The sequence below is a fragment of the Listeria grandensis genome (genome assembly GCF_014322885.1).
GTDB lineage: Bacteria > Bacillota > Bacilli > Lactobacillales > Listeriaceae > Listeria_A > Listeria_A grandensis.
On record NZ_JAASUG010000003.1, the window covers coordinates 115,343 to 230,685 of the forward strand.

Sequence of the window (115,343 nt, forward strand, 5' to 3'; positions counted from 1 at the left end):
CGAACTAATTGCTTCATTTTTTCGGCACCTCCATCGCTTGTGCAGCCTTCGCATTGCGCTGATTAATAAAGTAGTATCCGATAACGAGTACAATCGTAAATAGAAATAGCAAGGTTGACAACGCGTTAATAGACAATGAAATCCCTTGGCGCGCCCGCGAATAAATCTCCACAGAAAGCGTCGAGAAACCATTTCCCGTTACAAAGAAAGTCACCGCAAAATCATCGAGTGAATACGTCAAAGCCATAAAGAATCCCGCAAAAACACCTGGTGAAATATACGGCAAAATAACCTTACTCAACACGTTCCACTGGCTCGCTCCTAAGTCCCGCGCTGCATCAATCAACGTCGGGCTCATCTCCTGCAATTTTGGCAGAACCATCAGGACAACAATCGGAATACTAAACGCAATATGCGACACGAGTACCGAAATAAAGCCGAGTTTCACACCTAAAATCGTGAAGAAAATCAGGAACGAAGCACCAATCACAACGTCTGGACTCACAATCAAGACGTTGTTCAAACTGAGCAATGAATTTTTGGCGAACGGGCGTGGCATGTAGCGAATCGCCAGTGCTCCGAGAACGCCCAGAATCGTTGCTACCACAGAAGAAAGTAGCGCGATCACAAACGTATTCAACACAATAATTAATAGTCGCGTATCTTGAAATACCTCTTTATAATAATCCCACGTAAAGCCACTAAAATGATTCATCGTTCCGCCCGCATTAAACGAGTAGAACATCAAATAGAAGATTGGCGCATACAAAACAAAGAATACGACGGCTAAATAAATTTTTCCCAACTTGTTATTTTTCTTCATTTCATCGCCCCTTTCTTCCGTTTAGCACCACTTACAAACATAATAATAAACATCGCAATAATCAAGAACACGCCAATCGTCGAGCCCATTCCCCAATCCTGCGTCACCAAAAAATGCTCCTCAATCGCAGTCCCAAGCGTAATCACCCGGTTTCCTGCAATCAAACGCGTAATCATAAAGAGCGACAACGCCGGAATGAAAACCGCTTGACATCCTGCTTTCACACCATCTAGCGTAATCGGAAAAATAACCCGCCAAAACGTCGTCCAACGCGTAGCACCCAAATCCTGCGCCGCATGCGTTAACGACGGATTCATCTCCTCCAGTGCATTATAAATCGGCAAAATCATAAACGGAATAAAAATATACGTCGACACAAACAAGAAACTAAAGTCCGTAAACAAAATCTGCTGCGTACCAATCCCGATAAATTCTAAAAACTTATTCGCCGTTCCATACGTTCCAAAAATCCCCATAAACGCATAGGCTTTTAGCAACAAATTAATCCAAGTCGGCAAAATAATCAACAACAACCAAAGCTGTTTATGTTTCAATTTTGTCAAAACAAGCGCCGTCGGATACGAAATCAATAACGTAAATAACATAATCAAAAATGCATACCAGAAAGAGCTCACTGTCATCTTCAAATAAACCGGCGTAAAGAAATTCACATAGTTCGAAAACGTAAAATTGCCATCAATATCAAAAAACGAATAGTAGGCGATCAACACAATTGGCGCAATTACAAACAGCAAAATCCAAAAGGCATAAGGAATCAGATAAAAAGTCCGCGCTCGTCTCGTCATCGCACTACGCCTCTTCGTAACTTTCTAGACGAGCATCAAATTCTTCTTCGGTTTCCCCAAGACGCATAATATGGATTGCCTCCGGATCAAACGCCAGTCCTAATTTTTCACCGATTCGTGCTTTTTTAGTAGAATGCACTAGCCATTCATTGCCGTCCTCATCAATACAACCAATTTCATAGTGAACCCCACGGAACAAGACCCAATCAACCGTGACGCGTAAATTCCCTTTTTCCTCCGCCGTAATTTCCAAATCCTCAGGGCGAATAATGACTTCGACAACCTCATTCGGATTGAAACCTTGGTCCACACACTCAAACCGACGTTCCACAAACTCGACCTCGAAATCCTGCACCATTTTACCGGAAACAATATTCGACTCCCCGATAAAATCCGCCACAAAACGGTTAATCGGCTCATCATAAATATCGATAGGCGTCCCGCTTTGCTGAATTTCGCCCTTATTCAATACAAAAATCTCATCACTCATCGCCAGCGCCTCTTCTTGATCATGCGTGACAAAAATAAAAGTAATACCGAGTCGGCGTTGTAAATCGCGCAACTCATACTGCATCTCCGTTCGCAGTTTCAAATCAAGTGCCGAAAGTGGCTCATCTAGCAGAATAACTTCCGGTTCGTTCACAATCGCGCGTGCAATCGCCACACGCTGACGCTGACCACCAGACATTTCCGTGATTTCGCGTTGCTCGTAACCCGCTAAATTTACAAATTTCAACGCTTCGGTTACTTTCTTCCGAATCACATCTTTCTTCAATTTCTTAATTCGCAGGCCAAATGCCACATTTTCAAACACATTCAAATGCGGAAACAACGCGTAATCTTGAAAAACCGTATTGACCGGTCGCTTATTAGCCGGAATATCATTAATCACCTTGTCATTCAGAAAAATCTTGCCATCACTCGCCTCTAAAAAACCCGCAATCAAGCGTAAAATGGTCGTCTTTCCGCAACCAGAAGGGCCGAGTAGCGTATAGAATTTCCCTTTTTCAATCTCAAAACTGACATTATCGAGCACCGGTGGATCATTATCGAACTGCTTTGTTACATTTTCAAAGCGAATAATTGTTTCTGTCATTGTTTTATTCCTCCTTACAAATACGAATCTGTTGCAACTAAAATCAATGTTGCCGGCTCATCTTCTTCATTACAAATTTGATGTTCATCCGAAGCATGAAAATAGATTGCCTCGCCTTGTTTTGCCGTGTATAGTCGCTTCCCTAGTTTGATTGTGACTTTCCCTTCTAGAACATAGCCAAATGTTTCCGATAGCGATGGCTCGAATTGCTTAAACGAACCTTTTTCAAAAAGCGTCAAATAAACCGGCTCGATTTCTTTCTCATTAGATTCTGGAACCAACCACTTTACTTGATACCCTTTTTCCTCATCTTCAAAAAAAGTATGCTCACTCGCGCCATATACAACTTTTTGCTCCTGCTCTTCCTCGTCAAAAAATTCTTTCGGCGTACAGCCAAGCACTTCTAAAATATCAAATAGTGTTTCAATGGAAGGCGAACTCAGATCACGCTCTAACTGTGAAATATAGCCTTTTGTCAAATCCGTACGTTCTCCAAGCTCTTCTTGCGTCAAGTTTTTACTAAGACGTAGATTCTTAATTCGCTTACCGATATCCATAATTCGCAACCTTCCCATTAGTTTAGTAAAAGTAAACCTAGAGTCATTATTGTTTAGTAATAGTAAACTCAATGTTTACAATAGCAACGCTAATTATACATCATTCCTTGCTGAAATCGCAATACTTTTTTACAAAAAAACAAGCCTTTGAAAGTATATACTCTCATCAGGCTTGTTCATCTTTATGCTAATTCTTCGTTCCCAAAATAATACGTTTCATACAAGTTCAAGTTTTGTCTCAGCTCACGCGCTAAATCTCTCGAAATTTTTCCTTTTTCAAAAAGATCTTGGATAACATCGCGCTCGATCTGAACAGCTTGGAGTTGCACATCTTTTTTCGCTTGTTCGAATCTGGCTCTTGACTTCATGCTACCTGGGTCGCGTCTCATTTGTTCTAGAATGCGTTTATTTTCATTGATAAGAGGCCAAATCACAGCTTGGTTCGTATCGTCAAGCAATGCCGTCAGATTCTTCGTCACAACTTGCCCATTTTTCTCACGCAAATCCCGGATCTCGTTCATCATATCTTGATATTGGTCTGGATTTTGCTTCATTTCGTTCATCTTTTCCTTCGCTTTTTGCCATTGCTTCGGATGCAGTAACTGGCGAGTCATGCGTTTAAGCATCATTGCCATCATACCAGAACGCGTTTTTCCTCTGCCATTCAGCGCTTTTTCCATCGCATCAATATAGTTATTATAGCGCATAGCAGATTGCTTGCTTGTCTTCCCTTGTTCCAACAACAAAGCGGTATTATCTTTCTCCCATTTCAAAATTTGCAGACGGAGCCCTTGTTGTGCCGCATCTATTTCTTTTTGCCTACTCGCGTTTACATCTTCTTTTTGAATAGCACGCATACGTCCGCGATAATCTTCCATCACAACTTGTGTTGCCGCCTTATTCTCCGATGTTATCTCGCGGTTTAATTGCTCCACAACTTGGCGACAAACGCTTAATCGCATCGATTTTTCCGCGCGTGGACTATCCGTATCACTCTCATCTTTCCGAGCCAAAATCGGTAAAATCGCCGTCGCAATAATCAGCGAGCATAAAATAACGCCTGATGCGATACAAATAATGAGCGACCGCTGCGGGAATGGACTACCATCTCCTAGCACAAACGGGATCGAAAGTGCCGAAGCAAGTGTCACCGCCCCGCGAACACCTGATAAGGAAGTAAGCACTGTTGCTCGCAGATTTGGCTTGCTTAGATCATTTCCTTTCATCAAATGCGGAATCAACCAACCTAAATGAATCCACAAGAATCGTATCGTAATCAAGCTAAACGTGATCAGAAGCACGTAAAAGATGACCTGCCAATTGCTCACGCCCGAGTTTTGCCAAACGACTTGAATAATATCTGGTAATTGCGTTCCTAAAATAATAAATACGAGACCGTTCAACACGAAAATAATAACCGACCAAGTACCTTGCGACACCACATTCAGTTTAACGGTCATCGGATCCATTTTCCGCTTTTCAAAAGCATGCATAATGCCGGCCGCCACAACAGCTAAAATTCCCGATACATGCAATTCTTCGGCCACTAAATAAATCACAAATGGCGTCAAAATTTGAATCAACATATGTAGCGTAACGTCTTCCATACCTAGACTACGAATCCATTTGAGGAATTTAAATTTAATAAATGTCAAAACAAGCCCACAAATAATCCCACCGATCGCAATCAACACGAAACTCACCGACGCATCCCAAATGGAGAATACACCTGTCACCATTGCCGCTATCGCAAATTGGAAAGCCACAAGGCCCGACGCATCATTCATCAACGCTTCCCCTTCTAAAAGATGCGTGATTTTCTTCGGCAAGTCAATGCGTCCCGAAAGCGAGCCAACTGCCACAGCGTCCGTTGGTGCAAGTGCAGCAGCAAGCGCAAAAGCCGCAGCAAGCGGAATCGTTGGAATCATCCAATTAACAAAATAACCAATAACAAGCACGGTTACAAAAACAAGTCCCAACGCCAACATTAAAATCGGCGCACGCAAATTCCATAACGCTTGCCGATCCGTTCTTTTTCCGTCATTAAATAGAAGTGGTGCGATAAACAACACTAAAAATAACTCCGGATTTAGCTTCAATTCGAATGCTAGTGGTAAACAAGCCACTAGAACACCCAACCCGATTTGAATCAACGGGATTGATACAAACGGGATAAAACGGTTCACAACATTCGAAACCAAAATAGTTGCTAACATAATTAATACGTAATAAAAAATGTCCACCCTTTTTCAACCCCTTATTCGCCCTCAACCTCATTTTTATATTGATCGATCTCATCATTTAAGTATTTCATCTTTTCATCTAAATGCTGAATAATCGCGGCAGCCTCATATAGCTCCTGCGTCAAATGCGCTGGTGCCGTCGATTTATATTTGTAGTAGATTTTATGCTCTAAACTCGCCCAAAAATCCATGGCAACCGTTCTAATTTGAATTTCCACACACATTTTGCGTGACGTATTCGTTAAGAAAATCGGTACTTCACAAATTAAATGCAAGCTCCGATAACCGTTCGGCTTTGGATTTTCTACATAATCTTTCACATTCATAATTGTCATATCATCTTGATTCGCCAACATCTCATATATTTTATAAATATCCGATACAAACGAACACGTGACCCGAATACCTGCAATATCATGCACGTGCGCATAGGCATTCTCCGGTGTGATATCTAGCCCTTTTTTCTCCAATTTTGCAGTGAGGCTCTCGAAGCTTTTCACCCTTGATTTCAAATGTTCCATCGGGTTGTAATCATGAATAAACTGAAACTCATCATTTAATATTTTTAATTTCGTATTAACCTCTTCTAAAGCGAAACGATGCATTAACATCACATTACGCCATTCTTTCAACTCATTTACGGAAGGCTGTTGCACAAAAATAACTCCTCTCTGATCTTCACTTTTCCTATCCTATCTATGTTACTACATTTTTCATAGGTGTGCACAATAATTCATCCAATCAAAGCAATTTCTTACTATTTTATCATCAATTTATTATACAGTTTCAGACACTTTCATCCTATCAAATAAGTGTGAACAGAAAATGAATTTTATACTAACGATTTCTATTTCGAGGGCTTTTTGGTATGATAGTTTATATAAATCCAAAAAAGGGATGGTTGTGTGGGATGTTAAACAAAGAAGCAGAATTGCAATTCAATATTATTTTAAAAGCTTTAAATATGACAAGCGTTGGTGTTATTATTACGGATGGCGATTTGCCAAAGAATCCAATTATTTATGTGAACAGCGGATTTGAACGGATTACCGGCTACAGCTCAGAAGACGTGATGGGTAAAAATTGTAGTATGTTACAAGGGCGCAAAACCGATAAATCTGCCATTGCAAAAATCAGCCAAGCAGTCAAAAATAGAACACACGTAAATGTTTTTCTGCAAAATTACCGCAAAAATGGAGATATCTTCTTTAATGAACTAACAATCGATCCTATTTTCGATGAGGCTTCTGGAAAAAACTATTTTATCGGGATTCAGCGTGACGTGACGCGCGAGGAAAAATATAAAATGTTATTGGAAGACTCCATTGAGGAAATCGTTAAAATGTCAACACCGATCGTTCCTGTGCAAGATGGCGTTGCAGTTCTGCCACTCGTTGGCGCACTTTCGACAGATCGCTTTGAAGAAATGACGCAAAATGTGGCCTCCTATCTTGATGTTAGCCAAATTGATTATTTGATTATGGACATTTCTGGACTCGCCGATTTCAATGAAGAAGTCGCTGCTAATCTGATCAAATTTTTAGGATTAACGAAATTGACTGGTGTGAGCCTCATGCTTACCGGCGTTTCGCCAAGATTTGCGATGCTTATGGTCAACTACGACAGTCGCCTGCCGAACATCCCGACTTTCAGCACCGTTCGCGAAGCTTTAAAAAACGTTTAAAATACAAAAAAACCTTGCAATTACGCACTGAATTCGTTAGTATAGTACATGAAAACTTAATAAAATCCTCATCCAAACGGTGAGGTAGAGGTTGCGAAATTCACAAGTAGCGGATGACGAGGTGCATAAAACACTGTTTGACTCAACGTAAAAAGGATGCTCGCCGAAGTGAAGACAGGTTTATGACTGCTCTTTAACTGGGACTGTTATCGAAAGAAACAGGACTGCTGTTTGTGCCAATAGCTTGGCGAAACGGGTGTGCTATCTAACGCTTTTTGATGTTGGTGTATATAGGCTGATCTCTAGAAAATCATAAGGGATCAGTTTTTTTGTTCCCGAAAACCTCATGTGATATAGAGGTTTAACTAAAAAATCGTTTTTTAACAATCTAGAAAGGGAGTTTTACTTTTGAAAAAAGAACAGCAACAAGGTCATATTCGCAGAGAATTAAAAACGCGTCACTTATCAATGATTGCTATTGGGGGCTCGATTGGAACAGGATTATTCCTTGCGAGTGGAAATGCAATTGCCGTAGCAGGTCCAGGTGGTGCGCTTGTCGCATATGCAGCGATTGGTTTAATGGTTTACTTCTTAATGACAAGTCTTGGCGAGATGGCAACTTACATGCCGGTTTCGGGCTCTTTTAGTACCTACGCCTCGCGCTTTGTCGATCCAGCATTTGGCTTTGCGCTCGGTTGGAATTACTGGTTTAACTGGGCGATCACGCTTGCTGTCGATATTTCAACAGCCGCACTTATTATTAAATTTTGGTATCCAGATGCACCTGCTTGGCTCTGGAGCGCGATCTTCCTCATTCTGATCTTCGGCCTAAATGCGCTGTCCGTCAAAGCTTACGGCGAATCAGAATATTGGTTCTCCATCATTAAAGTGGTGACCGTCATCGTCTTCTTAATCGTCGGCGTACTTACGATTTTTGGAATTCTTGGTGGTCAATTCATCGGCTTCGAAAACTTCACAATGGGTGACGCACCTTTTAACGGCGGCTTCTTCGCGATTCTCGGAACCTTCCTGCTCGCAGGGTTCTCCTTCCAAGGAACCGAACTCGTCGGAATTGCAGCAGGAGAAAGTGCCACACCTGAAAAAAGTGTACCCAAAGCGATAAAACAAGTTTTCTGGCGTATCTTGCTCTTTTATATTTTCGCGATCTTCGTTATCGGGATGATCATTCCTTATACAAGTCCAAATTTGCTTGGCGGCGAAGCAACCGATGTCGCAATTAGTCCATTCACGCTCGTTTTTGAAAAAGCAGGACTTGCGATTGCGGCCTCCGTTATGAATGCTGTTATTCTAACGTCCGTGCTATCCGCGGGTAACTCAGGACTTTATGCCTCGACACGGATGTTATGGTCGATGGCCAAGGACGGTAAAGCGCCAAAATTTCTCTCTAAAGTGAATCGTCGTGGTATTCCGATGGCCGCACTTATTTTGACAACGATTGTTGGTGCTATGACGTTCATCACAACATTGAGCGATAATGGAGCCGTCATTTATACATGGCTTCTAAGCGCGTCTGGCTTGACCGGTTTTATTGCCTGGGTCGGTATCGCCATTAGCCATTACCGCTTCCGGCGCGCGTATGTGAAGCAAGGGCTTGACTTAACCAAACTGAAATATAAAGCAAAATTCTTCCCCTTTGGTCCACTTTTAGCGCTTGTTTTATGTATTTTAGTTATTGTCGGACAAGATTACAACGCCTTCCTACATCCAGACATTTCCAATCCACAATGGTGGCAAAAAATCGCCATTTCCTATATCGGTTTGCCGATTTTTCTAGCATTTTGGCTGATCTATAAATTCACCCAAAAATCAAAAGTTATCCCACTGGAAGATTGTTCTTTTGATAAAGATTCTTACATGAACCAAAAAAATTAATGCACATACATCAACCCCTAGAATGAAAGCCATTCTAGGGGTTTTTCTTCGATGTTTTTTACCGATTTGATCTCGCAAATTGGCTGACCTAAATCTGATATTTTACCAGGTTCCAGCCAGCCAAAAAATTTAAATAAATTTAGTTAGTCTGTTTTTAGCAAACCTTCTATTTTGCGGTTGATCTCGATTAATTTGTCTATATCTTCATCATCGATCTCATCTAAAGCCTTCATCATCGCTTTATAAGCAAAGGCGTTCTGTGTCGAGCGTTCAGACATTTCTTTCCCTTTTTCTGTCAACTGCAAGCGCCATGCATCAGCATTTTCGACGAATTCTGTGTTTAGTTTTTCTACTAGTCTGGCGTGCACTAACCCGTCCACATTGGCCGAAATGATTTCTGTCGATGTGAATAGTTTCTTCTTTAGATCATCTACCGTTGATTCTGGACGTCCGTACAAAATATTAAGTATCGCCATTTGTTGCAACGACAAGCCTAGGCTGAGTGCATTCTGTTCGGCATGCTTGGCGGTAATCCGGTTGATCGCCCAATATGACCCCAATACATCCTGCACTCGATTTACTCTATCTTCACTTAACTCCATCTTTCATCACCTCTTCCTTTTCTATTCTACGCTACTTTCTATTATACACAATGATCTTTACATAAACTTAACGAAACCCTATTTTTTTAAAATTTTTTTCTAAATTAGTTGACTTATTTTTAGTAAGTATGTTATTATTTGTTTGTAAGATATTTCGATATTAAAACATTTTGTTGAAGCGAGGCGTTTTCTTTGGAAGATATCGATTTGAAACTATTCACTGTTTTACTAAGATCCGCTGGCTGGATTCAAAAGATTACGACCAAATTAGTAGAAGCACATGGCATTACGCCAAGTGAATTCGGTGTTTTAGAACAGATTTACCATCTTGGACCGCAACAACTCCAAGCCATCGGTCAAAAAAACCTGATTTCCAACGGCAACACGACCTACATGGTCAGCAAACTTGAAAAAAAGAATTACTTAACGCGCATCGCAGACGAGAATGATCGTCGCATTGTATACGCAGAGCTAACCGAGTCAGGCCAAACATTTATCAGCAACCTATTTCCGAAATTTGAAACATTGATAAAAGAACAACTCGATGTTTTAGATGAGGAAGAGAAGGCAACATTAATAGAGGGACTAAAAAAAATCGGTATAAACGCCGAATCCCACTGGCGAGCAAATTGAAGATGGCGCCAAAAAATACAAAACAATAATTGGAGGAATTTAAAATGACAGTAGAAAAATGGAATGTAGACCCAGCACACAGTTCAATCGAGTTTCAAGTAAAACACATGATGGTATCTAAAGTGAAAGGTGTTTTCAAAGATTTCAGTGCCGATTTATCGCTTGACCCAGAGGATTTAACAACAGCTAGCCTAAGCTTCACAGTGGATGCGGCCTCGATCGACACGCACCAAGAAGCACGCGATGGTCATTTGAAGAGCCCCGATTTCTTCGATGTAGAAAATCACCCATCCATTACGTTTAAATCGACGAAGATTGAAGCTGATGGCGGTAACGAGTACAAAGTAACCGGAGATCTTACCATCCGCACCATCACAAAACCGATTACGCTAAATGTAGAATACGAAGGAACAAGTAAAGATCCAATGTCTGGCAATATGGTCGCTGGTTTTGAAGGTACTGGTAAATTCAATCGCAAAGACTTCGAACTAAATTACAATGCCGTGCTTGAAACTGGCGGCGTACTAATTGGCGATGAAGTAAAACTTAACATCCAAATCGAAGTTTCAAAATAAAATCAAAAGGTGAAGCAAGGTCTTTAAATCTCAGAGACTCCTGCTTCACCCTTTTTTATATTTTCCGCCAAACGATGCTTGCTGTGATAAATCCTGCGACACCAAGAATCATTTCAATCAACGCCCCACTACTAATCACCGCTCCAAAGTTTGGTAAAATCATTAAAATAAACACGAGTACAAAAATATACATAATCACGATGCCACTTCCAATTAAAAAATAGGCCGCAATCGACTTAGATACTGTCACCGTGTAATGTTTCCATAATATGTACCCTCCAGCCAACACACACACGATACAAATAAAAACGAGCACTAGCGATACAAAAAATGTACCCATATAAAACACATGATCTTTATTGACAAAATGAAGGATCCCCATCACGACTAAAAATAAACTCATCGCCACAATTCCGATAAACACAAAGAGTGGGATCGGATTTTTATGCGTTGTCTCTGGAATCCTTGTTTTCGTAAGTTGTCTCCCATACGCTGTCGCATCCATTCCGAAAATCTTCTCAGCGTCTGCTTCTTCTGCTGCTAGTAACTCCTCTATCGCTACTAATAATACCGCTTCCTTCGCTTTATCCGATAAATTTTTATCCGCGGTAAGCACCCATTCTACCGTCTGCATATAGGCCTTTTTTTCAGACGATAGCCGTTCTCTTTTTTCATCGATTATTCGTTCATTCGTTTGCATAAAACCCACATCTCTCCCATTTCTTCTTTAGTCTATCATATGCGAAAAAATTTTTTTCAGCAACTTATAGCTGATTTTGGGCTTTTCGATAGGCAATGTATGTTACAATGGTTCTAGTATTTTTTTAGAAAAGGTGAGGAAATGTATACAGAAAAAGAAAAAACATGGGGCATTTTAGCTGCGATTGCTGCCTACATTATTTGGGGCGTATTACCGCTTTATTGGAAAATGGCTGGAGGCGTTCCAGCAAGCGAGATTCTGGCTTACCGCATTATTTGGTCATTTGTATTTATGGTCTTGATTATCGCGATGATGGGCAAATCAAAAGTTGTCTGGGCAGAAATTATCTCGATTATCAAACGGCCCAAATTGATACTAGCCATTTCCGTTGCGTCTGTTTTAATCACGGCAAACTGGTTCATTTTTATTTTTACGGTGAATGATGGGCATGTGATTAGCGCAAGTCTCGGTTATTATATTAATCCATTAGTGAACGTTCTGCTCGCAACTGTTTTCTTGAAGGAAAAACTCAGCCGCGGCGAGGTTTTAGCAGTGCTTTCAGCCGCAGTCGGTGTGCTGATTTTAGCGATCCACCAAGGCGTTTTCCCTTGGGCCGCTATTTCGATGGCCGTCACATTTGGCTTATACGGCTTGATTAAAAAGCTAGTTCCTGTCAGCGCTTGGGGTGGACTAACCATCGAGACGATGATTATGACACCATTCGCACTTCTATTTTTAGTATTTTTCGCGCAAGATGCGTTTATGCGGTTTGGTTTGGACACCAATCTCGTACTCTTTGGCGCCGGCGTTGTAACTGCAATCCCGCTTCTACTATTCGCCACAAGTGCGAGACGAATTTCTTACGTGATGCTCGGTTTCATCCAATATGTTGGGCCAACGTTAATGCTCATTCTAGGCGTATTTGTTTTCCATGAAGCTTTCGATGGCATACAGCTTATTGCCTTCCTATTCATTTGGGCGGCACTACTCATTTTCACCGTCTCCCACCTGATAATCGCATCCAAATTAAAAAAAGCAACAATCTCTTAAAATAAGACGAGGCAACGGTTTCTACACGATTCCTTGTCTCTTTTTTATGTTATATAAACTTTCTACTTTACATTTAACGCTAGAATCGATATACTAAAATCAATCGTTGTAACAATTATAGTTACAACTAAATATAAGGAGGTCATTTATTATGAAAATTGGTATCATTGGAGCAACTGGACGTACAGGATCAAGAGTGCTAACAGAAGCAAAAAATCGGGGGCATGAGGTCACAGCCATTGTTCGCAATCCGAGCAGACTAACCGATACATCTGTCGCAATTATTGAAAAAGATATTTTTAGCGTAACAAAAGAAGACGTTGCTGGTTTCGATGTGTTAGTGGATGCTTTTAGCGCGCCTATTGAAGAATCTGATAATCATTGGAAATCGATCGATCACTTGATTACAGAATTAAATGCAACCTCGAAGCCGCGTTTGATCGTTGTCGGTGGTGCAGCGAGCTCGCTAGTTGATGATAAAGGGACACGCGTTCTCGATACACCATCTTTTAAAGAAGCGCCTTATTACGCTACAGGAGCCGCACAATCGATTCAATTAGACCATCTGAAAAGCGATGCTACCTTTGACTGGACATTCATTAGCCCAGCTGGATTATTCGAGCCAGGCGAACGCACAGGTACTTACACAACAGGAACCGATGAACTGATCGTTGATGCCAACGGAAATAGCTACATCAGCATGGAAGACTATGCGATGGCACTCCTTGACGAAGCAGAAAAAGGCAAACATATCCGCGCTCGTTTCACGGTTGGCCAACGCTAAAAATAGCAAAAAAATGCGAACCCGTTTAAATATTGGGCTCGCATTTTTAGTTTATTGAACAGTACCTGTAAAGAATGCCAAGTATAGATTTTGTGCAAAGGCTTCGGCGTCTTTGATTTTCCACTGATCTTTATTGGACTCTAAGTTCATTTTTACTTTGACAGCTTTCTCAGAAACTTTTGCTTTGGAAATGGTTTCTTGGTATACTTCAAGCATTGCTGTTGCAGCTTTCTTTGCGTCTTTTTCGATTGTTGGATCTGCTTTTACTTTCGCTTGTAGTGCTGTTGTCATTTCTGCTTGTACGCCCGTCATGTCAAGCCCGTTTACAGAGATTTCTACAGTTGGTTTATCTTTATCATCGTTTGTTACTTTTGTTGTGTATTTAGTGACGTCTTTAACACGTTTCGCGAAGGTGTCGTATAATTTGTCGACCTCATCATCGATACTGCCATCTGTAATGTTTAAGCTAGTTGTGAAGCCCTTTTTAAAGCCTGTTTTGATTTCTTTTTCAAGGTTTTTTGCATCTTCACCAAAAGTGTCTTCGAATTTATCTGTGTCCTTATTGAAGATGATTGTGTTAACCGCGATATCTGCTGCTTCTTTCGGTGCTACTGCCTTACTTCCACATGCAGCTAGGGTAATCGCAGCTGTTAAAACAACAACAAGCATTAAAGCTAACTTTTTCTTCATGTGATACACTCCTTTTTCCCAACCTTATTTTCATACTCTTCCTATTCTAAAGGATTCCAAACAGATTACAAGTATTTAGACGGGAATACATCCAATAATAGTTTAATGTTATACACTATCTCAACATAATCACTACAAAATTATTTTATTGCACTGTTCCAGTAAAGAACGCTCGGTACAAATTGTTTGCATTGGACAATGCCGTCACAAAGTATACATAAAAGAGCTATCATTCCATAACCCTTTACGTTTAGTTTTCCTTTTTTGGAATGCTCGGAATAAATTTGGACGTTCGCTTGGCATAAGCCTGAAAATCAGGGCGGTCCTTGTACTTCTTCTCGAGTAATGGCACGCCGGATACGAATAACAGTAGCAACGTAATAATAACGGGACCAATAATGCCCCAAAGACTTGCTGCCCCAGTGACGCTTACTAGAAAAATGCCCCACCAACTAAGCGCCTCGCCAAAATAATTCGGATGGCGCGTATATTTCCAAAGTCCCGTCATGATGAGTTTGCCTTTGTTTTCTGGGTTCTTTTTGAAACGGCGCAGTTGTTCGTCTCCAACGACTTCGAAAAAGAAGCCAATAACCCAAACGGCCATTCCCGCGTAATTCCACCAAGCCAGTGCATTGGCAGAGGTTGTATTCACAAGCAAGATTGGCAAGCTAATAATATAAAGCAGTACGCCTTGCAAAATAAAGACGTTCAAATACGCCTTTAGTTTAGCAAAATGAGTCCCCCAACGTTTACGCATATTCACATAGCGATAGTCCTCCGGTTTCCCAATATTTCGATTCGCTAAGTGTAGAAACAAGCGCAGGCCCCAAATAAAAACGAAGATGGTTACAATCAAACCCTGCGCCGTCATCTCGCCACCGAAAAAAAACGTATACAGCGCAACGATAACAAATCCCGGTCCCCACGCTAAATCTACAATCGAATTATTTTTTAATTTTTGCGCCCATAGGAACAAAATTGTAAAGTAAATCCATAATACTAAGCCTGCTATCCAATATATCATCTTATATTTCCTCCCCCTCATCTAATTGCATCCGAATCGCAATCGCCACACAGCCTACCCCAGCACTCATCGCAATAATGGATGAAATCTCCATCACATAGGCAGGCGACTTCCCAACAATCTTCGTAAACAATGCCTCATATTCCGCCGCTCGTTCCGGCGTGTGTGCATGGACAATCGCATATTCCGCGACCTGGCCTTGTGCGAGCATCTTCTTCACGCGTGCTGCAATTTGCTTCGTGCTTCTCTGCAAACTAAAAGCAATATCGCTCACCGTTCCAGCCCCCGTATCTGATAGTGAAACGACTGGTTTCAAGCGCAACGTATTCCCAATCGCGCCGCCCTTTTCACCGAGACGCCCCGACCGAATCATCGCATCCAAGTTGGGCACACTGACAAATATCTTCGTTTGCGAAATACGCTGCATCACGAACGACTGTACTTCCGCGAACGTTTTTCCGAGCGCAATTTGTTCCGCGGTCGCCTTCACGAGCAATCCTTGCGCACCCGAATTTTGCCGCGTGTCCAACACTACAATATCACCCGACACACTCGCCGCCGCTTTTTTCACCGTTTCATACGTACCGCTAAGTTTGCCAGATACCGTCAAAACAAGCACGTGCTCATAATGATTCGCCAAAAACGACAACTGATTCGCGACCGCTTTCACACTCGGCTGAGATGATGTCGGATACGCATCACTGTCCTCTAAATGCTCAAACAACGTGCCCGTATCCATCGTGATTTTATCCAAATAATCATTCCCAGCAAGCGCGATGTGTAGCGGAATAACTTGAATCTGATGTTCCGACATCACGCTCTGCGGCAAATCCGCCACCGAATCCGTCACTAGTGCAATCCGATACCTCCGATGATGAATCACATCAAATTGATTCTGCATATCATCCACTTTCTGCTGTATCATCACGCCATAATCAGCCAAATAAGCACAAACCTCGCGCGGCTCATCCGTATGAATATGTACCCGAATTTTTGTATCCGTCCCCGCGACAATCAGAGAATCGCCAAACAACGCCAATCCCAACCGAATCTCGTCCGCGTCCAGCCCTTCTCCCTGCAGCAAAACCTCCGTACAATAACGAAACACAGGCGCCTGATCCAAAACTTCCTCATTCACCAGTCGCGGCAAACTCTCCACCTCCGCGACATAATTCTCGTCATTAATCACCGATGTAAACCCTTCAATAAACGTGAAGAATCCCTTTGCACCAGCATCCACAACGCCCTTATCCCGCAAAACTCGCAACATATTCGGCGTACTTTCCAAAGCCGTTTTAGCCTGTTTCAACGCATTTACCAACACCTCTTGAAAAGTGGCGCCATGATCCTTCGCCTGCACAATCGCTTCCGACCACGCCCGAATCACCGTAATCATCGTACCTTCCACCGGATTTCCCATCGCATTATACGCATAATCAGCACCACCCGAGACACTGCGCGCAAAACAGCCAAGCGAAACACGTTTATCATCCGATAAATGAAAATGCATACCATTCACATATTGCGCAAAAATAATCCCTGAGTTCCCGCGAGCACCAAATAAAGCCGCCTCTGAAATCGTATACAGCGTCTCTTTTGCCGATTCAGCGATTTTCGACTCTTCCACAATCGATAACATCGTCGACGCGAGATTACTTCCCGTATCACCATCCGCCACAGGAAAAACATTGATCGCATTCAGTCCATCCTTCGCATCAATAACCGCCCTAGCACCACCTAGAAAGGCATGATACAACTTTTTACTATCTAAAAAATCCGTCATCGCTTCCGTCCCACTTTCATGAAATCTGCCATACTTTCGCCAACCAAAATACAATACCGGACGTTGCTGCTGTAATAAACGCGCCCCAGCCTAAATCAATCACCGTGACAAGTACCGGCCAATCTTTTAGCGTCGCCAAGTTCGTTAAATCGTATGTCGCATAACAAAGCAATCCTAAAAACGCTCCTGCAAAAATCGCAAACTGGAGACTGTCTTTTGCAAGCGCTGGCTCAATAACAAAAAAGACCATCCCACCAACAAACAAAAGATAAAACAAAACCGCCGCGCCAAATCGCATATTCGTTGCCATCAAATCGCCCAAATAATGCTTATACAAATTCTTGGCAATAAGCCCTAGCCACACAGCGTCAATTACTAAAAAGACAACAAAGGCGATTCCCGCAAGTTTCGCGAAATATATCATCGTGAATCCCCCTTTCCTACTTTCCTTTACCCGTTCTAAATTCAAATTATAGCAATGAAATAGTCCATTTAGCTATTTTCTTGTTTGTGAATTATTTTACAAAAAAACAGGTTCCTCGAATGATCGAAAAACCTGCGTTTATTCTTATGATTCCGTTTGTACTTTTTCAGATTCAGCGGAAGCCTTGACTTTGCCCGCGATGTGCCCAACAGGGTCTGCTTCACGCGCTCGTTTTACTGTACTGCCAAGTTTTTCAATCGGTGCAGAATCCCGCACGCGTTTCGCTGTATCGACAATCTTTTCTTTCGGATGGAAGCCTTCTTTTTTAACGATGACTTCTGACTCAGGCATTACCATGGTTTCGAGCTGTTTCTTCGCGATAGAGAGCATTAATTTTATCCGGTTTAGTTGGTTGACCGAACTCGAACCCGCGTCGTAATCGATCGACATGATATTCGCCATCGGATACATTTTTTTCAAACCTTTTATCATACCACGGCCTGTGATATGGTTTGGCAAACACGCAAATGGTTGCAAACACGCGATATTTGGAACATCACTATCTAGCAACTCTATCATTTCGCCCGTCAGGAACCAGCCTTCTCCCATCTTGTTTCCAAGCGATAACAACCGACTGGCCTTTTCCGCGATGACCTCAATATTTTCAGGTGCCTCAAATCGCTTACTAGCACGCAAAGCATCCGACATCGGCTTCCGATATTTATTGATTACCGGAATCGCCAAACTATGCTTCGCGAACGATTTCACCTTCGACATTCCGAACGTATTCGCCGCAAAATGACTGTCGTAGCAACAATACAGCAAGAAATCGACAAAATCAGGAACGACCGCTTCCCCGCCTTCTTCTTCAATCACCCCAACGATATCATTATTCGCGCCAGGATGAAACTTCACTAAAATCTCGCCGACAACGCCAACTTTTGGCTTAACCTCCTCTTTCAACGGCAAACTATCAAAAGCCATCACCATTTCCTTGCAAAATTGCGCGTACGCCGCTTGACTATAATTCGCTAGCATTGCCTTACCTTTCTCGATAAAATGACGATGCAATTTATTCGCGCTACCCGGAATCACCTCATAAGGACGCGTCTTATACAGCATCCGATCCAAGCCATCACCAAGGCACAGCCCTACTAAGAAACGCACGCCGATCTTTGGTGTAATTTTGAATCCTGGCTGCTTTTCCAAGCCATTTGCGTTCAGCGAAATCACCGGAATATGATCCAAATCCGCTTGTCCTAAAGCTTTTTTCAGCATCGAAATATAGTTCGTCGCGCGGCAGCCACCACCCGTTTGTGTCATCAATACGGCCAAATTATCCAGATCATAATCGCCATGTTTTAGCGCGTCCATCATCTGTCCAATCGTCAAAATCGCTGGGAAACACGCGTCGTTATTCACATAGCGCAAACCTTCGTCTACCGCACGCGGCGTCACAGCTGGTAAGACTTCCAATCGATATCCAACCTCACGCCCTGCTGCCTCTGCCAATTCAAAATGCGTTGGTGCTAGTTGGGGCGCAAGAATCGTGTACGTCTTACGCATTTCTTTCGTGAACATAACACGCGGCTTCGGTGCTGGCATTTCTGTCGGTAATACGTGGTTCCGTGCCCGCTCATCCATGGCCGCCTTCAGTGAACGAATCCGTATTCGTGCTGCACCAAGATTATTAATCTCATCAATTTTCAACAACGTATAGACTTTGTTATGTCCTTCGATAATTTCCTGTACCATATCCGTTGTAATCGCGTCTAGACCACAGCCAAATGACGTTAGCTGTACCACTTCCAAGTTCTTTTGCTCCGCGACAAAGCTCGCCGCCCGATAAAGCCTAGCATGATATTTCCACTGATTCTCGACGCGTAATGGATGCTTGATCTCACCAAGATGCGACACCGAATCCTCCGTCAAAACGGCCATTCCATTCATCGTAATGAGTTCTGGTAATCCGTGATTTACCTCAGGGTCAATATGGTACGGATGCCCACAAAGTACAATCCCACGAATCTTATTTTTGTTCATATATGCAAGTGCTTCTTCCCCTTTTTGCCGAATATCATCTCGGAAAACACGTGCTTCTTCCAAACCTTCCGCCACTGCCTGCTCCATCTCAGCAAATGGTATATCTGGAAACGCACCGCATAGCCCTTTTAGTAAAGCTTTTTCATTATCTAGTGTCAAAAACGGTGCAATCAGGGGTATATTCTGTTCTTCTAACGCATCCACATTGACGCGAATCACCTCAGGATAACCCGCAACTACAGGACAGTTAAAATTATTTGTCGCTTCACCAAATTCTTGATTTTCATACACAATCGACGGATAAAAAATGCGGTCCACTTTCTTTTTAATTAAATCCATTACGTGTCCATGTGTCAGTTTCGCTGGATAGCAAACTGCTTCGGACGCAATCGTTTCGATCCCCTTCTCATACAGGTTTTTCGATGATTTCATCGAGAGCGTCACCCGGAAACCTAGCTTTGTAAAAATTGTATGCCATAATGGATAGTTTTCGAAAACATTGAGTGCCCGTGGGATTCCGAGCGTGCCTCGCGTCGCTTCGTCTTTTTTCAATGGCTTATAGTCAAACACGCGCTTGTATTTATACGCATACACATTCGGTAGTAGATTTTTCTGTGACTCGACCCTTTCGCCACGCTCACAACGATTTCCACTCACAAACTTGCGATCATCACCAAATCTTGTAATCGTTAGTTGGCATGAATTACTGCATAAGTTGCATCGTGATTGTGACGTTTCGGCTTGGAATTCGCGCAATTTTTCTAAGACAAGTAGTTGGCTTACCTCACCGGTTTCATAGTTTTCCTTGGCGATCAGTGCTGCACCGTACGCGCCCATCATTCCGGCGATATCAGGTCGAACTACTTCACGCTCCGTCAACAACTCGAAAGCTCGCAACACCGCTTCATTATAAAATGTACCACCTTGTACGATTACTCTTTCACCGATATCTTTCGGGCTTCTTAATTTAATCACCTTTTGCAAGGCATTTTTGACCACAGAATACGCCAAACCTGCTGATAAGTTTTCCATCGATACGCCTTCTTTTTGCACCTGCTTCACTTTGGAATTCATGAAAACGGTACAGCGTGACCCCAAATCTACCGGTTCCCTTGCTTGAAGCGCCTTATCCGCAAATTCCTGAATCGTCACGCCGAGCGTTTGCGCAAACGTCTCCAAAAAAGAACCACAACCCGCTGAACAAGCCTCGTTTAACATCAGACTATCCAACGCCTGATTCTTGATTTTCATACATTTCATATCTTGCCCGCCAATGTCTAAAATAAAATCAACATCTGGCAAAAACTCGCGCGCCGCCCGGTAATGAGCCACCGTTTCGATTTCCCCGACATCAATTTTCAGTGCCGCCTTAATCAGCGACTCCCCGTATCCCGTAATCCCCGATTGCCTAATTTTCACCTTCTCTGGCAAAATCTCATACAAATCGCTCGTTGCATCAATCACAGACTGGAGCGGATTTCCTTTATTACTACCATAAAATGAATACAAAATCTCATTATCCGCGCCCATTAAAACAAGCTTCGTCGTTGTAGAACCCGCATCAATACCCAAATAAACATCGCCCACATAACTCGCCAAATCCCCGCGTGGCGCCTTCATCTGGTTATGACGTTCCCGAAACGCGACCAAATCCTCCGCACGCGTAAATAAAGCTGGCAAAATCGTCGTATCCGTCTCCATACTTGAAAAATCCAGATCACACAACCGCGCAATCATCTCCTCGATATTCACTGGCGCGTCTTTCCACCCATTATAAGCCGTCCCAAGCGCGATAAAATACTCCGCATTCGCCGGTGCAATAATGTCCGAATCCTTCATTTTCAATGTTTCCGTAAACCGATACCGCAACTGATCCAAAAACGTCAACGGACCACCAAGAAACGCGACTTTGCCACGAATTGGCCGACCACACGCCAAGCCACTAATGGTCTGCGTCACGACACTCTGAAAAATCGACGCCGCAATGTCTTCCTTCCGCGCACCTTCATTCAATAATGGTTGCACATCCGTCTTTGCAAAAACCCCACAACGTGAAGCAATCGGATAAATTGTCTCAGCTCCTTTTGCCAGCTCATTTAAGCCGTTCGGGTCGGTTTGTAGCAATGTTGCAATTTGATCGATAAAAGCGCCCGTTCCACCAGCACATGCATTGTTCATACGCTGTTCAATCCCGCCAGAAAAGTAAACAATCTTCGCATCCTCACCGCCGAGTTCAATCACTACATCCGTCTCCGGAATGACATGCTCCACAGCCTCCGTACAAGCAATAACCTCCTGAATAAATGATACCTGCAGGAATTTCGCAATCGCAAGACCTGATGAACCCGTAATCTTAAACGTCATCTCCGCCTCGCCGCACGTCTCCTCTAACTCCCGCATTATTTGCAATGTTACCGACTTAATATCTGAAAAATGACGCCGATACGTTTGAAAAATAAGTTTGCCGGATTCATCCATAGCTACTGCTTTTGCCGTTGTGGAACCTACATCTAATCCTACATGAATCATTCCCCCATCATTCCTTCCCATACTTGCATTTTAAATTGCTCATATAATCACAAAAATAATTAAAAATGAGTGATTACTCACTTTAAAAATGACCAAAACATTGTTATACGATATACATATCCCATTTTACACCATTTAATTGCAAAGTAAAAGCAAAAACTAGAGATCTGCTCGAAAAGCCATCTCTAGTTCTCATCATTTCCTATTAAAATAGTTGAATACGACGAACGCTCTCCTCTATTGCTGCATTTAAAATCTCATCTTTGCGCGTAGGATCATAATCTACTCCTTCGACAAACACACTTGGCAATGTTTCTACGCCCACGAAGTTCAAAATCGTATTAATGTAAGGCTCACCGTGTGTTTCAAGATCGGAGTCACCTGTCGAATAAACGCCACCACTTCCGTGAATTTGTAGCGCCTTCTTACCTTTTAACAAGCCTTCTGGACCAGACTGTGTATAGCGGAATGTTTTCCCAGCGACAACCACCGTATCAAAATAAGCTTTTAACATTGGCGGGATACCAAGGTTCCAAAGTGGAGAAACGATCACATAACGGTCCGCATCTATAAACTGCTGAGTCAACGCGTCAAATGCCGTTAATTTCTCCTGCATCGCCGGCTCTAAATCCGTAAATGCTTTTCCTGCGCGTAATTCATTGCCCGCCGTCAAAAAAGCACCATCAATCAGCGGAATCTCGTGATCATAAACATCGATGCGCTCGATAACATCATCCGGATTTTCCTGTTGATACTTTTCTAAAAAGGCACTTGCTACGACCATGCTACGAGATACATCATCCGGAAGCGGCGATGCTTTAATAAATAGTAATTTTGTCAAAGAAATTCATCTCCATTTACATTATAATCATTGCTTTCTCATTTTATCCTAATTACGCTACATGCGTCAATGTACGAAACCCAACAGCAGTTGACAAATAAGCAAACCATGCTAAAATGAATACAGAAATTCAGTAGTGTATCAGACATTTTAATACACTACTCGTTTTCCAGTAAGGAATGAATCGGAGGATGCGTAATGAAACGTATTGAGCGGATTTATCACTATATCCAGCAACAGGATCACGATGATATCAAACAGCAATTGGAACAAAATCAAGGTATCACCGCAACAGAAATATCAGATGCCCTCGGAATTTTACGAAATAATGTCAGCATGGAACTAAATGAGCTACACCGCCAAGGAAAAATCATCAAGATTGGCGGCCGACCTGTACTTTATTTCGACCGCAAAGCCCTAGAAGCACGGATCGAACGCTTGCTTTCACCAGATGAACTCGAATTCGAAAACTGCCAATCCTTACTAAAACAACTAAATTATAATACTGTCATGAGAAGTCCATTCGATGACCTAATCGGCTCGGAAGCAAGTTTGCGCACACAAGTCGAACAAGCAAAAGCCGCGGTTCTCTATCCCCCGAATGGTTTGCATACCTTAATTGTTGGCCAAACAGGCGTCGGGAAAACACTTTTTGCAAATTTGATGTATCGCTATTCGCAACATGCCGAGCGCTTATCCAGCCAGTCTCCTTTTATTATTTTTAATTGCGCCGATTATTACAATAACCCACAACTGCTCATGTCTCATATTTTTGGACATACAAAAGGAGCTTTTACCGGAGCAGATAACGAAAAAGAAGGACTCGTTGAAAAAGCGGACGGTGGCATTTTATTCTTAGATGAAATTCATCGCCTACCACCAGAAGGTCAAGAAATGATTTTTTACTTGATGGATAGTGGTACTTTTAACAAGCTCGGCGAAACCGATCGTCGTCGCAAATCCAACGTACTTATTATCGGGGCAACGACGGAAGACCCTGAATCGTCCTTGCTACGCACTTTTGTCCGCCGTATTCCCATTGTCATTTCGCTACCAAGCTTAGAAGAACGAACACCGAAAGAACGCGTAGACCTTTTGAAAAACCTGCTTTCCAACGAAGCGCATCGCATTAGTAAACCACTGCGGATTGAGGATGAAGCTGCTAAAGCACTGATCGGGAACACGACGTTTGGTAATATCGGACAGTTAAAATCCAATATTCAGCTTGTCTGTGCCCAAGGTTTTTTAAATAGTTTTGATCGAAACGAAGAAATTCTGATTGACTTTAAAACGTTGCCCATCAACATAAAAGACGGTTTTTTCCATTTTAGTGGTCGTCGTAAGGAGTTGCAAGAAATTTCGAAATACCTCGATCCCTACACGGTAATCATGCCAGAGCGTGGCAAGCAACTCATTAATTCCGATGAGTACGAGCCTAATTTCAACCTTTATAAAATCATCGAGGATAAGGCGTCCATTCTGATGGATCAAGGCGTTGAAGATGAAGATATCAAGAAATTTATCACGATGGATATCGACGTACACCTTAATAGTTTTTACAATAAATTCAAAAATACAATTCACGATCGCGATAACATTCTTAAAATTGTCAACGAAGAGATTTTGAATTTCACCGAGGATATCCAAGTCAAGATTGAACAACAACTCGGCAAAAAATTAAACGAACGTTTCCTGCTCGCGTTTAGCCTACACCTCACGTCATTTCTCAAACGGGCACGCAGCAACAAACCGTTAAAATACACCAATATCGAAAACGTCGTCAATGATAAACCCGAAAGTTACGCCATTGCGCGCGAACTGAAAAAGGAAATCGAAGCAGAATTCCACATTCGTGTGCCTAATATGGAAGTTCTCTATTTGACGCTACTCATCAGTTCTTTATTGAAAGACCAAGAAGAAAATCGTGTCGCAGTCCTTGTCGCCACACACGGAAACAGTACGGCAACAAGCATCGTCAACGTTGCAAAGAAACTCCTCGGTGAAGGGCTCGTTGATAGCATCGATATGCCGCTCGACCTTAGCCCAAAAGTCGTTCTCGACAAAATCACTCAGCGTGCTCGCGAACTCGATATGGGACGCGGCGTCTTGCTTCTCGTTGATATGGGCTCCCTCACAAGTTTTGGCTCAGTCATCACAGAACGCACCGGCATTCCCGTTCGCACGCTCGATATGGTTTCCACAGCGACCGTTATTGAGGCCGTTCGCAAATCGAATATTCTCGACATGGATTTAGACAGCATCTATGATTCACTGAAAGATTTTCGCGGCTATGGCGGCTATGATTCCGAAGCCCCTATCGTACAAAATGATAAACCACACGCGATCGTCACGATTTGCGCAACTGGTGAAGGCACGGCTGAAAAACTACAATCCTTCATCGAGAACATCTTAGAAAACATCACTACCGACCACATCAAAGTTATTCCTATCGGCATCCTAGAAGCCACTCAAAAAATCGATCAACTGCAAGAAGAGAATGACATCCTACTCATTATCGGCATCCATGATCCAAAAGTTCAGATCCCATTCATGCCCATTGAGCGTCTTTTTTCCAAAGAAGGAGAAGACCAAATCGTTCAAGTGGTAAAGAAACGCGATATTTTTATCAAAAAAAGCGAAACCAGCTGGATTGCCCGTGAAGTTATTGAGGATAGTTTAAGTGAATTCCTAACGTACCTTAATCCGAAAAAAATCGTGCCTCTCCTTCTAAAATTTGCTAGTACACTAGAGGCAGAGCTTCAATACACCATGGAAAACACACTAAAGATCAACTTGCTCATTCACGTTGGTTGCGCGATGGAGCGCATGGTTTTAAAAGATAGTCTCACTTATCACGATAGGAGCGAGGCCATGATTGACACACCCATTTTCCAAGCGATAAAAAGCGCGAATCACGATTGCTTCCAACCGATGAAGCTATCACTGACAAACGATGAACAGTGCTACATTTACGATATCATCACAAAGACACACCAGACAATTTCATAAAAAAAAGGAACGACTGCACAGGAATTTCTAACTTAGAATTTTTTTGCAGCGTTCTTTTTTTGCGTATTTTTGTTTTTAAAATAACTTATTAGGGTAATGAACATTGTATGTACGGATTGATAGTCTATTGCGTAGCAGTGTATTATGCCACGTTTTTATTGTATCAATTTACCAACATATATTTCGCAGGATAAGGAACCTCTTGAAGAAGCAAATGTTAAAAGAAAGCATACATATGGGCACGCTTCTTGGATTGCAAGGGTAGAAAAATCCTGTTCATAGAGAAAAAGGAGGAGTTATTATGCCAGTGGGTATCATTATTGGAACACATGGTGAAGCGGCGCGCGAATTGCTTAAATCGACAGAAATGATCATCGGCAAACAAGAAAACGTCGAATTCATTACGTTTGTTCCAGGTGAAAACACAGATACATTGATTCAAAAATTCAATGAAAAATTGGATGCTATCGATGATTCTGAGGGAGTTCTTTTCATGGTTGATTTGTTCGGCGGAAGCCCATACAACGCAGCCAGCCAAATTGCTCTGCCGAAAGAAAAGATGGATGTCATAACAGGTACCAACATTCCGATGTTGCTTGAAACCCTGTCGATGCGTGCAGTAAGCAGTTTTGAGGATCTATTAAACACTGCGCTAACTGCTGGAAGAGATGGCGTTAAGTCACTAAAACAATCACTTAAAAACGTTGAGGAGGATGATTTATAATGGAAATCCGTTTAGCAAGAATTGATGACCGTCTTATCCATGGTCAAGTAGCCACAGTTTGGACAAAGGAAACGCAGGTAGAGCGCATTATTGTGTGTAATGATGATGTCGCTAAAGATGAAATCCGTAGCACACTTCTAAAACAAGTAGCCCCTCCCGGCGTTGTCTCAAACGTAGTAGATGTTGAAAAAGGAATTCGTGCCTATAATAATCCTAAATATGCAACAACACCCGTCATGCTTCTTTTCACAAACCCAACAGATGTCCTTCGTTTTGTAGAAGCCGGCGTTCCAATTACAACCGTAAACATTGGTGGTATGGCGTATCGTGATGGCAGAACACAGATTACAAATGCTGTTTCTGTAGGGCCAGAAGACATCGAAGCTTTCCGTAAATTAAACGAAAAAGGAATTGAGCTTGAAATCCGTAAAGTGGCGGCTGACAGCAAAGTTATGATGATTCCATTACTAGATAAAGAAGGTATGTAAGTTTCGTTGTAACTGATAGGGATATACTTTGAATTCACATACGTATCGCGTGCTTTTGACATTATCAATTTATTTTAATGAAAGAAAATTGGGAGGGAATTTTATATGGATGCATTACAAATAGTTCTCGTCTTCCTCGTAGCTTGTATTTGTGGTATGGGTAGTATTCTGGACGAGTGGCAAACGCATCGTCCGTTGATTGCTTGTACGCTTACAGGTCTCGTGCTTGGGGATATGACAACCGGTATTATTATTGGGGGTTCTTTGGAAATGATCGCGCTTGGCTGGATGAATATTGGAGCAGCAGTTGCACCAGATACAGCTTTGGCATCATTAATTTCTACTATCTTAGTTATTTCAGGAGGACAAGACATCAGCGTTGGTATCTCACTTGCGATTCCACTAGCCGCTGCGGGTCAAGTCTTAACGATTCTCGTTCGTACCATTACAGTCGGATTTCAACACTCTGCTGATAAAATGGCAGAAACAGGGAATCTGAGGGGCATCGATCTCCTGCACGTCACGGCACTGCTTCTCCAGGCGATGCGGATCGCCATTCCGGTCTTAATCGTTGCCTTATCGATGGGTACTAGCGTTGTCACAGATATGCTAAACGCTATTCCTGATTGGCTCGTTAACGGCCTAAACGTTTCCGGTGGCTTTATCGTTGTTGTCGGGTATGCGATGGTTATTAACATGATGCAAGCGAAATACTTAATGCCGTTCTTCTTCCTCGGCTTCGTAGTCGCGGCTTTCACTACGTTCAACTTAGTAGCACTTGGTGTTCTTGGACTCGTAGCAGCCATTGTCTACATCCAACTAAGCCCTAAATATTATTTAAAAGAAGCACTTGCCCAATATGGAGCAGCAGGTGGCGGTGGGTCGAAACCAGCGAACGATCTGGATGACGACCTAGACGACTAAAAAAGGGAGGTAACCAAATTATGAGTAACGAAACAGCAAAAGTAACTGTTGGCGAGAAAAAGCTGACAAAAGGCGACTTAATGTCCGTATTTATTCGTTCCAACCTATTCCAAGGTTCATGGAACTTTGAACGTATGCAAGCTTTGGGATTCTGTTTTACCGTTGTCCCGATCATCAATCGCTTATATGAAGGCGAAGAACGTACTGAAGCAATCAAACGCCATCTCGAGTTTTTCAATACACATCCTTATATGGGAGCTCCAATTTTAGGAGTAACCGCTGCGATGGAGGAACAAAAATCGAATGGTGCACCAATCGACCAAGCTGCCATCAATGGTATTAAAGTAGGTCTGATGGGGCCGCTTGCCGGTGTTGGGGATCCAATTTTCTGGGGAACTATCCGTCCCGTATTTGCCGCGCTTGGTGCATCTTTCGCATCGACCGGTAGTATCTTTGGACCGCTTCTATTCTTTGTACTCTTTAACGCCGTTCGTCTTGGCTTCCGTTATTGGGGCGTATTCTATGGCTACCGTAAAGGGACCGACGTGGTTTCCGATATGGCCGGTGGAGTTATTCAGAAACTGACAGAAGGTGCCTCCATTCTTGGACTGTTCGTCATGGGTGGACTGGTTAATAAATGGACCAACATCGATATTCCTGTCGTTGTTTCGAAAACGACCAACCAAGAAGGTAAAACAACAACGACTACTGTGCAAGATATTTTGGATAGCTTGATGCCTGGTATCCTTGCATTGGGACTAACATTCGCTTGTATGTGGCTGCTGAAGAAAAAAATCAACGCGCTTTGGATTATTTTCATGTTATTTGCACTTGGTATTGTAGGCTATGTATTAGGCATCTTCGCAGTTCCTGGTTCGTGATTTGAGAAGAATTATTTTATAACAATTAAAAACCGGATTCTCCACTTTTCAATAGTGAGGAATCCGGTTTTGTTAGTTGAAAACCATGTATAAAATGACGGTTTGTTCTCTTCCTTTTAGGAATTCTTTTGAGAATGGGTCATTGCTGTCCCCCGCTTCGTATTTTTTATTAAACTCCCACAATTGTAATATATATTTTTCTCCCAATTTAATTTTTCCGTCCTCAAATGGTTGCGTTCTCGCGGAATCTCCATTCTCTTTTCCAAAAATACCTTTTGGAATAACGAACGTATTTTGAGCATATGATTCTTGGACATTTCTCATAATTACGCGAATTTCACTTGGTGCAAACATATCAGACCCAGGAATTCCCCAAACAAAACGACTGTTCATCTGTGCCGCTTTTTCGCCTGCTTGAGCTGTTACCCGCTCATGACGCACACGTTTGTCCCGCTTATACACATCAAAATAAACATCCATCGTTTTGGCTTTCACATTATAATCTACTTCGCCGCTTGCAGCTAAAAGCATCGATAATTCATCTGAACTCGGTTGCGAACGCACATTTTTAATCTCTCCATCTGGAACACCTGTTACCTTATCCCCCTGAAACGGCCAGTAGTTCATATGGCTCAAGTACATCAAAGTTCCACCAATCGTGATAATTAGTATACCTATTACTGTTACTATTTTTTTCATGCTAGTCTCCTTTTTACGCTCGTTAAAGTCTCCCTTAGACAGCCTTTTCATAAATAGAATGACTTAAATTCTAATTATAGTATGTAATGAAATATTGTACAAGGATATTTTGGATATTCTCACACAATTTTTGCAACCTTACGCTAGGTACAGTATGGTTTTAGTTCCTTTTTTAAGTGGATAATGTTACAATGAATGGAGAATTTAATGAATGCAGGTGTAAATAATGAGCATGGATGCAACAAATATTTTCCTAATTATCATGATTGTCGGCGCGTTTTTATTTTCCGTTTATGATGGCGTCATTCTTCATTTTTGGAAAGGGAAAACCGTTCTTAGTGTCCCGCTTCGTTCGCGAGGGAAATGGGATGGATACATATTCGTCGGTTTGATTGCGATGCTGTTTATCTCCAACGCGTTCTTGCGTCACGGCCCTATTTCTACATCCGTGTTGCTAGCCATTCTCGGCGTGCTTTTCTTCTACATTTGTTTTATTAGAAAAGGTAGAGTCATCTTCAAGGAGCACGGTTTCTTCTATGCTCTCCTCTTCTTTGAATATAAAAAGATGGAGCGTATCAACCTGTCTGAGGATGGTGTGCTAGTTATCGAAACTGGACGCCAGCGCCTTCTGCTATTCGTCAGAAACGAAGATGATTTAGAACAAATGCTAAAAGTCTTTACGGAAAAAAGTTAAAAAGATCGCAATTGGGCATGTAGCTCAATTGCGATCTTTTTAAATGCCCACTTTGCTTAAATGTATCTTTTCTACTTCAAACTCAATAAATTTTCCGTGCATTGCTTCGATTTGCTCATCGTATTTTGTATTAAAGCAGATAATACTGTCTTCCAAGCGCAAAACAGCAAAGCCATCCTCTTCGTAGTCTTCTAATTGCCCAACGATGTGAACAGTCTCCTCTTCTTCTATCTTCTCCAAAATACAATGCTTCTCGTCGCTAAGAGCGAGTCGTGCCGCCGTCAAATGCTCTGGTATTTCAATTTCTACAGTATATTTGCGATTCGACTCCGGCTCGTCATCATTCCAAATTCCTTCACACGTGCCGAAATCACTTTCAAATCTAACCTGCCCGGTCGCAAGCTTTTTCTGAACCTTAATTTCCACTAAAAAATTCCTCCTGAAGTTTTTTCGCTTTTTGTATATTATAGCATGAAATTGTCAAATCGCATCTATTTTATTACTGCATAACGCTATAAATTTCCTTAACTAATGCCCCACTATCTTTCTCCATCCGAATATTGGAGAACACAATGACTGCATCGCGATGATCTTTTGAAAAGCTGTTGATCGTTTCATAGTTGTATAATACACCGCGGGAAATATAAAAATTAGGTCGTGTATAAAAGCCATAACCATAGTTCCCAGCACCAGCGTGAAGCATACTACGCATGCTTGCCTGATTCATCAGTTTACCACTCGCCAAAGCTTTATCAAATAGATAAATATCTTTTGGCGGCATATACATGTTTCCCGCACCGAACAACTGTGATGTATCCTGAACAAAACTCGTTTTCATCAGCATGCCATCCTTCACTTTATAACTAACCGATTCATTTGGATGTGTGAAAAATGAATCACCAATCGCTGTAGATTTCATACCAGCAGGCGCAAAGACGTACTGTGCTAAATAACTAGCTAATGATTTATGCGTTAATACCTCTACTAAACGCCCCATCACCGCATAGTTATCATCTTGATAGTCCCACGTTCCCGGTGACCGTTTAATCCCAGCTGCTTCTACCTCCTCTAAAACTTGTTGCGATGTTATTTTTTGATTACCTTTTTTTCTACCTTCCACACCAGATGTATGTCCCAAGAAATTCTTGATTTTAATACTTTCTCCGTTTGGAAATGTTGGGAAATACTTAGCAATTGGGTCCTCCACGCTTAGCATCCCTTTTTCTTGTAGTTGCATGATTGCAGTGGCTACGACAGCTTTTTCCATCGAGCCTATAAAAAATAAGCTTTGGCTCGTATTAGCTTCCCCAGTTGTCTTATTCGCCAGACCATAGCCTTGATTAATAATCACTTTGTTATCTTTGACGACATAAGCCGCCCCATTAAACTGATGCTTCTTTAAGACGAGATCCACTTTTGTTTTCAGTGACGCATTCGGATCAATCACAATATTCGCCTTAACTGTTGCCGTAGATTCATCATTCATACTCATTTCGTTTGCTGTTACTTTAGAATGTGCCTGTACGAATAAATAAGCACTTCCTACTCCCCCAAATAAAAAGCAAGCCATGACTGCTAAAAGTATTCCCAGACGCCGTTTCTTACGTTTCACGCGCGCCTTCTCTGCTCTGCTCACATGCATTTTTATTTCCTCCTTGATATAAATAAGTACGACATAATTGTAACACTTTGTAATATAATTGTAAAATAATTTTTGCGCTTTATTTTTATTTACACTTGTTTTTTCAAAGAATTCCACGTATGCTTAAGATTAAATTCAAGATAAAGGAGTTCGAAAAAGCATGACACTATTAGCATTTGATATGGGTGGAACTGCGGTCAAGTATGCTCTCGTAGCACAAGATAGAGCAATTATAGACAAAGGGAAGTTCAAAACACCAGATACATTAGAAGGCTTGATCAACACGCTAGAAGCAACAAAAAATACATATAGCACGCATTCCTTGGATGGTCTTGCCTTTAGTTGTCCTGGCGCAGTCGATAATGAAAGCGGTATTATCGGTGGCGCTAGCGCGATTCCTTACATTCACCATTTCCCGTTCAAACAATTACTCGAAGAAAAGCTAGCTCTCCCAATTACACTTGAAAATGATGCGAACTGCGCTGCTCTCGCTGAAACTTGGCTTGGTGTAGCAAAAAATGTACACGATATTCTTTTTATCATTGTTGGTTCAGGCATTGGTGGCGCTGTCATTAAAGATGGAAAAATTCATGCAGGCGCTCACCTTCATGGGGGGGAATTTGGTTATATGATTATGAATGATAAATTAGAAAACCTCAGTGATACCGGCACCGTAGTTAATGCCTCCGCACGAATCGCTAAGCGCAAAGGTCTTTCATCGCTAAACGGTGTAGAAGCTTTCCAACTGAAAGAAGCTGGTGACCAGATAGCCATAGACGAAATTGAAGCGATGTACCGCAATCTCGCTAGGGGGATTTTCAATTTGCAGTATGTATACGACCCTGAATTAATTGTAATTGGGGGCGGCGTGAGCGAACGTGCGGATTTCCTGCCATCCATCCAAGCCGAACTAGATACCCTGTTAGCAAAAATCACCATCGCAAAAGTTGCTCCCACCATCGTTTCCTGCGCCTTTGGAAATGATGCTAACCTCATCGGTGCCGTCGCCAAATTCAACCAAATCCATCACTAACAAAAAGAAAAGACTATGAGTTGTACCGCTACCCATAGTCTTTTCCTTATTTATCTTTCATTAATTTACTGCGCTCTCCGCGTTTTGTAAGCACTTGTTCCATCGCTTCCAACCACTTTTTCTGCTTATTAACAACGAATTGGAATTTATGCCCCTCTTTTGTCTCGATTTCCAACAAATTCGATAACATATCTCGACCTAAAATCTTCGTCATTACACCTTCTATTCGCACCACATCCGTAAAGGGGATTGTCACTTCCTCCACAAAATAATCATTTGGTTTATGAATTAGATACTCCTCCGTGATAAATAGTTTCCCCGGAACTGGCTTGAAGCCATTTTTTAAATTAGCAAGTCCTTTATAAACAACATCCACCGTTTCACCCATTAATTATTTCCCTCCATTATTTAACATTACTATCTATCCTACATTTTCATGATTTATCTAGCCATGTAACCTCTTCACGCCAGTTCACAATTTGGTGACATTTAAAAATTTTATTTCGACAAACAGCTTGGCTTACGACTTCAGGCAGGTTAAAATATAACTAACAGCAATGTAGTACATAACTTGGAGGGAGTTAATCATTTTGCGCGCAATCATTTATATTGGCAATGGCACCCAGCTGGCTGAGGGCAATGCGGAATTTTGTACATTTATTAACACCATTAAAAAGAAACGGCCCGAGATAATCCAAGAATTAGGTTTTCTAAAGATGAGCTATCCAACAATCGAAATCGCCTGTGAGAAAGCGATAGCTGCTGGTGCTGATGAACTCATCGTGGTTCCCGTTTTTCTATTTTCGGCAAGCGATATTAAATATGAAATTCCTGACATTTTGAATTCCTTGACGACGAAGTATTCTAATATTACTATCAAAATGACAAAAACATTTGGTTTTGACCCAGAAATCATCGCTCTTGCTAAAGAAAAAATTCTAGACACAAGTATTAATTTTACCAACTCAGAAGCAGTATTACTTGTCGGGCTTGGCAATGAACGCGATGATGAACCCGCGACACGACTGTATAGTGTAGCACAGCTTTTGGAGTCCCAACTTCATTTACCTGTCTTCCATAGCGAAATTAAAGGCGAGCCAAGCTATCCCGAGAAACTTGAAGTGCTCAGTACACGATACCAAAAAATCTACATCCTACCTTATTTCCTTTTTACAGGAACACATGTTGTCGCCATCGATCAAGAACGACTGCATCTCCAAAAAATAAATCCTGATTGTGAGATCGTTATTTGTGAGTCATTCCATTATCACCCACTACTTGAGCAAGCCATTTTGCATAAAATCAGCGAACTAGTGAGTTAAGCATAAAAAAGCATGGTACGCCAATTGTTGCGGAGTACCCATGCTTTTCTTATGGCCCTTATTCCGGCACTAATACATCTAGATGCTCCCGCAAAACTTCGATTTTAATAGGAAATGCATCTCCCGGATCCCCGTCCACATTTACTTTAACATCCGCCTGGTCACAATCGATTTCTAAACGTCTCGTCGAGAAATACATCACGCCGTCTGCTTTTTTTAGTGTTCCAAGTGCGATTTGTGGCAAAATTTTCGCCGCATCAATGACTCCCAGTTTCGTTAAAATAAATACGTGAATGAGTCCGTCATCTACCTCAGCCTCCGGTGCCCATTGCTCCATGCCGCCAACAGAATTAGTCAAGCTGGCGATAACAAGCGCAGCCTTACCATCCCACTCCCCGTCATCATATTTCACCTCAAACGCAAGCAATTCATGTCGCGCAAATGCTTTTAATCCCTCTGCAAAATATGCTACCGAGCCAAATTTTGTTTTTTGCTCCACGCTCACTTTATCCACCGCTTCGGCAATCATCCCTGCTGCTAAAACATTCATAAAGTATGTGTCGCCTATTTTACCGATATCCATTGTTCGTTTACGCGCTGTTTCTAATGCTTTAATGGCACGATCAGGACGCAGTGGAATACCTAAGGAACGCGCCAAATCATTGACCGTTCCAAGTGGAATAAAACCAAACGCTGGTCGGTGTGGCTGCTCTGCAATACCATTAATAACTTCGTTTAGCGTTCCATCTCCACCCATCGCAATCACCGCTTCGTAACCGTCTGTTGCTGCTTGTAAAGCAAATTCGGTCGCATCTCCGCCCTTGGTCGTCTCTTTTATCTCGACCTCATGAAAACGCTTTAGCAATGCCTGATGCGCCCGTTCCGCGTATACCTTGCCTTTTTCTTTACCTGAAGAAGGGTTCACAATTAATAATGCTTTCCCCATATGTATCACACTCCTAACTTTACTCTTTCTCATTATACCCTGTTCCCAACGTAAAAAAACAGCAAAAGCACAACATTTCAATAATTATTACTTGAAAAATCAACCGTTTGGCGTTAAAGTTAAAGCATAGTAATTCACTCAGAATTATGGAAAACAAGGAGGACTGAAAAATGGAACGAATCACATTTAAAAACGAAACTGGACTAACGTTGGTTGGTCATTTTTATGCAGCTCCTTCAAAAGCAATCATCATCATGACACACGGCTTCTTATCTAATAAATCATCGAGCGGACGATTTGATCGCTTCGCCTTAAAATTACAACAAAACGGTTATAATGTGCTCACCTATGATTGCGGCGGTTACGGGGAAAGTGACGATACAGCCATCCATTTTGAAAAACAAGTCACTGATTTACGAGCCGCCAAACAATATAGCCAACAACTCGGGATGGAGAAATTTGCTTTTTGGGGACATAGCCTTGGTGGCCGGTTATCACTTACTTGTTACGATACCGATATTGAAACGATGATCCTGACTGGGCCCGTTACTGGCGCGATTGCCTATCAACATGTCGATAACTTTTCAAAAGAGCAGGTGGCGCAATGTGAAAGTAGTGGTAGTATGATTTTTTATGTGGACGATCCATGGCGCACAGAAATCGTGCTAGATAAGCAGATGTTGCTTGATTTTGACCAAATGGATCAAGCGGCGACGTTACAAAAAGTGAACTGCCCGATTCTCATTATCCATGGAACAGAAGGTGATTTAGAGAGGGAGCTGACGCAGATTACGAAGCAAGGTTTAGATCTTTTCCCTAAAGGCACGAAATTGATTGAATTAGACGGTGCTGATCATAGCTTTATGGAACAACTAAACGAAATTGAAACACTCGGATTGCACTGGTTACATGAACATTTTCAGCTAAATTAAAAAATATGTCCGATTGAAAGTTAGTTTTCAATTGGACATATTTTTTATTGGATAGCAGATTTCATTTGCATTCCTGGTACCATTCTTACACGCGGTAAAGTGTACATCCCATCATTTTTATTTGCTTTCCCAGCCTCAGTAGTGAACCCCATTTTGTAGCCTGTTGCTTCAGCTGCACGCTTTGTATCCTCATTATAACGACCAACGGGATAGCAAATCGAATTCACCGTCTTGCCCGTCAGACGCTCTAAAACGGCTTTAGAGTCCTTCAATTCTTTGACCTGATCATCATAGGAAAGCGTGTTTAATTCTTGATGGTGAACCGTGTGGCTCTCCATCTCAATCCCATACTTACTCATTTCTTTCAGCGCGGCCTCATCGAAATGGTTATTTTTCGCAATTTTATCCGTAATAACGAAAATGTTCGCTTTTAAGCCATACTTCTTCAAAATCGGATAGGCATTCGTATAATTATCTTGATATCCATCATCAAACGTGATGACTACCGGTTTGTCTGGCACATTTTTACCTGTAATAAGCATCGAGTCTAATTCAGAAAGCGTGATCGCGTGATAACCATTATCGACCAACCACTTCATCTGAGCGTCAAACTCATTTGGAGGTGTAATTAAATTATTTTTGACATTGGTATTGATGGAATGGTACATCAATACTGGGATTTGTAGCGTTTCTGGATTAACATCCGTTCCAGTCTTTACTGGCTTTTCTTCTTGTTTCGTGGCAGGAACTGGCTTTTTCGCTGGGGTTGGTTCTGGTTTACTCGTCTCATTTTGACCACCACAGGCGCTGACAACAAGGCAACATAGCACCACAAAACCGATGCGTAAAATTTTCTTCATAATACGAAAAACTCCTCTGCGTCTTTTATCTGAAAATAAATAAAATCCGATCATTAATAATCTGTTTTACAACGACGCGTGCTGCTGAAAAATCACGCGACTCAATATGACGTCCACAAGCAACATAATTATCAAGCGTCTGTTCGAACAGTTTTGTTGCAGACTGAAAAACATCCGGTTCGCCAAACTCCAATAAGTCGTCATAAAACTGATTCACAACTTGCACATAATATTCATTTTTGGCGTAGCTTAATATTTCATTGAGAAACCAGCGCTGATATTCCATGCATTGCCTATCCGTCGCTTCTTCTAATCCTAAAAAATCTGTTGCTTTGCTTAAGACACGATGATTGGTAAAGGTAAGAGATTTCGCTTCAATCTTGTCAATGGTCGCTAGCAACAATAGCTCCATAACATCCAGCATCTCGATATAGCGTTCTTTTGTAATGGCACAGTTTTTAACGATAACCCCTTTGTAATCCTCAAATTCTAAGTACCCATTGACCGTCAACATCGCAAATGCCTTCCGCACTGGAGTCCGACTCAACTCAAGCTCTCTTGAAGTATCCGCCTCAATAAGGCGTTGCCCCACTTGATATTCCCCTGATTGAATCTTCTCTTTAATCATACGGTACGCCTTACTCTCTAATGTTTCGTTTACTGCTCTGTTCATCTGGTGACTCCCCTTCAATTAACCTTAAAATATCGCTTTCCCATCAATTATTTCTTTTAAAATATCATTATTAGCGATGATTAATTCCATTTCGCGATATGGCTGATACGTCGTGTTACGCTCCATAATGTAACTGGCACTGAGTTCCTGAATATCCTGAGCCAGCGCCCGAGCCTTGCGTTTTTTAGCATCTGTAAAATGCGAGATCACATATCCGACAACGCGTAAAACCACCGCGATACACACCACTAACAAAGCCAGTAACCCCGCTACAAAAATACGGTGTCCCTCTGGGCTCGCCTCCAAAATAAAAACAGCTCCAAGCGCTGCCATAATTAACACAACGAGCAATGTCGCGATATTTTTGATCGTGAAATTTTTTGTCCCAAAAACATGATCTTCTTCGACTACTTTTTGCAATGCGGCTAGTTCCTCTGGTGTTGCAAAGCCATTTTTTGCTAAATAATTTCGTAACAAGCATAATTTTAACATGTGTAACTTCTTGAACTCGCGCAAACGATAGCTTTTCCAGAGTATTTTCCTTGCTTTGCGGACAATCACGATGTAGTAGCAAAGCAAAAAAAGAATCGCGTACACAAGAAGTCCAAACCAAAGTCCATTCATACCAAAAGCTAAGCCAAATGCGAGTGGCAGAGCGATAAATAAAACCATCAGTAAACCAAAAAAACAGATGTTTGTCATCATAAAACTATATATTAAATTATAATTACTCAATTTCGTTCGATAAAACCGAATCAGTTTTTCCCCCGCCATAAACCAACACTCATTCCTTCTCATTCTTTCATATTAGTTTATCACGTAAAGCCGAATATTAAAAGCCACAGATGGAAAGAAAGTAGTGCGCACTATTTTTTGTTACCTTGTGCTCTGCAAAATATATGTATAAAAAAAAATACTCGTATGCTTAGAATAAAAAACTAAGCATACGAGCGTTTGGGCTAACATTAATCATCTTGTTCTGTTGATAGAACCGCTAACGTTTTGGAATCTAGTTTAACTTCCACTTCTTGCGTGCCATTCATAACTTGAATGCTGAAATAGGTTTGGTTCATTTCACGATCGATTGACCATTCTTTTACCGTTCCTGCTTGTTGTTTTAAAGCTGCTGTCATCGCTTCTTGCGGTGTTTTAATCCCTGTCAAATCCAGTTTCTCGTTCGCCCGTTCCACACCATTAGCATCTTCTCGGTCTAACTTCTCATTGTTATCTTGTAAAATAGCTTTCGTATCCGCGTCGAATTTCATTTCAAATTCACTAGAATCATCTACACCGTCAATCGTATATACGAATTTACCAAGTTCTTGTGATAATTCTACGGAAGTAATATCCGTTTTGGGATGCTTATTTTTGAAAATTTCAATTGCCTCTGTATAGCTCATCGAAAATTTCTTATTATTTAGATCTGTTGTCGTTGTATTGGAGCTTGAACCGCTATCTGTTGTTTGTTGCGTATTGTTTCCATTGTTATTATTATCACCATTCGCATCATCATCTCCACACGCTGCGAGAGTCCCTACCATTACCGTTGTCATTGCAATCACACTAATTTTTTTCCACATATTTCGTTCCCTGCCTTCTTTAGTTTATAGTAGTAGTCTAACATACAGCTACTATGCAATACATCATACTTGAGACTTAGATTATGAGTTTATCTAAAAAATAGTGTTTCTAATTCGGCTTTTGTGACTTTCCCGAAATACCTCGGAATGTCAAGATTATTAAAAAAGGCGAGAATGGCGTCTTTTGTATAGGCCAAGCCAAGCAGTTTCTGCTCCACATCCGCGATATTCCCTGTCGCAAAAAAATCGCCGAATATTTGCGCCATCGTAATTTTACCTTTTTCGACTTGAAGTCTTATTTCCACAAGACCACCAGGAAATTTTTGTTCTCCTTTTACGTTGAACTTCGGTGATTTACCATAGTTCCAATCCCAATTTTGATAGCGTTCACGGCGAATTTGAGCGATTTTAGCTCTATCTTGATCTGTGAAAGTATACACTGGGATGTCCGTCGTTTTAAAAATAGATTCCAGCAAAACTTGTTTAAAAGCAGCGATATCCATATCTTCGCGCAAGTGTTCTCGAATATTGGTGACACGCGACCTAACAGATTTCACACCTTTGGCCTGCAGTTTCAATGGGTTCACATGCAACGCTTTTTCGACATTTTCTAGATTCACATCAAACATTAAGGTTCCGTGGCTATAAAGCCTCCCCTTGGTGGCGAATTGCGCATTCCCAGAAATTTTTTTGCCCGCGACTTCAATGTCGTTGCGACCGCTCAATTTAGCGTCAACGCCAAGTGTAATCAGTGCATCCATAACCGGTTTTGTGAAGCGTTCAAAATTATGAAAGCTTTCCCCATCGTCTTTCGTTATAATGCTAAAACTGATATTCCCTTCGTCATTGTAAACCGCGCCACCTCCCGAAAGTCTTCGTAACACTTGGACTTGATGCGCTTCTATGTAGTCCTGGTTTATTTCCGCTAACGTATTTTGATTCTTGCCCACAATGACCGTCGGGTGCATCCTGTAGAACATGATATACGTCTCATTTTCATCGAGATGTCGCAAAGCAAATTCCTCGATGGCAAAATTCTCCGACTGGTCTAAGCAATCTTTGTTATCAATGTAAATCACGCATGTCTCTCCTTCATAAAAAAAGGACTTGAAACCCAACTTCTATGTCGTAGTCTCAAGCCCGTTCCTGTTATTTGTGCCGCAATGTGATGACTGGCAGTTCCGGTTCATTGAAAACCCTTGGTACAATCGTAGCATTACCAACACCTCGGCTAATTATCATTGCCTTACCGTTTGCTCGGTGAATGCCTGCGGTCCATTTCGGTAGTAAACCTTGCTGTGGCGCATAAAGCCCTTGTGTCCCTGGTAAGCGTATTTGACCGCCATGTGCGTGACCACAACACACTAAATCAATCGCGGCTTGTTGATAAATCGCCCATTTCTCTGGACGATGCGATAATAAAAACGTGAAAATAGAATCTGGAATCCCAGCTGTTGCTTCTTTTATTTCGGCTACAACGATTTCTTCTTCACGTGCTACCTCTTCCTCCAACGTCAAATCATGCGGTTTTTGAATTTGCAAACTTGGATCATCAATCCCTGCTAATGCAAAGGTTTTACCATCACGCTCGATGTACACATGCTGATTATTCAAATAGACAATCCCACTCTTTGCTAGCGCTGGCAGTAAATCTTCTAAATTCGCACTATGCGCCTCATGATTTCCTGTCACGTAATAGATTGGGTAGCGCCGAGCCAACTTTCGCATCAGCGTAATCACCGTATTAATACCTTCATCGCCGTCCAGTAAATCGCCCGTGACGACAATAATATCTGGATCCAACTGCCAAATTTTCTTAATCAAGCGATGGTTGTAACGCCCAAACGTACAGCCGTGCACATCAGATAATTGCAAAACACGAAAACCATCTAGTTCTGGCGCAATTTTAGCAGAAGCAATGGTGTATTCCGTTTCGCTGAGTTGTTTGGTCGACCAATACGCATAGCCCGTAAAGGCTAGCGCGGCAAATCCAGTAACTTTTAAAAAATTATTTTTCATAGACTTGTTACCCTTCACATCTTTTTCTTCATTATAACAAAGTAACACGTAATTATCCTTCTTTTTGAGCCTCCGATTGGATAAATTCGGCGAACTTCATTCGGTCTGACTGCTGAGCGTTCACTTGCAACACCGTTCCTTCATTTTCGTAGGTCGTTTCTAAAACGTCTGCATGCTCATTCAAATAAGAAACGACATCCCCACGATCAAATGGAACGACTAGCGTCACTGTTTTGTAGTCATTAAACACCTGTTCTTTTATCATATCAACCAGTAGTTCAAGACCCGTGCTCTCTTTCGCAGATAAATAAAGGCTATCTCCCTCGCGTCGTGGGAACATAACATTGTTCGCCAAGTCTGCTTTATTATAAGCAAAAATCATCGGTCGATCAATAATATCTAACTCCGCAAGTGTTTCTTCCGTAGTCGCCATCATCGCCTCAAAATGTTCATGCGACACGTCCACGACATGGATGAGCACATCCGCCTCCGCCGCTTCTTCAAGTGTGGAGCGGAAAGCCTTGACCAAGTTATGCGGCAATTTACTCACAAAACCTACCGTATCCGTCAGCAAAAACTGCTTTTTATCTGGCAAAATGATTTCACGGACACTCGTTTCTAGCGTCGCAAACAACATGTCTTTCTCAAAAACCTGTTTATGCGCCGATTGACTATGCTCCGCTACCATCGCATTCATAATCGTCGACTTCCCAGCATTCGTATAACCGACAAGCGAAACCACAGGAATCTCGTTTTTTTGGCGCTGGCGACGCTGCACTTGTCGTTCCGCTACAAGTCCGTCGAGCTCCTTATTTAGCTGATTAATCTGCTTCTTAATCCGACGGCGATCCATTTCGAGCTTCGTTTCCCCAGCCCCTCGGTTTTTCAGGCCACCTTTTCCGCTTTGCTGATCCATCCCTTCCCCTTGGCCCACGATGCGCGGCAATTCATATTTCAAACGTGCCACTTGGACTTGTAACTGCGCCTCTCTCGTTTTTGCCCGCTCCGCAAAAATATCCAAAATAAGTCGTGTCCGGTCCATGACTTCCAATTCTAGCAACTCTTCTAAATTTCTAATCTGCGACGGTGCAAGTTCATCATTGAAAATAACAAGATCCACGTCTTCATAATCCGCTAAACTCTTGATTTCATCTACTTTACCTTTGCCTACATATGTCGCTTTATTCTTCCGATCGAGCTTTTGCGTGATCCTACCAACAGGATCAATGGCATTAGCCTCTGCCAAATTCGCAAGTTCCTCCATGGAATATTCAAAGTTCTCTTGGTTCATTGTAATACCTACTAATATAGCCGTTCTAGTCATTTTTCATTCCTCCAGTGTTCATTTTATTGTCACACGTGCGAGGGTAAAGGTGCGGTCACTGGCCCACATATGCAGTTTCAAGCACACCAAAAAGAAGCAGACAATTCATCTGCTTCCCCTTAATATCGACACGTATCCTGTTAAAAAAACAAGATCCGCGAAAATATTTGATTTTTTAGTAAGATACCAAAAATGGGTTTCCTTTTGTGAAAGGCAGACCAATCCCTCATGAGTTTAGCTCATACGCTCGAATTATGGCACACCACTCATGTACCTTCCGAGGCTGACCTATCCTCATTTCTCGCACTATTTAATTACGTTTAGCGAATTTGGAATTCTAAGTCTAACATACCACATCTGGACAACCCTCCGATCATTATAATTAGTCACATTGTAACATGGTAAAAAGCGATTGGCAAGTCCTTACTGCAAAATTCAAATTAATTTAGACATCCAATAGGTATCATAATAATCGGCACCTATCATGAACGAATCACGATGTGTCCCTTCGATTTCATATCCTAGATTTTGATAAAGCCTAAGCGCTTTCGTGTTTTCACAAAGCACACCAAGTTCCAGTCTGTGTACGACACCACGCGCCTTCGCCCACGTTTCCATATGCGTAAATAAGCGCGTCGCCACGCCCCGTCCCCAGTATTCCTTTAGCACACCCACAGCAATATAAACACTATGCTGCATCCGATTCGGCGGGTTTCCATCCGCAATTAAAAAACCCATCAAGGCTTCCGTCTCCGTATCCTCCGCCACTAAAATAAGCGAGTACGGCAAATCAGCAAAATATTCGATCCGTTTGCGAGCATCTTTGGACGTGATTTCTCGTTCTCCCGCGCCATACAGCATATAATCCGTCTCACTATCTATCTGCAATTGCATTTTCGCAAACCGTTTTGCATCATATTCACAAGCTTCTCGTATCTGAATCATCGTTTATTTACCCCCAACTAAAATCCCTTTTTTCCAGTATAGCAGAAAAAGAGCTATCCATAAAAAAATTTAGCGCGCCAAGCAATGCCTCCTGTGTGAGACATTACTTGGCGTGCTAAGTTTCTACAAATTTCACCGAGGACGTTCCATCATGAAGTTTTCTCCCAGTTTCGCGTAATTATTTCCCGCTAAGCGAGCAACTGGCTTCAGTGCATCCGTCAGAATATATTGTTTTTCCTCATCGAAAACTGTTGCATCAACATGATAACATAATACCTTCGCTAAAATTAAATCCGTTACGGTTTCTCCCGCCTCATTTTGGATTGGGATATGCTGAGCTAACTTCGCCTCAAATCGAATTTTTGCCTGCTGGATCCCTGGCACCGAAACCACTTCACTCGCCACCGTCGTCAAATTCGTAAGTGTCAGCTCATTCTGATCCGGCTCCAATCTTGCTGCTGTTTTATTCATCTCCTCTGTTAGCGCCTCATCGACAATATGGATAACTAACTCGTTGGTGGCGATAATATTTCGCGCCGTATCCTTCATTTGTCCTTTGTCTCGCTGCACAGCGATCGACACAATCGGCGGATCACTCGAAACCACATTGAAAAAGCTAAACGGCGCCGCATTCAAAATTCCATTTGCTGATAGCGTCGTCACAAAAGCGATTGGACGCGGAATAATTGCCCCACTCAAAAACTTATAGTTATTCTGAGCCCCAATTTTCCTTGCATCTAGCCTAATCATGCTGTGCCACATACCAATCACGCGCAGCTTCTACTTCCGCAAGCGTTAAATTATGCCCATTTTCCGTCCATAGCTCCGCCACATCCGCCGAACGATTTTTCAATGCGTCGATCAATGCTTGCGATCCCTTCGCACTTATCAATGGATCATTCACACCCGCCGTCAAAAATACACGAGTTCCAGCAAGCGAAAAATCAGGCATCGCTTCCCCAGACGGCATCGCATGAAATAAAATCGCTTTTTGAAAACTAGAAGCATCCGTCAAGATCGCGTTGGCTGCAATATTTGCACCGTTCGAATAACCAACCGCCACGACATTTTCCGCGTTAAAATCATATTCTGTAGCCAAATTCTTAATTTCTAGCACTAATTGCCCCGTTTTCTCCTTCAAGCTCGCCAAATCAAACGAACCGTCCGCATATCTTGCAAAAAAACGATTGGCGCCTTGCTCCGAGACATCGCCACGAAATGATAAAATAGACGCATCCGGCGCAATAATCTCCGCTAACTGTAACATCGACCGCTCATCGCCTCCCGTCCCATGTAGCAAAACAAGCGGATCAAGCGTTGTATTTTTTCCAGGTATAAACAGATGTTCCATCCTAAAATCAGCTCCTTTTCGTGTTTAGTGGGCGAACCTCGGCCTCAATGGCTGCCCGTTTCGCTTCCAAAAATGGTGGTAAAGACAATTTCTCACCCATCGTTTCGTACGGCTCATCCTGCGCAAAACCAGGGCCATCCGTCGCGAACTCAAACAAGATTTGCTGAGAAACCGGCATGTACAGCGATTCAAAATAGAAGCGATCCACATAACCCGAATTCGGCGCTTGAAACTCATTCGCACGCGCAATCCATTTCTCTAATTCGTCATGATCCTCCACGCGGAACGCAACATGATGCACATTACCATAGCCTTGCATTGCAGGCAAGATATCCGTCCGTTCTTCCACAATCACTTGCGCGCCATTTCCACCTTCACCGACCTCATACAAATGCTCAGCGCCCGCAACAGCAACCTCCCGAAAACCGAGAATAACCGTCAATATCAAGCCCATGTTCTCTTTATTTTGTACCGTCAAATACACCGGACCAAGTCCATAAATCGCGAATTCTGCAGGCACTGGACCGTTTTTCCAAGGGATTCCTGGTGCAACGCCCTCATTGTTCTCATCCGAAATCAACTCCAACGATTGCTCATCAAAATCCCGGAACGCCAACACTTTCTTACCAAAACTCTCACGGATGGCATCATGCTCAACACCAAGCGAATCAAAACGTTTCACCCAATAATCAAGCGCTGCATCACTCGGCACACGAAACGATGTTTTCGAAATACTATCCGTCCCTTTGCGCCCTTTCGGCAAATTAGGAAAATCAAAAAATGTCATATCCGTTCCCGCAGAACCCGCATCATCCGCAAAAAACAAATGGTACGTCTGAATATCATCCTGATTAACCGTTTTTTTCACAAGACGCATCCCTAAAGTCTCCGTGTAAAATGCATAATTCTTCTCCGCGCTACTCGTCATCGCCGTCACATGGTGGATTCCTTTTAACTCTTTCATTTCTCATTCTCCTTTAAATTCGATTCGATTTCTGTTCGTTTATCTTCCAAAAATGGCGGTAAAGCCAATATTTCACCTAATTGTTCTACGGGTTCATCAATCGTAAAACCCGGTGTATCGCTCGCAATTTCAATCATGAGCCCGTTTGGTTCCCGGAAATAGAGACTAGTAAAATAAGCCCGATCCACGAACTCCTCTATTTTCAGACCTGCAGCCACCGCTTTGGCATGCCATTTCGCGACTTCCTCTTGACTCGTAACCCGCAAAGCCACATGATCCAAGCTCCCACGACCCATCCGCGATAACGCTTCCGACTCACTCCGAATAAATGCTGTAAAAGGATCAGGCGTAAGCTCCAAAAACTGCTCTGCAAAGTCGGCTAACCGCTTCGTATCCCCAACATGCCAATCCATGCCAAGAATTCGAATTACCTGCCTATCTGCTGGAATATCCGTATGCCGCGTCGCATTCTCAGGCTCAATCACCGCATCCGTTTCCACCAACTGAATTTGAAAGCTATCTGCATCTTGAAAATAAAGCCCAGCATTCGTCCTACGAAGCTCCATCACATGCGGCGCCAACCGCATTTCCCAGAAATCAAGCGAGCCCTTCGGAACGGCCAAATAAGTCGTCCCATAAAAAGCCCCTTCCCGTCTCGCACGACCTAACCTTTTGATCTCAAAGAAAGTAAGCAACGTCCCCGGATTTCCTTGGTAGTCCCCGTAAAACAAATGGCGCATCCGCGTATTATTCTGGTTCACCGTATTTTTCACTAAACGTAAACCCAGAATTTCCGTATAAAAATGCCGATTCATAGCCGCCGACTTTGTAAAAGCCGACACATGGTGAATACCATTTAGCATACCCTCACACCCCTTCTCCTAATCTCTAAAAACAGTTTAACACTAAACTATAAAAAAGAAAAGAAAAATGCTTATAAAAAGTAAGTGAGCAAATTAAAACGCCAAGTATAGAAAAATCGCCCTACCCATTTTCCTGAGTAGAACGAAAATTCCTTTTCACATAAATCGAACAAAAGCGTTTGTATGACATCGATTTACATCACATTCTAACTTAATATACATCGCGTTTCATGAATACCCAATAAGAAGTAATCAATCCTGCGAGCGTCCAAACCAGCAAGGTTACCACAGAAAAACCGAGCGTCATACCATCAACAGGTGGACTTGTTCCATTTAGATAATTCGTTAATTGTAAGTTAACCATAAACAAATATTTCGCGCTTGGCCAAGATGACACGAGATTGCTCAAAATCGAGCCCGTAATCAGCGCGGAGAGCATGATGCCCATCACCGCGGCCGTACTTCTCACCAACACGGAACACATCAATGTCAGCACACCGATCACGATCGCGACCAACCAAGCCAAACCAAACTCCATCAATAAATATTGCCACATTGGCAGTGAATAGACACCCGCCGTTCCAACCGCATCACCGCTCACATCAAATCCGGTCAAAATCGGCGCGGTCCAACCACTATACCCGAACACGACGCCTGAAATCGCATATGCTATCACCGCCGATGCTAGCAAAATAATCGATACAGACAGCATCATCGAAATAAATTTACTCGTCAAAATTCGCCATCGTTTCACCGGCCTTGTCAACAGGAATTTGATCGTCCCACTTCCCGACTCCGAAGAAATCAAGTCCGCCGCGATCACCATCACAAACAACGGAAACAGTAAGCCGATCCCATTTTCCACAAATGATTTCAAGAAAGTTGGGGCTCCTGGCGCATTTGGATTCACATCCTCGTCCAAATAATATTGCAACTGCCCCAGCGTCACACGCATATATTTCTTATACTCATCCGGAATCCGATTGGAACTTAACCGGTTCTCAATGTCCACAATCTGTTGCTGTACTTGCACATGCCAATCCGTCGTACCCGATTTTTTCTCATCTTCCTGATGTTGCCGAAACTGCGCATACGTAAAAATTCCCACAATAATTGCCACTAAAAATAAAATAATCAGGAGTCGACGTTTCCGATAAAGCTTCAGCTGCTCGTTATAAACTAAGTTAATCAATGCCTTGTCCTCCTGTCAACTCGATAAATAAATCCTCTAAAGATGGGGTAATCTTCTGCATCTCAAGCACTTGAACACCCGCGCGAACAACCCGACTATTCCAAACCGGTAATTTATCCGCATCAAACGACGTATAAAAAGCACCATCTTGCTCTGTTACCGCGGTCATCTCCGCTAAAATCGCCGCACCTTTTGCCATTGGTTCAAAGCGCCATCGCGTTTTTTCCCGGTCAGAAAGCAGTTTATCCACATCATCCGTCGCAATAATCTCGCCATTCGTCATAATCGCCACCCGGTCACACAACAATTGAATCTCGCTCAATAAATGGGACGAAACAAGCACGCTAATGCCTTGCTTCTTCGCCAAAAACCGAATAAAATCACGCATTTCTCGAATTCCAGATGGATCTAGCCCATTTGTCGGCTCATCTAAAATAAGTAGCTTCGGATTCGGCAACAAGGCCTGCGCAATGCCTAAACGCTGACGCATCCCAAGCGAGTAAGTCGACACCCGGTCATGTACGCGCGCCGACATTCCAACAAGCTCTGCTACCTCGTGCAAACGTTCAGGCTTAATCGACCGATCCATCCGTGCAAAATAAGCTAAATTTTCCCACCCTGTCAAAAATGGATAAAACTCTGGGTTTTCAACGATACATCCAAGGCTTTTCATCGCTTCCGTAAAATCTTTCTGAATATCTTTGCCACCAATTAAAACCGTTCCAGAAGTTGGTTTTATCAGCCCCACCAGCATTCGAATCGTCGTTGTTTTCCCCGCGCCGTTCGGACCTAGAAAGCCAAACACTTCCCCTTCATTCACTTCAAAACTCAAGTCTTTAATAATTTGCCGCTTGCCAATTTTTTTGTTTAAATCTTGAACTAATAAAGCTGTTGTCATTTCGCTTCCCCCTCTCCGTCCGTTGTCATAACACTTGATACCCGGTCTGCAAACAACTGATATCCAGCACCGTTTGGATGGAAGTGATCGCTCGATAAATATTTTTTCCCATTCAAAATAAAGTAATCATAGGTCGGAACATACACCACTCGTGAAAACTTACTCGCCAAATTCTGCGTATCCATATTCCATTTTGCCGCAATACCAGCCAACTCTACCCGTTTTTTGACATCCACAAAAGGATTATACAAACCGAGATGATAAACGACCGCATCTTTATTTAGCTCACGAATGCGTTTATACGTTTGCTCTAGATTTTTTAAATAGGTCGTTTCGTTTTTCTGAATCTCCGCCGTGTTCAAATCTTCCAGCGCTGCGCCACCGCGGAATAAGTCATTCCCACCAATTGTCATAAAGATGACATCCGCATTCGCTACCTGTTGCGCGATTTCTTTTTGACCGAGCTGGCTGAGTAACTGATTGCTACGCGCGCCGCTGATGGCAAGGTTGGACAGTGTCACACGCGTGCCGTCCTTCTCCATTGTATCGACAACACGACGCACATATCCTTTCCCGTCCGTATCACCAACACCCGCCGTCAAGGAATCACCTAAACCAGTCACCTGAAAGCGATCTGATTTCTTCGTTTCTTGTTTTGGTGTCGTTTTTTCTGTCGTCGTGGACCCCGTCTTCGTTTGCCCTTGCGCAACTGCAATCAGCCCCGCGACGCAAAGAAATAGCGCCAACACAGAAATCCATGTCATCACAATAACCCATTTATTTCGTTTCAAATCTGTTCCTCCTGTTCGCCTCGTTTCGCTCCTCCTATAAATAGAAGGAAGCCGATAAGTCCTGTTATACCAACAAATAATGGCAAAATGCTCAACATCGTGAGTTCCGTGTTATCCCCCTGTAATGCCCGCATCTGTAGCCAACCAAATAATAATTCTCGCATTGCGATTCCCATGCCGATATAAGCCATTAACGGTTGCCATTTCTGGAATAGTAAAAAGGCGCAGAAAACAAATGATAATGCGACAAATGCGTATTCCCCCACTGAAATCATCGCCGGATAGAAAACCGCTTTTTGAAAATTAGCATCTTCCCAGCCCTTCGTGTCCGCGTACGCTTGATAGCGAAAAATGGCAAGTATAAAACCAAGTACAGACCCTAACAAAACAAATACAAAGCCGCTGAGCGTTACCATTCTATTTTCTGCTTTGGCGGTCACCGCTCCTGGTTCCGTTGTATAAAACAAGATAAACGCTGAGAACATCGCCAAGCCCGCTAACATCGAAAAAATATTCGCATTTTGGGTATTCACCATTTCTTCCATCCCGATCACCGCACGAATCACAAAATACGTGAAATAAGTGACGAACAACAGGCTAACAACAACTTCTGTCCCTCTCAATCGTCGACCTGAATAAGATAAAATCGCCGTAATAATCATAATAATCGCTAACGCAAGCTCAATAATCCAATACAAACTAGAACGCTCCTGATCAAGCAATGTTACATACAACACGCGCCTTGCTGCACCAAGACCGGTTATTACGCCAAAAGTCAGCATCAGCGCCATCCCGATTTGATGCGTGTAATATTTCCTCATCCCTTCACCAACCTCTCTAACAGGGTCTTTCACCACTTTTGATTAAGTATAGCAGAATTGCCCCCAAACCTAAACAAAAAAGCCAAGAGAGAACAAAAACCAATTTTCCATTGATTCATGTCTATCCTGACTTCTCTAGTCTGCTCAGTCGCTCAGTTTTTCTTGCCAAAGCTCGAGCAACACATCTAATTCTTCCTTGATATCTTGATTGTTCATCTCATCCTTCATATCAACAAGCTCTAACTCCTCAAGTACGATCGCGTCCATACCATATTTCGCAACCTCATCCTCGATCAATCGCGGTAATGCACCTGGCATATTCATCTTTTTCGCAAATTCATATTTGTTCTGAATCCCCTTTAAATCCATACTGGCAGCCATCACATACGTGCCTGTCTCCTTATTAATAAACCGATACACACCCGCGCGATGCTTCATTTGCTTATACGCATTAATCATTTCCTTACGCGTCTCTTTCTCTGATGCCATGTTCAAAAACCTCCTTAATATCCTGCTTCTTTCAAAATTCTGCTCAATGTTCGTAAACGCTCACTCACAAGTTCGTCACTGTCGGCAAGCACTTGCTGGAATAACGCAATATCCTCATCAATCATTGGATTATCTTCACAAACCTCTACAGTCATCGCGTCTCCTTGTAAGCCGATCCGATCAATCTGCGGGTTTTCCTTATTATATAAGCCCTCATATTTATAGGCATCTTTAAAATAAAGCTTCGACCGACCGATTAAAATAGCCAAATCCAGCACACGATGTAACGGTAATTCTTCCGATTGGCGAGACCATTTTCCACCGGTGTGTCGCCATACTTTTGCTGAAATATCGACTTTGCCACGGTCATTCCATTGCGCCAAGCCAAGCGACAAACCTTTTGCATCTGAATTATAAGCAAGTTTGCCATCCACATCTTCGTAGTTTTCAGCGACAATGACTGGTTTGTGTTTTAAATTTGTTGGAATTTTCATGGTATCTCTCCTTTAGTAGTTTAGTAAATTAGTAAACTTACTAAATCAGTATAGCACCATTCTGTTGGAAAATCAACCCATTAAAAAAACACCATCTCATTGGATAGTGTCGAATTGTAACCGCATATGCTGCGTTACTTTTGGTACGCTAATTTCACCATTTTCTAAAACACGTATTTGCTCCCGCTTACCATCGATAAACGCATAATACGTCCCCATTTTTGGCACGACAAAATCATCGATCCCTGTGAGCACATACGAACCGTCGACTGATTTCACATTCCCCTCTATAAAATAAGGACGCCCCAGTAAACGTTCCGCCTCAAGGAAATTCCCCGCATGCAAAGCCGCACGGATATCTGTTGAGCTCACTTTATGACGCGCGTTATCCTTCACAAAGGGAACCTCCGTCACCGGAACTGCGCGCTCGCCACATAGATTTATCAATAAATCCACATCCGAATCTCGCCCCTTACCAAAATTAAAACTTTCACCCACAACGATATGGCGCAAATTGAGGCCACGCAAATGTTCTCTAATAAATGTTTCCGCAGAAGTCTCGGCATATTTTTGTGTGAACTCCACATTATATACCTTATCCACACCATGGTAGTTTAGCCAGTGAAACTTCTCTTCATCTGGAGTAATTGCTCGCTGGTATGCTGGATCTTTTTTGAGAGCCCATAGCGGATGCGGCGTAAAGCTAACAATGGCCAACTTCTCTCCCCCACCACAAAATGATTTCGCGCGCTTCAAAAGGTACTGATGCCCTTTATGAACACCATCAAATTTACCAATAACTAAGACAATCGGCTCCTCACTAGTTGGTAACTTATCCTTCACTTGAAAAACTTCCATCTCGCTCCACTCCTCTACACTACAAAGATACCTCATTTCCAATGCACTTCTCAACTCGTTTGCTTGCCACTAACAAATAGTAAGCAACTTAATTGTATTCTATATGACATCACGCTATACTAATGGAAGATGAGTAAATCTTTTTTAGGAGGAAACACGTATGAAAGTAGAAATTTGGTCGGACTTTGCCTGTCCGTTTTGTTATATTGGAAAACGTAATTTTGAGGCTGGTTTAAAGGAATTTGGAAAAGATATAGAAGTAGAATATCGTAGCTTCGAGCTCGATCCAAACGCGCCGGTGACATATAATCAGACGATAGACGAGATTTTAGCGGAGAAATACGGAATGACAATCGAGAAAGCGAAGAGTATGAACGATCAAGTAAGCGCGCAGGCAAAAACGGTGGGCCTCGATTATCACTTTGATACCATGATTCCAACCAACACGTTTGATGCACATCGCTTGCTTCAATTCGCCAAAACAAAAGGAAAAGCAGAAGACCTAAAAGAGACCTTGCTTCACGCTTATTTCACAGAGTCCAAGCATTTAGGCGATCATGAGACGTTGGCAGACATTGCGGCATCGATTGGTCTGGACAGATCCGAGGTTGTAGATATGCTGGCAAGCGACACCTTTTCAGCCGACGTTCGAGATGATGAACAAACCGGCGCTTCCCTAGGGATCCAAGGCGTCCCCTTCTTTGTAATCAACGAGAAATACGGCGTTTCCGGCGCACAGCCAGCCACGAGTTTCACAGAAGTACTTGAAAAAGTTTGGAAAGAAGAAAATCCACTAACAATGCTAAATAACAAAGATGATAATGCTGGCCAGTGCTCCGGAGATTCCTGCAACTGTTAATAAAAGCCACTTTCGCTGGAAAATCGAAAGTGGCTTTTTGCTATTTATAGAGAATTCGATGATGTCCCGTCCGTTGAATCAGAGCCTGGACTTAGAGAAGCACCAGTATCCGCATCTGTATCACCAGATGAACCGGACGAACCTCCTCCTTGTTGTTGTCCAGGAGCACCACTTGGCGGCGTTCCATATGTTTCATCAGAGCCACCCATTTGCGACTGTCCATTCGTTGGCATATTTCCTTGACCATTCATTCCCGCTTGATTTTGATTAAAAAGTGCAAAACCCATAAATGATATCGTAATAACTGAAACGATACTCACAATAATAGTACTCCATTTCCATCCATTCACTTGCTTTTTCGGTGCTTCAAACTCATTTTCCATGCAATTCCAGCTCCTTTCACTTACCCTTATCTTACCTAACAAATAAGAAAAAATTATGAACGAGTCATGAAATTTATGATAACGTTTAAAAAGGACTTTCACGGTTTAATAACCAAATTTTGCGATCGACATCATTGCCGTTATAGCCTCCCAGTTTCCCGCCAGCTTGAATCACCCGGTGACACGGGATAATAATCGGAATGCGGTTCGCCCGGTTCGCCTGCCCCACTGCTCGCACCGCCCTTGGACTCCCTGCACGCTCAGCGATATCCTTGTAAGAAACAAGCTCACCGTACGGAATATCCCGCAAAGCCTCCCACACGCTCATCTGAAAATCCGTACCATGCACCTCAATCGGAACCGAAAAATCACGCCGCTCCCCATCAAAAAAAGCTTGCAACTCCTGCTTCAACTGGCGCATCACATCATTTTCTTCCAAACAAATATCCACTTCATTCTCTAAAAATGTAGCTTCATCGTACGCAATATATTTCACAGCACACTGAGAAACGCCAAGATACAACGTTCCTAGTGGCGACTCCATTTCGCTTACATATAGTGTCATCTAATCCAACCTCCTCACTACTCTTTCCAAAATAGCATGACTTTACAAAGTTGACAATCATTTACTCCAGTTATCCATCATGCATACACCTTTTCATTTTGTTACGATCGCTAGTTTTTTCTGCTTAATCCCGAAAAGACGGTTATTCTTTATAAAATGGGGTAAAAATACTTTGTACGTATATTTACTGCATCGCTTCTTCATTCCGCTTTTTTGGGAAGAGGCCGCTGATGATTTTCTACTCCATCCGCAGACAGTCCCATTGTTAACAGCTGTATCATTTGCGTTCACGATTTTGCTGTCGCGTTCTTTTGTTACGTCTATTTGACGATTGGTAATTGAATTGCGGATTTCAAAATGGAAATCATTGTGTATACGAGACATAAGAAGGTCTCCAAACGAGCTATCGCAAACTCGAAAAAAGACCATAGTTAGGGGGAAAAACGTATGTCAAGAACTGTCGAATTAATTCTTGGATTGATTGGATCTATCGTTGGTTTAGTAGCTGGATTCTGGATTGTTGGATACGGGAACGATTTAACAGACTATATCCAAACGTTCACGTATTTAAGTGGTACATTCGGAGATGAAGTCGCGACACTTGGTTGGGTAACCGTTATTGCGTCAGCCTTAGCCTTATTCGCCTCACTTCTCATTAAAAAGAGCCCGCGCGGTTGGGGTGTCTTACTCGTGCTTATTGGTATTCTAATGTTCTTTGTAGTCGGTCAAATTTGGATCGTATCTGGAATCTTATTGATTCTCGCTGGTTTAATGGGCATTTTCCGCGTGCCATCACCAAAATATTAACCATTGCGGTAAAATAATCTCAAAACTAGGAGTACGATGCGTTTTTTTGCATCTTGCTACTAGTTTTTTTTGGCTTTTTGTTGTAGGCTAGTAACGTAAGTTCAAATAACCCAAGGAGGTACCCGATGCATTCTTATTTATTCCCAATTGAAATGGCACTTTTAGCTTTCCCATTCCTCGCCTTTTTTCTCACATTACCATTCGCCATTTACCAATATCATAAATTTGGCGGCTTCAATTTTTTACGTAATGTGATTTTGTATACCTTCATTTTCTACTTGCTGTGTGCAATACTTCTCGTTTTACTACCACTTCCTGCCCCAGACGAAGTCGCCAAGATGACCGGTTCGCCTGTACAGTTGACTCCATTTAAATTTGTGCATGACTTCCTCTTACATACGGTCTTTATCTGGGATGATCCGAGTACTTATGTGCCTGCCTTGACGCAAGCCGTTGTGCTGCAACCGATTTTTAATATTTTGCTCGTCATTCCATTCGGTGTTTATTTGCGTTATTACTTCCGCTTCTCATTTTGGAAGACCACATTATTCGCCTTTTTACTCTCGCTATTCTTTGAAATTACACAACTTACTGGGATTTATGGGATTTATCCGCATGCTTATAGGCTTTTTGACGTCGATGATCTCATGCTGAACACGCTCGGGGGTATTGTTGGTTTTGCAATTGCGCCACTATTTACAAGTTTACTTCCATCGCGAACAAAGATGGACGAAATGACCTATGTCAATGGGAAACGTGTGAGTTATATCCGTCGCTTACTTGCCTTTACACTCGATTGGTTTATTCTCAGCATGCTCACCGGGCTACTGGGCATCTTGCATGTTCTTCCTTTCAAAGAACTAGATATTCGAGGCGGTGCCAACTTTGAACAACTCTGGTGGCTCGTTTTGCTCGTATTTCTTTACTTCATGCTTCTGCCTGCGCTCACCAATGGCCGAACATTAGGAAAAATGCTCGTTCGGATTCGCATGACTTCCACCATTTCTGAGAAAATTCGATTCCGACAACTTCTCGTTCGAAACGGATTGCTGTACTACGTCACATTGGGCATCATTTTGCTCCCGCAGAATCCGTTTTTTATCGACCGACTAGCACCAGTTTTGTTTCTCACCGTGATTGGACTCGCTGTCGTCAGCAGCTTTGTTTTTTTCATCCATATCTGTATTAATTTTTTCGCCAAAGACCGGCAATTGTTCTATGAAAAATTGAGTAAGACAGCGCACATCAGTACTTTTAAGAAAAAATAGTCACATAAAAACTCGGGATATGATTCGCTAAGTAAAGCGTACCACGACCCGAGTTTTTTTTTGAGTTATTGAATTTCTGTTGTATCTGTATTTGTGTCGCCATATAGTGATTTGTAGTAACTAGCTGTTGATTCAGAGATGATCTTTTGCAAGGCTTCTGTAGAAATAATGTCCGATGAAGATGGGAACTTAGGTAATTTCGCGGAGTCTGTTGTTTTCATCGTAATCGTCATGCCTAGCGTCTCTGGTTTGTCTTTGTCTTTTGAATCTGTGATTTTTACTTTCATCTTCATGCTTTCAATATTATCGTTCTTATCGGGTTGGATCGTCACGGTCACATCGATTTTTGCATTCTTTTCATCTTTGACGGATTGAATCGCATCATCAAACGATTTTGCCATCGATTTATATTGCTTGTCGAACGCTTCGCTTGATACGCCTTGCGACTCCGCAATAACTTTGAGATCCGCTTTTATAGCTTTATCATCCAGAAGTTCGGAAATTTTCGTTGCTAGCGTTGTAAAATCAGCTTTCGTCAGGTTCAATGTGATTTCGCCATTATCTCCTTCTTTAAAGCGGTCTTCTGGTAAACTATTGAAGTAATCGCTCACTGTTTTAGTTACTTTTTTGCTCAAATCTTTGGTCGCTTTCTCTACTTCTTTCGTATCTGTTTCAGATTTCTTTGCTTCTTTGCCAGACAGTTCCTCAGAAAGCGTGGATAAATCTACATATTTAGTAGCTAAATCGGGGTTTTCTTCTTTGATTTTAGAGAACATGCCACTTGTTAATTGGTCTAGTAGCGTTGTTAAGTTCCCTTTTTCATCGTACAAATCGCTCAACGGGAAGTATACTTTTTCCGCTTTAGAATCTACTAATAAATCTAAGTTTACGTTTAAACTCACAAGGCCTGCTGTCTTCACAGCGATCGTTGCTGCTGATTTTTGTTGCTTCTGATCGTCCGATACCGTTAATTTAACAGATAAGCCTTCTAGCATAGCTACCGATTGATCCGCTTTCAATGTTGCAGGTAATTCATCTACTTTTATACCGATTGTAGTTGTGGATTGATCCGCTGGTTCTGCCGTTTTCTCCACACTTTTCGTGAATGTTTCTTGCGGTGAACTCCCACACGCTGCTAAAACAAGGCTCATCACTAACATCAAGACTAACAAGGACATTCTTTTTAATTTCATTATCAAATTTCCCTCCACTTTTAGTTATAGTCTAAATCTACCATACTGGAACAAGTAACTCAATCTAAATGCTAACTGTCCATATATTCGCTATCACGTTTTAGTTAGCATGGATAATTCCACTCTTTGCTTTTGGTTTATTATGCAGTATACTAGTTCTAAAGAATGAAACAGAAACGAGGATTTTATATGCTACTAACTTATATTGCTGCTTTTTTTATCCTGCTATTCGTCGTCTTGTATATTATCGACAAAAGACGGATTAGTAATGGGATTTTTCTAACCCTCGGGATCTTCTTTACAATTTTGGCAGTGGCTTACGGGTTAATTGCCACGCGAAACAGTATTTTAGCCCTGATTGTTATTGGCGTCTTCTTTTTAATCGTGCTCCTAATTCCCTTTCTTATTGTTGGTCTCGGTGTGGGGTTAGTTCTTAACGGTCGCTTAATGCTCAAGCGAGAAGGACGCCGTATTCCAAATCTCCTTACTTTATTTGTCGGTTTAGCTATTCTTGGTCTTATTATTCTATTCATTTTCCAAATCACCATTTTGAATAATATTTTCTTGAGCATCTTTTTCACCGGATTATTATTCATTATCGGTCATTTCGCGTTTCATCTCATCAGTTTTTTGTTATCTTCCTATCTGTATCAGTATAATCGACCACGATTGAAGCAAGATTTCGTGATTGTTTTAGGCAGCGGTTTAATTGGAGATAAGGTGCCACCACTTCTTGCTAGCCGCCTCGATCGCGCGATTCGTTTTTACTATAAACAAGCCGCGAAAAATTTTGCGCCTCAAATTATCGTTTCCGGCGGACAAGGGCCGAATGAATGGGTTTCCGAAGCCTCCGCGATGAAGGACTACCTAGTCGAAAAAGGTATCCCTGAAGAACATATTTTGATGGAGGACCTGTCTGTCAACACCCTACAAAATATGATGTTTTCCAAAACAATTATGGCCGATTTAAAACCAAAGTCGCGCAGTATTTTTGTGACAAATAACTTCCATTTATTCCGAGCCAGCTTATATGCTCGGAAAGCCGGTCTAAAAAGCCAAGGAATCAGTTCGAAAACGGCGCTTTACTACTTGCCAAACGCACTTTTGCGTGAGTTCATAGCGATTATCGTCATGTATAAATGGTGGCATATCATTATCGTCAGCGGCATTGGACTCGCGGTCATCGGTTCGATCGCGCTAACACTCTATATGTAAACTAAAAAAGAAGCAGTTCTCCGTGAAACTTTGGGAACTGCCTCTTTTTACTTTTATTCCGCGGTAAAATGAGCCGTGTCATTCAAGCGTTCAATCTTGAACAGGCCATTTTCGTATGTGAGCACCGTTACACTCGCATTATCTAACACAAAATTGGCCTTCACAGATGGCTCTAGTTCATGCACAATATTGCGAATCGTATTGCCATGCGCTACGATCAAAATGTTCCCACCAGATTCCCGATGCGCGTTCACAACATGTAAGAATCCTTCCTCTACCCGATTCCAAAATGTCATAAAATCTTCGGCCTCATGTTTAGGATCTGCAACTTTCGTCCCGTTCATCGTTTCGCGAACATTTGCCTTTTCGAAAAGTTCGTCTTTTGAACCGTAGCCCATCGATTTCGCGACTCTCGTCCACGTCATCTCACTAGCATCCCCTTCAAACGAACCGAAAAAGGTTTCCCGAAACTCCGGTCGAGGTTCAAGTGTCAAGCCAAATCCATGTTTATTTTCCTTTAAAATGTATTCTGCCGTCGCAATAGTTCGGTGCAAGTCGCTCGAATATGCCGCTACAAACTCGATATCTGCAAGTCCCCTACCGCTTTGTTTCACGACTTCCGCACCTTCAGGAGTTAGCGGTGAATCTGCCCAACCTTGCATTTTTTCATATTTATTTAAATAGGTTTGTCCATGACGTACAAAATACAGCGATAATGGTTTGTTCATTTCTTTTCCCTCCAAATGAATATGTAATAACTTTACTATAGCATATTTTTAGAGGAGGCCGAAATGAGACGCCTGCTAACGTCTACTTAAAAGCGAGTTCTCCGTCCGCAAAAAGCTACTCTTCACATGGCGCATCGACTGAATTCTATTTTCCGCCATCCGATTTGCAGCGTGAGCCGGCGTCATCCCTTCAGCCTTCGCAATTTCGAATACCTTACCAATTTGGCCGTAAATCTCTTTTATTTTATGCTGGGCTCGATCTTCGTTATAACTGCTCAGCTCATCCGCAACATTGATGACCCCGCCAGCATTCACAATATAATCCGGCGCATAAAGAATCCCTCGATCTGCCACCATTTCGCCATGACGATCTGTTTGGAGCAGTTGATTGTTAGCGCTACCACAAATCGCCGCAACTCGAAGCCTAGGAATTGTTGTATCATTCAAAATCCCACCAAGTGCACACGGGGCAAAAATATCAGCTTCTACATCATAAATCTCATCTGGCGCTACTGCCTTCGCCCCGAATGCTTCTACCGCACGATTTACTGCCTCTTGATTAATATCCGTCACCACTAGTTTACTACCTTCATTATGCAATAATTGGCATAAAGCATAAGCAACATTCCCTACACCCTGCACACTGATTGTCTTTCCGTCAAGCGAATCGGTACCAAATGCCTCTAGCGCCGTGCGTTTCATCGCGCTATAAACACCGAGCGCCGTCATTGGACTTGGATTCCCAGAGGAACCATAACTTTCTGAAATTCCTGTAACATAGTCGGTTTCTTCATGAATCATATCCATATCAGAAACTGTGGTGCCCACGTCCTCCGCGATAATATAGCGCCCATTTAAACTCTCAACATAGCGTCCTAATGCCCGAAACATCGCTTCTGACTTATCTTTTCTCGGATCACCAATAATGACTGTTTTCCCACCGCCAAGATTTAATCCCGCCGCTGCATTTTTATGCGTCATCCCACGAGCTAAGCGTAAAACATCTTCTAGCGCCTCTTCTTCCGTCTCATATGGCCACATCCGACATCCACCAAGCGCTGGCCCAAGTGTCGTATCGTGGATTGCGATAATAGCCTTTAACCCCGAAACCTTATCGTGACAAAAAACAACTTGTTCATAATCATATTTTTCCATTCGTTCGAACAACATAACATTGCCTCCCCTGTCCCATCACTGAATAGGCGAACCTATCCTACTTTTATTATACGAAATGCGATAATTGGATGAAAGTTTTTAGACTCTTTATATCATATTTCACACTTTATATCCAACATCAATCCCTTAGGCCTATTCGGATCGCCACATGAAAAATATGTAAAACTTAATGATAGCGCTATCTTTACGTCTTTATTTTCAAAATTACATTTATCCTAAGATAAGTGAAAACTAGCATAAATTAGACCAAAAGACGCCCAGTTCTAATACTGAGCGCCATCATCATTATTCGGTTACTATCGCCGTAATACCTTCTTGTTCAGAAAAACGTAATTCGAGCCCGCAGTTTGGATCGAAATTCCCTTCTTGCGTTGCCCAGTAGCGGATTGCTTGAATAAGCGAGAAATGATCCAAAGCTTGAACCAAGCGCTCGTTCTTCATGACATCTGCACCAAAGCCCTTATTTTCATCATAGGTCAGCACCACTTCCACATCCTCTAACTGCAAGCCTTTCTCGTGTGTAAAGAAGTGGATGACAGCATTGGAAATATTGCCTTCATTTAAAATCGTAACACCATTTGGCGCCTCTGTTGCTGCCGGAGCCTGGTGATCAAATACATTCGACTGCGGCTTCGGATTATTGCGATTACGCCATTTTTGGAAGAAATAGATGAGCAGGCGAATGATTAAAATAATCGCGATGACATTGATAATCAAAGCAAAAATATCACCGAACGCGCCCATATTCCCAAGCATGCTACCGAATAGTAAACCAGCGATTCCACCAAACAGCAACCCACCCCAGAAACCACGATTGGAGTTTTTCGATTTTGTGGCTTGATTGTTTGTTGCCTTATTCGTATTGTTGCTTCGATTAACTTGATTGTTATTTGGTCGATACGAGCGGCTTGGCGAACGATACCCCTTGGCGTGCGCTTCACTAACCTGTTCATATTTTGCCGGCATGATCGTGTTGTATGTCACGGTTCCCATCGGTGAAAAGACCAACATGAGTGACATAGCGAAAATGATTAATTTCTTCAATTGTTTTCCTCCTGTTTGATTAGCTTTTTCTAACCAATCCGCGCGAGCACAAGGCCGCTTAGCCGCGCAAAAAGACCTCACGAATAAACGTAAGGTCTCGCAAACAATCGAAAATTGCTAACAATGCCGGGGTTTTATCCCGTACTGACGACATTGCTATACTGCTACTCCCCTTATCGGGCGTACTGATTTTGAATAAAGTAAGTATATTATATTCCGAGTTGTTTGGCAAGTGAACACTCTTAGGTAAAGATAGTGTAAATATATATAATGTAATAAAAAGAACTATATCTATTTTTTTATATAAATTAGTGAAAATAATTAAAAATATATTAAATCTGTTGATATGCAATAACTTAATATGCAAATATTTCTATATAAAACAGCATAAATAGCCAATCCCATTGAACAAATATGTATTTTTTATGTATTTTTTGTATTACACGTATAAATTTACAATTAGTGTGTTATATTAGTAAAAAACTTCGGAGGTTCAAAAAATATGTCACGAAAAAAGCTAATATTTATCCTATCACTGCTTCTAGTCGTCTGCGCCATTGGATTTACAGTCAATGTTTTAATGCAACATAAAACAGAAACCGCTTCCCCGAAAATTAAAACAAAAACTACAGCAAAAGCAACACCAAAAAAAGAACCTGAAAAAAAGACAGAAACACCGATAAAAGCTGACAAATTTCAAATCGCCAGTACGGGAGACATTATGTTTGACTGGGGATTAAAACCTGTCATTGCACAAAATGGGGCTGATTATCCTTTTAACAATGTTCGCGAACAATTAAAATCCGCGGATTATACATTTGTAGACCTAGAGACTGCTATTACAACGCGCACGAAGAAAGTACCTTATCAGTTATTCTGGATAAAGAGTGATCCTAGCACATTAAAGGCTTTAACAAATGCCGGCGTAGATATGGTGAATATTTCGAATAATCATATTCTTGATTATTATGAAGATGGACTTTTGGATACGACCGCTGCTTTACGTGCCAATAATCTAGCGTATGTCGGCGCAGGAAAAGACGAAGAAGAGGCCTATGAACTCAAAGTAGCTAATATTAAAGGTAATAAGGTTGGTTTTATGTCCTTTTCCCATTTTTTCCCGAATACTGGATGGATTGCTGGTAAAGATAAACCCGGCGTAACGAATGGTTATGACTTGAACCTTGTGACCAGCAAAATCAAAGAAGAGCGCGCGAAAAATAAAGATATCGATTATATGGTGGTTTATTTCCATTGGGGCGTTGAAAAAACAAATACTCCTGTAGAATACCAAAAAGAATACGCAAAAAAACTAGTAGATGAAGGTCTAGTCGATGCTATCATCGCAAGCCATCCTCATTGGTTGCAAGGTTTTGAGGTTTATAAAGGAGTCCCAATCGCTTATTCCCTCGGCAACTTTCTTTTCCCTGATTATGTGAAGGGGCACGCTGCCGAAACTGGAATATATCGATTAAACTTTGATAATGGAAAAGTGACAGGAAACTTCGCGCCTGGAATTATTTCTGGGAACCAAGTTCATATGTTGGATGGTGACGCCAAAACGGAACAACTGAACTATTTACAGTCTATTTCACCCAATGCAATCATTGAGCCGAACGGAAATATCATAGCGAAACAATAAAAGAAGAACCAGAAGTCCCCCTTTTGCGGAGGTTAGCTTCTGGTTCTTTTCGATTATTTGGTTGGTATAGGTGGTTGGATAAAATCCCACGTCGTTAATTTCAGCGTCATATTTGGCCGACTTTCAATCAGATCATCAATGTACGTCGCAACCACCGCAGAGATGGATCGCGAGGCTGGTCTGTACAATATACTCGGCGTATGATCCACCGCATAATGCAAAATACCATCGACAAAATAGGTCGGATTTTCAAATGTAGTTGGGATACAAGTTTCGATTGCACCACCATGATCACAGCTGACATCAACGATCATCGCTGTTTTCTTCATACGCTTCAAATCCGCGCGATTCAAAACATGATCCGTCCGATCCGTGTCCCATAAAACAGCATTCACGATCACATCATAATTGCCAATTTCTTGCTTAAAAAGCGCTTCCTGATGACGATTGTAAATGCATATATCCGCGCCCAGATCTAGTAGTACCTTCTGAGCACCTTGAGCGGTATTTCCTCTCCCTAAAATCGCAACTTTCGTGTTGTATGGCATTTCTCCAAGCAGTTGATAGGCATGCATGATAGCCGCTTCTCCAGCCAGCATATTATTCACCCAAAAACAATGCCGATTCATGTAGTTCATATTTTCCCACGCGTAAACTAGCACTTCTGACTGTATCAATTTCTCCGCGATCGCTTTATTTTGCTCCGCATGAACCCAGCCAAAAATAGTCTGCCCTTTCGTTAAATCACCTAAAAATTCAGAATCACCAATTTTCGGCTCACAAATAATATCTTGATGTAGCACCTCGGCTCTAGTCCCTATTTTACAACCGAGCGCGGTATATTCCGCATCAGAAATACCAAGTGCCGCACCGTATCCCTCTTCAAATAGCAGCTGCTGAGCGTTTTGAATCGCTAACATATGCTCTGGCAACAAAGCGATCCGTTTTTCATTTTCCTTATGACTAATCACGAAACCCATTGTTTTCTTTTTCATTTCTGACATTTCCTAACCTCCATTAAAATCGCGTTCATCACACGTTTATTGATTTGGAATTGGCAGCAGTGTTTCGGACCGTCCATTTTTATTAACAAATTACTTGTAGTATGTGAAAAATCAGCTAGTTCTTATGGCTTGTTTATTTTCCTTGTTAAGTTAATAGTAACATACAATGCGGTTTGATGTATGATTAAGCTGTTGTCTGTAGACTTTAGACTTGGTTTTTTTGTCCTATTACGTTGAAAAACGACATGAAAAAAGCTTATGAATGTGTGGATTTAATATACACGTTCATAAGCATCAATGATACCATTTTATTTGATTCTTTATTTTCATAAAAAAAGGGGGCTACAATTCAAGATTGTGCAACCCTAATTGATGCGGCCGAGAGGACTTGAACCTCCACGGGTTTTATCCCACTAGGCCCTCAATTTCACAATACACTGCGTTACACTCCTTCATAAACCAGCATTCCCAAAAGGTTGTTCACATACATATGTTACTTTACGTTAGCATTCGTTAGCTTGTTCAGCCCCACTTCAGCCCACTTTTTTATTTGCCAAGCTCTTGTTGCACTTCATTGATAACTTCATTTACTGGCTCATTTACCTCAGATTCTACCAACTCTGTTTCGTCAGTATTAACAGGTACTTTCCCAAAGGTAACACCTGCTGTCGTATACATGCCTTCATCTATTGGTTTCAAATACAGCACATACTCCTTGCCCGATTTCATATTTTCATAATCATTTATTGTATAAGTAGTTTTACTATTTTTATCGTAAAATTCTGATCCTGAAATATTAATAGCACTACCCACTGAAATCGCTTCGTCGTCTCCACTATTTTTTAGTACTTTAGATATTTTAAAAGAAGACTTCGTATAACCTCCCGCAGGCTCTTCGGATATCTCTGAATCTAACACGATATTTTCGTCTTCACTTACTTTTTTCCCTTTTACAATGATTCCAACCTGCTCCTTCATCTCCTTTGCAGATGCGTATCCATCTGTTTTGCCATCCCAACTAACTTTTTTATTTTCTACAGACGGATTCTCGCTAACTTCTTTCTCCTCTGCGAACAGATTTCCAAATATCAAAAATAGCGCAATCCCTAGCCCCCCTAATGATGATACTGCAATAATTCCCTTTTTCATTCTGTCATCTCCTCGCTATCAGTATTTTTTAGCTATTCCTGCTTTATCGTCGCCTAGAACCCAATCCTTATTATTGAAACCGTATCGTCTCATTAAAGAATTGTTATCATTTTTCGACTGTGTGTGATCTAAGCCTAAAGCGTGGCCTACTTCATGGGCAGCAGTTTCTTTTCGTTGCATGTTTGTAAGCTCTACTCTCCACTTTTTATAAAAGGTTATGTTTCCGCTCCCTCTATGTACCGCATAAGTATCGCCGTAATATTTATCGATATATTGCATTTTTACATCCGCGCCGCCTATAACTGATACCTCTTTTGTGAATTGGATTTCAGGTGTAGGATTCCAAGCCAACGGGCCTCGTAAAACGTGTTCTCGAGCATTCGAATACTTTTTGAAAGCTGGATCGACCCAGTAATATGCAGCCTTAGGGTGGCTCAGTTTATTACTCATTAACACGTAAGCTTGTGCGCCAGCTGTACTCGTAAACACTAGTAAGCAAACCAGTAAAAAAGCGGTAATAATTTCAAACTTTTGCATCTTTAAATTCCCTTTTTTCTGCAATTTTTATAGTACATATAGATTATATCGCAAAAAACATAAATGTAAGCCCTTTCTTTTATCTGCAATAGAAAACAGCATCTACAAAAAACTCACCGATGCTGCTTTCTGGTACGATCCAAACGAACTCTTTTTATTATAAAAATAACCAAGTACACCGCTACAAGAATCATAAAGAAACTGTGGAGCATCGATAACCAATGGATTGTGATACCCGTATTCCCTTTAAAGGTTGCTTCAATGAAGCCGCTTTTGTTCCCGACATCGCTGCTCACTGTTAGCCAGTGCGTAGGACCTCCGAATTCATATAAATAGCTGGCCCCTTTAGCTCCATCGGCTATTGCAAGCGCAGATGGGAAAATGAAGAGCGTTACTGGCATCAATACACACGTTAGAAACAAGACGTTGATAAATCTCTGAATTTTTTCCATAGGTATCTCCCTTAAGTTCTATTTTCTTAATGCTACCATAAAAATCAAAATAAAATCACGATCTACAGCATTTTCTTTATGTAAACAAACTCACCACAGCCTACAGGTGAGTTTGCCAAGTTTATTTTTTCTTTAAGTGTTTGTTGTCGTTCGGTAGACATCCGATAACCCCAGACTTGGAACATTTTAACCAGCTTCCCACTATCGCGATAACATTCACTGTCTCGCCCTTCTTCATCCGGAAAGAGCCTTTGCCCACCCCAACGAGGATCTGCGCGAGTCAAAACGTCCTTGACAGCCGTATAATACTGAATGGTCGTTTCCCGTAAATTTCTAATCCTTCTTGATCGTATAAATTCCTCTAATACAAAATCATCATCAGGCACAATCGTTTGATAAACGATTACCTTCTCTTCTACATTTAATCGATTATTTCTTCTCATAAAAAAATGACCTCCCCACTGGACTTACCCACTAGGTCAGAGACTCATTTAGCCTATCAAAAAAGCTTGCGGTCGTGGCGGAATTGACATACGCGCAGGACTCACAAACTTATTGATATTACAGTATTCTAATCGATTTCATATTCACATACGTTCACATGAATATTGGGATTGTTACAACCCAAGATGGAACAACCCCAACAATGCGGCCGAGAGGACTTGAACCTCCACGGGTTTTACCCCACTAGGCCCTCAACCTAGCGCGTCTGCCGATTCCGCCACGACCGCTCTATTAACACTAATCTATATTATATTATTGGATACCCACCATGTCAATCATTATCTTAAAAAACATGAATATTTATTCATATCCGACACTCGCGACACAAAATCAATGCAATCCACATACAAAAAAACGCCCAACCCATCTCTTTTCCTTTCTGAGTAGAACGAAATCTCCGCTTCACACAAATCGAGCGAAAGCGTCCTTATTCCACCAATTTCGTGGAATAAGGACCGCCTATTCGCGATGCTCATAGGCATGTTGTGGCTGTAACTCACTTTGTTTCGAACAGCCCCAACAATGCGAATACTTGCCGCCGATTTATACATTGTATAAACCAAACTCACATATAACCCGTACGGGAATCGAACCCGTGATACCGCCGTGAAAGGGCAGTGTCTTAACCGCTTGACCAACGGGCCGTGATGCGTAGCTCTAAAGCCAAATTTTTCATTATAGCATACTCGCCGAATCTTGCAATACCTATTTCACAATTCCTGAAAAAAGCCCCTGTTTATCACTAAACAGAGACTCACTTCCTCGCTATGATTTCTTTTTAGACTTGTCTTCTTTTCCAGCGAATCAGTGTTAACACACCTGTCATGCTAAGTACCAATCCCAAAACAATCGCTAGATCCATCGACTTGTCACCCGTTGTCGGTAGCACTCTTTTGTCTTTACTAGTTTCATCAGGATTTTTCGCTACTTTTTCCACAGTTGGTGCTTTTTCTGGCTGGCTTGGCACAATTTCTTTCTCCTGTAGTATCACGGTTGTTCCATCTGGTTTTGGTGCTGGATCTGGCGTTGGTTTTAGTTCGGGTTTTGGCGTCGGCTCTGGCTCAGGTTCTGTTGGCACGACCTCCTCTGGATTTTTCGTATAGCTCACAATGACTGTCTGTGCTTGATCTGTGAACGTTCCTGTTGTTTGCGATGCTTTTTGTGTGTAGCCTGCAATCGCTTTTATTTCAGCCGCAAAATTTTCACCGATGTTTCCTTTTAAAATTTCTAGTGACGCGATCTCTCCACCATTTTCATCTTGGTATAAAACGGTCACGTCTGCGCCTGGTATTTGGGCGATCACTGGTGCAGATTCATTACTGGCAGCGTCCAGTGCGGTCACGACATAGGTGCCGGATTCGCTAATTGGATAGCTGAATTGGGATGCGTCGCCGCGCCAAATTTTTGTGATGATGTTTGCTGGGTTGGCGGTGATTTCTGCCGCGGTTCCTGTGCCTTTATAAACGACATAGTAGCGCGCAGAATTGGTGGCCGTGTCTGACCAAGTGAGTGCCTCTGCGCTTTGCCTCACTTCCACCGGTGCGGCAATTGCTTGATGCGCAAGCCACGGTTTACTTGGTGTTAGAGAGGTCGTCGCGAAATAGGTTTCTTTTAAAAGATCAATCGCAGCGTTTTTCGCTTGATTCGCTGGTTTCTGTGCATCTGGTAGGCTTGTGATATCGCTCTTTTTGATATCATTATAGCTGAACAGGACGCTACCTGAAACTTGGTCTAGCAGTTGATTGAAACGCATTTGATTCGGAATTTCGGCTGGGTTCATCCACGCAGCTTCCCAACCGCCGTTTCCAACATGTTTATAGTTCGCATGCCCAACGTAAATTTGCACGTGTGTCCCTTCTGCGGCCTTGTTCCACCATCTCGCCAAATCGCCATAAGGAGCTGCTGCTTGGTCAAAACTCCAGTAAATTTGCGGTGTCATATAATCGACTTTCTCATCTTTAATCCACTGATATGTATCAGCGAAAATGCTTTGTGAGTTAGATTGCGAGGAACCTGTTGGCGTGTTGGAACCAAGCGGATTATTCGCTTTATGCTCCCAAATGCCAAATGGGCTAATACCGAATTGCACGGCGGTTTTCTTCGCTTGGTTGCTCGTATCGATTGTGCTTTTCACCTTGTCAATTAATGTCGTGATATTGTCGCGGCGCCAGTCATCGATTCCAGCTTTCGTATTCGGATAACCAGCCGGAATGCCGTATTTAGCGAAGGTTGCCGCATCTTCATCTTTATCACCAAACAGCACATTCTTGCCATCCACCGTGATGCGATATGGGTAAAAATAATCATCGAAATGAATCGCATCTACATCATAATTCGTCACGACTTCCTTAATTGTTGCGGCTACGTGATCTTGTACTTCTGGAATGCCGGGATTGAGAAATAACTTTTCGTCAAAACGCAACACGTTCTCAGGGTGCAAGACAGCGTAATTCGTATCCGCTAAAAGCCCTGCCTTGTTCCATGCTGTGATTTGCTCTGGAATCGTCATCGCAAGCGCTTCCTCTTTTGTCGCGCCAATTTTTGTCAAAATGCTTTGCGTCGTCAGTTTCGTATTCGTCACGCGATATGGATTAAACCACGCGTGATATTCCATGCCGCGTTTGTGTGTTTCCTCGACCATAATGGCAAGTGGATCATATCCTGGATTCGCGCCTTGCACACCGTTTGTGATAAACTCCGACCATGGGTTTATTTTCGATGGATAGTATGCGTCAAGGAGCGGCCGAACTTGGAAAATAACCGCGTTCATATTCCACGTTTCAAAATCGTCCAACACCGTTTTATATTGTGCACGGAAAGCCGATTCTGATGCCACTTTTGCGAAGTTCAGATTGGCTATTGTAGCAACCCAGGAACTCTTGAATTGTTCCTTATCTTGCGTATAAGTCGTTGGAATCTGGACTTGCTCGCTGGAACCGTTATAGTAGAAAACTGGTGTGTTGGCGTCATAGCCATAGGTCCCATCCGCTTTTTTTATGAATTTTGTCAATCCTTCTGTTGTCTCATCCGCCTGTACTGCTACGGAGAAAACGGACACACTTACTATAAGTATGAGTAACATGGATGCCCACTTTTTCATTCTTCATCCCCCTTTTTTATATCGCCAAACTTTATAATATTTTCCAGATGGCGATTACGGGTTCAATATATCATCTTCAATCACGGATTTCAACTTATTTTTTAGAAAAATTAATTATATTTAGCTTCTACACATAGTTGCAATACGGCTCAATCCCTTCTATATCAACTTATTTCATGTTTCAAACTAACTGAAATAAATTTTTAATCATATTTTGTAAACGTTGACATTTTATTTCAAATGAACTAGAATACACCATGTAAACTATTTTATATAAAAGGAGGTTTTCAATCGCCATTCTCACAACAGAGAGGATACATAACTATCTAACTAAAAAAGGGAGAGTCATTATGCAAAGATTTATGGATTTTTTAGAAAAATATTTGTCGATTCCAATGGCAAAATTGTCTGAACAACGACATCTACGTGCGATTCGTGATGGTGTTGTTTCGTCGCTACCGTTTATCATTGTTGGTAGTATGTTTTTAATCGTTGCTTTTCCACCAGTTCCTGAGAGTACGGCGCTTTATCAATGGGCCCAGGAGCACGCTTTTGAAATTTTAATTCCTTATAGGATGACAATGTTTATCATGTCGCTATATATCACTTTTGGAATCGGTTACAATTTAGCGAAGAGTTACAAGCTTGATCCACTATCTGGTGGTCAGATTGCTGTTGCTTCGTTTCTACTAACCCTGACACCTATCGCACTTGATAAAGTTGGTTTTGTTCTACCAATGGCAAACTTAGGTGGACACGGATTATTTATGGCCATGATTGTTTCGATTTTTTCTGTCGAAGTGATGCGATTCTGTAAAACGCGTAACATTACAATCAAAATGCCAGAACAAGTTCCCCCTAGTGTAGCCAGATCGTTTGAAGCTCTTATTCCTGTTGCTTTTGTTGTAGTATTTATGACACTAATCACGGTTGTACTTGGTATTGATCTCCATTCACTGGTCGATCAGGCCGTTTCACCGATTGTAAAAGCTGGCGATACCTTATTCGGTGTTCTATTACCGGTATTTTTAATTGGGTTCTTCTGGTCCTTTGGTATTCACGGGATTTCCGTTATTGGAGCCGTTGCAAGACCTCTTTGGGAAAAATATTTGGGCGCCAATGCGGAAGCTGTAGCTGCTGGTGCTCCAATTCCTCACGTTGCTCCTGAGACCTTCTTCCAATGGTTCGTGTGGATTGGTGGTTCTGGTGCGACACTCGGTTTAGTCCTTGCCATGCTCTTCTTTGCCAAATCAAGTTATTTGAAAGCGCTTGGCAAAACAACACTGGTTCCGAGTATTTTCAATATCAATGAACCTGTTATTTTTGGTACACCGATCGTACTGAACCCGATGTTGATTATTCCATTCATCTTCATTCCGCTTATCACAACAACCATCGCTTATTTCGCGACAACGCTTGGTTTCATTTCACCAACCTATGTCATGGCCCCGTGGACTTTACCCGCCCCGATTGGCGCATATCTATCCACAGGCGGCGACTGGCGAGCCATCGTTCTCGTCCTCGTCAATATCGCGATATCCTTTGTCATCTATATTCCGTTCTTCAAAATGTACGATCAAAAACTACTGGATGAAGAACAAGCGCAAGCGGATGAAAATAAAGAAACACATAGTAGCGAGCCAAATTTGGCTTAATCTAAATTTGGAGGGGCAGCATCGTTGTCCCTCTTCATTAAAAGGAGGTTTTACCCGCATGGAAACGAATAGTAAATGGATCAAGTTTAACTACAAAAGCGCGATTATCTTTTTCGCGATCACGATTCTTGCCAATCTTATTTTCCTTCCTGTACTTACCGGCCTTGGCGTTTCTAAGGCTTTCGCTTTATTCTTACTTACGAGCCTTGGCAGTAGCGCTAGTTTATCTTATATTTTACTCGCGAAACACGGTTTTTATAAATCGAAAAAGCAAGCCACAATTTTTACAACAGTTGTTACGCTTGTTTGCACGGCGAGTTGTTACTTTTTAATGTATCTTAGCTAAAATGAGGAGGTTCGTAGTATGTATGTTGTTGGATTAATGTCCGGTACGTCACTCGATGGTGTGGACGTGGCTTTGCTTGATATCAAAGAGATGGACGGGAACTTATCGACAAAACTGATGGATTTCAAAACGGTGCCCTTTCAACCTGGAATCGTAACTGAAATTCGTAAAAGTTTGAGTATAGAAGAATCGGATTCACAGCTGATTTGTAGTTTGAATTTCAAATTGGGTGTGCTTTTTGCGGAAAGCGTGAAAATGATTTGTAGTAAAAATGGAATCGCGGCGTCAGAGCTTGGCGTGATTGGTTCGCATGGGCAGACGATTTTTCATCAGCCAGAACAAGTCGGTGATTTCGCTGCTTCGACGTTGCAAATTGGGGAGCCTGCGGTGATTGCGTATGAAACTGGCGCGACCGTAATCTCGAATTTCCGTACGATGGATATGGCTGCCGGTGGTCAAGGCGCGCCGCTCGTGCCATTCACAGAGTTACTGCTCTATCGGGACACGCATAAAAACCGCTTATTGCAAAATATCGGCGGAATCGGAAACGTGACGGTCATGCCTAAAAATGCGACGTTAGATCAAGTTTTTGCATTTGATACTGGTCCAGGAAATATGATTATTGATGATTTGATGCAACGCTTATTCGGGCGTGGCTATGATGATGGTGGTGAAATGGCAGCGCATGGCGTTGTGAATGAGGAGTTGCTTGCCTATTGTATGGACGATCCCTTTATCACGGCTGCAATTCCAAAATCGACTGGGCGCGAACTTTTTGGAAAGGAATATACCGATGAGTTGCTGAATACATACGGGCATTTGGCGCCGAAGGATTTGATTGCGACAATGACCATGTTCACCGCTAAAACCATCGTTTCGAACTACGAACAATTCGTCTTTTCAAAAATGGCGATTGATGAAGTGATTGTAAGCGGTGGCGGAAGTTATAATAAGACGTTATTGCGCTATTTGGCGAAACTTTTGGAAGGGCGTTGTGAGGTATTGACGCAGGAAGACATTGGCTATTCCTCCGATGCAAAAGAGGCGATCGCATTTGGCTTGCTGGCATATGAAACATTACATGGTCGGCCATCCAACGTTCCGATGGCAACTGGCGCGCGCGAGCATGTTATTCTCGGGAATGTCACTTATCCCCCGCTAAAATATAAGGAAGAAGGTACGATTCATGCATAAACTTGGTATTTCGATTTATCCAGAACACGCGACACCTGAAAAAGACAAAGCTTACATCAGTTTGGCACACAAATACGGTTTTACACGCGTATTTACGTGTTTATTATCGGTGAGTGGCGATAAAGAACTGATTTTACGCGAATTTAAAGAGACGATTAGTCATGCGAATATACTGGGCATGGAGGTTTTGGTTGATATTTCGCCACGCATTTTCGAAGCACTTGGCATTTCTTATGATGACCTGTCCTTTTTCCACGAACTCGGCGCCTATGGGATTCGCCTGGATATGGGCTTTACGGGCAGTGAAGAAGCCGCGATGACGTTTAATCCATACGGCCTCAAAATTGAGATTAATATGAGTAACGATACGAATTACTTGAATAATATCATCGATTTCCAGCCGAATCGGGATAATTTGATTGGCTCGCACAATTTTTATCCGCATCGCTATGCTGGTCTTTCCTATGATTATTTTGTAAAATGCAGCGAACGTTTCCGCAGTTTTCAGATTCGTACCGCCGCGTTTGTTCATTCGAATGATGCCACATACGGTCCTTGGCCTGTGACGGAGGGTTTGTGCACGCTTGAGATGCATCGTGGTTTGCCGATTGATACGCAGGCGAAGCACCTTCTGGCAACCAAGCTCATTAATGACATTATTGTAGCGAACGCCTATGCTTCTGAGGATGAACTCGCGCGACTGAGCGCTGTGCTCCAAGCAGAGAAATTCGGGTTAAAAATACAACTTCACGACACCATCACCCCACTGGAACGCAAAATTGTCATGGAAGAGCCTCACTTTTATCGCGGCGACGTCTCGGATTACTTTATCCGTTCGACCCAATCTCGCGTGAAATATCGCGCAGAAGACTTCAAACCAACATTCACGCCAAACATAAAACGCGGTGATATTTTGATTGAAAATGAACTGTATGGCCAGTATAAAGGTGAACTGCAAATCGCTCTGAAAGACATGGAAAACCGCGGCAAAACAAATGTCGTTGGACGCATTCTCAATGAGGAGATTTTCTTATTGGATTATATGGAACCGTGGACTAAGTTTGAATTTTTTGTTGAATGATTATACAAGCAGGTTAGTCATGTAGACTGGCCTGTTTTTGTGCATGAAAAAAACGATACATCTCTGCATCGTTTTGAAAGTTTATAAATATGGCGGAGAAGGAGGGATTTGAACCCTCGCGCCGCGTTAACGACCTATACCCTTAGCAGGGGCACCTCTTCAGCCACTTGAGTACTTCCCCATATTTGTTTAAACCTGCCAGAAATGAACATAAAAGAACTCCACAGGCAAGACTCGAACTTGCGACCGATCGGTTAACAGCCGATTGCTCTACCAACTGAGCTACTGTGGAATAGCATCATTTATTTCTGCTGACTCTTTACATTATAAGCAGGTATCTAGAAAAAATCAAGCTTTATCTGGTTATTTTCTGAAAATAGCTACTTAGGTTTCTAGAACTTCTTCTTGTATATATTTTATCTGTCCGTTACAGCGCCCGCAACGGTATTTTTTTACGTCAAAACGGCGTTTGCGAAGGAAGGTTGTGTCGCATGTGATACATGTATAACGATGCATTTTTTGGGTGTTCGGAATGGCTTGGCAAAATCGCGGGGCATCTACTTTGGTGAGCAATGCGCGAAAATCAGCGTCCCGATGTTGATATCCTTTACCTTCCAAGTGTAGATGATAGTGGCACAGTTCATGCTTCATAATGCCGATGAAGTACGCGAGACCGAAGTTATCGAGGTAGCGTGGATTCATCTCAATATCATGACTTCGTAGCAAATAGCGCCCTCCTGTCGTCCGTAAACGCGTGTTGAACGTGGCTCGATGCAAAAACGGCTTATGAAAAAATTGCAACGACACGCTTTCCATGTGCCGCTGCAGTTCTTGTTCGGTCATCATCGTCTTACTTCCCTTGTTCTGGGCTGCGCATCGTTAGCGAAATTCGCCCTTTTTTCTGATCGACGTCATCTACCCAGACGGTAACGATATCACCTACAGACACAACGTCCATTGGTTTCTTGACGAAGGAATTGCTCAGCTTCGAAATATGCACGAGGCCATCCTGCTTCACGCCGATATCTACAAATGCTCCGAAATCAACGACGTTACGGACCGTTCCTTGTAGCTCCATTCCACTTTTTAAGTCTTCCATGGAGATGACGTCTTGTTTTAGAAGCGGCGCATCTAGCTCATCACGCAAGTCGCGTCCTGGTGCCACGAGGGAATCCACGATATCTTGCAATGTTTCTTTTCCGACTTCAAGTTCCGCTGCCATATCGGTCAAATTGAACTGTTGCAAGGCTTGTTTTAGCTCGAGCGTTCCGAGATCGGTTAATTGGAACCCGGCAGAAACAACGATTTTCTCCGCTGTTGCATAGCTTTCTGGGTGGATCGCGGTCTGATCGAGCGGGTGCTTTCCTTCCAAAATACGCAAGAAGCCGATGCTTTGTTCGTATGATTTAGCGCCGAGACGCGGTACTTTTTTCAATTCTTTGCGCGATGCGAATGGTCCGTTTTCCTCGCGATATTTGCGAATGTTGCCGGCAACGGTTTTGTTTAAACCAGCGACATATTGCAGCAGGGACGCAGAAGCTGTGTTTACATTCACACCGACTTGGTTTACGGCAGTTTCAACGACAAATGTTAGCGTATCATTGAGCTGTTTTTGTGCAACATCATGTTGGTATTGCCCAACACCGACGGATTTCGGATCAATTTTCACCAGTTCGGCAAGCGGATCTTGCAGGCGGCGTCCGATCGAAACGGCACTTCGTTGCTCGACTTGATAATCTGGAAACTCTTCACGAGCAATGTCACTGGCCGAATAAACACTAGCGCCAGCCTCATTAACGATACAATAATAGGCATTTAGATGCTCTTCTTTAATCAGTTCCGCGATGAATTGTTCGGACTCACGTGATGCTGTTCCATTTCCAATCGCTACCACTTCTACACCATATTCCTGTATTAATTTTAAAACCTTTTGCTTAGCATCCGCTTTCTTATTTTGCGGTGGATGTGGATAGATCACATCAATCGTTAGCACTTTTCCAGTTTTATCGAGTAGCGCTAGTTTGCAGCCTGTTCGGTAAGCTGGATCGAGGCCGAGAATGATCTTGCCCTTTAATGGTGGTTGCAAGAGTAACTTCCGCAAGTTTTCCGCAAAAATATGAATCGCTTGTTCTTCGGCAGCTTCCGTTAATTCTGCGCGGATTTCCCGTTCAATCGCCGGTCCAATGAAGCGTTTATAAGCGTCGTCAATGGCCGCAACAACATAGCTTTCTGCGATCGATCTAGACTTTTTAATCACCTGTTTGCGCAAATACTCCCCAATCTTCGTAGCGTCGACAACCACTGCCACACGCAAAATATCCTCTTTCTCGCCACGATTAAAGGCTAATACACGGTGACTCGCTACTTTTCCAATGAGTTCTTGGTAATCGTAGTACATTTCATACACCGATTTCTCGTCTAGCTCAATCTTTTTACCGACGGACTGCATCATGCCGAACTTTCGAGTAAATTCGCGAATCCAATTACGATAAGCAGGTTCATCTGAAATAACTTCCGCGATAATTTCATGCGCACCTAGGAGTACTTCCTCGATTGTCGCTACCTCTAGCTCTGCTGAAACATAGTTGGCGGCTTCTGCATGCACATCACCATTTTCCGGGAGGCCAAGTAACCATGTCGCGAACGGCTCCAATCCTTTTTCCTTGGCAATCGTTGCTTTCGTGCGTTTCTTTTGTTTATAAGGACGGTATAAATCCTCCAGCGCCTGATGCTTCTCTGATTTCATAATCGCAATCCGGAGCTCCTCCGTCAATTTTCCTTGTTCCTCAATCAACCGCAAAATTTCTTCTTTTCGCTGTTCTAATTTTTCCACGTAAGCATAGCGTTCTTCGATATGACGGATTTCGACTTCATCCAGACTACCCGTCATTTCCTTCCGGTAACGCGCGATAAACGGCACTGTATTGCCTCCATTCAGCAATTCAATCACCGCATTAATTTGATTCGGTCGATAAGGTAATGATTTATGTACTAACTTCAAAATTTCTTCCATGTTTTCTGCCTCCAAATAATTCATCTCTTGGACTAGTGTACCATAAAATAAGGCGTAAAACCAAAATGAATAAGCTACTCTACTCATGAGGCCCGCCCTGAATAAAGTAGCTTACTTATAGATGACTGGCAATCTTTTTCCTAATCTACTGAGCACTTCGTTAGTAATCGTTCCCGCCTTACTCGCCAAAATTTCAGCTGAGAAAGAAGCATCCATCCGATCGATAAGCGTAACCTCTGTCCCTACTTTTGTGTTCGGTAAGTTGGTCACGTCAAGCATCATCATATCCATGCAAATTCGGCCAACCGCAGGAACCGCCACACCTGATATGCTCACCTTTAGATCCGCAGAAGATAGGTCTCGGGGAATCCCATCCGCATAACCGATTGGAATCATCGCGATTTTCATTTTATGTGGCGCCATCACATCATTGCCGTATCCAATAAAATCATCTTCAGCCACGTATTCTATCAAAGCAATTCGACTTTTTAATGACAAAACAGGTCGTAATGGAAATGGCATATCCGAGACCTCACTTTGACAACCGTAAAGCGAGATGCCAATCCGAACGTAATCATATTGCAAATCTTTATAATTCTGCAAACCATAGCTACTCTGTAAATGCGTTCTCAAAGGATCGATGCCGGCCTTTCTTAGTTGCGCCAGTACCTCATTATAAGCTGTGATTTGCGCCTCCGTTCTTTCAATTGCAAACTCATCTAGGCTGTCTGCTGAACCAAGATGACTATAAATTCCTTCCACTGCCAAAATGGCGGATCTATAAAAATGAATCATCGTGCCAAGCTTTTTTTGGGGAATACCAACTCGATGCATCCCTGTATCTATTTTTAAATGGCAGCGAATCCTTATTCCCGTTTGTTCTAAAGCCAAGCCATATTGTTCACTAATTATTGTTTGGATGAGATCAAAATGCTGAATCTTGTCTACGTCTTCCGGTGCCGTGTACCCAAAAATCAAGATATCACCGCGGATTCCTGCTTTTCGTAATTCTATCCCTTCGTCCAGCGTCGCCACAGCAAAGATCGTTACGCCATTTTTCTCCAATAATCTGCTGCAATACGTCGCTCCATGACCGTACGCATCTGCTTTTACAACTGCCATCAATGCTGTTTTACTAGAAAGTTGTGACTGAATTGTTGTGACATTATGAAGCAACGCCTCTTTGGAACATTCCTTCCAAGCACGTCGTGGCTTTTTATACCATTTTAATGGCTGGGAACAGCCACGACAAAGCATAGAAAGTCTACCTAAAGCCTGATATGGTCGTGTTTTCATCATGTATAGAACACACCTCCATTTTTGTTAATCTGTTCGATAGGTGATTATTAATTCCTCGCAATTACTAAAACTCATTTCACAAATAACAACCTTACACGGCATCTCCACAATGCCTAAAAACCACTCATCCATCTTGACAGTGACGATATAGTAACAACGATTCCCATCTTGCCAATGAAATGGCTCATGAAATGAAGTGAAATTTTTCAGATAGTCAATGTATTCTTCTAAAACATATTCTCTTTCTTTCATTATTTCACTATGAGGGAAGCCAACATATCGAAAATGCCAAGGTTCATACGCGATACCTGTTAGCTGCGTTTTATCCGCTGGGTAGCGCAATATAAAACCATACGCGGCCATGTTTTCTCGAAAAGATTCGCAAATAGGACTGCCCGCAAAATCCGGGCAAATAAAGTCGATATTCTCCTTCTTTAAGGCAACGTCTATCGCGAGGCCTGCCTGATGCTCACTACAACCAGGCTTCGCCACGTATTTTTGCGTATATTCTTCGCCATTGGTTAGAAGGCTTTCTTGATAGATCTGCTCCTGTTCCTCGTAACTTCGGTAACCGCTCACCGGGATAATTTCATCCTTTACTTGGATAGTTCGCAAAAGCTTTCTGATATTCTCTGTAGCAGACTTTGCTAAATACACTTCCTTATTAATGGCTACAAGCGAACTCGGCACGTATTTTTTGCTGATGGGATGACTACTATTGATCAACAATAAGTTATTTTTTAGTTGTCTCATAGTGCGCCGCTCCTCGTTTTTCTTCCGCAAGTTCAATCAGCGTTTGAATCAACTTCTCATACGAATAGCCAGCCTCCCGCATCAGCGCTGGAAAACGGGAATGTTCTGTGAATCCTGGCATCGTGTTCACCTCATTAAATACGAGTTGCCCATCCTCCTGCAAGAAAAAATCAATACGTGATAAGCCTTCACAATGAACAGCTTTGTAAATTCTCCTCGCTGCTTGTTGAATCTGTGACTTCGCTTTTTTAGAAATGCGCGCTGGCATATGGATTTGAGAGGAAATCAGTTCATATTTTTCAATGAAACTGAAAAAACCGCTGTCAAGCTCTATTTCATCCACACCACCGATAATCGGAGCCTCATTTCCAATAATCCCGCACCCCACTTCCACACCTTGGATAGCTTTTTCCATCGTGATTTCGGTATCAAATTGCGCGGCATATTTTATCGCTGGTATAAGAGCCTCTTTACTCGACACCATAGAGATACCGATCGATGAACCAGCTCGAACTGGCTTAATAAACAGTGGAAAACCGTTAGTAGCTATAAATTCTCGGATAAGTTGATGCGGAATTTGATCACTTTCAAAATGAATGGATGGCGTAATTGGGATATCTAAGTGGTGAACAAGTTTTTGAACCTGTACTTTATCCGTGCATAAGGCAGAAGTAAAAACACCGCACCCAACATAGTTGATACCTGCTAACTCGAAAACACCTTGAATCGTGCCATCTTCTCCATTTTTGCCGTGCAATACAGGAATTGCGACATCGATTTTGCATGTTTCTACAGAAAACGCTCGATGAATATAAACACCACTCTCAGATTTATCCATAATGGGAGAAACAACGGTGCATGATGGGTGCTGCTCCCAGTTATTTTTGATAATGCCTTCAATCGAGCCTTCATACAGACACCATTTGCCTTGTTTCGTGATGCCGATTAAAATAATGTCATTTTTGTTTACATCGATCGCTTGCATAACAGCCGTCGCTGATTGCATGGATACCTCATACTCTGGTGATTCCCCACCGAAGAAAACAGCAATTTGTCTTTTCATCGTTTCTCCTCCTTCATTCTGTTTATTTCGCGAACCCGTATTGCATCAATTTTTTCGTATCTTGGAAACGAATATCCGTTGTGTGCGCTTTTAGTACAATCGAGATGAGACGCTTCCCATTTTGCTTCGCAGTCCCAACAAAACAGTAACCTGCACCATCTGTGAATCCAGTTTTCAAACCATCTAAACCGTCGATTTCTTGATTTGCTAAAAGCGCATCCGTGGATTTCAGTGTGTAGTCATTACTCGTCACATGCTTGGCTTTCGAGGTCATATCGAGCACTTCGGGAAATTTATTGATAAGCCCAGATGCAAGCAAAAATAAGTCTTTACTCGTCGATACATTTTCCTTTCCATCCTTGTCTAAACCACTGGCACTGACAAAATTACTCTGATCGGAGAGCCCTAATTTTTTTGCTGTCTTGTTCATTTTTGCGGGAAAATCACTGCCGTCTAGACGCTTTCCAAGAGCTTCTGCGGCGTCATTGGCAGACATAACAATCATCGCTGCGTAGAGATCTTTGACGGTCCATTCCTTTTTGCTCGTAGTCATGTAAAGAGATACTGCAGCTTTATCGTCCAGTGGCTCTAATGATAGTTTTTCATCCCAAGACAACGTTTTATTATGTATGGCCTGTAAAACTAAATACGTCGTCATCAGCTTGGTGACACTTGCGATTGGTGTTACGATTTGTGGGCTTTTTTCGTATAATGGTGTTTTTTTGGTAATGTCGTACAGGGCTGCTGATTCCGCTGAAATACCGAGATCAGGTGAAGGGACAGGAGCTGGCTTTTCTTTCACCGTTTTTTCTGGGGCTGGTAGTGTAGCGTTCTCTTTCATCGGGGTTACCGTTTCGTTATCTGTACATGCCGAAAGGGACGCGCCCGCTGTCAGTGTAAACAGCACGATAACACATAGTTTAGTAATTTTCATTTTTAGACTCCTCCTTTGATATAGCTTAAGTATAGAGGAGGATATTAAATGCTAAGCTAAGAAAGTTTAAGTAAAGTTTAAAGAAATGATCTGATTTTTTGTAAGACAAGCGTTACCGATGGACTTTCTGTAAGATAAAGTATAAAAAATGACGTTTTGTGCCCATAAAAAAAGCAAGAGCGGCTTTTTTAGCGACTACTCTTGCTTTTCATTTAAATTCTCCTACAAGGAAGGTTACATCGTCCTCAGGAATATCCATAACGTTGCCTTCAATACAATGACCTGTCGATTCTACAGAATTTGTCGTGAATAAATAGCGTTTCACGCCAGCGAGTGTTAATCCGTCTGAATGCATCAGAAACTTGGAACCTGGCTTGTACTGAAATTTTTGTGTCCGAATTTTTTGTCTTCTTCCAGAAAGAAATCCTGTAGAGGAGATCGGAAAAACAAGCGCATCATCCGTACCGAGTAAATAAAATCGGATATTTCCAATCCCGCAATAAGTAATGCTCTGCTCATTCCAATCGCCCCGCCATATGGCCATCGCAGCCCCGCGCAAACCGATCAAAGCCTCGTTCGCGCGTGCTACGATATCGCCTATATTTGGAAGCGCACTGTTAGCCGCAATAGCCTCGACAACTGCCTTGGCCGCTTTTTCTGCCTCTTTGCCACTTCCTAAACCATCCACGATGGCGCATAAAAAACCAGTCTCATCTTCCTTCAAAAAAACTTGATCGCCACAATGGTACTGCAAATGCTTTGCACGCTGGAAAAGATATAATTCAATGCTGACATCCGATTGCCCCATTACATCCATCTATTCCATATCCTCGTCTTGGAGTGCCGCGCGCAATTTTTTAATCGCTTGTCGCTGAATTCGCGAAACATGCATCTGCGAAATATCCAACAAATCGCCCGTCTCCTTTTGGCTACGGTTTTCAATGAAGGTATATTGCAAAATTTTCTGCTCCCGCTCGTCAAGCACCGGCAAGACTTTTTCTAGTAGCATCCGTTGATTCACGCGCTCAAAACCGCCATCATCACCGCCAACCACATCCAGCAACGTAATGGTACTTCCATCCGAATCGGCCTCGATCGAATGATCCACCGATAAAGCTTGGTAACTTTTTCCCATCTCCATCGCTTCTAAAATTTCTTCTTCTGTGGCACCGATAAATTCAGCGATATCACTAATTTGCGGAGAGCGTTGCAGTTCTCGCGTCAATTCCTCTACAGCATTCTTAATCTTCGGTCCGAGCTCTTTAATCCTGCGTGGCACGTGAACACTCCACGTTTTATCACGCAAAAAACGCTTGATTTCGCCGACAATTGTCGGTACCGCAAATGCTTCAAAACTCTTGCCGAACGTCGCATCATATCTGCGAATCGCTCCTAATAAGCCAATATTTCCGACTTGCACTAAATCTTCATGAAATGATTTTCCTTGAGAATACTTGCGGGCAATGGATTCCACCAGATTTTTATAGTGAACAACAAGCTCATATTGCGCTTCCTCATCGCCGGTTTCTTGGTAATCACTAATCCATTTATAGACTTTTTCTTTGGCTTTTTCACGGGCTTCTTCTCTTGCCGCTAGTTCCTCAGGTCGAGATAATTTTGGCATTCCCCTCCACCTGCTTTTCCTCTATATATTTAGTCATGACTACCGAAACTCCGTCATCATACTGCAGTTCTACATCATCCATCAATGCCTCTATTAAAAATAAACCTAACCCTCCAACGCGTAACATGTCTGCATCCGTATTTTCTTCGTAAGGTCCGATTTCTGCCTTGCGCTTCTCCGCATCAAAACTCTTGCCTTCGTCTGCTACACGTACTTCTAACTTATCTTCATAAACGCAGAAAGTGATCTGAATTTCACCACTATCATCTTCACTAAATGCGTGTTTCACCGAGTTCGTAATCGCTTCACTGATCGCAATTTTCAAATCCTCAATTGCTTCAAAAGAAAAACCACTTCGGCTCGCAATGCCTGAAACCGTTAAACGCCCTAAGCTTACAAATTCGGGTTTCGCCGGAATTTTAAGCTCAATTTTGTCATACATTGTTGCCATTCATTTCACCCTCTACATTTTTGATTTCAATAATATCTGTCAAACCGGTAATTTCGAATAGACGGAAAATACGGTCTGATAAACCGACTAATTCTAATTCGCTGTTCCGAGCGCGCAAGTTCTTAAAAAGACCTACAAAAACGCCCAAGCCAGTGCTATCCATATAGCTCACATCCGCCAAATCGATCTGTAACTTAACATTTTCTTGATCCATAAACTGGCTCAAGCCCTCTTTTAATTTCGGCGCCGTATAGGCATCTATTTCGCCACCCACAACTACTTTCGCATGATTACTATCAGTTTCTCTGATCTCTACTTTGATATTCATCATTTCACCTCGCCCATTTTTGTATACCCAGAGTGTATTCCCTGAATATCATTTCCTTAAACTCGTTTTAAACAAATTAACGTGAAATCGTCGCGCAATTCATAATCCTGCACTTTACACAAATGATCATACACATCCTTGACCAACTTTTGTGGCGGAAGGTGGATTCGCTCTTGGAAAACGGCGATTAAATGCTCACGCTCCATAAAGCCATCCGCTGTCCTCGTTTCTGTCACACCATCGGACATAATAAAAATCATATCATCTGGCTCCACTTCCTTCTCAAAAGCCCGATATGTGGCGTTGCGATCGATGCCAAGCGGTAAACCACGTGCATACAAATCGGAAAACTGCTGCGTCTTCGCGCTAAAATAAAGCCCTACCTCATGACCCGCCGACGCATATTCAAACAGGTGATTGGACGTATCATACAAGCCGTAAAACATAGTGATAAACATGTTATCATCGATGTTCGCCTCAGCAACCTCATTCAAATTGCGCAACATCTCACTCGGCGCCAATGCACCCCGGCCGTAGTTATCTGACGCATATTTCAGCATCGACATACTAAATGCCGCCGGGATGCCTTTACCAATCACATCCGCCAACGTCACGCTGATTTTATTGTCCCCTTCATTTGTAAAACTGTAAAAATCACCGCTCATTTGACGCATCGGCACGCTTACCGCACCAACCTCAATCCCCACCACATTCGGAATATCTGATTTCATCATCGTTTTTTGCATATCTTCCGCTTGGGCAATCTCACGCCTCAGCGCCTGCTGTTCGGTTCGCAAACTAATATGCTCCATGTGCGCGAGCCCATAGCCAACCATCATTTCTAGCAACACATCAAACGACGAAGAAACGTATTCCGGTAAATCCGCATCATATTCTTCTAAAATAGCCCGATGTAAATTCACCACTTCTTCCGGCGAAACCTGTTTCTCCATCGCTTCACGCGTCAGTCTTTCACAGGAATAAAGTATCTCCTCATCCTGTTGTTCCAAGTATTTCAAGATGATATTTCGGTAACGTTCCTTAAACTCCCTGATCTCTCTCGACTCCACTCTTCGCGTCCCTCCCCTAGCGGACCCATTTTTGTGTGGTAATAATGGTTCCTTGCGCACCTTCTTCTACGCTAGATACTAAATCAAAGCTATCCATCAACCTTTTGACGCCAGGTAAACCTGCTCCAAGTCCTCCTGATGTCGTGTATCCATCTTGCATAACCTGCCTGACATCTTGTATCCCTGGACCTTTATCTTTTGCGATAATTTTCAGTCCATCTCTTCCTGCTTCTACTAATTTCTCAATACATATCTCTCCAGTTCCCGCGTAGAGAAAAATATTTCGTGCAAGTTCACTTATTGCTGTCGTAATTCTTGCTTGGTCCACGGTTCCAAAGCCGATTTCCTTCGATACTTTTCTTCCTAACTGGCGAGCGGCGACTATGTCCCACTCATTGATAATCTTGACACAGGATTGGAATTCCATCTCTATTCCCCCAATTCCTGTTTTAATTTGTCCAAACCGCTTTCTAGATCCATCGCGGAAAGGACACCCTCAAATGTAATACCAAGTTCGATTAATGTAATAGCAACTGCCGGTTGGATTCCCGTCACAACAACCTTTGCTCCCATCAATCTGGACATGCTGACAACATCACCTAATATTTTAGCGATGAAGGAGTCGATAAAATCAATCGATGTAATATCGATCACGACACCTCTTGCCGATGTTGCATGAATTTTAGCAAGTAGATCTTCCTGAAATTCTACTGCCGTATGGTCATCGAGTTCACTCTGGATCGAAATTAATAAACATTCTCCCAATTTCAGAATCGGAATTCCCATGCTTTCACTCCTCTTTTTCTACGATCTCTCTATTCGTCATCTCGAGTGCTTTCTCCATGCCTTTTTTCATCGTGCTTGTGGTGATGACTTGATCTAATTCAATTCCTAAGTTGACAATGGTCTGTGCAATTTCCGGTCTTATTCCAACGAGCATCGCCTGACAACCGACTAACCTGACCGCATCCGATGCTTGAATAATGTGATGCGCTACCATCGTGTCGACAATTGGAACACCAGTAATATCAATCAACACAACGTCCGAGCGGTTCCTCACTACACCGATCAGCAAATTTTCCATAATCAGCTTCGCCCGCTCCGTGTCAATCGTTCCAATTAGCGGCATCACCGAAATACCATCAAAAATGGGCAATAACGGAGCCGATAGTTCTTGTAGCGCTGTTTTTTGAACCGATACTGTCCTCTCCCAGGAATCAGCGTACGCATTCACGACCACACCGTACATCGATGACAACCAATTTTCAAAATGATAGTAAATATCCTCATCCGCTTTTTCCTTCGATGCAATAAATAAGTTTTGACGCTTCATCTCGCTGTACACGAGCAAGCCGAATGTTCGCAAGCCCCTCGTCACAAAATGAACGGACCAGCCAAGATGTACCACTTTCTGCGCAAAATCATCAAGCTTCTCACTAAATGAACCGTCTGGCGTTCCTAACACATTCGCGACAATTAAATCGACAAATTCGCGACTTGTATCCTCGTATAAAATATCACTCGTCACTTGGAGAATAGCTGGATCTGCCTGCTCTTTCATCTGTTCCATCCATTTGCTCAGCAAAATATCTTTGTTCGTATGGATAAAATTCGCAAAATCTCTATACATGTTTATCTTTCCAACCTTTCTTGTCGATTGAAACACAGCCATTCTTTCTAAAAAAAAAGAGACACAAGAAAAGCAAGGGGGGGAGCAAATGGGGTTTGCCACAGCCTAAGAAGCTTCTCTTATGTCGGGTACTTTCAAGCCAGACATTACTATTCTAAACTCAAGTATCATATTAATATGTAATCCTTTTTGTTCGTCTTAACACTTCCCGCGAAACTTTCACAGCCTTGCTACTCATCATCAGAAAAGTAAAGCTCCTCTTATAATCAATTATGTAAATGATACGTCAGCTCTACTAATAAATATTCGCAATTTTAGAAATCTACTAAGCCCATACTAATTTCCAGCGCCTGATTCACTTTATGCATCAAATTGTCATCCAAATGTGTAATCTTGTCCGTCAGACGTTGTTTATCAATCGTTCTAACCTGCTCCAACAAAATAACGGAGTCGCGGTCAAAACCATGTTTTCTAGCTGCCTCAACGTGAGTCGGCAATTTGGCTTTAGAAATCTTCGCCGTAATTGCCGCCACGATGACAGTAGGACTAAATCGATTGCCAATATCGTTTTGAATGATGAGAACAGGCCGTATTCCCCCTTGTTCACTTCCAACAACAGGAGACAAGTCCGCGTAGTAAACATCCCCACGCTTCACCATTGGCTCATTCATCCTCCTAAAACTTGTAAATTTTTATCCTCAGCTTCCGATTCTACATGCGTACATTCACACGCAATCGAGAAATTAATAGAAGCCATTTCCGTGTAACCACGTTCCATTTCGTCACGCAAATCGCGCGCTTTTCTTTGACGTAAAAACTGTTGAGTTGCCTCCATAATCATTTCACTCCGCCCCATTTTTTCTTTTGCCCGAGCCTCATCTAAATCTTCCAGTACCTGCTGCGTCATTTCTATCCAGATTTCGGTCGTTTCTGGTTTTTCTATCACGCGTCACACCCCCAGCTGTGTATTACTCCATAACATGTATATCGTAACACTATAGACGCGGGATTGAAAGGCTTTTCGGAGTGATTTCCTACAAAAATACGCTATTAGACCCGATTTCCTACTTATTGAGCTAGACTGAATACCTAATAGTTAGGAAATATGTTGTGTACTTTCTCATTATAATTCCTAATTAGAAACTATGCACGTAAAAAACCTCAATGGATGTATTTTTTTGGAACCCTTTCAGAAAGAAGGCACGTAATTTCATAATTTATCGTTCCTACATGTTGCGCCGCCTCATCTGCCGAGTTTGGTCCGCCAATCAGTGTCACTTTTGTACCGACCGGATATTTTTGTGGTAACTGAATGATGCACTGATCCATGCAAACCCGACCGATGACCGGCATCAAAATACCATCCACCGATACATGGAATCCCGAATACGCTCGAATAAAGCCATCCGCATAACCGACCGGCAATGTCGCCACCCATTCCTGCGCCGTTGCTTCATAAGTCGCGCCATAACTGACATGATCACCAGGCTGCAACTCCTTCACCTGCACCATTTCCGTGTAAAAAGCAAGCGCTGGCTGCAATTTAAACGGCAAAATCGGCAAAATTTCTGGCGAAGGCGTCAATCCATACATCGAAATGCCAAATCGAACCGCATCAAAATCTCCCTGCTCATGTAGCAATGCGGTGGCGCTATTTGCACAATGTACCATCGCCGGGCGTTCCTGGAGTGAGTCCACCACCTCACGAAAACAAGCTAATTGCTGCTCGAAATAAGACGTTTCTTGTTGATCCGCCGTCGCAAAATGTGTAAAAATACCTTCCATCACGACATCATCACGTTTTGCAATGGCCGCTTCTATTTCCTTCACAGCTTCCATCGAACGCAAGCCGAGCCTTCCCATACCCGTATCCACTTTCAAATGCACGTGTAACGGAAGTTCTGCGGTTTTCATTGTGGAAAACGCTGTGAGCCATTCTACATCAAACAGCGTAAGCGCAATGTTATTCTGTGCGGCCAGCGCTGCAAATTCCACCGAGACGGCGCCCATCACTAAAATAAAATCCTCGAATCCTGCCTCTCGAAGTGCCAGTGCCTCATCAAGAATCGCCACGCAAAAACCTTGGGCACCAGCCTCTTTCGCAATTTTAGCAACTTCCAACATCCCGTGTCCATAAGCATCGGCCTTCACTACAGCAAGTAAAGCAACATGATCTGGCAAATGGTTCTGTTCTTGCTTAATATTCGACGTAATTGCCGATCGGTCAATCTCCACCCATGTCGGGCGATGCCACCCTGTTACTGCCATTCCTTCCGCCCCCGATCCACTTCTTCAATAATGACCTGAGCCGCCGCACTCCGCCCAGTATGCGTAATACTCACAAAAACCCGCTCATCCAATCGTTTCGGTTTCGTTAAAATAGGCCGCCCATTCGGCAATGTCAAAATCTCTACATCCGTAAAGCTGAGCTCCTTGCCGAATCCCGTACCATTCGCTTTAGCATACGCTTCTTTCGCAGAAAACCGCCCCGCCAAAAATTCGACTTTCCGCGAACCGCTGTATTTCCCGAGTAAAGCCTGCTCCTCTTCCGTCAAAATACGCTCGACGAAACGCGGATTCTGCTCCAACACCTTCTGCACCCGGTCCAGATCAATCATATCTAATCCAACACCTTTTATCATTACCTCACCTGCTCCAAAAGTTTGCACGCCCCAAGCGCTGCGTCCTTCCCAGCTTGAATACAATCAGGAATCCCCACACCACGATAAGACATTCCCGCAAGAAAAATAGTCGGATGGCTTTGCTCCAGATCCTTCTCAACTAGCTCCAAACGTTCTTGATGCCCAACCGTATATTGTGGCATCGCCGCTTTCATCCGGCTTACTTCATAAAATAGCGGATCACCTTGCAATCCGATCATTTCCTTCAAATCCGCCTGAACCTTCTTCGCCATTTCTTCGTCCGATTGCTCAAGTAGCCCAACTTGTCCGGCTTTTCCAAGGAATCCACGAAGCAAAATTTTACCTGCAGGTACCATATGTGGCCATTTCTCGTGTACCCACGTACAAGCCGTTATAGTGTATTCCCCTGTTCTCGCCACTAAAAATCCCGTGCCTTCTGGGATTTCCGGCACGGCTTCCTTATCAAACGCAAGTGAGATTGTAGCTAGGCTCGTCATCGGTTGCGCCAACAGTGGCTTGATCGCAGGGGCATCTAATAACGACAACACAACATCATGCGTTGCGGCAATCACAATCGCGTCTGCCACAATTCTTTCTCCATTATCTAGGACAACCGTTGTATTCTCGATCGCCTTCACTTTTGTACTCGCGTGCAGTCGCTCTTTTGGCAAGGCGGCAACCAACGCATCTGTTAATGTCGACAAACCTCCCGCAAGCGTACGAAAAGCTCCCATTGTCTTCGCTGTTCCTGTCGTACTTATCGTTTCTGGTCGGTGACGCTTCAGGCCATACATTAAGCTCCGATGCTCTTTCGCCGTCTTCTCAAACTGCGGAAAAGTCGCGCGCAAACTCATCTCATAAATATTTCCCGCATAGATTCCTGCAAGTAACGGCTCAATCAAGCGCACAACCATCTCTTTTCCGAACCTGAATTCAAAGAAGTCGCCAATCGACTGATCTTCCTCCGTCACGCTAGCTTCTAGCATCAGCTCTTCTAGCGCTCGAATTTTCCCATCTGAGGTGAGTAAGTCACTTTCTAGGAGCGCTCGAATATCTGTCGGAATGCCCATCACAGAACCTTCTGGAATTGGATGAAGCGCTCCTTCGTGATAAATATAAGATTTTCCCGTCGCATTCGTAATGAGCTGATCACTGAGTCCTAACTCCTCAACAAGCGCCATCCCCGCCGGTTTACGCGCCAAAAAAGAATCCGGACCTTTCTCAATAATAAAACCGTCACGATGAACCGTATTGAATTTACCACCGAAATGATCATCCGCTTCAAAAAGCTGCCAATCCACGGCCTCTTCTTTTACCTGTTTATTAACGTGATAGGCAGCAGTCAATCCAGTCAATCCGCCACCGATAATTACGATCTTTTTCATTAGAATCCTTCTCTCTGTTTTAATGTTACTTATTGGATGGTTGATACCAACGATATAATTTGGTCGCATCTTGCCTAGCAATATAGCGGACATTCGCGTTCAAGTGAGTTTGTCCTGATTTTAGCAGTACCGAGAAATGCACAACATTCCCCTTCTCCATCCAGATGCTCTGGGAATGCGCCACAGATTGAATACGGCGCTTCAACATAAAATTGGTCTGCTTCGAAATAAACGCACGCCCCTGCATCACAAGTTCCGTTTCCGTCGTATAAAAACCGGTCGCACGATAAGCCCCATAAGCAATCCCCGCAAAAATCGGCACGAGCACTAAACTAAAAAGCCCCCACGGGAAGAAAAGAATGCTCACAATAAGTATGATCGGCAACGTCCAAATCAAATGAATAAAGAAAAATCGTCTCAAACTCGTTTTCGGTGCTCGTTCTAGCTGCTCCACTGGGAAATCGTAATCTTCTAAAAACTGCGGTAAAATTTCCAATGCCTTCGCTTTCTTCACGATTGGTAAGATCAAAATATCTCCAGAATGTTCTTTATCCCCAGAACTTCCCGCCGTCACAACCCGAACGGAAGCCAATTTCAGCATCTGACGCAGTGGGGATTCAATCAGTTTAACCGATTGGATACGTTCGAAAGATATCGATGTATGCTCACGTTGTAGCAGTCCCTTCTCGATTTCAATGTGATCATCAAACTTCATCAACTTGAATTGGAAATACTGGAATAGCGTCGTTACAATCGCAATTCCCCACAAAATCAGTAGCACAATCAAAATCACGATCACGATAATCAAGACTCCGTAATGCACAATCGTATTGAATTGCTCCTCCACGAAGTCTGTTGGAATCACATCACGAAATTGCTGTCCAAACGCCAATATAATTAAGAAAATCCCGAATACGCCACCCGACGTCACAGCCATCAGCAATAATTCCTTCACCTCTAACTGAAATGTTAATAATGGCTTTTCGTTTTTCTCAACCTCTATGGGAACCTGCTCCGTATCCAGCGGTTCGACAGGACCTTCCACGAGTTCGGCGATTTTGCCCGCGCGCAGATCTTTTAATTCTTGCGCAACGCTTGCAGGCACAGCGCTTAAATCAGCCTCCGCCTTCCCACCGCCCGCTGTCTCAATCAAAATTTGAACCACATGAAATGGCATGTAGAAAAACCATTGCTTCTGTTGCACCGTCTGAATCCGCTCATACGGAATAAAAATATTCTTCTTGAAGAACAGGCCGTATTTCACGCGAATGCCTTTATCATCCATGCGGTAGCGATATGTAAAATACTTAATCAAAGCCGGCGCTAAAAGCAGTACAATTAAAGCAATCACGAGAAGCGGATACATCCACCAAGACAAAATCCCTTTCCCACTTAAATTCCTAAAGAGTGTGAAAATAACGACGGCAATTGGAATAATACTCTGTCTAATGCTAACAATCAATTCTTTAATCAGCGCAATCGGATGCAGGCGTCTATCCTCATACATCTTCCTTCGCCACCTTTACAAGTTCTAAGATGTGGTGCCTCAACGCATCGGATTCCGCTGCACGCACGGCCTCAATTTTGTGCACAGTTGCCGCAGTAGAAATCGACACACTCACCAGTTTCTTTCGTCTAAGAAGCGGTCCTTGATCCGTCTCCACATGTTGCACACGAATCATCGGAATCAATACACGACTTTTGAAAATGATGCCGTGCTGAATCTCAATTTCGTCATGTCTAATCTGATAACTCCACCTAGCCCAACGGAATGGGACAACGACGAATAGCATGATAATAAAATATAAAAGCGTAACACCAAAACCAATCGCACTCCACCACAAAGAAACATCCATTGCGTAAAATAAGATAGTTAATCCAATTGATACCAATAAGAATAAAATCGCAGCAATTAAATTCTCCTGCCTCCACACCGTTTTGATTTCCTCTGGTAATTTCTGCGCTAAATTCTCAAGCTCCATGAAACGCCCTCCCTTTTCTTTTAATGATACTTGAAACAGCCTGAAAAATAAAGCTTTATCCCCTGCTTTTTTACACAGTGCTCAAGCAAAATTATACCCTTACTTCGTTGTTTCGTGTATACTTTAGTCCTTCATAAAACTTCTTACTCTTGTCGTTTTTCGTTCATAGTTTGTTCATTTTTAGCTTTTATAATGAAGTCAGGAAGGTGGTAGTAAACATGAAAAAACGATTTTATGGATTTTTATTAATGACACTTCTCTTTTCAACAACCCTACATATCCCTGCCAGCGCGGCAACAACGAGTCCTACTACTTCAACTGAAACAGCCGATGACTTCGTGGAAATGTTCGAAATAGCCAATTATACAGCAGCAAACCCATATATTTTAGTTTCCGGAAATACCGCAACCGTGATGTTTTCCACTGACGAAAATGCCAAAGTAAGCATCCGGGGTAGCGCCACTTACGTGAAAACGACCGATTACGCTATGGATCAAGAGTTGACGCTAAGCCGATTAAAAGAATCGAACCAGCTGATTTTAACCGTCACAACCGAAGCTGGCGTCAGCACTTCCTATCCCATAACGGTGAAAACAGAGCCAAAACCAAAGCATCAAGTTTTACCGAAAATCGCGGAAACATCGCTCAGTTCCTCAAGAAGAATCGATTCTTAGAGAAATCTCCCGCTATTTTCATTTTCACTTCACATTTTCCCTGTAGTATGGTTAGTAACAACTACTGGAGGGATTCTCACCTTGAAAAAGAAAATTGCATTCGGCGCCGTATGCTTCCTAGTCGCACTTGGAATTAGCATTTTGCTCACACAACCAGAAGTAAAAGATGCGGCCAGTAAACTAAAAACCAATTATATAGAAGCAACCACTGTAGAAGATGTAACAGATCCGTTGACTAGCCTACTCGACGGACAAAAAGATTGGTTTGTCGAAAAACTAGGCGGATCATAAAAAAAGCATGATAACAGTCGCGTAAAATCGACTTGTCATCATGCTTTTTTGTGGCTTAATTAATCATTTTCTTGAAATCCACTCGCTTATTGATGTAGTACATAATCGGCGCACCGACTGCCAACACGATGAATTCGCTGATGGCAACTGTTAGCCATGTGTATAGGAACGGAAAATCTAATACCAACATTAATTCCCATGCCACCAAAAATGATGTAATTGAGAAAACAATGGTAGTTAGTACCATCCTGATTTTCACATTAGTCACAAAGCGATTCAAAAAAATAAGTATCCCAAGCGAAATCACCGACTGCCCCACGCCAAATACCAAATCATACCACCCGAGCGGTGAGAAGAAGTTAGCAATGAAGACACCGATCACAACTCCAAAAAAGTACTTTTTATCAAATACGATTAAATGGTTGAACATCTCGGACAGCCGAAATTGAATATTCGTGAATCCGAAAGGTGCTACAACCATAGTCACGACAACATAAAGCGCCGCAACGATCGCATTTATCGTTAACGTTTTTATTTTCATTTCTTAATTTACTCCCTTAGTTTTTTTACGTAGGATGGTTTCGAACTACGTTTTCTTCTTCATGTTACCTCAAAAGCCTTGCTACATCAAGTACTATTTCATTTAAATCTTCTTTCTTGCAAAGTAAACGGTTTCTTATAAAAAATACTTGCTTTTTTTCGCAAATGGGTGTAAATTCAATTATAGACTTTATTTATCCACGATGATAAAGGTTCTTTTTCAGCTTTATCAGGGATAATAAATATCCACAATGAAATCGAGGTGAAATTTGATGCAACTGACAAAAGGCGTGGAGCAGGCGATCTGCATTATCGTGCTACTCTCCACACAAGACACCCACAATCCGCTGGCATCGGATACGATCAGTGAGCATTTGCAAGTATCCCCTTCTTATTTAAAGAAGATTATGCGCAAACTTGTCGTCCAGAACATCATTCGCTCTGTGCCTGGCAATAACGGTGGTTTTTCACTTGCGAAAAGTCCTGAAAAAATCACCTTGCTAGAAGTCGTGGAATCGATGGAAGGCGAAATATCGATCTATCCAGATACAGGCTTAATCAACAAGGTTTTCCGCGATGGCGCACACACTTCTAAAGGGGAAGCAGTGTTACATGACGTTTTTAATGGCGCAAACGAGCTTATCCGAGACTACTTATCGAAGCAAACAGCCGCAGACTTACTGAAACGTACCATGGAGCAGCCCGAAATACCGGTACTTAATTGGAATATCACAAATCTAAGCAATCAAAATGAGAAAGAGTGAGTTTTATGAATATGTTAAAACAAGAATGGAAACGACTTTTAAACAACAAAATACTGCTGATCGCGTCCATCGTGATTTTATTTATCCCTATTTTATACGGCGGTGTTTTCCTTAAATCCGTGTGGGATCCGTACGGTAAAACCAGCCAGCTCCCCGTCGCTGTTGTCAATCAAGATCAGGCGGCCGACTATGAAGGCCAAACGCTTGATGTCGGTAACGAACTCGTCGGTGAACTGAAGAAAAATAATGACCTTGGTTGGAATTTCACAGATTCAAAGACGGCTGAACAAGGACTAAAAGACGGCAAGTACTACATGGTCATCACGATTCCCAAAGACTTTTCCAAAAATGCTTCAACCGTTCTTGATACGACACCCAAAAAAATGAACCTTTCTTATGAAATCAATCCCGCACAAAATTATATCGGAGAAGTCGTGACTGGCCAAGGCGCTTCCGCAGTCAACGCCAAAATCTCCAAAAAAGTAACGGAAAGCTATGCGAAAGCCATTTTTTCACAGATTTCTAAAGTTGGCGATGGTTTCCAAACAGCCGCAGACGGTTCTAAGAAACTCGACCACGGCACGATTCAATTAAAAGATGGTAGCAAAACATTGACATCCAAGCTTAACGAACTAGCATCAAGCACACCGAAACTCGCAGACGGTGTCACAAAACTGGATAACGGTGCCGTGAAACTAAACGTCGGTTTGGAAAAATATACAACAGGCGCTTCTGGCTTGCAATCTGGGCTAACAAAAATCGAAAGCGGTACATCACAACTTGCTCAAAACTCACCCGCACTTGTCGCAGGAAGCAATAAACTCGCAGACGGATTAAACACACTAAACGGCAAAACAGCTACACTCGCCGCGAAAGTACCCGAACTAAACAACGGCCAACAACAATTAAACAATGGCTTAAAACAACTACAAGTCGGTAGCAACAAACTAAACGCTGGCTTAAAAACATTAAATAATGGGCTTCCATCCGACGACCAAGTGAAACAACTTTCTAGCGGATTAACGGCGATGCAATCTGGAATCGCACAAATCAACAGCCAACTAAATAACGGTGCAGACACGAACGCAATGCTTACAAATATCACCAAACAAATGACAACCATGTCCACCGCACTAAAAGACCTAGGCGCAACAATTCAAACAAACGGCAAGGGCACAACAACCGCGATCACAAACACGAACGCCTTTAAAAACCTAACACCCGCCGAACAAAAAGAAATGGCAGACGCACTAAACACAGAATTAACACAACAAGCAACCAAACAAGCACAAATCGCAACGCAGCTGGGCACTAGTTTGACAAGCACCGCAACGACTTTACAAGAAGATTTAAAACCCATTGCCACTCAGATGGGCGACTTAAAAACAGCGATCAATACCCTCCACACGAACGCGGCGAAACTTTTACCAGCAACGAAGACAGCGGTCCATGGTTTTTCAGCTATCCAAACGGGTACAGATAGTCTGTTAGCTGGTTCCAATCAATTAACGGCGGGTATCACACAATTAACAACTGGTAGCAATCAACTTGCCGCAGGTACGTCGCAGCTAACGAATAGCATTCCAGCACTCGTTGGTGGCGTTTCCCAACTCGCAGATGGTTCTACAGACTTAAATAACGGGATCACAACATACACAAATGGCGTTGGCGACGTGCATAACGGTATTAGCCAAGCATCTGTTGGTGCAAGCAAATTAGCACAAAACAGCCCAGCTCTACTAGACGGCTCTAGTGCACTCGCAAATGGTACAAATCAGCTGGCAGCACAAGTTCCAGGACTCATAGATGGCACTGGCAAACTAGCAGCAGGATCAACCAAACTCGGAACAGGTCTTGCCACTCTAAGTGATGGCACAGGCGAACTCGCAACGAAACTAAAAGATGGCGCTACAGAAGTTGGCAAAATTGACCCATCATCTAAAACCTACGACATGATCGCACAACCAACCGATTTAACCGAGAAAAAACTAAGCAACGTACCAAACTACGGTCACGGTTTAGCACCATATGTCCTATCCCTTGGTCTTTATGTCGGCGCATTGGTATTCAACTTTATCTTCCCAATCCGCCGTCCATCGATGACACCAACATCTGGCGTCTCATGGTGGTTAAGTAAATTCTCGATTGGCTTCGTTGCAGCAGTCTTGCAAGCCTTAATCCTTGATTTCGTCATGCTGGTATTAGGTCTTGATGTCGCGCATATGGGAGACTTTTTCCTAATCTCCATTTTGACATCACTCACCTTTATGTTCCTCGTGATGCTCCTTGCCACAGCATTCGGAAATCCCGGCCGTTTCGTCGCCATGGTTATTCTCGTATTACAACTCGGCGCAAGCGGTGGTACCTTCCCAATGCCACTTACAGACGGATTCTTCAATGCGATTAATCCATATCTACCGATGACACACACCGTTTACGGCTTCCGTCAAGCGATCTCATCAGGACTGGGAAATCACCTTTTCGTTGTCAGCGCATGGATTCTAGTAGGCTTGATCATTCTCTTCAACGCCCTACTCATCCTGACACTCTCCATTAGAAAAAACAAACGATTTCCAGTGACAACATTACAAGAACAAACCGTATAACTCGAAATACCGCGAAAACCTGGCTATCCAAAGCTCTAGATTTCGCGGTATTTTTTTGCAAATAGCGTTTTTTCTTGCCTTAGTGCTAACTCCAATGTTTATAATGAAGGGACAACACAATATGGAGGTGAACAAAGATGAATATCAAACAAGCGGCGGACATGTTTGAGCTAACCGTTGATACGTTGCGTTATTACGAACGAGTTGGTGTTATTCCACCCGTTCATCGCAATTCGAGTGGCTACCGGGATTATGCAACAGGCGATTTAAACTGGATTTACCTTGCGAAAAATTTGCGAAAAGCTGGTCTTTCCGTGGAATCTCTCATCGAGTTTGCGACGCTCGCTCAACTGCGAGAAACACAAAATGTCGAGGAGGCACAAAAACAAGTTTTGCGAGATCAGCTGAAAGAACTCGACGATAAACTAGCAGAAATGAACCAAGTACGCAATTTACTAGTCTATAAAATCGAAACATACGACGAACATATCGCAAAATTTAAGACGGGTAAAATGAACGCGGAAAACGTCGAAAAACTCTGGGAACGAAAACATGATTGAATGACTTGCTATGGAGCCAACTTCAAGGTTTATAGTTAGAATTGAGAATATCAATAAAATCTAGGAGGATATATACATGAAAACTGTCACATTAAACAATGGCGTCGAAATACCGATTTTAGGATTTGGGACGTTTCAAATCACGGATCCAGAGCAAGCAGAAACAGCTGTGCAGGAGGCGCTCAAAGCTGGTTATCGCCATATTGACACCGCACAGAGCTACATGAACGAAGAAGCGGTCGGCCGTGGCCTAGCTAAATCTGGCGTCGCACGCAAAGAGTTATTTATCACGACGAAAATTTGGGTCGAAAACGCTAGCTATGATGGTGTGTTAGCGTCATTTGAACGTTCACTGAAACGCCTTGACCTAGACTATGTTGATTTACTATTGATTCACCAACCGTACGGCGATATTTACGGTGCTTGGCGTGCTATGGAAGCGTTGCAAGAGCAAGGAAAAATCCGGGCGATCGGTATATCCAATTTTGCAGTGGACAGAGCTGTGGACTTAGCTGTATTCAACACAGTTACACCGCAAGTCAATCAAATTGAAATCAATCCATTCCAACAACAAACAGCAAACATCGCCGCGCTAAAAGCAGAAGGCATCATGCCAGAAGCTTGGGCACCATTCGCGGAAGGTAAAAATGATATCTTCCACAACCCAACCCTCGTCAAAATCGGAGGGAAATACAACAAATCCGTCGCACAAGTGATTACTCGCTGGTTGGTGGAGCAAGGGGTCATCGTATTGGCGAAGTCGGTGCAACCTGAACGAATGCAGGAAAACCTTGATGTGTTTGATTTTGAATTAACGGATGATGATAAGAAGGAAATCACAATGTTAAACGAGGGAGAAAGCCAATTCTTCTCTCACGCTGACCCAGAAATGATTCGCTGGATGGCCAGCCGGACAATGCATGTATAGTTTGAAACAATAAAAAAGCTCCGAATCAGTCTATACAACTAATTCGGAGCTTTTGGTTTACTTATTATTTAGCGCTGCCGCCTTTGTTTCCGCCGCCAGAACCTTTGCGTTCGTTACTGTAACGACGTCCGCCGCCGCCAGATCCGCCTTTGCCGCTTCCGCCGCGATAACCGCCGCCACCGCCTTTGCGATCTCCACCGCCAGAGCCACCACGATAGCCGCCTTTACCGCCTCCGCGATAGCCGCCGCCGCCACCTTTGCCTTTACCGCCTCCGCCTTTTCCTCCACGATGAGGTAATGGGCGTTCTTCGGAAATATGGACTGGTGTTTGGTCTGGTTCTTTCGATAACAGCTTCAACATTGCTGCTGCGATATCTGTTGGATCGTATTCTTCAAGTAATTTCGTTGCTACTACTTTATAGTCAGCTAGGCTGTCTTCGCGAACGATATCGCTAATTTTTTCAGTAGCTACGCGCAATTGACCTTCGAATGCTTCGTCCCATGTTGGTGGTTGAAGAGGTGTCATGCGTTTTTTCGTTGTATCTTCCACGATCTTTAGGTAACCCATTTCACGCGGTGATACGAATGTTACTGCCATACCTTCTTTACCGGCACGACCAGTACGTCCAACACGATGGACATAAGACTCTGGATCTTGTGGAATATCGAAGTTATAAACATGTGTTACACCAGAAATATCTAGACCACGTGCTGCTACGTCTGTGGCAACAAGGATATCGATTTTTCCTTCTTTAAACTTACGCAATACGCTCATACGTTTCGCTTGCGTCAAATCACCATGAATACCTTCTGCAACATAGCCACGCATGTCAAGCGCGCGAGATACTTCGTCAACACGGCGTTTTGTACGACCAAATACGATCGCAAGTTCAGGTGCTTGTACATCTAAAAGTCTAGAAAGCACATCGAATTTCTCTCTTTCGTTTACTTTCACGAAGAATTGCTCGATTAGTAGAGCTGTCATTTCTTTTGTTTTTACTTGTACCAATTCCGGGTTTTTCATGAAACGTTCTGCGATGCGTTGGATTGGTTTTGGCATTGTTGCTGAGAATAGCAATGTTTGGCGCTCATCTGGAACTGTTTTTAGGATCGACTCGATATCATCGATGAATCCCATGTTTAGCATTTCATCCGCTTCATCCAATACTAATGTTTCCACATTTTCTAGGCGCAACGTTTTACGGTTGATATGATCTAGAATACGTCCTGGCGTACCAACAACGATTTGTGGATTTTTCTTCAATGAACGGATTTGACGGCTGATGTCAGAACCACCGTATACTGCTAAAACATGAAGGCGTTTGTCAGATGCTAAACGATATAGCTCCTCTGAAACCTGGATTGCAAGCTCCCGTGTTGGAGCGATAATTAGCGATTGTACACCTTGCTTCTTCGCATCAATTTTGTTGATAAGTGGCAAACCAAAAGCTGCCGTCTTACCTGTACCTGTTTGTGCTTGTCCAATAATGTCTTTACCTAAAAGACCTAGTGGAATTGTTTTTTCTTGGATTGGGGTAGCTTCCTCAAATCCCATTCTGTTTACTGATTTAACAATTAGCGGATCTAAACCGAACTCCGAAAACTTTGTCAATGTCATTTCTCCTTTAAAAATAAGTTTTTTTGGGAGAGCACTTTCTCATCTTCATCATCTTTACTCATCGTTTTAATTCATCTGGTTAATGCAGCTCGTTGTTCTTCATATCTTTGAAAATAACGCCCGCATATTTCATTTTTCTGCAATAGAAAAGCTTGGATAAACCAAGCATATGATTCACGACATAATGGAGGCTGGGAGCAAACATCAACGCCGACAAGCGATCGATTCAGTCCACAGTCTCTTACGCAAAAAATAAAAAAGCCCTCTAATAATAATGTAGGCTTATCGTAAAAACCTAATTAACTTCCACAAATCATCATAACATGAATCCCTTGTGTTTTCAATGATTTAACTTGGATTAGGTGAATTATTTTTAGTAGATGAAGATGGTGGCGTTTCCATCTATTCTCATCGCAAACATTATGAAAAGAAGATATAACACCTTAAAATTAAGGAATCATATCCTCTTGTCGCCTATTATCCTTTCTTTGCAAAAACATCCGCCACTTTTAATGCCATTCGAGCCGCTTTTCGTTCAGTTGTGCGTTTATAGTAATCTGCTTCTTTTCCTTTTTCCTGTAACTGAATAGTTGTTTCTGCTAGTCTTTTTGACTTTATTTGCAATTGTTTTTCTTGCTCATTTATTTTTTGCTCTGCAGTTGCCAATTTCCGTCGCTCTTCTTGTAACCTTTGTTGCTCTTCACTCACATTTTTTTTGAGCATCCCAATCTGTTGTTCACGCTTGTTGATTTCGAGATTCACTTTGCTTGTAGCCCGCTCCTTAACAATTTCAGTAGCTTTATTTAAACGATCAATGATAACATCTGAACGACACGCAGTTATTGGTAAAACCCCTGTTGGAAAATCTACGTTAGCCAACAATTGATCTAGCGGTGCATCTTTACGGTTTTTATCAGTTGTATAAATATGTGGAATTTCATTATAGTTTAAAAAATCCAAATATGTGTCAAAGTTCCTAGTCTGGACTGTTTCTGCGGAGTACAGATCTATTTTTTCAAGCAGCTCCTCCAGATTGTTATACCCTGCTAATTCTTCAGCAACAATGTGTGGCAATTTATGATATGCCGCTAGTTCACGCATCCGCGCATCTTGAACAAAGGAGATATTTGGTGTTCCTGTGATGGTCGCGATAACATTTCCATGTAGCCTAGAACCAATAGTGAAGCTGGTTTGCCTCATCTCATCAAGCCACGCTTGCATACTTGTGAAATATTTCACCTTTCCCTCTTTATAATAATTGGACTTGATATCTGTTGGATAATTAGGAATTTCACTAACAACCTTTGGCCCACCTGCATAGGTCAAAAATAGTTCGTCGTATAATTGCGGTATAAAATTATAATTATTATATTGTGCTGTCACTTTGTTTAAGAAATCAATAGAACTCTCTAAAGCTACAGGGGAAGCATTAATTGCAATTGGAGAGTTTTTGTGCAAATTAAGCGGCCTAATTTTCAGCTCTCTACCAAATGTATAAAGTGAAGGGCAACCAATGACACGATGATCGACGCCTTCTTTAAAGCCCAGCTTTGTTAAATAATCAGCAGTAATACTCCCCCTCAGACCGATTTGCCCAGATTTCTCCAAGACTGCGCTTACAAATGCTTTTACATCCTCATCAAAAATAAAACCTTTTCCAAGTTGCGCTTCATATGGCGCTCTTAGCCCAACTCCAATCACATATACCGGAATCTTCAAACGTTTAATTAACTGCGTATACGCCCGCAACATCCACCGAAAATCCTCACGAAATGCATCTGCAAGTGGAATAATATACGCGTCATATGTATCATTTATTCCATCTGCTAAATTAGGATTGGCGAAGTACCCGTCGGAGAATAATTCCACATCATCTTGCCATAATGTTCGGAAAATACTGTATTGGTATGCCAAGTTTCCATTATTATAACCTGTGCGATCTTTCGTGAGTATCTCTTCAGCTGAAAAGGCGTCTATTGGCCGCATCCCACTGCGAACTAATATTTTTTTCACTACTATACACATCCCTTTATTTGTCATTCACAATGAGTATAGCAGTTAGAAAAAAATAGCGCAATCATGAAGCTTTTTACACGGAAATTAAGTATAATCATAGAGAAGAAAAACAATGGCATAGATTTTAATTTGGAGAAGCTCAAGAGACCACCCAACAGCGCAATAGTCTTTCATAGTTTCCTGAAAAAATGATATGTGTATACCTTATGATTGAAAATCAATCATTGTATTTTTAAATCTTTGTATACATACAACATTAAAAATACAAAACTAATACAAAAAAAGATAATAGGAATAGCCATTAAACCAGTATTAAACACACCTTGGTATGCATCACCATCCAGAAGCCCTCCTTGAATAGCAACTTTCTTTATAAAATTAATAACTTGAACAACAAACACTAAAATCAGACCTATAATTCCACTGACATAAAAATATTTAAAATACATAGCTACCCCCTTATATGGACTAAAAAATGAATTACCCAACTTTTACAATAATTCTTGTAGGAACAAAGATTAAATCAGCTAATTAAACCCTCTCCTACACTAAAGAGTCTATCCGAAGACTACTAGAAAAGCAAGCCCGTTCTAATTAAACATAAACCTTTATTCGTGCAATAATATTAGTATAGATAAAGGTCTTGAAATTGGATTCCTATCTAACCTCAAGACCCTCCTCACTATATACCTGGATTAACTAATTCAGAGACTACATCCTTCAACCCCATCCCATAAGACCCCTTCACCATGATATACTCCTCGCCCGTCACCTGATCCAACAGCGCGGCTTGCAAATCGGCTTTTTCGCGGAAGTAATACACATTTTCTGCACCGATATTCTTTGCAGCTGCTTTTGTGAAGGCTTCGATGTGGGTTCCATATGCAAACACGGCATCCACGCTTCCTTTTGTGATCTTGCTTCCGGCTTCAGCGTGGAACTTATCAGCATCATCGCCAAGCTCTAACATATCGGCCACCACAACAAATTTCTTTTTGCCGGGGGCTTCTAAGTTCATGAAAGTTTTTAAAACGGCAGTCAATGCGGTTGGGCTTGAGTTGTAAGCGTCGTTTAGGATGTCACTGCCTTTTGCACCAACAAGCCATTCGAGGCGGCTATTCGAGCGTTCCATATTTGCCAGAGCTTCTTTTACTTCGATTGGCGTGATCTCAAGTTCGCGCGCGGCTAACATCGCGGCCATCGTGTTAAAGACGTTATGCTCGCCAACGATCGGAACGAAAATTTCTGTCTCCGGCGCAAAATTGGTCGTGAAGGTCGTGCCTTCCATTTCGGTCTGCATTGTCTCTGGGCGAAGATCACCAGTCATGCCAAATGTCGCGGTTCTGTACGCATTCGTTACGAGCGGCGTCAATAACGGTTCATCGCTCGGATAAATCAGTAAACTTTCCGGCACCAAACCTTGCGTTATTTCCATTTTGGCATTGGCAATTTCAGCTCTAGAACCGAGGTGTTCTAAGTGCGCCTCACCAACATTTGTAATGATCGCCAAGTCTGGCTCCACAATCTTCGTTAAGGTCTCGATTTCGTGGCGATGATTCATCCCCATTTCAAGAACCGCAACCTCCGTATCCTCAGGCATCGTCAAAATCGTGTACGGCAAGCCGATATGATTATTAAAATTACCACCTGTTTTATGGACACGGTATTTCACCGAAGCAATCGCTGCCATGATATCTTTCGTCGTCGTTTTTCCGTTACTTCCGGTAATTGCGATTGTTTTCGGAGCAACTTGTTTCAGATAGGCTTGTGCGAGCTGTTGTAATGCGATGAGCGTATCTTCTACCATCAAAATCGGGACGCCGATCGGTGGGTTCGGGCTACCCTTTTGCCATAAAGCTGCTGCCGCTCCTGCCGCGTGTGCCTGCACTACGAAAGCATGACCGTCACGGGATTCACCAACAAACGGGACAAACAGATCTCCATCCTTTATTTGGCGTGTATCAAAGCAAACACCTGTGATCGCAATGTCTTTCCACGCCTCTATGTCATTTATAACCGGTATCATTTCTGCAATTTCTCCAACTGTTCTTTTCAAAATATTACTCCTTCCAAAATTCCGACAAAAAAGCAGCCCGTGTTTGGCACTGCTTTCCCGTCATGATTAGTCTTCTAATGTATATTTTAAACTATTTTTTGCGGTATGTCGTTCTTTAGCAAGTTCGACGAGTTTGATAATTAAATCAGCATACGGCAAACCACTTTCTTGCCATAGTAACGGATACATGCTAAATGGCGTGAAACCTGGCATCGTATTTACTTCATTTAGGAAAATCTGATTATCTTTCGTAACAAAGAAGTCCGCACGCACAAGACCACTACAGTCGAGCCCTAGGAAAGCGCGCTTCGCATAATCCACAAGCTGCTCGTAAATCCCCGCATCGAGCTCAGCTGGAATGGCCATCACCGTATCATTATCCTGATATTTCGCCTTATAGTCATAAAATACAGCTACTTCGCCTTTGGGGATAATTTCACCAGCCACGGAGCATTCCGGTGTATCATTTCCAAGTACCGCAACCTCAATTTCACGGGCTACGACGCCTTGCTCCACCACGATTCGGCGATCATAACGTAGCGCCTCCACCATAGCAGCAATCAGTGATTCCCGATCCGTTGCTTTACTGATTCCCACACTCGAGCCAAGATTTGCAGGCTTCACAAAGACAGGGTAAACAAGTTCTGCCTCCACTTTTGCAATCATCTCGGTTTGCTTTTCTTGCCAGTCAATGGCGCGTATAGACACATCCGCAACTTGCGGAATACCAGCATCCGCGAACACCATTTTCATCACGATCTTGTCCATCGCAGCGGCCGACGCTAGAACACCAGCCCCGACATATGGTAAGTTCAGAACTTCGAGCAAACCTTGCACCGTCCCGTCCTCACCGTTAGGACCATGCAGCAACGGAAAAACAACCAATTGCTCCGCGTCGCCATCCTCCCGAATAGAGGCCGGACTAATCGCTAAACCATGAGAAGCCGTATCCTTATCTTGCGTCAATTTCAAGCCATCGCGCTGTTCAAAACGAAGCTGCTCGACAAAATCCATTTTTTGCGTCAAAGCTGGGCCTTGCACCCAGTCACCATCATTCGTTATGTAAATCGGTTTAACCTCAAATTTATCAAAAGACAAAGCATTAATGACTGAAAAAGCCGTTTGCAAAGAAATCTCATGTTCCGCGGATTTCCCACCATAAAGCAATACTAATTTTGTTTTCATCGTACCCCTCCGTTATCCTACCTAAATCAATACAATCTATTTTAACACGTTTTCCCCCGAATGAAAGCAAAACACAAAAAAAGCACCTCATTATTTTTAAGATGCCAAAAATCATGCCAAAATCACAAACACGATTTACAGAATACATGAAATAGCCGCCAAACTCTAGCGGAGTGCTGAATGCTTAGATGCTAGGCAAAGCCGAGCACCGAAGCGGAGCGTAAGATTTGTACGTGAGCATCGGAGCACAGGCTTTAACGACGCAGATAAATCCGTGACAAAAAATAGGACAAAATCACAAACATGATTTACAGAATACATGAAATAGCCGCCAAAATCTAGCGGAGCGCTGAATGCTTAGATGCTAGGCAAAGCCGAGCACCGAAGCGGAGCGTACGATTTGTACGTGAGCATCGGAGCACAGGCTTTAACGACGCAGATAAATCCGTGACAAAAAATAGGACAAAATCACAAACATGATTTACAGAATACATGAAACAGCCGCCAAACCCTAGCGGAGTGCTGAATGCTTAGATGCTAGGCAAAGCCGAGCACCGAAGCGGAGCGTACGATTTGTACGTGAGCATCGGAGCACAGGCTTTAACGACGCAGATGAGCGTTCAGCGCTCCGCTAGGCGCCAGAAGTGAGTTTGAGGCCAATAACCCCCGCCAAAATCATCGCGATAAATAGTAATTTTAAGACGCTCTTCTTCTCCTTAAACAAGATCATCCCCATAACAACCGATCCAACCGCTCCAATTCCAGTCCAGATAGCATAGCCGGTCCCAATCGGAATAGTTTTCAACGACAAGGACAATAAGAAGAAACTAGCAGTCATAAAAAGGACTGTTAGCAGTGAGAATTTTAGTTTTTTGAATCCTTCAGAGAGTTTCATCATCACGACAAAAACCATTTCACATAATCCTGCTACTAATAAAAATATCCAAGCCATCATGCATCACCCGCCTTTTCATCCGATTTTGCACCGCTATCGACCAACTTCAAACCGATAATCCCGCAAATCAGTACTGCGAGCGAAACAATTTTCCAAATACCTGTTGATTCATTCAAAAATAGCATCCCGATAATCGCTGTTCCAGCCGCGCCAATTCCCGTAAACACCGCGTATGCTGTGCCAATTGGAATTTTGCGCATCGCTCTTGCGAATAAATAGAAACTAACAATCAAAAACGCAACCGTTAATAAACTCCACCCTAACCTACTAAAGCCATGTGCTTCTTTTAAACCGAACGCCCAAACGATTTCAGACAACCCAGCGAGCACTAAATAAATCCATGCCATCACTTTTTCCTCCTAAATTTATCGGGCTGTCCCAAAATTGCTGAAAATACGGCTAACCGCATCCGAAAGGCCATCCTCTCTGCTCGTTCCTACAAAAGCGCCGCCAACGCTTCCCACGCAGCATCGCGTCGTTTCGCGAAATCTGCCGCGCTATAAATCTCATGTTCCAAACTGAGGCCATCTAGTAAACAATAAAATACATAAATCCATTTTTCCTTCTGCGCCTCATCTAACTTCCTTAGTAGAATGTTCCCAATGGATTCCGAGGTCAGCGCTTCATACGTTGTCATCTCTTCCCTCATTTGTGTCGCGAGTGATTGCGGTGGAAAAAAGATGGCGCGCTGAAAAAAACGCTTTACTTCTGGATCACTGTTGAAATCGGTGACCTTGTAGAAAAAAGCGTGTAGCTCGTCTTCCACCGTTGCATGTGTTTCTTGTGCGATCTCTCCAAGCACAACCAACTCATGTCGCATCACATCGCGATAAATTTCCAAAAACAAGGCTTCTTTCGAGGCAAAATGGGCGTAAATGGATGGCGTCTTAATCCCAACAGCCTTCGCTATTTCGGATAAGGCTGTGCCATCGTATCCCTGCTCCGCAAAAAGTGGTAATGCGGCTTCTTTCAATCGTTGACCCGACATAAAAACTTCTCCTAACTAACGATCATTAGTTTCATTCTATCAAAAAAATCACAAAACGTAAAGCCTTATGTTTCGTGATTTTCTTGATATCTTCCAATTAGCCGTCAATAACCGACCATTCATTTTGTCTCATATCATAAATCAAGTGCGCGACCACGTGTTCATACGCGATTAATTCATTGGAACGCAACAACTCTTGCATATCATCTTTGAGATTCAAACCAATGGGCACTTCGATCTGATTGCGCGACTTCACGGCGTCGTCAAAAGAGATACATGCGCCCTCACGGAAATAACTGGCAAACTTCTTAAGCAACTCCACTGGAATATCTGCAATTTTTTTACGTTTGATGAACGGCAGAACGATTTTTTCCGTTGTCATTTGCATCATATTTTTCCAAATTGCGTAACCTAATACATTATAAAACTGGTCTAGATTGCGATAGTAGACTTTGTTGTAGCGACCGTCATTTTTTGTCAAATATACAAAATTATTCTGTAACTTGTAATAAAATGGTGAGCGTAAGTGTCTACCGGTATGCGCCAAATAAAGTAATTCTGCCACTTCTTGTGCTGTCAGCTGATTCACTAGATCCGTTTCCTCAAAATCAATCCAACAAAAATCACCATATTGCGTCACTGGTGCTTTGATAAGCTCCGGTAAATCCTTAACATCAGTATAATGAAACGATGTATGCGCATTGAAAGAAGCTTCTGGAAACTGGTGTTTTAGCAATAACATATTTTGCGGTGGTGTCATCACACCATTCATAAAGTCACAGAAAGTAATACCGCTCGTTACAACATTATTTATCACATTGTCCATGTGTACATAAATCGTCTGCTGCTTCAATATCTCTTTTTTCATTGCCCTACTCACCCAATTCCTCTCTTATCTCACACATCTCTATTCTTATCATACAACACTTAGCCCTAATTGTATGTGTCAATTGATTCAAATCTTAGTTACTAATTCATGACAAAATGAGCTTTTATTGTATTAATCTGTATTATTTATACTATTTAGAGTTTTTTTGCCGGCAAATTTTATAATAAAAAACATCGATACCTGTTGATATCGATGCGAAAGATGTGTCTTATGTAGTTTTAACGTACGCCTAGCTTCACAATGTTTAAATGATTTTTTTGCAAATTGCGCCAGATGTCGTTTCTTGATTTCGTCTTCTCTACAAAAATACCTTTTTTCTCTAATTGTTGGATTACTTTATTCAATACATCTTTATTTTCTTGCAAATGGTATCACTCCAATCGCTTTTCAAAAACTATCCCGCTTGTTATTTTCTCTATAGGTTCACTTTAACACAAAACGCTTGACAAAAACAGTCCTTTTTCAAAAAAATATAAGGTATTTACGAATTATTTTTTATATTTGCGTCTTGAAAACGGTTTAAAGACGAATAATGCGGCGAATAGATGCGTTTTTAACGAACTTTTGTTATAATTGGCTGAAACAGGAGGTATGATAAGAAATGGCGAACTCACATGCAAAGAAACAGCGATTAAAACGTATCCGCGAAGGTAGGCTCGATCCGACAATGCATCGGAGCGCTTTTGCAACACTTGATTTACGGACAAAACGAACGAAGACAAAACGAGAGAAACAGGATCAACAAAAATACAAGCCATTTTATCCGAAGGACGGACAAGATGGCTTGTATTTTTTGAGTTACAGTACTTTTTCTAAGAAACTGATCGTTCGTTCGTGTTTCGGCGTATCGAATACTTGCTCTGGTGTGCCTTCTTCGACGATATAGCCGCCGTCCATGAAGATAACTCGATCGCCTACTTCTTTGGCAAAGCCCATCTCATGTGTCACGACCATCATCGTCATGCCTTCTTTGGCCAAATCCTTCATAACGCCAAGCACTTCGCCAACCATTTCTGGATCGAGCGCGGAAGTCGGTTCATCAAATAGCATGATATCAGGATTCATTGCGAGTGCTCGGGCAATCGCGACACGCTGTTTTTGACCACCGGATAGTTGGCTTGGAAACGCATCTGCTTTATCTGCGAGTCCGACACGTGTGAGGAGTGCGAGGGCCGCCTTGCGCGCTTCTTCCTTCGATTGTTTGCTAAGCTCTGTCGGTGCTAACATGATATTTTTAAGAACGGACATGTGTGGAAATAGGTTAAAATGTTGAAAAACCATGCCGATATTTTCGCGTACTTTATTGATGTCCGTTTTTTTATCGGTAATGTTGAAATCATCGACGATAACAGAGCCAGCCGTGATTTCCTCCAAGTGATTCATACAGCGCAAGAACGTACTTTTGCCGGAACCAGATGGGCCGATAACGCAGACTACTTCGCCTTCTGCCACTTCTAAATTGATTCCTTTTAAAACTTCATTGGTGCCAAAACTTTTCTTTAAATCTGTTACTTTTAGTTTAGTCATTATTGACCCTCCGTTCCATCACGTTGGATAGTTTCGTTAATGCCGTGATAACGATCAAGTACATGATTGCGACGATCAACCAAATGGTGGATGACTCAAATGTACGGGCGATGATGATTTTACCGGATTGTGTCAACTCGACAAGGCCGATGACGCTCATAATGGATGTATCTTTTAGTGTGATGACAAATTGGTTGATGAAAGACGGGATCATGACGCGAATCGCTTGTGGCAGAATGATTTTGATCATCGTTTTGCCATATGGTAGTCCGAGCGAGCGCCCTGCCTCCATTTGACCTTTATCGACTGCCTGGATTCCACCGCGGATAATCTCCGTAATATAGGCACCGGCGTTCAAGCTAAGCGTGATAACAGCCGCGACTGTGGCATCCATTTTGAAGCCCAACGCCTCTGGAATCCCGAAATAGATAAAGAACGCGAGAACGATCAGCGGGATACCTCGGAAAATGTCGACGTAAACCGTAGCAATTCCTCGTAAAAATTTGTTGCGACTCACTTTCAAAAATCCGAAAACAAGGCCTAAAACAGCTGCAAAAATAAGAGAAATAAGTGTTAATTTAATTGTATACCATAGACCTAACAGTAAGGCTGGTGCGCTTTCTATTAGCAGATCCCAAAATGATTTCTGCTGCACGTCACTACCGATATACGTATTAATAATCTCTTGATATTCACCGCTTGCTTTGATGTTGATAAGCCCAGCGTTGAATTTTTTTAGTAGCTCCTGATTCTTCCCTTTGTTCACGGCAAATCCATAGGAATTTCCTTTTTCTTTCTCGGTTACAATATCCAGACCGTTGCCTTGTTTCACACCGTAAGCAAGGACGGGATAGTCGTCAAAACATGCAGCGGAATTGCCTGTTCTAACATCGGCGTACATACTCGCGGAATCATCAAACGGCACGAGTGTATAGCCATATTTAGCTTTGTTAGCTTCTGCAAACGCGTAACCTTCCGTACCTGTTTTAACAGCAACTTTTTTACCTCGTAAATCTTCGTATGACTTGATGGTATCGTCGCCTTTTTTGATGGCCATAACAATTCCTGATTCGAAGTATGGATCAGAAAAATCAAATTTTTGCTTGCGTTCGTCGGTGATGCTCATACCGGCAATAACACCGTCGACTTGATTGCTCGCAAGCGCCTGAACTGCAGCGTTAAAACCGAGTGGCTTTACTTTGTATTGGAAATCTTGATCTTTCGCAATTGCCTTCAAGATATCCATATCGATGCCGATTAGCTCACCTTTATTGTTCTGAAACTCAAATGGCGCAAAGGTTTCATCGGTTCCGATCTCGTAAACTTTCTGTTTCTCAGCATGCGCAACTGGTACAAAGCTGCCCGCAACCATTGCGAAAACAGCCATAAACGACAAGAGTAAAAATAGTATTTTGGTTTTTTTCATTGTTTCCTCCCCATTTGTACGATATGTATATAGAATATTCTTTACTTTCGATGCTGTAAAAAAGATAACACATTCTCGATTTTATCATAATGTAACCTTATTGAAAATACCTAATTCAGATAAGCTTACCAGAAGGCATAAAAAAACCTTAAAACAGCGGTTCATTTCAAGGTTTTTTTATGGCAATTATTTTTCGTTCCAAATATCTTTTGCTATCGTTACAACGTGCGCAAGCTTCGCCCATTGTTCGTTTTCCGTTAAGACGTTTCCTTCTTCTGTAGAAGCAAAACCGCATTGGGGGCTTAGACATAGTTGAGAAAGTGGCACGAATTCCGATGCTTCTTTTATTCTCGCTTTAATAGCGTCTGGATCTTCTAAAATACCATTTTTCGATGTGATAAGACCAAGAATAATTTTTAAATCTGGGCGTTTCACATAGCGTAATGGCGCGAAATCTCCGGAACGATCGTTATCATACTCAAGGAAAAAGCCATCGATATGGAGTCCGCCAAATAAGGTCTCTGCTACTGGCTCATAGCCGCCAGATGCGATCCATGTCGAACGGAAATTACCGCGACAGATATGCATCGTAATGACCATGTCAGCTGTTTTTTCAGAAATAGCCTCGTTGATGAGATCTTTATAAATCGTTTGTAGTTCGTCGGGATCAAATCCACGCGACCGCACAACTTCTCTTTGCTCATCGGAACATAAATAGCTCCAAGACGTATCATCGAGTTGCAAATAACGACATCCCTCATCATAGAACGCTTGAATCGCCTGTTTATAGGCATCCGCCAAATCTTGCAAGAATAGCGCTTTGTCCGCGATATACGGCGCGTAGTCAATATCACCGCGATAATGCAACATCGCTGGGCTCGGAATCGTCATTTTAGCAACGGCCTCTTCTCCCGCGATGCTATGTAAAAAACGGTAATCCGCAAGCATCGGATGATTTCCAAACCGGATTGGCGCTACAATTTTGACGGAATGGGTCTTGGTTTGGACGTTAGCAAACTGAATCCCCGTATCCGCATCGTAGCCTTCCACGCCATCTAGACCTTCCAGAAAATCAAAATGCCACCAAGCGCGGCGGAATTCGCCATCTGTCACCGCGGTTAACCCTGCTTCTTTTTGTTTCGCCACAATGTATTTAATTTCTTCATCTTCAATCGCGCGCAATTCACCGGCATCGATCTTGCCTGCCGCTTTATCTAACCTCGCCTGCTTAATCGCTTCCGTCCTCAAAATACTCCCGACTTGATCTGCTCTAAATGGTCCTTTTACCATACTCCCCACTCCAATCATCCAATTTGAAAAAACCGAACCTATTTTACGAGGCTCAGCTTTTTTATTCTATGCTTCTGCGATTACTTCAATTTCAATATCCGCGTCGTTAGGTAATTTCGCTACTTGAAACGCGCTACGTGCCGGATAATCCCCTTCGAAAAATGACGCATAAATTTCATTGACCGCGATAAAATTACCAAGATCTTTGAAAAGAACCGTTGTTTTGACGATTTTATCAAGGCTTGAACCGCCAGCTTCTAAAACCGCTTGAATGTTCGCAAACGCTTGCTTTGTTTGCGCCTCAACACCTACCACCATTTCGCCAGTTGCTGGATCAATGCCCAGTTGTCCCGAAGCATAAATAAAGCCATTTACTTTCACCGCTTGCGAATATGGTCCTAACGCTTTTGGTGCTTGATCTGTGTGAATTATTTCTTTTGTCATGTTCAAATCCTCCTAATAGTTGGTTATGTTAGTATTGTATGTCAATTCAGACAGTTTTGCAATTTTTAGCGTCGGAGCCTTGATTTTAGGGCCTCAAGCCAATCGACAACCGCTTGGTGGATCTCTTGTGTCAGCTCATGCACGTTCGATGTAAAAATTTGTACGAGTAAAACCATGCCCTCGATGGTGATCAACGCAACGACGACAAACACTAGTAAACTAATCCAATAAACGTCGACTCTTGATTTTTCGTAATGTCCGATAATAAAATACATCATCGAGAATGGTAAAAATAATAACGCAACCATGCACAAAATCACCGAAACGAGTGTCGAAATATACCATGTAGCAAAGAGTGAAAGAATCATGATAACGAGTGGAAAAGTCATCATTCCACCAATTCCAGCCGCACATTTTAGAAAGGAAACTTCTTTAATCCCCATAACATAGCGCACAGCGAGCCAAACGACCGTTACATTTAGTAGCATCATCACCAAAATATAGAGCAGAACTTGCCCAGATGACACAAAAATTGTTGTAATAATACGCTGAAAAATCGGATAACCTTGTAACGAATTTAAAATTAGGTCCCGCATATTCCAAGCGTATTGAAACGTCAAACATAGTACAAATAAGGAAATATGTATTAATCCAAATGCACCGTGCCGCTTTTTCTCTGCTTGCATACTCGTCTTTACTGGCCTTACTATCGTCATACCAAAAAAAGTAGCATACTCCCGAATCATGTTGTAAAACCTCCCTTTCATTTTAATATGTTATAATTATAGCCTGTTCCTAATTATTTAGCACTTTTAAAGACAAGGAGAATTTTATGCTACTTTTACTCGCGTCGGCGTATTATAGTATGATCAATGTGATCGGCTTTGCTATGATGGGGATCGATAAAAATAGAGCAGTCAAGCACCAATGGCGTATCCCTGAAGCGACATTATTGCTTTGTGCCTTTTTAGGTGGAGGGGTTGGATCATGGCTCGGTATGTCTATTTTCCATCATAAAACGCACAAACGGAAATTCCAATTGTTCGTTCCGCTTTCGATTGTGCTTCATATCGGCATTATTTTTTATCTCATTACCTATTTTAAATAGCTTCATCTCAAGCTAAGAAGTTGTTTTCATCCTAGATGATGCATTAAAATAGAGATATTCGAGAGGGGTTTTTGATATGAGTTTTAATCTTATTTCTGTAGAGGAGCTAGAGAATCGTTCTGTAGCTAATATTATTGATGTGCGAGATACTGCTGATTTTAATGCAATCCATATCGAGGGTGTACGCAATATTCCACTTATAGGCTTACCAAATTTTGTGGATGAGCTAGATCCAAATACGATTTATAGCGTGATTTGCTATTCTGGCAACCGTTCGATGCAAGCTTGCGAATACCTGAATGCTCGCGGGTTTCAGTGTGAGAATGTGATTGGCGGTATGAATGCTTGGTTAGAAAGCTAAAAAAATAGCTCGTTACAAGATTATTACTTGTTTCGAGCTATTTTCATCGTTTTTAGAAAGTCATCACGCTACGGCGTGACAACAACTTCCTCTGTATCTAATAAATTATCTTTCACATCATATACTAAAACTTCTACTTTCTGAGTATCCGCTTTGATTATATCGCTTGCATAAGATTTAATTGTGCCATCGATAACCTCTCCACGAAAATAGGTTTTCCCGTCCACTCTTAACTTCATTTTCACAACATCTCCAGTATACTTACCTGTGATATATTTGCTGCTTATAAGGCTGTAATTGTCAGGAGTGACACTTCCTTGGCTGAATGGATTTACAACAACTTCCTCTGTATCCAATAAATTATCTTTCACATCATATACTAAAACTTCTACTTTCTCAGTATCCGCTTTGATTATATCGTGTGCATATGCCTTAATTTTGCCATCGATAACCTCTCCACGAAAATAGGTTTTCCCGTCCACTCTTAACTTCATTTTCACAACATCTCCGGTATACTTACCTGTGATATATTTGCTGCTTATAAGGCTGTAATTGTCAGGAGTGACACTTCCTTGGCTGAATGGATTTACAACAACTTCCTCTGTATCCAATAAATTATCTTTCACATCATATACTAAAACTTCTACTTTCTCAGTATCCGCTTTGATTATATCGTGTGCATATGCCTTAATTTTGCCATCGATAACCTCTCCACGAAAATAGGTTTTCCCGTCCACTCTTAACTTCATTTTCACAACATCTCCGGTATACTTACCTGTGATATATTTGCTGCTTATAAGGCTGTAATTGTCAGGAGTGACACTTCCTTGGCTGAATGGATTTAC

121 protein-coding genes, 4 tRNA genes, 1 pseudogene and 2 riboswitches (2 of these 128 running past the window's edge) are annotated in these 115,343 nt (G+C 42.3%); of the genes and pseudogenes, 32 read left to right on the forward strand and 94 right to left on the reverse strand.

The window, feature by feature from the left end; genetic code table 11:
* From HCJ54_RS05515 to HCJ54_RS05545, 7 genes are all read right to left on the reverse strand, one after another.
* Window positions 1-17: the beginning of an ABC transporter substrate-binding protein gene (locus HCJ54_RS05515; RefSeq protein ID WP_187136921.1), read on the reverse strand. The gene continues 1,057 nt to the left of window position 1, outside the view; only the first 17 of its 1,074 coding nucleotides appear in the window; the start codon lies at window positions 15-17; the stop codon falls past the left edge of the window.
* Window positions 14-823 (reverse strand): ABC transporter permease, encoded by an 810-nt coding sequence (locus tag HCJ54_RS05520; RefSeq protein WP_036089199.1) that lies wholly within the window; start codon window positions 821-823, stop codon window positions 14-16. The genes HCJ54_RS05515 and HCJ54_RS05520 overlap by 4 nt, the downstream gene beginning before the upstream one ends.
* Complete coding sequence (locus tag HCJ54_RS05525) at window positions 820-1,629, reverse strand: ABC transporter permease (protein ID WP_187136922.1); 810 nt, start codon at window positions 1,627-1,629, stop codon at window positions 820-822. The genes HCJ54_RS05520 and HCJ54_RS05525 overlap by 4 nt, the downstream gene beginning before the upstream one ends.
* 4 nt (window positions 1,630-1,633) lie before the next feature.
* Complete coding sequence (locus HCJ54_RS05530) at window positions 1,634-2,725, reverse strand: ABC transporter ATP-binding protein (RefSeq protein ID WP_187136923.1); 1,092 nt, start codon at window positions 2,723-2,725, stop codon at window positions 1,634-1,636.
* Window positions 2,726-2,739: 14 nt separating this feature from the next.
* Entirely contained in the window at window positions 2,740-3,282 is a 543-nt protein-coding gene (locus tag HCJ54_RS05535) for a helix-turn-helix domain-containing protein (RefSeq protein WP_185409614.1), read from the reverse strand.
* A 182-nt stretch (window positions 3,283-3,464) separates the two neighbouring features.
* Window positions 3,465-5,525: a Na+/H+ antiporter gene (locus HCJ54_RS05540; RefSeq protein ID WP_187136924.1), complete on the reverse strand. Its 2,061-nt coding sequence runs from the start codon at window positions 5,523-5,525 to the stop codon at window positions 3,465-3,467.
* A 14-nt stretch (window positions 5,526-5,539) separates the two neighbouring features.
* The gene (locus HCJ54_RS05545) at window positions 5,540-6,181 is read right to left on the reverse strand and encodes a GTP pyrophosphokinase (protein WP_036065951.1); all 642 of its coding nucleotides are present in this window, start codon (window positions 6,179-6,181) and stop codon (window positions 5,540-5,542) included.
* 254 nt (window positions 6,182-6,435) lie between these two features.
* On the opposite strand from HCJ54_RS05545, the gene ytvA reads away from it, so the two are divergent.
* Window positions 6,436-7,209 carry a YtvA family blue-light photoreceptor gene (gene ytvA / locus HCJ54_RS05550; protein ID WP_187136925.1) on the forward strand — a complete coding sequence of 258 codons (774 nt, stop codon included), beginning with the start codon at window positions 6,436-6,438 and terminating at the stop codon, window positions 7,207-7,209.
* A gap of 77 nt (window positions 7,210-7,286) precedes the next feature.
* Window positions 7,287-7,481, forward strand: a riboswitch (Lysine riboswitch).
* 136 nt (window positions 7,482-7,617) lie between these two features.
* Window positions 7,618-9,102 carry an amino acid permease gene (locus HCJ54_RS05555; protein ID WP_187136926.1) on the forward strand — a complete coding sequence of 495 codons (1,485 nt, stop codon included), beginning with the start codon at window positions 7,618-7,620 and terminating at the stop codon, window positions 9,100-9,102.
* Between the two features lie 143 nt (window positions 9,103-9,245).
* Here HCJ54_RS05555 and HCJ54_RS05560 read toward each other — a convergent pair whose 3' ends face one another.
* Entirely contained in the window at window positions 9,246-9,704 is a 459-nt protein-coding gene (locus HCJ54_RS05560; protein ID WP_036065947.1) for a MarR family winged helix-turn-helix transcriptional regulator, read from the reverse strand.
* Between the two features lie 192 nt (window positions 9,705-9,896).
* On the opposite strand from HCJ54_RS05560, the gene HCJ54_RS05565 reads away from it, so the two are divergent.
* Together HCJ54_RS05565 and HCJ54_RS05570 are read left to right on the forward strand one after the other, a co-directional pair.
* On the forward strand, window positions 9,897-10,337 hold the full coding sequence (locus HCJ54_RS05565) for a MarR family winged helix-turn-helix transcriptional regulator (protein WP_185409618.1): 441 nt from the start codon (window positions 9,897-9,899) through the stop codon (window positions 10,335-10,337).
* 44 nt (window positions 10,338-10,381) lie between these two features.
* Window positions 10,382-10,912 carry a YceI family protein gene (locus HCJ54_RS05570; protein ID WP_187136927.1) on the forward strand — a complete coding sequence of 177 codons (531 nt, stop codon included), beginning with the start codon at window positions 10,382-10,384 and terminating at the stop codon, window positions 10,910-10,912.
* Window positions 10,913-10,967: 55 nt separating this feature from the next.
* Here HCJ54_RS05570 and HCJ54_RS05575 read toward each other — a convergent pair whose 3' ends face one another.
* The gene (locus HCJ54_RS05575) at window positions 10,968-11,612 is read right to left on the reverse strand and encodes a DUF1129 family protein (protein ID WP_187136928.1); all 645 of its coding nucleotides are present in this window, start codon (window positions 11,610-11,612) and stop codon (window positions 10,968-10,970) included.
* A 141-nt stretch (window positions 11,613-11,753) separates the two neighbouring features.
* Here HCJ54_RS05575 and rarD point away from each other — a divergent pair, with 141 nt between their 5' ends.
* Window positions 11,754-12,662, forward strand: a complete 909-nt coding sequence (gene rarD, locus HCJ54_RS05580; RefSeq protein ID WP_036065943.1) for an EamA family transporter RarD — start codon at window positions 11,754-11,756, stop codon at window positions 12,660-12,662.
* A gap of 151 nt (window positions 12,663-12,813) precedes the next feature.
* Window positions 12,814-13,446 carry an NAD(P)-dependent oxidoreductase gene (locus HCJ54_RS05585; protein ID WP_187136929.1) on the forward strand — a complete coding sequence of 211 codons (633 nt, stop codon included), beginning with the start codon at window positions 12,814-12,816 and terminating at the stop codon, window positions 13,444-13,446.
* 51 nt (window positions 13,447-13,497) lie between these two features.
* On the opposite strand, the gene HCJ54_RS05590 is transcribed toward HCJ54_RS05585, so the two are convergent.
* The 6 genes from HCJ54_RS05590 to HCJ54_RS05615 all read right to left on the reverse strand — a co-directional run bounded on the left by HCJ54_RS05590 (window position 13,498) and on the right by HCJ54_RS05615 (window position 22,780).
* Complete coding sequence (locus HCJ54_RS05590) at window positions 13,498-14,136, reverse strand: DUF5105 domain-containing protein (RefSeq protein ID WP_187136930.1); 639 nt, start codon at window positions 14,134-14,136, stop codon at window positions 13,498-13,500.
* Between the two features lie 250 nt (window positions 14,137-14,386).
* Entirely contained in the window at window positions 14,387-15,160 is a 774-nt protein-coding gene (locus HCJ54_RS05595; RefSeq protein WP_187136931.1) for a DUF1295 domain-containing protein, read from the reverse strand.
* 1 nt (window position 15,161) lies between these two features.
* Window positions 15,162-16,943 carry a DegV family EDD domain-containing protein gene (locus tag HCJ54_RS05600; protein WP_187136932.1) on the reverse strand — a complete coding sequence of 594 codons (1,782 nt, stop codon included), beginning with the start codon at window positions 16,941-16,943 and terminating at the stop codon, window positions 15,162-15,164.
* Window positions 16,944-16,959: 16 nt separating this feature from the next.
* The gene (locus HCJ54_RS05605) at window positions 16,960-17,367 is read right to left on the reverse strand and encodes a DUF2177 family protein (protein WP_036065939.1); all 408 of its coding nucleotides are present in this window, start codon (window positions 17,365-17,367) and stop codon (window positions 16,960-16,962) included.
* Window positions 17,368-17,511: 144 nt separating this feature from the next.
* Window positions 17,512-21,939, reverse strand: a complete 4,428-nt coding sequence (locus HCJ54_RS05610) for a 2-hydroxyacyl-CoA dehydratase (RefSeq protein WP_187136933.1) — start codon at window positions 21,937-21,939, stop codon at window positions 17,512-17,514.
* A 205-nt stretch (window positions 21,940-22,144) separates the two neighbouring features.
* Complete coding sequence (locus tag HCJ54_RS05615) at window positions 22,145-22,780, reverse strand: FMN-dependent NADH-azoreductase (RefSeq protein WP_185526152.1); 636 nt, start codon at window positions 22,778-22,780, stop codon at window positions 22,145-22,147.
* 198 nt (window positions 22,781-22,978) lie between these two features.
* On the opposite strand from HCJ54_RS05615, the gene HCJ54_RS05620 reads away from it, so the two are divergent.
* The 5 genes from HCJ54_RS05620 to HCJ54_RS05640 all read left to right on the forward strand — a co-directional run bounded on the left by HCJ54_RS05620 (window position 22,979) and on the right by HCJ54_RS05640 (window position 28,806).
* Window positions 22,979-25,789 carry a sigma-54-dependent transcriptional regulator gene (locus HCJ54_RS05620; RefSeq protein WP_187136934.1) on the forward strand — a complete coding sequence of 937 codons (2,811 nt, stop codon included), beginning with the start codon at window positions 22,979-22,981 and terminating at the stop codon, window positions 25,787-25,789.
* 301 nt (window positions 25,790-26,090) lie between these two features.
* Complete coding sequence (locus HCJ54_RS05625) at window positions 26,091-26,513, forward strand: mannose/fructose/sorbose PTS transporter subunit IIA (protein WP_036065933.1); 423 nt, start codon at window positions 26,091-26,093, stop codon at window positions 26,511-26,513.
* Entirely contained in the window at window positions 26,513-27,001 is a 489-nt protein-coding gene (locus tag HCJ54_RS05630; RefSeq protein WP_036065932.1) for a mannose/fructose/sorbose PTS transporter subunit IIB, read from the forward strand. Before HCJ54_RS05625 ends, HCJ54_RS05630 begins: the two co-directional genes overlap by 1 nt.
* A gap of 105 nt (window positions 27,002-27,106) precedes the next feature.
* Window positions 27,107-27,925 (forward strand): PTS mannose/fructose/sorbose transporter subunit IIC, encoded by an 819-nt coding sequence (locus HCJ54_RS05635; RefSeq protein WP_185409629.1) that lies wholly within the window; start codon window positions 27,107-27,109, stop codon window positions 27,923-27,925.
* Window positions 27,926-27,945: 20 nt separating this feature from the next.
* Window positions 27,946-28,806 (forward strand): PTS mannose transporter subunit IID, encoded by an 861-nt coding sequence (locus HCJ54_RS05640; protein ID WP_036065930.1) that lies wholly within the window; start codon window positions 27,946-27,948, stop codon window positions 28,804-28,806.
* 72 nt (window positions 28,807-28,878) lie between these two features.
* On the opposite strand, the gene HCJ54_RS05645 is transcribed toward HCJ54_RS05640, so the two are convergent.
* Window positions 28,879-29,505 (reverse strand): hypothetical protein, encoded by a 627-nt coding sequence (locus HCJ54_RS05645; RefSeq protein WP_187136935.1) that lies wholly within the window; start codon window positions 29,503-29,505, stop codon window positions 28,879-28,881.
* 232 nt (window positions 29,506-29,737) lie between these two features.
* Between HCJ54_RS05645 and HCJ54_RS05650 the strand changes: the two genes are divergently transcribed.
* On the forward strand, window positions 29,738-30,199 hold the full coding sequence (locus HCJ54_RS05650) for an Lmo0779 family protein (RefSeq protein ID WP_277619711.1): 462 nt from the start codon (window positions 29,738-29,740) through the stop codon (window positions 30,197-30,199).
* 39 nt (window positions 30,200-30,238) lie between these two features.
* Here the strand turns inward: HCJ54_RS05650 and HCJ54_RS05655 are convergent, their stop codons facing one another.
* Both HCJ54_RS05655 and HCJ54_RS05660 read right to left on the reverse strand, forming a co-directional pair.
* The gene (locus HCJ54_RS05655; RefSeq protein WP_187136936.1) at window positions 30,239-30,625 is read right to left on the reverse strand and encodes a hypothetical protein; all 387 of its coding nucleotides are present in this window, start codon (window positions 30,623-30,625) and stop codon (window positions 30,239-30,241) included.
* A 73-nt stretch (window positions 30,626-30,698) separates the two neighbouring features.
* Window positions 30,699-31,841 (reverse strand): serine hydrolase domain-containing protein, encoded by a 1,143-nt coding sequence (locus HCJ54_RS05660; protein ID WP_187136937.1) that lies wholly within the window; start codon window positions 31,839-31,841, stop codon window positions 30,699-30,701.
* Between the two features lie 160 nt (window positions 31,842-32,001).
* Between HCJ54_RS05660 and HCJ54_RS05665 the strand changes: the two genes are divergently transcribed.
* Window positions 32,002-32,874 carry an ROK family protein gene (locus tag HCJ54_RS05665; RefSeq protein ID WP_187136938.1) on the forward strand — a complete coding sequence of 291 codons (873 nt, stop codon included), beginning with the start codon at window positions 32,002-32,004 and terminating at the stop codon, window positions 32,872-32,874.
* A gap of 46 nt (window positions 32,875-32,920) precedes the next feature.
* Here the strand turns inward: HCJ54_RS05665 and HCJ54_RS05670 are convergent, their stop codons facing one another.
* A complete protein-coding gene (locus HCJ54_RS05670) occupies window positions 32,921-33,262 on the reverse strand; it encodes a GRAM domain-containing protein (protein ID WP_036065925.1) in 342 nt (113 codons plus the stop codon).
* A gap of 202 nt (window positions 33,263-33,464) precedes the next feature.
* On the opposite strand from HCJ54_RS05670, the gene HCJ54_RS05675 reads away from it, so the two are divergent.
* Window positions 33,465-34,196, forward strand: coding sequence for a sirohydrochlorin chelatase (locus HCJ54_RS05675; protein WP_187136939.1), 732 nt, complete (start codon window positions 33,465-33,467; stop codon window positions 34,194-34,196).
* Between the two features lie 58 nt (window positions 34,197-34,254).
* Here HCJ54_RS05675 and HCJ54_RS05680 read toward each other — a convergent pair whose 3' ends face one another.
* Entirely contained in the window at window positions 34,255-35,142 is an 888-nt protein-coding gene (locus HCJ54_RS05680) for a diacylglycerol/lipid kinase family protein (protein ID WP_187136940.1), read from the reverse strand.
* A gap of 170 nt (window positions 35,143-35,312) precedes the next feature.
* Between HCJ54_RS05680 and HCJ54_RS05685 the strand changes: the two genes are divergently transcribed.
* Window positions 35,313-36,074, forward strand: a complete 762-nt coding sequence (locus HCJ54_RS05685) for an alpha/beta hydrolase (protein WP_187136941.1) — start codon at window positions 35,313-35,315, stop codon at window positions 36,072-36,074.
* A 44-nt stretch (window positions 36,075-36,118) separates the two neighbouring features.
* Here the strand turns inward: HCJ54_RS05685 and HCJ54_RS05690 are convergent, their stop codons facing one another.
* The 19 genes from HCJ54_RS05690 to HCJ54_RS05780 all read right to left on the reverse strand — a co-directional run bounded on the left by HCJ54_RS05690 (window position 36,119) and on the right by HCJ54_RS05780 (window position 52,196).
* Window positions 36,119-36,934, reverse strand: a complete 816-nt coding sequence (locus HCJ54_RS05690; RefSeq protein WP_187136942.1) for a polysaccharide deacetylase family protein — start codon at window positions 36,932-36,934, stop codon at window positions 36,119-36,121.
* A 25-nt stretch (window positions 36,935-36,959) separates the two neighbouring features.
* Complete coding sequence (locus HCJ54_RS05695; RefSeq protein ID WP_185411327.1) at window positions 36,960-37,607, reverse strand: GntR family transcriptional regulator; 648 nt, start codon at window positions 37,605-37,607, stop codon at window positions 36,960-36,962.
* 24 nt (window positions 37,608-37,631) lie between these two features.
* Window positions 37,632-38,381: a hypothetical protein gene (locus HCJ54_RS05700; protein WP_187136943.1), complete on the reverse strand. Its 750-nt coding sequence runs from the start codon at window positions 38,379-38,381 to the stop codon at window positions 37,632-37,634.
* Between the two features lie 191 nt (window positions 38,382-38,572).
* Entirely contained in the window at window positions 38,573-39,187 is a 615-nt protein-coding gene (locus HCJ54_RS05705) for a PepSY domain-containing protein (RefSeq protein ID WP_187136944.1), read from the reverse strand.
* 89 nt (window positions 39,188-39,276) lie between these two features.
* Window positions 39,277-40,266, reverse strand: a complete 990-nt coding sequence (gene lplA, locus HCJ54_RS05710; RefSeq protein WP_185411321.1) for a lipoate--protein ligase — start codon at window positions 40,264-40,266, stop codon at window positions 39,277-39,279.
* Between the two features lie 70 nt (window positions 40,267-40,336).
* Complete coding sequence (locus tag HCJ54_RS05715; protein ID WP_187136945.1) at window positions 40,337-41,206, reverse strand: metallophosphoesterase; 870 nt, start codon at window positions 41,204-41,206, stop codon at window positions 40,337-40,339.
* A gap of 52 nt (window positions 41,207-41,258) precedes the next feature.
* Window positions 41,259-42,530 (reverse strand): GTPase HflX, encoded by a 1,272-nt coding sequence (hflX, locus tag HCJ54_RS05720; RefSeq protein ID WP_187136946.1) that lies wholly within the window; start codon window positions 42,528-42,530, stop codon window positions 41,259-41,261.
* Between the two features lie 435 nt (window positions 42,531-42,965).
* Window positions 42,966-43,475 carry a GNAT family N-acetyltransferase gene (locus HCJ54_RS05725; RefSeq protein WP_185411317.1) on the reverse strand — a complete coding sequence of 170 codons (510 nt, stop codon included), beginning with the start codon at window positions 43,473-43,475 and terminating at the stop codon, window positions 42,966-42,968.
* Window positions 43,476-43,607: 132 nt separating this feature from the next.
* Window positions 43,608-44,225, reverse strand: a complete 618-nt coding sequence (locus tag HCJ54_RS05730; RefSeq protein WP_187136947.1) for a flavin reductase family protein — start codon at window positions 44,223-44,225, stop codon at window positions 43,608-43,610.
* Window positions 44,218-44,826 carry an alpha/beta hydrolase gene (locus HCJ54_RS05735; protein WP_187136948.1) on the reverse strand — a complete coding sequence of 203 codons (609 nt, stop codon included), beginning with the start codon at window positions 44,824-44,826 and terminating at the stop codon, window positions 44,218-44,220. Before HCJ54_RS05735 ends, HCJ54_RS05730 begins: the two co-directional genes overlap by 8 nt.
* A gap of 7 nt (window positions 44,827-44,833) precedes the next feature.
* Complete coding sequence (locus HCJ54_RS05740; RefSeq protein WP_185411312.1) at window positions 44,834-45,790, reverse strand: ring-cleaving dioxygenase; 957 nt, start codon at window positions 45,788-45,790, stop codon at window positions 44,834-44,836.
* A complete protein-coding gene (locus HCJ54_RS05745) occupies window positions 45,787-46,653 on the reverse strand; it encodes a VOC family protein (RefSeq protein WP_187136949.1) in 867 nt (288 codons plus the stop codon). Before HCJ54_RS05745 ends, HCJ54_RS05740 begins: the two co-directional genes overlap by 4 nt.
* Window positions 46,654-46,864: 211 nt before the next feature.
* Window positions 46,865-47,845, reverse strand: coding sequence for an ABC transporter permease (locus tag HCJ54_RS05750; RefSeq protein ID WP_036065910.1), 981 nt, complete (start codon window positions 47,843-47,845; stop codon window positions 46,865-46,867).
* Complete coding sequence (locus HCJ54_RS05755; RefSeq protein WP_036065909.1) at window positions 47,838-48,743, reverse strand: ABC transporter ATP-binding protein; 906 nt, start codon at window positions 48,741-48,743, stop codon at window positions 47,838-47,840. Before HCJ54_RS05755 ends, HCJ54_RS05750 begins: the two co-directional genes overlap by 8 nt.
* Window positions 48,740-49,534 (reverse strand): SGNH/GDSL hydrolase family protein, encoded by a 795-nt coding sequence (locus tag HCJ54_RS05760; protein WP_187136950.1) that lies wholly within the window; start codon window positions 49,532-49,534, stop codon window positions 48,740-48,742. The genes HCJ54_RS05755 and HCJ54_RS05760 overlap by 4 nt, the downstream gene beginning before the upstream one ends.
* On the reverse strand, window positions 49,531-50,355 hold the full coding sequence (locus HCJ54_RS05765; protein ID WP_187136951.1) for a hypothetical protein: 825 nt from the start codon (window positions 50,353-50,355) through the stop codon (window positions 49,531-49,533). Before HCJ54_RS05765 ends, HCJ54_RS05760 begins: the two co-directional genes overlap by 4 nt.
* 144 nt (window positions 50,356-50,499) lie before the next feature.
* On the reverse strand, window positions 50,500-50,844 hold the full coding sequence (locus HCJ54_RS05770; protein WP_185411301.1) for a GIY-YIG nuclease family protein: 345 nt from the start codon (window positions 50,842-50,844) through the stop codon (window positions 50,500-50,502).
* Between the two features lie 14 nt (window positions 50,845-50,858).
* A complete protein-coding gene (locus tag HCJ54_RS05775; protein ID WP_185411299.1) occupies window positions 50,859-51,338 on the reverse strand; it encodes a DUF6530 family protein in 480 nt (159 codons plus the stop codon).
* Between the two features lie 96 nt (window positions 51,339-51,434).
* Entirely contained in the window at window positions 51,435-52,196 is a 762-nt protein-coding gene (locus HCJ54_RS05780; RefSeq protein ID WP_187136952.1) for an FAD synthetase family protein, read from the reverse strand.
* A 160-nt stretch (window positions 52,197-52,356) separates the two neighbouring features.
* Between HCJ54_RS05780 and HCJ54_RS05785 the strand changes: the two genes are divergently transcribed.
* Entirely contained in the window at window positions 52,357-53,055 is a 699-nt protein-coding gene (locus HCJ54_RS05785; RefSeq protein ID WP_187136953.1) for a DsbA family oxidoreductase, read from the forward strand.
* A gap of 44 nt (window positions 53,056-53,099) precedes the next feature.
* On the opposite strand, the gene HCJ54_RS05790 is transcribed toward HCJ54_RS05785, so the two are convergent.
* The 3 genes from HCJ54_RS05790 to HCJ54_RS05800 all read right to left on the reverse strand — a co-directional run bounded on the left by HCJ54_RS05790 (window position 53,100) and on the right by HCJ54_RS05800 (window position 54,387).
* Complete coding sequence (locus tag HCJ54_RS05790) at window positions 53,100-53,438, reverse strand: hypothetical protein (RefSeq protein ID WP_187136954.1); 339 nt, start codon at window positions 53,436-53,438, stop codon at window positions 53,100-53,102.
* Between the two features lie 85 nt (window positions 53,439-53,523).
* Window positions 53,524-54,003 (reverse strand): methylated-DNA--[protein]-cysteine S-methyltransferase, encoded by a 480-nt coding sequence (locus tag HCJ54_RS05795; protein ID WP_187136955.1) that lies wholly within the window; start codon window positions 54,001-54,003, stop codon window positions 53,524-53,526.
* Window positions 54,004-54,096: 93 nt separating this feature from the next.
* A complete protein-coding gene (locus HCJ54_RS05800; protein ID WP_187136956.1) occupies window positions 54,097-54,387 on the reverse strand; it encodes a hypothetical protein in 291 nt (96 codons plus the stop codon).
* A 63-nt stretch (window positions 54,388-54,450) separates the two neighbouring features.
* Here HCJ54_RS05800 and HCJ54_RS05805 point away from each other — a divergent pair, with 63 nt between their 5' ends.
* Together HCJ54_RS05805 and HCJ54_RS05810 are read left to right on the forward strand one after the other, a co-directional pair.
* On the forward strand, window positions 54,451-54,810 hold the full coding sequence (locus tag HCJ54_RS05805; RefSeq protein WP_185411286.1) for a DUF4064 domain-containing protein: 360 nt from the start codon (window positions 54,451-54,453) through the stop codon (window positions 54,808-54,810).
* Window positions 54,811-54,935: 125 nt separating this feature from the next.
* Window positions 54,936-56,078 carry a VanZ family protein gene (locus HCJ54_RS05810; RefSeq protein ID WP_187136957.1) on the forward strand — a complete coding sequence of 381 codons (1,143 nt, stop codon included), beginning with the start codon at window positions 54,936-54,938 and terminating at the stop codon, window positions 56,076-56,078.
* Between the two features lie 65 nt (window positions 56,079-56,143).
* Here HCJ54_RS05810 and HCJ54_RS05815 read toward each other — a convergent pair whose 3' ends face one another.
* Complete coding sequence (locus HCJ54_RS05815) at window positions 56,144-57,271, reverse strand: Lmo2079 family surface lipoprotein (RefSeq protein WP_187136958.1); 1,128 nt, start codon at window positions 57,269-57,271, stop codon at window positions 56,144-56,146.
* Window positions 57,272-57,460: 189 nt separating this feature from the next.
* Between HCJ54_RS05815 and HCJ54_RS05820 the strand changes: the two genes are divergently transcribed.
* Entirely contained in the window at window positions 57,461-58,486 is a 1,026-nt protein-coding gene (locus HCJ54_RS05820; RefSeq protein ID WP_187136959.1) for a YdcF family protein, read from the forward strand.
* 53 nt (window positions 58,487-58,539) lie between these two features.
* On the opposite strand, the gene HCJ54_RS05825 is transcribed toward HCJ54_RS05820, so the two are convergent.
* The 3 genes from HCJ54_RS05825 to HCJ54_RS05835 form a co-directional block, all read right to left on the reverse strand.
* Window positions 58,540-59,214 carry a histidine phosphatase family protein gene (locus HCJ54_RS05825; RefSeq protein ID WP_187136960.1) on the reverse strand — a complete coding sequence of 225 codons (675 nt, stop codon included), beginning with the start codon at window positions 59,212-59,214 and terminating at the stop codon, window positions 58,540-58,542.
* A gap of 75 nt (window positions 59,215-59,289) precedes the next feature.
* On the reverse strand, window positions 59,290-60,384 hold the full coding sequence (locus HCJ54_RS05830) for a Glu/Leu/Phe/Val dehydrogenase dimerization domain-containing protein (protein ID WP_187136961.1): 1,095 nt from the start codon (window positions 60,382-60,384) through the stop codon (window positions 59,290-59,292).
* Window positions 60,385-60,675: 291 nt separating this feature from the next.
* Window positions 60,676-61,434, reverse strand: a complete 759-nt coding sequence (locus HCJ54_RS05835) for a DUF2653 family protein (RefSeq protein ID WP_185411275.1) — start codon at window positions 61,432-61,434, stop codon at window positions 60,676-60,678.
* Between the two features lie 502 nt (window positions 61,435-61,936).
* Between HCJ54_RS05835 and HCJ54_RS05840 the strand changes: the two genes are divergently transcribed.
* Window positions 61,937-63,076 carry a CapA family protein gene (locus tag HCJ54_RS05840; RefSeq protein ID WP_187136962.1) on the forward strand — a complete coding sequence of 380 codons (1,140 nt, stop codon included), beginning with the start codon at window positions 61,937-61,939 and terminating at the stop codon, window positions 63,074-63,076.
* Window positions 63,077-63,129: 53 nt separating this feature from the next.
* Here the strand turns inward: HCJ54_RS05840 and HCJ54_RS05845 are convergent, their stop codons facing one another.
* The 8 genes from HCJ54_RS05845 to HCJ54_RS05880 all read right to left on the reverse strand — a co-directional run bounded on the left by HCJ54_RS05845 (window position 63,130) and on the right by HCJ54_RS05880 (window position 69,822).
* Window positions 63,130-64,080 carry a N(5)-(carboxyethyl)ornithine synthase gene (locus HCJ54_RS05845; protein ID WP_187136963.1) on the reverse strand — a complete coding sequence of 317 codons (951 nt, stop codon included), beginning with the start codon at window positions 64,078-64,080 and terminating at the stop codon, window positions 63,130-63,132.
* A gap of 546 nt (window positions 64,081-64,626) precedes the next feature.
* The gene (locus tag HCJ54_RS05850; protein ID WP_187136964.1) at window positions 64,627-65,229 is read right to left on the reverse strand and encodes a hypothetical protein; all 603 of its coding nucleotides are present in this window, start codon (window positions 65,227-65,229) and stop codon (window positions 64,627-64,629) included.
* 18 nt (window positions 65,230-65,247) lie between these two features.
* Window positions 65,248-65,766 carry a matrixin family metalloprotease gene (locus HCJ54_RS05855; protein ID WP_187136965.1) on the reverse strand — a complete coding sequence of 173 codons (519 nt, stop codon included), beginning with the start codon at window positions 65,764-65,766 and terminating at the stop codon, window positions 65,248-65,250.
* Between the two features lie 113 nt (window positions 65,767-65,879).
* Window positions 65,880-66,218: a hypothetical protein gene (locus HCJ54_RS05860; protein WP_187136966.1), complete on the reverse strand. Its 339-nt coding sequence runs from the start codon at window positions 66,216-66,218 to the stop codon at window positions 65,880-65,882.
* Between the two features lie 62 nt (window positions 66,219-66,280).
* Window positions 66,281-66,661 (reverse strand): hypothetical protein, encoded by a 381-nt coding sequence (locus HCJ54_RS15455; RefSeq protein ID WP_244966901.1) that lies wholly within the window; start codon window positions 66,659-66,661, stop codon window positions 66,281-66,283.
* Window positions 66,662-66,865: 204 nt separating this feature from the next.
* A tRNA-Leu gene (locus tag HCJ54_RS05870) sits at window positions 66,866-66,949 on the reverse strand.
* A 345-nt stretch (window positions 66,950-67,294) separates the two neighbouring features.
* Window positions 67,295-67,366: transfer RNA gene (locus tag HCJ54_RS05875), tRNA-Glu, on the reverse strand.
* Window positions 67,367-67,500: 134 nt separating this feature from the next.
* Window positions 67,501-69,822, reverse strand: coding sequence for a family 10 glycosylhydrolase (locus HCJ54_RS05880; RefSeq protein WP_187136967.1), 2,322 nt, complete (start codon window positions 69,820-69,822; stop codon window positions 67,501-67,503).
* A gap of 350 nt (window positions 69,823-70,172) precedes the next feature.
* On the opposite strand from HCJ54_RS05880, the gene HCJ54_RS05885 reads away from it, so the two are divergent.
* From HCJ54_RS05885 to HCJ54_RS05900, 4 genes are read left to right on the forward strand one after another with little or no spacing between them, the layout of a single operon-like run.
* Window positions 70,173-71,477, forward strand: a complete 1,305-nt coding sequence (locus HCJ54_RS05885; RefSeq protein ID WP_187136968.1) for a PTS sugar transporter subunit IIC — start codon at window positions 70,173-70,175, stop codon at window positions 71,475-71,477.
* 58 nt (window positions 71,478-71,535) lie between these two features.
* On the forward strand, window positions 71,536-71,823 hold the full coding sequence (locus HCJ54_RS05890) for a hypothetical protein (RefSeq protein WP_187136969.1): 288 nt from the start codon (window positions 71,536-71,538) through the stop codon (window positions 71,821-71,823).
* Between the two features lie 18 nt (window positions 71,824-71,841).
* Window positions 71,842-73,017: an anhydro-N-acetylmuramic acid kinase AnmK gene (gene anmK / locus HCJ54_RS05895; RefSeq protein ID WP_187136970.1), complete on the forward strand. Its 1,176-nt coding sequence runs from the start codon at window positions 71,842-71,844 to the stop codon at window positions 73,015-73,017.
* Window positions 73,010-74,098 (forward strand): DUF871 domain-containing protein, encoded by a 1,089-nt coding sequence (locus tag HCJ54_RS05900; RefSeq protein ID WP_187136971.1) that lies wholly within the window; start codon window positions 73,010-73,012, stop codon window positions 74,096-74,098. The genes anmK and HCJ54_RS05900 overlap by 8 nt, the downstream gene beginning before the upstream one ends.
* A 90-nt stretch (window positions 74,099-74,188) precedes the next feature.
* On the opposite strand, the gene HCJ54_RS05905 is transcribed toward HCJ54_RS05900, so the two are convergent.
* The 23 genes and pseudogenes from HCJ54_RS05905 to HCJ54_RS06015 all read right to left on the reverse strand — a co-directional run bounded on the left by HCJ54_RS05905 (window position 74,189) and on the right by HCJ54_RS06015 (window position 92,272).
* Window positions 74,189-74,279 (reverse strand) — tRNA-Ser (locus HCJ54_RS05905).
* A 38-nt stretch (window positions 74,280-74,317) separates the two neighbouring features.
* A tRNA-Asn gene (locus tag HCJ54_RS05910) sits at window positions 74,318-74,390 on the reverse strand.
* A 92-nt stretch (window positions 74,391-74,482) separates the two neighbouring features.
* The gene (locus HCJ54_RS05915) at window positions 74,483-74,941 is read right to left on the reverse strand and encodes a SprT family protein (RefSeq protein WP_187137069.1); all 459 of its coding nucleotides are present in this window, start codon (window positions 74,939-74,941) and stop codon (window positions 74,483-74,485) included.
* 7 nt (window positions 74,942-74,948) lie between these two features.
* The gene (locus tag HCJ54_RS05920; RefSeq protein ID WP_187137070.1) at window positions 74,949-77,111 is read right to left on the reverse strand and encodes a Tex family protein; all 2,163 of its coding nucleotides are present in this window, start codon (window positions 77,109-77,111) and stop codon (window positions 74,949-74,951) included.
* 111 nt (window positions 77,112-77,222) lie between these two features.
* Window positions 77,223-78,410, reverse strand: a complete 1,188-nt coding sequence (gene alr / locus HCJ54_RS05925; protein ID WP_187136972.1) for an alanine racemase — start codon at window positions 78,408-78,410, stop codon at window positions 77,223-77,225.
* A 207-nt stretch (window positions 78,411-78,617) separates the two neighbouring features.
* Window positions 78,618-79,163 (reverse strand): annotated as a pseudogene (locus HCJ54_RS05930) (D-alanyl-D-alanine carboxypeptidase family protein); the annotation flags it as partial.
* Entirely contained in the window at window positions 79,144-80,226 is a 1,083-nt protein-coding gene (locus HCJ54_RS05935; protein ID WP_187136974.1) for a D-alanine--D-alanine ligase family protein, read from the reverse strand. The gene HCJ54_RS05935 and the pseudogene HCJ54_RS05930, both read right to left, overlap by 20 nt.
* A 22-nt stretch (window positions 80,227-80,248) precedes the next feature.
* Window positions 80,249-81,160, reverse strand: coding sequence for a D-alanyl-D-alanine carboxypeptidase family protein (locus HCJ54_RS05940; RefSeq protein ID WP_280527058.1), 912 nt, complete (start codon window positions 81,158-81,160; stop codon window positions 80,249-80,251).
* 208 nt (window positions 81,161-81,368) lie between these two features.
* The gene (locus HCJ54_RS05945; protein WP_187137072.1) at window positions 81,369-81,968 is read right to left on the reverse strand and encodes a SpoIIE family protein phosphatase; all 600 of its coding nucleotides are present in this window, start codon (window positions 81,966-81,968) and stop codon (window positions 81,369-81,371) included.
* A gap of 9 nt (window positions 81,969-81,977) precedes the next feature.
* Window positions 81,978-82,784 (reverse strand): RNA polymerase sigma factor SigB, encoded by an 807-nt coding sequence (gene sigB, locus HCJ54_RS05950; protein WP_036067136.1) that lies wholly within the window; start codon window positions 82,782-82,784, stop codon window positions 81,978-81,980.
* Window positions 82,762-83,235: an anti-sigma B factor RsbW gene (gene rsbW, locus HCJ54_RS05955; protein ID WP_185411259.1), complete on the reverse strand. Its 474-nt coding sequence runs from the start codon at window positions 83,233-83,235 to the stop codon at window positions 82,762-82,764. The genes sigB and rsbW overlap by 23 nt, the downstream gene beginning before the upstream one ends.
* Window positions 83,219-83,563, reverse strand: a complete 345-nt coding sequence (locus HCJ54_RS05960; protein ID WP_185411258.1) for an STAS domain-containing protein — start codon at window positions 83,561-83,563, stop codon at window positions 83,219-83,221. Before HCJ54_RS05960 ends, rsbW begins: the two co-directional genes overlap by 17 nt.
* A 56-nt stretch (window positions 83,564-83,619) precedes the next feature.
* The gene (locus tag HCJ54_RS05965; RefSeq protein WP_077914667.1) at window positions 83,620-84,633 is read right to left on the reverse strand and encodes a PP2C family protein-serine/threonine phosphatase; all 1,014 of its coding nucleotides are present in this window, start codon (window positions 84,631-84,633) and stop codon (window positions 83,620-83,622) included.
* Between the two features lie 16 nt (window positions 84,634-84,649).
* The gene (locus HCJ54_RS05970; RefSeq protein ID WP_187136975.1) at window positions 84,650-85,060 is read right to left on the reverse strand and encodes an anti-sigma regulatory factor; all 411 of its coding nucleotides are present in this window, start codon (window positions 85,058-85,060) and stop codon (window positions 84,650-84,652) included.
* A gap of 2 nt (window positions 85,061-85,062) precedes the next feature.
* Window positions 85,063-85,419, reverse strand: coding sequence for an STAS domain-containing protein (locus tag HCJ54_RS05975; RefSeq protein WP_036067130.1), 357 nt, complete (start codon window positions 85,417-85,419; stop codon window positions 85,063-85,065).
* A 4-nt stretch (window positions 85,420-85,423) separates the two neighbouring features.
* Complete coding sequence (locus tag HCJ54_RS05980; protein WP_187136976.1) at window positions 85,424-86,263, reverse strand: RsbT co-antagonist protein RsbRA; 840 nt, start codon at window positions 86,261-86,263, stop codon at window positions 85,424-85,426.
* A 314-nt stretch (window positions 86,264-86,577) separates the two neighbouring features.
* Window positions 86,578-86,922: a type II toxin-antitoxin system PemK/MazF family toxin gene (locus HCJ54_RS05985; RefSeq protein ID WP_036067156.1), complete on the reverse strand. Its 345-nt coding sequence runs from the start codon at window positions 86,920-86,922 to the stop codon at window positions 86,578-86,580.
* An 8-nt stretch (window positions 86,923-86,930) separates the two neighbouring features.
* The gene (locus tag HCJ54_RS05990; RefSeq protein ID WP_187136977.1) at window positions 86,931-87,209 is read right to left on the reverse strand and encodes a CopG family transcriptional regulator; all 279 of its coding nucleotides are present in this window, start codon (window positions 87,207-87,209) and stop codon (window positions 86,931-86,933) included.
* A 215-nt stretch (window positions 87,210-87,424) separates the two neighbouring features.
* Window positions 87,425-88,531 (reverse strand): alanine racemase, encoded by a 1,107-nt coding sequence (gene alr, locus HCJ54_RS05995; RefSeq protein ID WP_187136978.1) that lies wholly within the window; start codon window positions 88,529-88,531, stop codon window positions 87,425-87,427.
* The gene (gene acpS, locus HCJ54_RS06000) at window positions 88,522-88,905 is read right to left on the reverse strand and encodes a holo-ACP synthase (RefSeq protein ID WP_187136979.1); all 384 of its coding nucleotides are present in this window, start codon (window positions 88,903-88,905) and stop codon (window positions 88,522-88,524) included. Before acpS ends, alr (HCJ54_RS05995) begins: the two co-directional genes overlap by 10 nt.
* A complete protein-coding gene (gene hemG, locus HCJ54_RS06005) occupies window positions 88,905-90,290 on the reverse strand; it encodes a protoporphyrinogen oxidase (RefSeq protein WP_187136980.1) in 1,386 nt (461 codons plus the stop codon). The genes acpS and hemG overlap by 1 nt, the downstream gene beginning before the upstream one ends.
* Before the next feature lie 25 nt (window positions 90,291-90,315).
* Window positions 90,316-91,797, reverse strand: a complete 1,482-nt coding sequence (locus tag HCJ54_RS06010) for a PH domain-containing protein (protein ID WP_187136981.1) — start codon at window positions 91,795-91,797, stop codon at window positions 90,316-90,318.
* Entirely contained in the window at window positions 91,790-92,272 is a 483-nt protein-coding gene (locus HCJ54_RS06015) for a PH domain-containing protein (protein WP_036067123.1), read from the reverse strand. Before HCJ54_RS06015 ends, HCJ54_RS06010 begins: the two co-directional genes overlap by 8 nt.
* Window positions 92,273-92,490: 218 nt before the next feature.
* On the opposite strand from HCJ54_RS06015, the gene HCJ54_RS06020 reads away from it, so the two are divergent.
* Together HCJ54_RS06020 and HCJ54_RS06025 are read left to right on the forward strand one after the other, a co-directional pair.
* A complete protein-coding gene (locus HCJ54_RS06020; protein ID WP_187136982.1) occupies window positions 92,491-92,946 on the forward strand; it encodes a hypothetical protein in 456 nt (151 codons plus the stop codon).
* 81 nt (window positions 92,947-93,027) lie between these two features.
* On the forward strand, window positions 93,028-93,237 hold the full coding sequence (locus HCJ54_RS06025; protein ID WP_036067120.1) for a hypothetical protein: 210 nt from the start codon (window positions 93,028-93,030) through the stop codon (window positions 93,235-93,237).
* Between the two features lie 55 nt (window positions 93,238-93,292).
* On the opposite strand, the gene HCJ54_RS06030 is transcribed toward HCJ54_RS06025, so the two are convergent.
* Window positions 93,293-93,778, reverse strand: coding sequence for a QueT transporter family protein (locus HCJ54_RS06030; RefSeq protein ID WP_187136983.1), 486 nt, complete (start codon window positions 93,776-93,778; stop codon window positions 93,293-93,295).
* Between the two features lie 10 nt (window positions 93,779-93,788).
* A riboswitch (PreQ1 riboswitch) is annotated at window positions 93,789-93,833 on the reverse strand.
* A 216-nt stretch (window positions 93,834-94,049) separates the two neighbouring features.
* On the opposite strand from HCJ54_RS06030, the gene HCJ54_RS06035 reads away from it, so the two are divergent.
* The 4 genes from HCJ54_RS06035 to HCJ54_RS06050 all read left to right on the forward strand — a co-directional run bounded on the left by HCJ54_RS06035 (window position 94,050) and on the right by HCJ54_RS06050 (window position 98,635).
* The gene (locus HCJ54_RS06035) at window positions 94,050-94,541 is read left to right on the forward strand and encodes an RrF2 family transcriptional regulator (protein WP_187136984.1); all 492 of its coding nucleotides are present in this window, start codon (window positions 94,050-94,052) and stop codon (window positions 94,539-94,541) included.
* A 5-nt stretch (window positions 94,542-94,546) separates the two neighbouring features.
* The gene (locus HCJ54_RS06040) at window positions 94,547-97,147 is read left to right on the forward strand and encodes a YhgE/Pip domain-containing protein (protein WP_187136985.1); all 2,601 of its coding nucleotides are present in this window, start codon (window positions 94,547-94,549) and stop codon (window positions 97,145-97,147) included.
* Window positions 97,148-97,284: 137 nt separating this feature from the next.
* Window positions 97,285-97,707 carry a MerR family transcriptional regulator gene (locus HCJ54_RS06045; protein WP_185411238.1) on the forward strand — a complete coding sequence of 141 codons (423 nt, stop codon included), beginning with the start codon at window positions 97,285-97,287 and terminating at the stop codon, window positions 97,705-97,707.
* Between the two features lie 76 nt (window positions 97,708-97,783).
* A complete protein-coding gene (locus HCJ54_RS06050; RefSeq protein WP_187136986.1) occupies window positions 97,784-98,635 on the forward strand; it encodes an aldo/keto reductase in 852 nt (283 codons plus the stop codon).
* 64 nt (window positions 98,636-98,699) lie between these two features.
* Here the strand turns inward: HCJ54_RS06050 and cshA are convergent, their stop codons facing one another.
* The 15 genes from cshA to HCJ54_RS06125 all read right to left on the reverse strand — a co-directional run bounded on the left by cshA (window position 98,700) and on the right by HCJ54_RS06125 (window position 113,775).
* Window positions 98,700-100,247, reverse strand: coding sequence for a degradosome RNA helicase CshA (cshA, locus tag HCJ54_RS06055; protein WP_187136987.1), 1,548 nt, complete (start codon window positions 100,245-100,247; stop codon window positions 98,700-98,702).
* 483 nt (window positions 100,248-100,730) lie between these two features.
* Window positions 100,731-102,239, reverse strand: a complete 1,509-nt coding sequence (locus tag HCJ54_RS06060; protein WP_185525987.1) for a polysaccharide pyruvyl transferase family protein — start codon at window positions 102,237-102,239, stop codon at window positions 100,731-100,733.
* A gap of 251 nt (window positions 102,240-102,490) precedes the next feature.
* On the reverse strand, window positions 102,491-102,718 hold the full coding sequence (locus tag HCJ54_RS06065; RefSeq protein ID WP_185525959.1) for a hypothetical protein: 228 nt from the start codon (window positions 102,716-102,718) through the stop codon (window positions 102,491-102,493).
* A gap of 233 nt (window positions 102,719-102,951) precedes the next feature.
* Window positions 102,952-104,325 carry a UDP-N-acetylmuramoyl-tripeptide--D-alanyl-D-alanine ligase gene (locus tag HCJ54_RS06070; RefSeq protein ID WP_187136988.1) on the reverse strand — a complete coding sequence of 458 codons (1,374 nt, stop codon included), beginning with the start codon at window positions 104,323-104,325 and terminating at the stop codon, window positions 102,952-102,954.
* 66 nt (window positions 104,326-104,391) lie between these two features.
* Window positions 104,392-105,510 (reverse strand): D-alanine--D-alanine ligase, encoded by a 1,119-nt coding sequence (locus HCJ54_RS06075; RefSeq protein WP_187136989.1) that lies wholly within the window; start codon window positions 105,508-105,510, stop codon window positions 104,392-104,394.
* 631 nt (window positions 105,511-106,141) lie between these two features.
* Complete coding sequence (locus HCJ54_RS06080) at window positions 106,142-106,462, reverse strand: DMT family transporter (protein ID WP_187137073.1); 321 nt, start codon at window positions 106,460-106,462, stop codon at window positions 106,142-106,144.
* Window positions 106,462-106,812 carry a DMT family transporter gene (locus HCJ54_RS06085; RefSeq protein ID WP_185411489.1) on the reverse strand — a complete coding sequence of 117 codons (351 nt, stop codon included), beginning with the start codon at window positions 106,810-106,812 and terminating at the stop codon, window positions 106,462-106,464. Before HCJ54_RS06085 ends, HCJ54_RS06080 begins: the two co-directional genes overlap by 1 nt.
* Window positions 106,813-106,901: 89 nt before the next feature.
* Window positions 106,902-107,453, reverse strand: coding sequence for a TetR/AcrR family transcriptional regulator (locus tag HCJ54_RS06090; RefSeq protein WP_036065334.1), 552 nt, complete (start codon window positions 107,451-107,453; stop codon window positions 106,902-106,904).
* A gap of 97 nt (window positions 107,454-107,550) precedes the next feature.
* Complete coding sequence (locus tag HCJ54_RS06095; protein ID WP_187136990.1) at window positions 107,551-108,321, reverse strand: hypothetical protein; 771 nt, start codon at window positions 108,319-108,321, stop codon at window positions 107,551-107,553.
* A gap of 239 nt (window positions 108,322-108,560) precedes the next feature.
* A complete protein-coding gene (locus HCJ54_RS06100) occupies window positions 108,561-108,707 on the reverse strand; it encodes an Lmo0850 family protein (RefSeq protein WP_173399967.1) in 147 nt (48 codons plus the stop codon).
* Between the two features lie 433 nt (window positions 108,708-109,140).
* The gene (locus HCJ54_RS06105) at window positions 109,141-109,869 is read right to left on the reverse strand and encodes an amino acid ABC transporter ATP-binding protein (RefSeq protein WP_036065336.1); all 729 of its coding nucleotides are present in this window, start codon (window positions 109,867-109,869) and stop codon (window positions 109,141-109,143) included.
* Window positions 109,862-111,241 carry an amino acid ABC transporter substrate-binding protein/permease gene (locus tag HCJ54_RS06110; protein WP_425324794.1) on the reverse strand — a complete coding sequence of 460 codons (1,380 nt, stop codon included), beginning with the start codon at window positions 111,239-111,241 and terminating at the stop codon, window positions 109,862-109,864. Before HCJ54_RS06110 ends, HCJ54_RS06105 begins: the two co-directional genes overlap by 8 nt.
* Window positions 111,242-111,481: 240 nt before the next feature.
* Window positions 111,482-112,585 (reverse strand): 5-methyltetrahydropteroyltriglutamate--homocysteine S-methyltransferase, encoded by a 1,104-nt coding sequence (locus HCJ54_RS06115; RefSeq protein ID WP_187136992.1) that lies wholly within the window; start codon window positions 112,583-112,585, stop codon window positions 111,482-111,484.
* Window positions 112,586-112,651: 66 nt separating this feature from the next.
* Window positions 112,652-113,029, reverse strand: coding sequence for a RidA family protein (locus HCJ54_RS06120; protein ID WP_036065341.1), 378 nt, complete (start codon window positions 113,027-113,029; stop codon window positions 112,652-112,654).
* Between the two features lie 65 nt (window positions 113,030-113,094).
* The gene (locus HCJ54_RS06125) at window positions 113,095-113,775 is read right to left on the reverse strand and encodes a hypothetical protein (protein ID WP_187136993.1); all 681 of its coding nucleotides are present in this window, start codon (window positions 113,773-113,775) and stop codon (window positions 113,095-113,097) included.
* An 86-nt stretch (window positions 113,776-113,861) separates the two neighbouring features.
* Between HCJ54_RS06125 and HCJ54_RS06130 the strand changes: the two genes are divergently transcribed.
* Together HCJ54_RS06130 and HCJ54_RS06135 are read left to right on the forward strand one after the other, a co-directional pair.
* Window positions 113,862-114,137: a DUF1294 domain-containing protein gene (locus HCJ54_RS06130; RefSeq protein ID WP_036065345.1), complete on the forward strand. Its 276-nt coding sequence runs from the start codon at window positions 113,862-113,864 to the stop codon at window positions 114,135-114,137.
* Window positions 114,138-114,213: 76 nt separating this feature from the next.
* On the forward strand, window positions 114,214-114,498 hold the full coding sequence (locus HCJ54_RS06135; protein ID WP_185525952.1) for a rhodanese-like domain-containing protein: 285 nt from the start codon (window positions 114,214-114,216) through the stop codon (window positions 114,496-114,498).
* Between the two features lie 68 nt (window positions 114,499-114,566).
* Here HCJ54_RS06135 and HCJ54_RS06140 read toward each other — a convergent pair whose 3' ends face one another.
* On the reverse strand, window positions 114,567-115,343 hold the 3' end of the coding sequence (locus HCJ54_RS06140; protein WP_187136994.1) for an immunoglobulin-like domain-containing protein. The gene runs 2,391 nt beyond the window's last position; only the last 777 of its 3,168 coding nucleotides appear in the window; its start codon lies off the right edge, out of view; the stop codon is at window positions 114,567-114,569.

Coding starts and splice junctions, on each gene's coding strand:
- HCJ54_RS05630 (WP_036065932.1), top strand. CDS start 26,513: ATGGAAATCCGTTTAGCAAGAATTGATGACCGTCTTATCCATGGTCAA.
- HCJ54_RS05880 (WP_187136967.1), bottom strand. CDS start 69,822: ATGAAAAAGTGGGCATCCATGTTACTCATACTTATAGTAAGTGTGTCC.
- HCJ54_RS05595 (WP_187136931.1), bottom strand. CDS start 15,160: ATGATATATTGGATAGCAGGCTTAGTATTATGGATTTACTTTACAATT.
- HCJ54_RS05985 (WP_036067156.1), bottom strand. CDS start 86,922: ATGGTGAAGCGTGGGGATGTTTACTACGCGGACTTGTCTCCTGTTGTT.
- HCJ54_RS06015 (WP_036067123.1), bottom strand. CDS start 92,272: ATGGAGCTTGAGAATTTAGCGCAGAAATTACCAGAGGAAATCAAAACG.
- HCJ54_RS05525 (WP_187136922.1), bottom strand. CDS start 1,629: ATGACGAGACGAGCGCGGACTTTTTATCTGATTCCTTATGCCTTTTGG.
- HCJ54_RS06010 (WP_187136981.1), bottom strand. CDS start 91,797: ATGTATGAGGATAGACGCCTGCATCCGATTGCGCTGATTAAAGAATTG.
- HCJ54_RS05825 (WP_187136960.1), bottom strand. CDS start 59,214: ATGAACAAACCATTATCGCTGTATTTTGTACGTCATGGACAAACCTAT.
- HCJ54_RS05610 (WP_187136933.1), bottom strand. CDS start 21,939: ATGATTCATGTAGGATTAGATGTAGGTTCCACAACGGCAAAAGCAGTA.
- HCJ54_RS05795 (WP_187136955.1), bottom strand. CDS start 54,003: ATGACACTATATGTAAGCGAAATGGAGTCGCCACTAGGAACGTTGTAT.
- HCJ54_RS06060 (WP_185525987.1), bottom strand. CDS start 102,239: ATGCGGCCAATAGACGCCTTTTCAGCTGAAGAGATACTCACGAAAGAT.
- HCJ54_RS05695 (WP_185411327.1), bottom strand. CDS start 37,607: ATGAACAGAGCAGTAAACGAAACATTAGAGAGTAAGGCGTACCGTATG.
- HCJ54_RS05775 (WP_185411299.1), bottom strand. CDS start 51,338: ATGAAAATTCCAACAAATTTAAAACACAAACCAGTCATTGTCGCTGAA.
- sigB (WP_036067136.1), bottom strand. CDS start 82,784: ATGCCAAAATTATCTCGACCTGAGGAACTAGCGGCAAGAGAAGAAGCC.
- HCJ54_RS05945 (WP_187137072.1), bottom strand. CDS start 81,968: ATGGGGCAATCGGATGTCAGCATTGAATTATATCTTTTCCAGCGTGCA.
- HCJ54_RS05735 (WP_187136948.1), bottom strand. CDS start 44,826: ATGGAACATCTGTTTATACCTGGAAAAAATACAACGCTTGATCCGCTT.
- HCJ54_RS05575 (WP_187136928.1), bottom strand. CDS start 11,612: ATGCAAACGAATGAACGAATAATCGATGAAAAAAGAGAACGGCTATCG.
- HCJ54_RS05625 (WP_036065933.1), top strand. CDS start 26,091: ATGCCAGTGGGTATCATTATTGGAACACATGGTGAAGCGGCGCGCGAA.
- HCJ54_RS05650 (WP_277619711.1), top strand. CDS start 29,738: ATGGATGCAACAAATATTTTCCTAATTATCATGATTGTCGGCGCGTTT.
- HCJ54_RS06075 (WP_187136989.1), bottom strand. CDS start 105,510: ATGAAAACAAAATTAGTATTGCTTTATGGTGGGAAATCCGCGGAACAT.
- HCJ54_RS05770 (WP_185411301.1), bottom strand. CDS start 50,844: ATGGCATCAGAGAAAGAGACGCGTAAGGAAATGATTAATGCGTATAAG.
- HCJ54_RS06135 (WP_185525952.1), top strand. CDS start 114,214: ATGAGTTTTAATCTTATTTCTGTAGAGGAGCTAGAGAATCGTTCTGTA.
- HCJ54_RS05860 (WP_187136966.1), bottom strand. CDS start 66,218: ATGGAAAAAATTCAGAGATTTATCAACGTCTTGTTTCTAACGTGTGTA.
- alr (WP_187136972.1), bottom strand. CDS start 78,410: ATGATGAAAACACGACCATATCAGGCTTTAGGTAGACTTTCTATGCTT.
- HCJ54_RS05590 (WP_187136930.1), bottom strand. CDS start 14,136: ATGAAGAAAAAGTTAGCTTTAATGCTTGTTGTTGTTTTAACAGCTGCG.
- HCJ54_RS05890 (WP_187136969.1), top strand. CDS start 71,536: ATGGAAACGAATAGTAAATGGATCAAGTTTAACTACAAAAGCGCGATT.
- HCJ54_RS05820 (WP_187136959.1), top strand. CDS start 57,461: ATGCTACTAACTTATATTGCTGCTTTTTTTATCCTGCTATTCGTCGTC.
- HCJ54_RS06050 (WP_187136986.1), top strand. CDS start 97,784: ATGAAAACTGTCACATTAAACAATGGCGTCGAAATACCGATTTTAGGA.
- HCJ54_RS05660 (WP_187136937.1), bottom strand. CDS start 31,841: ATGCATGTGAGCAGAGCAGAGAAGGCGCGCGTGAAACGTAAGAAACGG.
- rsbW (WP_185411259.1), bottom strand. CDS start 83,235: ATGGCAACAATGTATGACAAAATTGAGCTTAAAATTCCGGCGAAACCC.
- HCJ54_RS06080 (WP_187137073.1), bottom strand. CDS start 106,462: ATGGCTTGGATATTTTTATTAGTAGCAGGATTATGTGAAATGGTTTTT.
- HCJ54_RS05640 (WP_036065930.1), top strand. CDS start 27,946: ATGAGTAACGAAACAGCAAAAGTAACTGTTGGCGAGAAAAAGCTGACA.
- HCJ54_RS05715 (WP_187136945.1), bottom strand. CDS start 41,206: ATGAAAAATAATTTTTTAAAAGTTACTGGATTTGCCGCGCTAGCCTTT.
- HCJ54_RS05700 (WP_187136943.1), bottom strand. CDS start 38,381: ATGGCGGGGGAAAAACTGATTCGGTTTTATCGAACGAAATTGAGTAAT.
- alr (WP_187136978.1), bottom strand. CDS start 88,531: ATGGCAGTAACAGGGTGGCATCGCCCGACATGGGTGGAGATTGACCGA.
- HCJ54_RS05850 (WP_187136964.1), bottom strand. CDS start 65,229: ATGAAAAAGGGAATTATTGCAGTATCATCATTAGGGGGGCTAGGGATT.
- HCJ54_RS05915 (WP_187137069.1), bottom strand. CDS start 74,941: ATGACCGAACAAGAACTGCAGCGGCACATGGAAAGCGTGTCGTTGCAA.
- HCJ54_RS05685 (WP_187136941.1), top strand. CDS start 35,313: ATGGAACGAATCACATTTAAAAACGAAACTGGACTAACGTTGGTTGGT.
- HCJ54_RS06045 (WP_185411238.1), top strand. CDS start 97,285: ATGAATATCAAACAAGCGGCGGACATGTTTGAGCTAACCGTTGATACG.
- HCJ54_RS05975 (WP_036067130.1), bottom strand. CDS start 85,419: ATGGGAATTCCGATTCTGAAATTGGGAGAATGTTTATTAATTTCGATC.
- HCJ54_RS05585 (WP_187136929.1), top strand. CDS start 12,814: ATGAAAATTGGTATCATTGGAGCAACTGGACGTACAGGATCAAGAGTG.
- HCJ54_RS06085 (WP_185411489.1), bottom strand. CDS start 106,812: ATGGCATGGATTTATTTAGTGCTCGCTGGGTTGTCTGAAATCGTTTGG.
- HCJ54_RS05705 (WP_187136944.1), bottom strand. CDS start 39,187: ATGTGGAAAAAAATTAGTGTGATTGCAATGACAACGGTAATGGTAGGG.
- HCJ54_RS05805 (WP_185411286.1), top strand. CDS start 54,451: ATGTCAAGAACTGTCGAATTAATTCTTGGATTGATTGGATCTATCGTT.
- HCJ54_RS05900 (WP_187136971.1), top strand. CDS start 73,010: ATGCATAAACTTGGTATTTCGATTTATCCAGAACACGCGACACCTGAA.
- HCJ54_RS05935 (WP_187136974.1), bottom strand. CDS start 80,226: ATGAAAAGACAAATTGCTGTTTTCTTCGGTGGGGAATCACCAGAGTAT.
- HCJ54_RS05830 (WP_187136961.1), bottom strand. CDS start 60,384: ATGTTGTTCGAACGAATGGAAAAATATGATTATGAACAAGTTGTTTTT.
- HCJ54_RS05755 (WP_036065909.1), bottom strand. CDS start 48,743: ATGACAACAGCTTTATTAGTTCAAGATTTAAACAAAAAAATTGGCAAG.
- HCJ54_RS05855 (WP_187136965.1), bottom strand. CDS start 65,766: ATGCAAAAGTTTGAAATTATTACCGCTTTTTTACTGGTTTGCTTACTA.
- HCJ54_RS05765 (WP_187136951.1), bottom strand. CDS start 50,355: ATGAGGAAATATTACACGCATCAAATCGGGATGGCGCTGATGCTGACT.
- HCJ54_RS06130 (WP_036065345.1), top strand. CDS start 113,862: ATGCTACTTTTACTCGCGTCGGCGTATTATAGTATGATCAATGTGATC.
- HCJ54_RS05810 (WP_187136957.1), top strand. CDS start 54,936: ATGCATTCTTATTTATTCCCAATTGAAATGGCACTTTTAGCTTTCCCA.
- HCJ54_RS05745 (WP_187136949.1), bottom strand. CDS start 46,653: ATGCTAAATGGTATTCACCATGTGTCGGCTTTTACAAAGTCGGCGGCT.
- HCJ54_RS06090 (WP_036065334.1), bottom strand. CDS start 107,453: ATGTCGGGTCAACGATTGAAAGAAGCCGCATTACCACTTTTTGCGGAG.
- HCJ54_RS05980 (WP_187136976.1), bottom strand. CDS start 86,263: ATGTATAGAGATTTTGCGAATTTTATCCATACGAACAAAGATATTTTG.
- anmK (WP_187136970.1), top strand. CDS start 71,842: ATGTATGTTGTTGGATTAATGTCCGGTACGTCACTCGATGGTGTGGAC.
- HCJ54_RS05530 (WP_187136923.1), bottom strand. CDS start 2,725: ATGACAGAAACAATTATTCGCTTTGAAAATGTAACAAAGCAGTTCGAT.
- HCJ54_RS06115 (WP_187136992.1), bottom strand. CDS start 112,585: ATGGTAAAAGGACCATTTAGAGCAGATCAAGTCGGGAGTATTTTGAGG.
- HCJ54_RS05940 (WP_280527058.1), bottom strand. CDS start 81,160: ATGAAAATTACTAAACTATGTGTTATCGTGCTGTTTACACTGACAGCG.
- HCJ54_RS05885 (WP_187136968.1), top strand. CDS start 70,173: ATGCAAAGATTTATGGATTTTTTAGAAAAATATTTGTCGATTCCAATG.
- HCJ54_RS05840 (WP_187136962.1), top strand. CDS start 61,937: ATGTCACGAAAAAAGCTAATATTTATCCTATCACTGCTTCTAGTCGTC.
- HCJ54_RS06125 (WP_187136993.1), bottom strand. CDS start 113,775: ATGATTCGGGAGTATGCTACTTTTTTTGGTATGACGATAGTAAGGCCA.
- HCJ54_RS05605 (WP_036065939.1), bottom strand. CDS start 17,367: ATGATATATTTCGCGAAACTTGCGGGAATCGCCTTTGTTGTCTTTTTA.
- HCJ54_RS05690 (WP_187136942.1), bottom strand. CDS start 36,934: ATGAAGAAAATTTTACGCATCGGTTTTGTGGTGCTATGTTGCCTTGTT.
- HCJ54_RS05730 (WP_187136947.1), bottom strand. CDS start 44,225: ATGATTAGGCTAGATGCAAGGAAAATTGGGGCTCAGAATAACTATAAG.
- HCJ54_RS06105 (WP_036065336.1), bottom strand. CDS start 109,869: ATGACTAAACTAAAAGTAACAGATTTAAAGAAAAGTTTTGGCACCAAT.
- HCJ54_RS05535 (WP_185409614.1), bottom strand. CDS start 3,282: ATGGATATCGGTAAGCGAATTAAGAATCTACGTCTTAGTAAAAACTTG.
- HCJ54_RS05785 (WP_187136953.1), top strand. CDS start 52,357: ATGAAAGTAGAAATTTGGTCGGACTTTGCCTGTCCGTTTTGTTATATT.
- ytvA (WP_187136925.1), top strand. CDS start 6,436: ATGTTAAACAAAGAAGCAGAATTGCAATTCAATATTATTTTAAAAGCT.
- HCJ54_RS05845 (WP_187136963.1), bottom strand. CDS start 64,080: ATGTCAGAAATGAAAAAGAAAACAATGGGTTTCGTGATTAGTCATAAG.
- HCJ54_RS06110 (WP_425324794.1), bottom strand. CDS start 111,241: ATGGTTGCGGGCAGCTTTGTACCAGTTGCGCATGCTGAGAAACAGAAA.
- HCJ54_RS05645 (WP_187136935.1), bottom strand. CDS start 29,505: ATGAAAAAAATAGTAACAGTAATAGGTATACTAATTATCACGATTGGT.
- HCJ54_RS05815 (WP_187136958.1), bottom strand. CDS start 57,271: ATGAAATTAAAAAGAATGTCCTTGTTAGTCTTGATGTTAGTGATGAGC.
- HCJ54_RS06040 (WP_187136985.1), top strand. CDS start 94,547: ATGAATATGTTAAAACAAGAATGGAAACGACTTTTAAACAACAAAATA.
- HCJ54_RS05800 (WP_187136956.1), bottom strand. CDS start 54,387: ATGTCTCGTATACACAATGATTTCCATTTTGAAATCCGCAATTCAATT.
- HCJ54_RS06035 (WP_187136984.1), top strand. CDS start 94,050: ATGCAACTGACAAAAGGCGTGGAGCAGGCGATCTGCATTATCGTGCTA.
- HCJ54_RS05740 (WP_185411312.1), bottom strand. CDS start 45,790: ATGAAAGAGTTAAAAGGAATCCACCATGTGACGGCGATGACGAGTAGC.
- HCJ54_RS05960 (WP_185411258.1), bottom strand. CDS start 83,563: ATGAATATCAAAGTAGAGATCAGAGAAACTGATAGTAATCATGCGAAA.
- hemG (WP_187136980.1), bottom strand. CDS start 90,290: ATGAAAAAGATCGTAATTATCGGTGGCGGATTGACTGGATTGACTGCT.
- HCJ54_RS06020 (WP_187136982.1), top strand. CDS start 92,491: ATGAAAAAACGATTTTATGGATTTTTATTAATGACACTTCTCTTTTCA.
- HCJ54_RS06095 (WP_187136990.1), bottom strand. CDS start 108,321: ATGAAAAAAGAGATATTGAAGCAGCAGACGATTTATGTACACATGGAC.
- HCJ54_RS05725 (WP_185411317.1), bottom strand. CDS start 43,475: ATGATTCAGATACGAGAAGCTTGTGAATATGATGCAAAACGGTTTGCG.
- HCJ54_RS06065 (WP_185525959.1), bottom strand. CDS start 102,718: ATGTATTTTAAATATTTTTATGTCAGTGGAATTATAGGTCTGATTTTA.
- acpS (WP_187136979.1), bottom strand. CDS start 88,905: ATGATAAAAGGTGTTGGATTAGATATGATTGATCTGGACCGGGTGCAG.
- HCJ54_RS15455 (WP_244966901.1), bottom strand. CDS start 66,661: ATGAGAAGAAATAATCGATTAAATGTAGAAGAGAAGGTAATCGTTTAT.
- HCJ54_RS05665 (WP_187136938.1), top strand. CDS start 32,002: ATGACACTATTAGCATTTGATATGGGTGGAACTGCGGTCAAGTATGCT.
- HCJ54_RS05570 (WP_187136927.1), top strand. CDS start 10,382: ATGACAGTAGAAAAATGGAATGTAGACCCAGCACACAGTTCAATCGAG.
- HCJ54_RS05680 (WP_187136940.1), bottom strand. CDS start 35,142: ATGGGGAAAGCATTATTAATTGTGAACCCTTCTTCAGGTAAAGAAAAA.
- HCJ54_RS05600 (WP_187136932.1), bottom strand. CDS start 16,943: ATGACGGATTTTTTAGATAGTAAAAAGTTGTATCATGCCTTTCTAGGT.
- HCJ54_RS06030 (WP_187136983.1), bottom strand. CDS start 93,778: ATGAAAATAAAAACGTTAACGATAAATGCGATCGTTGCGGCGCTTTAT.
- hflX (WP_187136946.1), bottom strand. CDS start 42,530: ATGACTAGAACGGCTATATTAGTAGGTATTACAATGAACCAAGAGAAC.
- HCJ54_RS06120 (WP_036065341.1), bottom strand. CDS start 113,029: ATGACAAAAGAAATAATTCACACAGATCAAGCACCAAAAGCGTTAGGA.
- HCJ54_RS05620 (WP_187136934.1), top strand. CDS start 22,979: ATGAAACGTATTGAGCGGATTTATCACTATATCCAGCAACAGGATCAC.
- HCJ54_RS05635 (WP_185409629.1), top strand. CDS start 27,107: ATGGATGCATTACAAATAGTTCTCGTCTTCCTCGTAGCTTGTATTTGT.
- HCJ54_RS05520 (WP_036089199.1), bottom strand. CDS start 823: ATGAAGAAAAATAACAAGTTGGGAAAAATTTATTTAGCCGTCGTATTC.
- HCJ54_RS05670 (WP_036065925.1), bottom strand. CDS start 33,262: ATGGGTGAAACGGTGGATGTTGTTTATAAAGGACTTGCTAATTTAAAA.
- HCJ54_RS05780 (WP_187136952.1), bottom strand. CDS start 52,196: ATGGAAGTTTTTCAAGTGAAGGATAAGTTACCAACTAGTGAGGAGCCG.
- HCJ54_RS05790 (WP_187136954.1), bottom strand. CDS start 53,438: ATGGAAAATGAGTTTGAAGCACCGAAAAAGCAAGTGAATGGATGGAAA.
- HCJ54_RS05920 (WP_187137070.1), bottom strand. CDS start 77,111: ATGGAAGAAATTTTGAAGTTAGTACATAAATCATTACCTTATCGACCG.
- HCJ54_RS05970 (WP_187136975.1), bottom strand. CDS start 85,060: ATGGAATTCCAATCCTGTGTCAAGATTATCAATGAGTGGGACATAGTC.
- HCJ54_RS05560 (WP_036065947.1), bottom strand. CDS start 9,704: ATGGAGTTAAGTGAAGATAGAGTAAATCGAGTGCAGGATGTATTGGGG.
- rarD (WP_036065943.1), top strand. CDS start 11,754: ATGTATACAGAAAAAGAAAAAACATGGGGCATTTTAGCTGCGATTGCT.